At 39.8% G+C, this 115343-nt stretch carries 86 protein-coding genes, 4 tRNA genes, 2 other RNA genes, 1 pseudogene and 1 riboswitch (2 of these 94 only partly in view); of the genes and pseudogenes, 65 read left to right on the plus strand and 28 right to left on the minus strand.

The genetic code is table 11. From position 1 onward, the window contains the following. The 4 genes from GAVG_RS01915 to GAVG_RS07415 form a co-directional block, all read left to right on the plus strand. Positions 1–116, plus strand: partial view of a SufS family cysteine desulfurase gene (locus tag GAVG_RS01915; RefSeq protein ID WP_013399503.1) — the 3' portion only. Its footprint begins 1231 nt before the window's first position; 116 of the gene's 1347 nt are visible here — the last part of the coding sequence; its start codon lies off the left edge, out of view; its stop codon occupies positions 114–116. A 66-nt stretch (positions 117–182) separates the two neighbouring features. Then, positions 183–830, plus strand: coding sequence for a Fe-S cluster assembly sulfur transfer protein SufU (gene sufU / locus GAVG_RS01920; RefSeq protein WP_009994829.1), 648 nt, complete (start codon positions 183–185; stop codon positions 828–830). 53 nt (positions 831–883) lie between these two features. Further along, on the plus strand, positions 884–1324 hold the full coding sequence (locus GAVG_RS01925) for a metal-sulfur cluster assembly factor (RefSeq protein WP_004115603.1): 441 nt from the start codon (positions 884–886) through the stop codon (positions 1322–1324). Between the two features lie 13 nt (positions 1325–1337). Next, complete coding sequence (locus GAVG_RS07415) at positions 1338–2000, plus strand: HAD family hydrolase (protein ID WP_009994830.1); 663 nt, start codon at positions 1338–1340, stop codon at positions 1998–2000. 25 nt (positions 2001–2025) lie between these two features. On the opposite strand, the gene GAVG_RS01935 is transcribed toward GAVG_RS07415, so the two are convergent. The 3 genes from GAVG_RS01935 to GAVG_RS01945 form a co-directional block, all read right to left on the minus strand. Beyond that, positions 2026–2655 (minus strand): DUF4125 family protein, encoded by a 630-nt coding sequence (locus GAVG_RS01935; protein WP_004115596.1) that lies wholly within the window; start codon positions 2653–2655, stop codon positions 2026–2028. Next, positions 2655–4712, minus strand: a complete 2058-nt coding sequence (locus GAVG_RS01940; RefSeq protein ID WP_004115594.1) for a DUF4037 domain-containing protein — start codon at positions 4710–4712, stop codon at positions 2655–2657. The genes GAVG_RS01935 and GAVG_RS01940 overlap by 1 nt, the downstream gene beginning before the upstream one ends. A gap of 113 nt (positions 4713–4825) precedes the next feature. Beyond that, positions 4826–4899, minus strand: a tRNA-Pro gene (locus tag GAVG_RS01945). Between the two features lie 448 nt (positions 4900–5347). On the opposite strand from GAVG_RS01945, the gene lysS reads away from it, so the two are divergent. Continuing rightward, a complete protein-coding gene (gene lysS / locus GAVG_RS01955) occupies positions 5348–7021 on the plus strand; it encodes a lysine--tRNA ligase (RefSeq protein WP_004115592.1) in 1674 nt (557 codons plus the stop codon). A gap of 127 nt (positions 7022–7148) precedes the next feature. Beyond that, positions 7149–7889, plus strand: a complete 741-nt coding sequence (locus GAVG_RS01960; protein WP_004112459.1) for a phosphoglyceromutase — start codon at positions 7149–7151, stop codon at positions 7887–7889. Between the two features lie 109 nt (positions 7890–7998). Here GAVG_RS01960 and phoU read toward each other — a convergent pair whose 3' ends face one another. Beyond that, a complete protein-coding gene (gene phoU / locus GAVG_RS01965; protein WP_009994834.1) occupies positions 7999–8679 on the minus strand; it encodes a phosphate signaling complex protein PhoU in 681 nt (226 codons plus the stop codon). A 167-nt stretch (positions 8680–8846) separates the two neighbouring features. Here phoU and GAVG_RS01970 point away from each other — a divergent pair, with 167 nt between their 5' ends. Then, entirely contained in the window at positions 8847–10274 is a 1428-nt protein-coding gene (locus tag GAVG_RS01970) for a sensor histidine kinase (protein ID WP_009994835.1), read from the plus strand. 23 nt (positions 10275–10297) lie between these two features. On the opposite strand, the gene GAVG_RS01975 is transcribed toward GAVG_RS01970, so the two are convergent. Further along, a complete protein-coding gene (locus tag GAVG_RS01975; RefSeq protein ID WP_004115586.1) occupies positions 10298–10552 on the minus strand; it encodes a hypothetical protein in 255 nt (84 codons plus the stop codon). 198 nt (positions 10553–10750) lie between these two features. Here GAVG_RS01975 and GAVG_RS01980 point away from each other — a divergent pair, with 198 nt between their 5' ends. From GAVG_RS01980 to GAVG_RS01990, 3 genes are all read left to right on the plus strand, one after another. Further along, a complete protein-coding gene (locus tag GAVG_RS01980; protein WP_004116799.1) occupies positions 10751–11755 on the plus strand; it encodes a CHAP domain-containing protein in 1005 nt (334 codons plus the stop codon). Positions 11756–11916: 161 nt separating this feature from the next. Continuing rightward, positions 11917–12672: a C40 family peptidase gene (locus tag GAVG_RS01985; RefSeq protein WP_009994837.1), complete on the plus strand. Its 756-nt coding sequence runs from the start codon at positions 11917–11919 to the stop codon at positions 12670–12672. Positions 12673–12884: 212 nt separating this feature from the next. Continuing rightward, on the plus strand, positions 12885–13928 hold the full coding sequence (locus GAVG_RS01990) for a universal stress protein (RefSeq protein ID WP_004115580.1): 1044 nt from the start codon (positions 12885–12887) through the stop codon (positions 13926–13928). Between the two features lie 133 nt (positions 13929–14061). Here the strand turns inward: GAVG_RS01990 and GAVG_RS01995 are convergent, their stop codons facing one another. Then, complete coding sequence (locus GAVG_RS01995; RefSeq protein ID WP_004116793.1) at positions 14062–15300, minus strand: glycosyltransferase; 1239 nt, start codon at positions 15298–15300, stop codon at positions 14062–14064. Between the two features lie 91 nt (positions 15301–15391). Further along, complete coding sequence (locus tag GAVG_RS02000; RefSeq protein ID WP_004116790.1) at positions 15392–15811, minus strand: OsmC family protein; 420 nt, start codon at positions 15809–15811, stop codon at positions 15392–15394. 194 nt (positions 15812–16005) lie between these two features. Here GAVG_RS02000 and GAVG_RS02005 point away from each other — a divergent pair, with 194 nt between their 5' ends. From GAVG_RS02005 to GAVG_RS02015, 3 genes are read left to right on the plus strand one after another with little or no spacing between them, the layout of a single operon-like run. Then, complete coding sequence (locus tag GAVG_RS02005; RefSeq protein ID WP_004574972.1) at positions 16006–16878, plus strand: thymidylate synthase; 873 nt, start codon at positions 16006–16008, stop codon at positions 16876–16878. A 48-nt stretch (positions 16879–16926) separates the two neighbouring features. Next, positions 16927–17559, plus strand: coding sequence for a dihydrofolate reductase (locus GAVG_RS02010; RefSeq protein ID WP_004115573.1), 633 nt, complete (start codon positions 16927–16929; stop codon positions 17557–17559). An 8-nt stretch (positions 17560–17567) separates the two neighbouring features. Next, on the plus strand, positions 17568–18113 hold the full coding sequence (locus GAVG_RS02015; RefSeq protein ID WP_004112487.1) for a low molecular weight protein-tyrosine-phosphatase: 546 nt from the start codon (positions 17568–17570) through the stop codon (positions 18111–18113). A gap of 107 nt (positions 18114–18220) precedes the next feature. Here GAVG_RS02015 and GAVG_RS02020 read toward each other — a convergent pair whose 3' ends face one another. Both GAVG_RS02020 and GAVG_RS02025 read right to left on the minus strand, forming a co-directional pair. Next, on the minus strand, positions 18221–19006 hold the full coding sequence (locus GAVG_RS02020; protein ID WP_004112489.1) for a DUF4191 domain-containing protein: 786 nt from the start codon (positions 19004–19006) through the stop codon (positions 18221–18223). Positions 19007–19133: 127 nt separating this feature from the next. Beyond that, positions 19134–19790 carry a DUF3043 domain-containing protein gene (locus tag GAVG_RS02025; RefSeq protein WP_009994839.1) on the minus strand — a complete coding sequence of 219 codons (657 nt, stop codon included), beginning with the start codon at positions 19788–19790 and terminating at the stop codon, positions 19134–19136. A 116-nt stretch (positions 19791–19906) separates the two neighbouring features. Between GAVG_RS02025 and GAVG_RS02030 the strand changes: the two genes are divergently transcribed. Both GAVG_RS02030 and GAVG_RS02035 read left to right on the plus strand, forming a co-directional pair. Beyond that, positions 19907–21274, plus strand: a complete 1368-nt coding sequence (locus tag GAVG_RS02030) for a dipeptidase (RefSeq protein WP_004112492.1) — start codon at positions 19907–19909, stop codon at positions 21272–21274. A gap of 464 nt (positions 21275–21738) precedes the next feature. Next, complete coding sequence (locus GAVG_RS02035) at positions 21739–24351, plus strand: ATP-binding cassette domain-containing protein (RefSeq protein ID WP_004116779.1); 2613 nt, start codon at positions 21739–21741, stop codon at positions 24349–24351. A gap of 15 nt (positions 24352–24366) precedes the next feature. Here GAVG_RS02035 and GAVG_RS02040 read toward each other — a convergent pair. Both GAVG_RS02040 and thiM read right to left on the minus strand, forming a co-directional pair. After that, positions 24367–24439: transfer RNA gene (locus GAVG_RS02040), tRNA-Arg, on the minus strand. 79 nt (positions 24440–24518) lie between these two features. Next, positions 24519–26060, minus strand: a complete 1542-nt coding sequence (thiM, locus tag GAVG_RS02045) for a hydroxyethylthiazole kinase (RefSeq protein ID WP_004115568.1) — start codon at positions 26058–26060, stop codon at positions 24519–24521. Next, positions 26048–26140, minus strand: a riboswitch (TPP riboswitch). Its footprint overlaps the gene before it by 13 nt. A gap of 560 nt (positions 26141–26700) precedes the next feature. Between thiM and GAVG_RS02055 the strand changes: the two genes are divergently transcribed. The 8 genes from GAVG_RS02055 (at position 26701) to GAVG_RS02090 (ending at position 37055) form a co-directional block, all read left to right on the plus strand. Then, entirely contained in the window at positions 26701–27327 is a 627-nt protein-coding gene (locus tag GAVG_RS02055) for a hypothetical protein (RefSeq protein ID WP_004115566.1), read from the plus strand. 121 nt (positions 27328–27448) lie between these two features. Further along, positions 27449–28030, plus strand: coding sequence for a tryptophan transporter (locus GAVG_RS02060; protein ID WP_004115564.1), 582 nt, complete (start codon positions 27449–27451; stop codon positions 28028–28030). Between the two features lie 108 nt (positions 28031–28138). After that, positions 28139–29956, plus strand: coding sequence for an ABC transporter ATP-binding protein (locus GAVG_RS02065; RefSeq protein ID WP_004574971.1), 1818 nt, complete (start codon positions 28139–28141; stop codon positions 29954–29956). A gap of 18 nt (positions 29957–29974) precedes the next feature. Next, on the plus strand, positions 29975–30748 hold the full coding sequence (locus tag GAVG_RS02070) for an energy-coupling factor transporter transmembrane component T family protein (protein ID WP_013399515.1): 774 nt from the start codon (positions 29975–29977) through the stop codon (positions 30746–30748). A gap of 57 nt (positions 30749–30805) precedes the next feature. Beyond that, entirely contained in the window at positions 30806–31888 is a 1083-nt protein-coding gene (gene menA / locus GAVG_RS02075) for a 1,4-dihydroxy-2-naphthoate octaprenyltransferase (RefSeq protein WP_013399516.1), read from the plus strand. 227 nt (positions 31889–32115) lie between these two features. Next, positions 32116–32904, plus strand: a complete 789-nt coding sequence (locus GAVG_RS02080; protein WP_004112506.1) for an ANTAR domain-containing response regulator — start codon at positions 32116–32118, stop codon at positions 32902–32904. Positions 32905–33026: 122 nt separating this feature from the next. Continuing rightward, entirely contained in the window at positions 33027–36128 is a 3102-nt protein-coding gene (gene polA / locus GAVG_RS02085) for a DNA polymerase I (RefSeq protein ID WP_009994794.1), read from the plus strand. Positions 36129–36197: 69 nt separating this feature from the next. Beyond that, complete coding sequence (locus GAVG_RS02090; RefSeq protein ID WP_009994795.1) at positions 36198–37055, plus strand: Nif3-like dinuclear metal center hexameric protein; 858 nt, start codon at positions 36198–36200, stop codon at positions 37053–37055. An 84-nt stretch (positions 37056–37139) separates the two neighbouring features. Here the strand turns inward: GAVG_RS02090 and GAVG_RS02095 are convergent. From GAVG_RS02095 to GAVG_RS02115, 5 genes are all read right to left on the minus strand, one after another. Beyond that, positions 37140–37226 (minus strand) — tRNA-Leu (locus tag GAVG_RS02095). A 66-nt stretch (positions 37227–37292) separates the two neighbouring features. After that, on the minus strand, positions 37293–39284 hold the full coding sequence (locus GAVG_RS02100; RefSeq protein ID WP_009994796.1) for an FAD-binding protein: 1992 nt from the start codon (positions 39282–39284) through the stop codon (positions 37293–37295). A gap of 29 nt (positions 39285–39313) precedes the next feature. Beyond that, complete coding sequence (gene dprA, locus GAVG_RS02105; RefSeq protein ID WP_004112510.1) at positions 39314–40828, minus strand: DNA-processing protein DprA; 1515 nt, start codon at positions 40826–40828, stop codon at positions 39314–39316. After that, a complete protein-coding gene (locus tag GAVG_RS02110) occupies positions 40825–42510 on the minus strand; it encodes a YifB family Mg chelatase-like AAA ATPase (RefSeq protein WP_004574938.1) in 1686 nt (561 codons plus the stop codon). Before GAVG_RS02110 ends, dprA begins: the two co-directional genes overlap by 4 nt. After that, positions 42510–42971 (minus strand): YraN family protein, encoded by a 462-nt coding sequence (locus GAVG_RS02115; protein WP_004112513.1) that lies wholly within the window; start codon positions 42969–42971, stop codon positions 42510–42512. The genes GAVG_RS02110 and GAVG_RS02115 overlap by 1 nt, the downstream gene beginning before the upstream one ends. A gap of 232 nt (positions 42972–43203) precedes the next feature. On the opposite strand from GAVG_RS02115, the gene glgX reads away from it, so the two are divergent. Next, positions 43204–45342 (plus strand): glycogen debranching protein GlgX, encoded by a 2139-nt coding sequence (gene glgX, locus GAVG_RS02120; RefSeq protein ID WP_004118272.1) that lies wholly within the window; start codon positions 43204–43206, stop codon positions 45340–45342. Between the two features lie 73 nt (positions 45343–45415). Here glgX and GAVG_RS02125 read toward each other — a convergent pair whose 3' ends face one another. Next, positions 45416–46417, minus strand: coding sequence for a DUF998 domain-containing protein (locus GAVG_RS02125; RefSeq protein WP_331709014.1), 1002 nt, complete (start codon positions 46415–46417; stop codon positions 45416–45418). Between GAVG_RS02125 and GAVG_RS07560 the strand changes: the two genes are divergently transcribed. From GAVG_RS07560 to aroA, 6 genes are all read left to right on the plus strand, one after another. Then, positions 46347–46502, plus strand: coding sequence for a hypothetical protein (locus GAVG_RS07560; protein ID WP_331709015.1), 156 nt, complete (start codon positions 46347–46349; stop codon positions 46500–46502). The genes GAVG_RS02125 and GAVG_RS07560 overlap by 71 nt on opposite strands. A 145-nt stretch (positions 46503–46647) precedes the next feature. Then, positions 46648–46721: transfer RNA gene (locus tag GAVG_RS02130), tRNA-Pro, on the plus strand. Positions 46722–47067: 346 nt separating this feature from the next. After that, positions 47068–47670: an ECF transporter S component gene (locus GAVG_RS02135; RefSeq protein WP_004115544.1), complete on the plus strand. Its 603-nt coding sequence runs from the start codon at positions 47068–47070 to the stop codon at positions 47668–47670. 197 nt (positions 47671–47867) lie between these two features. Then, positions 47868–49457: an ABC transporter ATP-binding protein gene (locus GAVG_RS02140; protein WP_009994801.1), complete on the plus strand. Its 1590-nt coding sequence runs from the start codon at positions 47868–47870 to the stop codon at positions 49455–49457. Between the two features lie 2 nt (positions 49458–49459). Next, the gene (locus GAVG_RS02145; protein WP_004112518.1) at positions 49460–50353 is read left to right on the plus strand and encodes an energy-coupling factor transporter transmembrane component T family protein; all 894 of its coding nucleotides are present in this window, start codon (positions 49460–49462) and stop codon (positions 50351–50353) included. A 62-nt stretch (positions 50354–50415) separates the two neighbouring features. After that, a complete protein-coding gene (gene aroA, locus GAVG_RS02150) occupies positions 50416–51786 on the plus strand; it encodes a 3-phosphoshikimate 1-carboxyvinyltransferase (protein WP_009994802.1) in 1371 nt (456 codons plus the stop codon). A gap of 112 nt (positions 51787–51898) precedes the next feature. On the opposite strand, the gene GAVG_RS02155 is transcribed toward aroA, so the two are convergent. The 3 genes from GAVG_RS02155 to GAVG_RS02165 form a co-directional block, all read right to left on the minus strand. After that, positions 51899–53128, minus strand: coding sequence for an acetate/propionate family kinase (locus GAVG_RS02155; RefSeq protein ID WP_009994803.1), 1230 nt, complete (start codon positions 53126–53128; stop codon positions 51899–51901). A gap of 139 nt (positions 53129–53267) precedes the next feature. Beyond that, positions 53268–54932 (minus strand): phosphate acetyltransferase, encoded by a 1665-nt coding sequence (gene pta / locus GAVG_RS02160; protein WP_009994804.1) that lies wholly within the window; start codon positions 54930–54932, stop codon positions 53268–53270. A 251-nt stretch (positions 54933–55183) separates the two neighbouring features. Then, positions 55184–57661 (minus strand): phosphoketolase, encoded by a 2478-nt coding sequence (locus tag GAVG_RS02165; protein WP_004112522.1) that lies wholly within the window; start codon positions 57659–57661, stop codon positions 55184–55186. A 415-nt stretch (positions 57662–58076) separates the two neighbouring features. Between GAVG_RS02165 and guaA the strand changes: the two genes are divergently transcribed. The 3 genes from guaA (at position 58077) to ssrA (ending at position 61964) form a co-directional block, all read left to right on the plus strand. Continuing rightward, entirely contained in the window at positions 58077–59639 is a 1563-nt protein-coding gene (guaA, locus tag GAVG_RS02170; RefSeq protein ID WP_013399520.1) for a glutamine-hydrolyzing GMP synthase, read from the plus strand. Positions 59640–59729: 90 nt separating this feature from the next. Further along, on the plus strand, positions 59730–61412 hold the full coding sequence (locus GAVG_RS02175; protein ID WP_009994806.1) for an alpha-amylase: 1683 nt from the start codon (positions 59730–59732) through the stop codon (positions 61410–61412). Between the two features lie 155 nt (positions 61413–61567). Further along, positions 61568–61964, plus strand: a transfer-messenger RNA (tmRNA) gene (gene ssrA, locus GAVG_RS06560). Positions 61965–62202: 238 nt separating this feature from the next. On the opposite strand, the gene GAVG_RS02180 is transcribed toward ssrA, so the two are convergent. Further along, on the minus strand, positions 62203–62949 hold the full coding sequence (locus GAVG_RS02180; protein ID WP_004112525.1) for a Panacea domain-containing protein: 747 nt from the start codon (positions 62947–62949) through the stop codon (positions 62203–62205). A 371-nt stretch (positions 62950–63320) separates the two neighbouring features. Between GAVG_RS02180 and miaA the strand changes: the two genes are divergently transcribed. The 15 genes from miaA (at position 63321) to GAVG_RS02255 (ending at position 82846) form a co-directional block, all read left to right on the plus strand. Next, entirely contained in the window at positions 63321–64310 is a 990-nt protein-coding gene (gene miaA, locus GAVG_RS02185; RefSeq protein WP_009994809.1) for a tRNA (adenosine(37)-N6)-dimethylallyltransferase MiaA, read from the plus strand. Positions 64311–64461: 151 nt separating this feature from the next. After that, positions 64462–65463: a cation diffusion facilitator family transporter gene (locus GAVG_RS02190; protein ID WP_009994811.1), complete on the plus strand. Its 1002-nt coding sequence runs from the start codon at positions 64462–64464 to the stop codon at positions 65461–65463. A 68-nt stretch (positions 65464–65531) separates the two neighbouring features. Next, a complete protein-coding gene (locus GAVG_RS02195; protein WP_004115517.1) occupies positions 65532–66497 on the plus strand; it encodes a TrmH family RNA methyltransferase in 966 nt (321 codons plus the stop codon). Positions 66498–66515: 18 nt separating this feature from the next. Further along, positions 66516–67625 (plus strand): phenylalanine--tRNA ligase subunit alpha, encoded by a 1110-nt coding sequence (pheS, locus tag GAVG_RS02200; protein ID WP_004115516.1) that lies wholly within the window; start codon positions 66516–66518, stop codon positions 67623–67625. A gap of 5 nt (positions 67626–67630) precedes the next feature. Beyond that, entirely contained in the window at positions 67631–70255 is a 2625-nt protein-coding gene (gene pheT, locus GAVG_RS02205; RefSeq protein WP_009994812.1) for a phenylalanine--tRNA ligase subunit beta, read from the plus strand. A 194-nt stretch (positions 70256–70449) separates the two neighbouring features. After that, positions 70450–71073, plus strand: a complete 624-nt coding sequence (locus GAVG_RS02210) for an arginine repressor (protein WP_004115512.1) — start codon at positions 70450–70452, stop codon at positions 71071–71073. 285 nt (positions 71074–71358) lie between these two features. Next, positions 71359–72573: an argininosuccinate synthase gene (locus tag GAVG_RS02215; RefSeq protein WP_009994813.1), complete on the plus strand. Its 1215-nt coding sequence runs from the start codon at positions 71359–71361 to the stop codon at positions 72571–72573. A gap of 30 nt (positions 72574–72603) precedes the next feature. After that, the gene (gene argH, locus GAVG_RS02220) at positions 72604–74109 is read left to right on the plus strand and encodes an argininosuccinate lyase (RefSeq protein ID WP_004121812.1); all 1506 of its coding nucleotides are present in this window, start codon (positions 72604–72606) and stop codon (positions 74107–74109) included. Positions 74110–74175: 66 nt separating this feature from the next. Beyond that, positions 74176–75495 carry a tyrosine--tRNA ligase gene (gene tyrS / locus GAVG_RS02225; protein ID WP_004115506.1) on the plus strand — a complete coding sequence of 440 codons (1320 nt, stop codon included), beginning with the start codon at positions 74176–74178 and terminating at the stop codon, positions 75493–75495. Between the two features lie 83 nt (positions 75496–75578). Beyond that, entirely contained in the window at positions 75579–77144 is a 1566-nt protein-coding gene (locus tag GAVG_RS02230; protein WP_004115505.1) for a tetratricopeptide repeat protein, read from the plus strand. 98 nt (positions 77145–77242) lie between these two features. After that, positions 77243–78340 (plus strand): HAD-IIA family hydrolase, encoded by a 1098-nt coding sequence (locus GAVG_RS02235; protein WP_013399523.1) that lies wholly within the window; start codon positions 77243–77245, stop codon positions 78338–78340. 38 nt (positions 78341–78378) lie between these two features. After that, positions 78379–79158, plus strand: coding sequence for a TlyA family rRNA (cytidine-2'-O)-methyltransferase (locus GAVG_RS02240; protein WP_009994818.1), 780 nt, complete (start codon positions 78379–78381; stop codon positions 79156–79158). Between the two features lie 108 nt (positions 79159–79266). Next, entirely contained in the window at positions 79267–80295 is a 1029-nt protein-coding gene (locus GAVG_RS02245; protein WP_004112543.1) for an NAD kinase, read from the plus strand. Positions 80296–80304: 9 nt separating this feature from the next. After that, complete coding sequence (recN, locus tag GAVG_RS02250) at positions 80305–82083, plus strand: DNA repair protein RecN (protein ID WP_048653119.1); 1779 nt, start codon at positions 80305–80307, stop codon at positions 82081–82083. Between the two features lie 64 nt (positions 82084–82147). Beyond that, on the plus strand, positions 82148–82846 hold the full coding sequence (locus GAVG_RS02255; RefSeq protein WP_013399526.1) for an HAD family hydrolase: 699 nt from the start codon (positions 82148–82150) through the stop codon (positions 82844–82846). Here GAVG_RS02255 and rnpB read toward each other — a convergent pair. Continuing rightward, an RNA gene (rnpB, locus tag GAVG_RS06550) (RNase P RNA component class A) lies at positions 82845–83216 on the minus strand. The genes GAVG_RS02255 and rnpB overlap by 2 nt on opposite strands. A gap of 156 nt (positions 83217–83372) precedes the next feature. Between rnpB and hpf the strand changes: the two genes are divergently transcribed. Next, a complete protein-coding gene (hpf, locus tag GAVG_RS02260; RefSeq protein ID WP_004121791.1) occupies positions 83373–84047 on the plus strand; it encodes a ribosome hibernation-promoting factor, HPF/YfiA family in 675 nt (224 codons plus the stop codon). A 212-nt stretch (positions 84048–84259) separates the two neighbouring features. Further along, on the plus strand, positions 84260–87031 hold the full coding sequence (gene secA, locus GAVG_RS02265; protein ID WP_004115494.1) for a preprotein translocase subunit SecA: 2772 nt from the start codon (positions 84260–84262) through the stop codon (positions 87029–87031). 99 nt (positions 87032–87130) lie between these two features. Here secA and GAVG_RS02270 read toward each other — a convergent pair whose 3' ends face one another. After that, a complete protein-coding gene (locus tag GAVG_RS02270; RefSeq protein ID WP_004112548.1) occupies positions 87131–87673 on the minus strand; it encodes a hypothetical protein in 543 nt (180 codons plus the stop codon). A 76-nt stretch (positions 87674–87749) separates the two neighbouring features. Here GAVG_RS02270 and GAVG_RS02275 point away from each other — a divergent pair, with 76 nt between their 5' ends. Next, on the plus strand, positions 87750–88439 hold the full coding sequence (locus GAVG_RS02275; RefSeq protein WP_009993777.1) for a lysophospholipid acyltransferase family protein: 690 nt from the start codon (positions 87750–87752) through the stop codon (positions 88437–88439). 133 nt (positions 88440–88572) lie between these two features. Here GAVG_RS02275 and GAVG_RS02280 read toward each other — a convergent pair whose 3' ends face one another. Continuing rightward, complete coding sequence (locus GAVG_RS02280) at positions 88573–90894, minus strand: protein kinase domain-containing protein (protein WP_009993776.1); 2322 nt, start codon at positions 90892–90894, stop codon at positions 88573–88575. A 90-nt stretch (positions 90895–90984) separates the two neighbouring features. Beyond that, a complete protein-coding gene (locus GAVG_RS02285; RefSeq protein WP_004112551.1) occupies positions 90985–92067 on the minus strand; it encodes a polyprenyl synthetase family protein in 1083 nt (360 codons plus the stop codon). A gap of 178 nt (positions 92068–92245) precedes the next feature. Here GAVG_RS02285 and GAVG_RS02290 point away from each other — a divergent pair, with 178 nt between their 5' ends. The 8 genes and pseudogenes from GAVG_RS02290 (at position 92246) to GAVG_RS02330 (ending at position 102506) form a co-directional block, all read left to right on the plus strand. Next, the gene (locus GAVG_RS02290) at positions 92246–93196 is read left to right on the plus strand and encodes a citrate synthase family protein (protein ID WP_004112552.1); all 951 of its coding nucleotides are present in this window, start codon (positions 92246–92248) and stop codon (positions 93194–93196) included. Between the two features lie 130 nt (positions 93197–93326). Next, positions 93327–94631, plus strand: a complete 1305-nt coding sequence (locus GAVG_RS02295; RefSeq protein ID WP_004112553.1) for an RNA polymerase sigma factor — start codon at positions 93327–93329, stop codon at positions 94629–94631. A 108-nt stretch (positions 94632–94739) separates the two neighbouring features. Further along, complete coding sequence (locus GAVG_RS02300) at positions 94740–97100, plus strand: DNA gyrase/topoisomerase IV subunit B (protein WP_013399529.1); 2361 nt, start codon at positions 94740–94742, stop codon at positions 97098–97100. Between the two features lie 218 nt (positions 97101–97318). After that, positions 97319–99498 (plus strand): annotated as a pseudogene (locus tag GAVG_RS02310) (InlB B-repeat-containing protein). A 207-nt stretch (positions 99499–99705) separates the two neighbouring features. Further along, on the plus strand, positions 99706–100005 hold the full coding sequence (locus GAVG_RS02315; protein ID WP_004112558.1) for a DUF3791 domain-containing protein: 300 nt from the start codon (positions 99706–99708) through the stop codon (positions 100003–100005). Then, positions 99965–100192: a DUF3791 domain-containing protein gene (locus GAVG_RS02320; protein WP_004111475.1), complete on the plus strand. Its 228-nt coding sequence runs from the start codon at positions 99965–99967 to the stop codon at positions 100190–100192. Before GAVG_RS02315 ends, GAVG_RS02320 begins: the two co-directional genes overlap by 41 nt. 119 nt (positions 100193–100311) lie before the next feature. Continuing rightward, complete coding sequence (locus GAVG_RS02325) at positions 100312–100491, plus strand: hypothetical protein (RefSeq protein ID WP_004115478.1); 180 nt, start codon at positions 100312–100314, stop codon at positions 100489–100491. A 131-nt stretch (positions 100492–100622) separates the two neighbouring features. Continuing rightward, the gene (locus GAVG_RS02330; protein WP_009993736.1) at positions 100623–102506 is read left to right on the plus strand and encodes a cell surface protein; all 1884 of its coding nucleotides are present in this window, start codon (positions 100623–100625) and stop codon (positions 102504–102506) included. A 144-nt stretch (positions 102507–102650) separates the two neighbouring features. Here GAVG_RS02330 and GAVG_RS02335 read toward each other — a convergent pair whose 3' ends face one another. Together GAVG_RS02335 and GAVG_RS02340 are read right to left on the minus strand one after the other, a co-directional pair. Further along, positions 102651–103760 carry a type II TA system antitoxin MqsA family protein gene (locus GAVG_RS02335; protein WP_009993737.1) on the minus strand — a complete coding sequence of 370 codons (1110 nt, stop codon included), beginning with the start codon at positions 103758–103760 and terminating at the stop codon, positions 102651–102653. A 57-nt stretch (positions 103761–103817) separates the two neighbouring features. Next, complete coding sequence (locus GAVG_RS02340; protein WP_004112566.1) at positions 103818–104225, minus strand: hypothetical protein; 408 nt, start codon at positions 104223–104225, stop codon at positions 103818–103820. A 309-nt stretch (positions 104226–104534) separates the two neighbouring features. On the opposite strand from GAVG_RS02340, the gene GAVG_RS06805 reads away from it, so the two are divergent. From GAVG_RS06805 to GAVG_RS02360, 5 genes are all read left to right on the plus strand, one after another. Then, complete coding sequence (locus GAVG_RS06805) at positions 104535–104711, plus strand: hypothetical protein (RefSeq protein WP_004112568.1); 177 nt, start codon at positions 104535–104537, stop codon at positions 104709–104711. Continuing rightward, a complete protein-coding gene (locus tag GAVG_RS02345; RefSeq protein ID WP_013399531.1) occupies positions 104704–105882 on the plus strand; it encodes an MFS transporter in 1179 nt (392 codons plus the stop codon). Before GAVG_RS06805 ends, GAVG_RS02345 begins: the two co-directional genes overlap by 8 nt. 218 nt (positions 105883–106100) lie before the next feature. Next, complete coding sequence (locus GAVG_RS07600) at positions 106101–106316, plus strand: hypothetical protein (RefSeq protein ID WP_048653121.1); 216 nt, start codon at positions 106101–106103, stop codon at positions 106314–106316. A 14-nt stretch (positions 106317–106330) separates the two neighbouring features. Then, positions 106331–108307 carry an InlB B-repeat-containing protein gene (locus GAVG_RS02355; RefSeq protein WP_408609798.1) on the plus strand — a complete coding sequence of 659 codons (1977 nt, stop codon included), beginning with the start codon at positions 106331–106333 and terminating at the stop codon, positions 108305–108307. Between the two features lie 243 nt (positions 108308–108550). Next, positions 108551–111205, plus strand: a complete 2655-nt coding sequence (locus GAVG_RS02360) for an InlB B-repeat-containing protein (protein ID WP_013399534.1) — start codon at positions 108551–108553, stop codon at positions 111203–111205. A 265-nt stretch (positions 111206–111470) separates the two neighbouring features. Here the strand turns inward: GAVG_RS02360 and GAVG_RS02365 are convergent, their stop codons facing one another. Further along, positions 111471–114140: a DNA gyrase/topoisomerase IV subunit A gene (locus GAVG_RS02365; protein WP_009993702.1), complete on the minus strand. Its 2670-nt coding sequence runs from the start codon at positions 114138–114140 to the stop codon at positions 111471–111473. A gap of 156 nt (positions 114141–114296) precedes the next feature. On the opposite strand from GAVG_RS02365, the gene GAVG_RS02370 reads away from it, so the two are divergent. Continuing rightward, positions 114297–115343: the 5' portion of an alkaline phosphatase family protein gene (locus tag GAVG_RS02370; RefSeq protein WP_161796623.1), read on the plus strand. It continues 147 nt past the right edge of the window; the window shows 1047 of its 1194 coding nt (coding positions 1–1047); it begins with the start codon at positions 114297–114299; its stop codon lies off the right edge, out of view.

Below are 115343 nucleotides of genomic sequence, written 5' to 3' on the forward strand. Positions count from 1 at the left end.
GCCATTTTGGCGTGTATGCTTCAAATCGCGCGTCTGTTGGAGTTTATAACACAATCGAAGAAGCTCGCGCGCTTGTGGAAGCTGTTTCCCATGTTCGCGCATACTTTGGTGCATAGTATTGTCAAATAAAATTCAAATAGAATTCAAATAAAATACTGTTTAATAACAAATAAGGAGAGCATATGTTTGATATGAGTGTTGACGACGGTAGTGGCTTAGAAAGCATGTATCAAGAAGTGATTTTAGATGCTGCTAGAAATCCGCACGGAAAAACACATTTTTCAAACACAGAAAGTCTTTCTAAAGCAGAAGAGCAGGAAGAGAAAGTTGAGGAGGCTTCGGATAAGTCGCCAGCAACCGATGAGTTTAAAAACGATTCTAATATAACAATTACAAATCATCATGAAAATTGTGCTGTAGAAGCTAATAAAGATTATGCATTAGGAAAATCTCATCAATTTAACCCAACTTGTGGAGATGAGGTTACGATGCATGTGGAACTAGCTAAAAATGCTGACAATTCAAGCAATGCGTTTGTTAAAAGTATTAAGTGGGATGGCCATGGTTGCTCAATTTCGCAAGCGAGTCTTTCGATTATGGTTGATTTGGTTGAGGGAAAAACTGTTGCGGATGCCTTGCGATTGGCTGCGCTTTTCCACAAGCTTATGGAATCTAGGGGAGCGGGATTAGAAAACGAGCAAGACGAAGATGAGTTGGAAGATGCAATGGTTTTTCAAGGCGTTTCTAAATATCCAATGCGAATCAAGTGCGCGTTGCTTGCATGGGAAGGCTTAAAAGACGGTATTGCAAAGGCTATTGAGGCTTTATAAAATCGTATGTGGCTTTATAAAATCGCAGTGTAACACTAAAAATAAGGAATATTATGGCAGAAAATCAAGCTCAATCTCAGATCAACGTAAATAGCATTGGTCGCGTAACTGAGGAAGACATTCAGGATGCTTTGCATGATGTTGTAGACCCAGAGCTTGGAATTGACGTAGTTGATTTAGGATTAGTTTACGGGATTGAAATTGATGAGCTTGGACGCGCGATTATTACGATGACGCTTACAACGCCTGCTTGTCCTCTTACAGATTTGATTGAAGACGAATGCGCGAGTGCGCTTGTTGGATTAGTTGATGAATTTCGTATTGATTGGACTTGGAAACCGCGTTGGAGCGTTGAAAATATTACGGAAGATGGGCGCGCGCAGCTTGAGGCGCTTGGCTATAATTTGAACAATTTGCCTGCGAGCTTTGGTGCTGGAATTGGTGCTGGTGCTGGAATGTCATCCTATGCCGGCGGAATTTCGCCAACTGAATAATTTAGGATTTGTAATGATTTGCACAGAAGATTTTTCGCCTAATCACAATGATTGCAAGAATAGTTGTGATTATTGCGATTTATGCGCGCAAAAAATTATTGAAAACGGCATAACAGATGTTGTTTTTGACTTGCATCTTCTTGTTGATTGGGATGCGCGTCGCACATTGGAATCGTATTACCCAGATTATATTGGCGAGGTGCTGTTTAGCTATGAGCCAGAATGGGGTTTTGAGTTTCACGAGGCTTTGCGTGAATCAGGATGGAGCATTGAGTGTGCGCTTGAATCGTTTAGTGAGCATCATGGTCCTGCCGTAACTTGGCTTTATCGCTTGTATTTTGAGAATTTTTTACACGGATTTTTAGGGGAGCGAGAGCGTTTTGCGGCTGTTGCTCGCGATTTAACTGCAAAAGGTGTGCGCGTTTGGGCGCTGGGAAATGCTTCACAAGAGTGGGTTGATTGCGTGCGCACAACTTGCCCAATACTTGGCGAGATAAATGGCGTTAGCGCATCTTATGAATATCATTTGCGCAAGCCGAATATTATGATTTATAGAGATTTTTTGAGCAAAAATGGTTTGAGCGCATCTTCTACTGTTTTTGTTGAATCTGATTTGCGTAGTTTAAAAACTGCACAAAGAATTGAGTGTGCATTTGCAAAACTATTCACACTGTAATAAAACTATTCACGCTATAGTTGACTCAACATTTGTCGGCTGCTTCAAGTGAATCGTAGCCATACATGCGCACAGTATTTGTAATAATCATTTGCGTTAGATTTAGATTTTTCGCTGTTAAATCTTCTATAAAAGACTTATATTTAGCAAAAGTTTCGGCGGAATACGTGCTTAATTCTCCTCGTAAATACGTTTCAAAAGATGTATTTTCTTCTGTATCTTCACTTGTTTTTAGAACGCGCATCGCAAGACCTAAATGAGGGTATCGATCGCGAAAATCATCCGCCCATTTAACTTGCGTTAAAATAATCTTCTCTTGCTCGCTTTTTCTAGGCTCTAAAATCGGCTTAATATAAGGCTTAATTGTGCGCTCAAAAATTTCTGGAGCAGTAGACTCCATCATTCTTGCATATTTTTCTGTTATCAAATTTCTGCCATTGCTGTCAGCGCGCTCAAGATCTTTTTTATAAGACTCTTGCAAATCCAGAGGCCAAGTTAAAAATTGACTCATGCGCATAATGCGGAATGTTTGCCAATCTTCCTGGCAATTCGCGCGCCCGCCTTCGTTTTGCGTAAGCTGGAATTGCTGCCATTCTAGTTTTGTAATTTCTTCTGCAAGATTTTGCGTTTTTGGATTTGATAATGAATCGCACATCATAAGCTCCTTAAGCACGTTGCGCGCGAATTAATATGTGCTTCAACATACGGGCGTTGCCATTCTAAAAACGTTTCATTGCAATCGCTCAAACCTTGATATTTAAGCTCTTGCACTACTTCGTTGCACACGTTTTGAATAATCTCGTTTATTTTAGATTCAGCTTCGCTGCTGCCTTTTGTGCCTTCGCCAAATCCGATTCCACCAAAGCATGCTGCGGAGCTTAGTCGCATAAGCGATTCAAGTTGATTTGCTACGCCAGAAAGCCTAGACGCCATGCGATTGCTTAGCTTGCGAAGTGCTGCAAATTGCCACTTATAATATGGCAAATATCCTGCACTTATTGGGTTATTTAGCAAAAATACGATTGAAGCGGTTGCGCGCACAAACTCGTTTATAGAAAGCCATGCTGCAGCTCCGTCTTTTCGCGCTAGCATTCGTGGAACATTGTATTGACCTGCTTGAGCCATCATGCCAAGCCTTCTAGAGATTAGCGAGATTCGCACATCGTCTGGCATGAGTTTAAAACTTTGACGCGTTTTGCTAAATTCTCCAAGTGGGTCTGCAAAAATTTGGCCGTTCGTAGCTGCAGCAAGTGTTGGCTCGCTTAACGAAAGCCATAAATGCGGCTCGTTTTGACTTGGTGCAGTAGAAAATCCCGTTATGTTTTCAAAAAATTCGCTTATGCTAAATATTCCAACTCGCTTGCTTCCTTCGCATGATTTAGCGCGTGGAGTTTCTTCGCGAGAGCCAAAACCAGCGTATTCTTGCGGAAGAGAATCGTAAGCTGCTTGCAAATCATCGCCAATTTTCGCATAGTCTTCATCTGTAAGCCATAAGCAGAATCCTGGGCCAAAATCGTGATCGCGCGAAATCTCGTCGTCAAATCCGTAGCATTCCGATCCGTGACCTACTAATCCTGCAGCTATGCGGTTTTTATAGTCTTTAAATTGTTCAAGTTCAAGCAGTGGTTTTCCGTAAGTTTGCCAATATGATTTTGCAAGTTGCATGCCGTTTTTGATTTTTGGATTATATTCTGTTTTTACAGTTTTGATTGATTTTATGGTTTTATTTGATTGTATAGTTTTATTTGACTCTGGCTTTGGCTCATCGCTTGCTTGCGACTTTTCCGAATTGCATTGAATTGTATTTGCCGCGCTTTTCGCCGTAAATTTTTCTTCTGCATCCTGTGCTTGCTGCAGATTCTCCAACGTTATAGCGTATGACTCGCTATCTTTTCCGTAACATTGTGCTATTAAATCTAGAGCTTCGCTGTATGCTTTTACAGCGTCGGAATACTCTTTTCGTGCGTATTGAACTTGAGCATATCCAGCTAAAGCAGATGTGTAATGTGGTTGATTTTGGTTATTTCCTGCAATGTACATGCGAATACTAGTTGAAGCGTGTTCAAAAGCAGAGTTAAGGATAGTGGATTTGCTGTTTGTGCTTTCGCTAGGCTGCGAACACTCTTGCAAAATCGCAAGCGCAAGATTTGTGTGAGTTGCTGCTATATCTATGTCTGTTGAAGGATCGATACTCGATTTTTGCAATATTTCAAGCGCAATATTAAGTTCATTAATTGCTTCGCTCGTGTTGCCTGTTTCGCTGTAAAGCATTGAAAGATTGTTGTGCAGAGCTGCGAGCTTTCTATCGTTTGGTTTTAGTGTTTTCGATGATTCTTTAATAGCTTGAGAATATATTTCTGCTGCGCGCTCATAGCTGCCCGCGGCTCGTAGGCTAGTAGCAGCGTTTATAAGCGTGGTTGTGCCAGCTTCGCTGCCTGCTAAATCCATCTTTTTTGACAAATCTAGCGCATTATCAATTATTGGCTTGTTTTTTGCGTGTTCTCCTCTAGACCTATAAAATCCCATCAACTCGTTTAACACAGATAGTTGCAATGCTTGAGCGTTTGCTTCTGCGTGGTTTGTTGCTTCTTGGTTTGCTTTTGCTTGCGATTGGTTGAGCGCATTTAGCAGGTATTTTTCGATTTCTTGCGCGCTTGTGTGGCTTGCAAACATATTGTCTAATTCTTTATAAAATTGCGAAACGCTTAACATTTAAGCCACCTTGCTTCTTGCGATTAAATTCCGTTTTGCTCACTACTCAATCATAGCGAATTATTTGTTTATACGAGTGTTGTAATATGCGCGATTGTGCAAAAAATCAAAAGTCGGGCTGGTGGGATTTGAACCCGCGGCCTCTTCGTCCCGAACGAAGCGCGCTACCAAACTGCGCTACAGCCCGATGTCGATTGTGCGAACTCAATAGAGATTGCACATCGTGAATCCATCTTATGAATACATGACGCAGCTACATGTTGTAATTGCGCATGCAACACTCCGACAACGTGGTTATAATAGCGTGAACTTGCTACAAATTAACAGTGTGTGTCGTTGTCAAATAAATTCTTTTAAAATTTTATTAAAAATTCACTTGTATTCTTTTGCAGCTGCATGGTCTCCGCAATATTTGCAAAATGATGTAATTTTTCGTAAATAATTTTGTATATCTTAATAAAATAATAAAAAGTTTTACTGTAAATGTATTTTTCTTTCGAAAACAGAAAAATATAAATATTTATATAAAAATGTATATTTGTTGCAAAAATGATTAGCGCAATCGATCTAGTAACACAATAAAATGCATTTGCGACTCGCTTACCTGTATTCCCTAGTAGCTACAATTGGCGTTTATGACTGACACGAATACTGCAATGTCTGCCGCACAAAACGCCGCAGAAAATGACGTAACAGATAACGCCAATGAAATTGACACCGTTGAGCATGCTGAGATGCTGCTCGCTCAAGATGAGGCTATTGCTAAGCGCGTAAATGATGGTGCTACTCTTGACGAAGCAATTGATCCAAGCAATAAAGAGTTTGGTCCGCTTGCTCACCCAGAGCAGGTGCAGATGCGTGTTGCTAAGCGTGCGATGATGCTTAAGGAGGGTGTGCAGCCATACCCAGTGCATCTTAATGTTACGGATACTATCGAAAAGGTTCGTGCTGATTTTGATGGCAAGCTTGAAGCTGGCGAAGAAACTGATACCGAGGTTGGTATTGCAGGTCGCGTGCTTTTCTTGCGTAATGCTGGTGGCTTGTGCTTCGTTAAGCTTGCTGCTGGTGACGGCACTACGATTCAGGCGATGGTTTCCAAGAAGGAAATTGGCGAAGAATCTATTAAGAGCTTCAAGCAGATGGTTGATTTGGGCGACCATTTGTATGTTCGCGGTCGCGTTATTTCTTCTAAAACTGGCGAGCTTTCCGTATTCGCAACTGAGTGGGCAATTGCAGCTAAGGCTTTGCAGCCACTTCCGGCTTTGCATAAGGAATTAAGCGACGATACTCGTACGCGCAAGCCTTATATTGGCATGATTGCGGACGAGAAGATTCGCGATATGGTTCGCAGGCGTTCTCATGCTGTAGCTTCTCTTCGCCGCACTTTCGACAGCCACGACTTCTTGGAAGTTGAAACACCAATGTTGCAAACGGTTCACGGCGGCGCTGCTGCTCGTCCGTTTACAACTCATATGAACGCGTTCGACATTGATCTTTATTTGCGTATTGCGCCAGAGCTTTTCTTGAAGCGCTGCTTGGTTGGTGGCATTGACCGCGTGTTTGAAATCAACCGTGATTTTAGAAACGAAGGCGTAGACGCAACTCACGCTCCAGAGTTTACAATGCTCGAAGCTTACCAAGCTTATGGCACTTACGATACGATTGGAGCTCTTACTAAAGAGCTGATTCAAAAGGCTGCTGTCGACGCTTTCGGCTCCACTAAGGTGACTTTGCTTAACGGCGAAGAGTACGATTTTGGCGGCGAGTGGAAGCAGATTACCATGTACGGCTCGCTTTCTGAGGCTTTGGGCGAGGAGATTACGCCGGAAACTTCTGTTGAGCATTTGGGTGCGATTGCAGACAAGCTTGGCGTTGAGCGCGACGAAGTGGAGAATCACGGCAAGTTGGTTGAGCACTTGTGGGAGCACTTCTACGAGGATAAGCTTTATGAGCCAACGTTTGTGCGCGACTTCCCAGTGGAAACCAGCCCGCTTGTTAAGGGTCACCGTACTAAGCCAGGAATGGTTGAAAAATGGGATTTGTATGTGCGTGGCTTTGAGCTTGCAACCGGCTACTCCGAGCTTAACGATCCTGTTGTGCAGCGCGAGCGCTTTGTTGCTCAAGCTAAGGATGCTTTGGCTGGCGATGTTGAGGCAATGGATATTGACGAGGACTTTATTGAGGCTCTCGGCGTCGGTATGCCTCCTGCTGGCGGCATGGGAATGGGTATTGATCGCTTGCTGATTGCGCTTACGGGCGCAACCATTCGCGAGACGATTACGTTCCCACTCGTAAAGCCTCTTCGCTAACTGATAGATTTAGTAGATTGTAAAGCCGTTGGATGTCGTTTAAACATTCATCGGCTTTTCTATTAAATTTTTCGTGTTTGTTTACTTTTATGCAAGTAGTCTTACGAAACGAATAGACTAGGTAATTATGACATATAAATTAGTATTGCTCCGACATGGTCAGAGCGCATGGAATAAGACCAATCAGTTCACTGGTTGGGTTGATGTACCGCTGACTGAGCAGGGTGTTGAGGAAGCTAAGCATGGTGGCGAGCTTCTTAAAGAGAAGAACGTTCTTCCAGACATCGTGTTCACTTCTTTGCTTCGTCGCGCTATCAATACCGCGAATTACGCGCTTGATGCAGCCGACCGCCTGTGGATTCCAGTTCGTCGCAGCTGGCGTTTAAACGAGCGTCATTACGGTGCTTTGCAAGGTAAGAATAAGTCTGAGATTCGTCAGGAATATGGCGATGAGAAGTTCATGATTTGGCGTCGTTCTTACGCAACTCCACCTCCTGAGATTGATCCAAACGATGAGTATTCTCAGACGAATGATCCTCGTTACGCAGGCGATCCGGTTCCAGAAACTGAAGCTTTGGCAAACGTTGTGACTCGTGTAACTCCTTACTGGGAGTCCGATATTATTCCAGAGCTTAAGTCTGGCAAGACTGTGATGATTGCAGCTCACGGCAACAGCTTGCGCGCAATCGTTAAGATGCTTGACAACTTGAGCGAGGAAGAGATTTCCAAGGTGAATATTCCAACCGCTATTCCTCTGCTTTACGAGTTGGATGAGAACTTTAAGCCAATCAAGCCTCGTGGTGAGTATTTGGATCCAGAAGCTGCTGCTGCTGGTGCTGCCGCTGTGGCTGCTCAGGGTCAGAAGTGAGATTCTGATTAGTTTAAATTAAAAAAGTAGGTCTGCAACTAAATCTGCAGACCTACTTTTGTTTTACAAGCATACTTTTGTTTTGAATTTCTATTCAAAAACTGTATTTTTATGCCACAACTGTGTCTTTATCTGGTTCTGGTTTTTTAGTTGGGTCAAATCCTGAAACAATAAATACTACTTGTCTTGCTGCAGCAACTGAATGATCGCCTATGCGTTCCATGAATCTGCTTAGAAGCACTAAGTCAATCAACTGTTTTCTAGTGCCGTTCCAATTTTCGCCTTCTACAAGAGCAAAAATGTCTTCATGTAGCTTATCCATCTTATCGTCGCCGTGAATAATTGCATCGGCTACTTGAACATCTCGCTTTGAAAGCATGTCAGTTAGTTGCACAGAAAGAACACGAAGGAAGCTAACCATCGCCTCAACTGTTTCTTTTGCTTGGCTTGGTATTGCGGAATCAGGCCATGTGCGTCTTGTGATTTGTGCAACGTGACTTGTTAAATCTCCCATGCGCTCAAAAGTCGCAGCCAAACGCATGGTTGCTACTACTTCTCGCAAATCTGTTGCTACAGGATTTTGTCTAGCTAGCAATGTTAAGCATTGATCTATAACGCTATCTTCTAGTGAATCTAGTTGAGTGTCATTGTCTATAACTGCTTGTGCAGATTCTAAATCAGCATTTAATAAAGCATTTCCAGCATCGTTCATGGCTTTTGCAACAAGCTCTGCCATGCGTTCAATGTTTAATGCAACTGCCTTCATCTCTTCGTTGAAAATCACTCGCATGGTGCGTCCTTTCTTGCGTTCAATCGCGCTCAATTGCGTTTGGAGCATATTCGCGTTTGTTTAGATTGCCCTAATCAAGTATAGACTACTGTGCGCACGTGCGTTAAATGTATTAGTCGCTGTATTAGTTGCTTAAATGTGAGCGCGTTAGAGTATTCTTTAAGAGTATGCTTCAAGATTCGCCATATTCGCCTTTAATGGTGTTTGTAGTGTTTGCTTTGATTGCGCTTTGTGTTGCAATTGTTGTTGTTATGTTTGTTGTTGATTCTCTTTTCCCAATATTTCGTAGTATTTTTAGACCGTTTTTTAGTTCTGTTGTAAATCCTATAGCAGGTGGTTTGCGTAGGATTTTTCGTAGTAGCTTTAAGAAGATCTTAAAAATTTTAGGTAAACGTAATTTTGGTGATGATGAAGATGATGAAGATTCAGTTGATAGTAATTCAGATGATATAAGTTCAGATGCGTGTGCGATTTTATCCATGCTGTCTGCTGCGACTATTGTTATCGATGCTGATAATGATGTTTTACGAGCTAGTTCTGATAGTTATACGCTTGGTGTTGTTGTTGATGATTCTATTGTTCAACCGCGAGTTCTGGATTCTGTAAATCGTGTGCGCGAGTCTGGCGGTTTTGAGAGTTTTGATTTAGTTACTTTTACTCCTGAGCGGTATATAACTATTGGTGAAGATTCTGATTTTAATAGTAATTTTTCTGGTGACAGTGCTGTGTTATTAAAATCAGCTACGGTTGCTGGCGACTTTTCCTCGAATAAAACTGATAAATCGTCTGATGCTTCTACAGTTTCTAGACCTAATTGGCTTAATGTTACTGTTGGAAGTGTTGGAGCAGGCAAGGTTGTTGTTATTTTAAATGATACGAGTGCTGCGCATCGTTTTGAGCAGACTAGAGATGATTTTATAAGTAATGTTTCTCAACAACTTATTAGCTCTACTCGAATGATTTCTAGTCTTATAGAACTTTTGCAGGATAGTAATGTTACTCTTAATCGTGTTAAGGAAGTGTCTTTAAAAGCTCAGAGGTCTTCTAAACGCTTGGAACATATGTTGGAAGATCTTCTGCTTCTTATGAGTGCTCAGAAGCCTATAGATGTGTCTAAGGCGAGTGCTGTGAACGTCTTGAGTGTGTTAAAAGATGTTCAGAATCAGGTTTCATATCTTGCTTTGAGCCGAAATGTGCGTCTTTGCGTTAAGTCTGATTCTTCGCTTAGTGTTTTAGGCAGTTTTTCACAAATCAGCGCTGCCGTGCGTAAACTTGTTGAGAATGCTATTATCTATTCTTCAGCAAATAGCAGTGTGGCGATTTCAGCGTTAAAGTCTGATGACTCTCAGTTTGCAGTGATTCGTGTTGTTGATTGTGGCTCTGGTATTGCGTTGCGTGATCAGCCTCGTATTTTCGAGCGTTTTTATCGTTCGGATAACCAGAATGACGGCAGTCAGGATGGTGTTGGTTTAGGTCTTGCTATTGCTAAGCACGTGGCTCTTACTCATCACGGTAGCATTACATTGTGGAGTAGACCAGGGAAAGGTACTACGGTTAATTTTGCGATTCCGCTTTCAAGATCGGATGCAAAATAGTTCGCTTAATCGTATTAAGCGTTTTACTTTCCTAGTCTTCTATAATCCCAACGGTCAAAGTGTTCCCAGATTAAAAGCAAAATACCTATTACGAATCCGCTAAGGCAAACTATAGCAAAAAACCATAGTAGAAAGTGCAAGATTGCGAGCACAACAGTGATTATTGATGCTATAAGCCATAGAACTGTTCCAACCATAAATGCTTTGCACAGGTCTACGCGCAATGGCTTTGGTGCCTCTTTGCGCGCATCTGGGTTAATAATCGGTGCTAGCTTCATATGATTAACCATACATCTAGTGATGTCTAATATCAATTTTTGGTTATATTTTTTGATGATATACGTTTATGATATACGTTTAAATTTTACTATTTTCTTTTTCGACACTATTTTTATCACATCCGCACCACGTTGTAATCTTGAGCTTTGTAGGTGCCGTTTTGACGTGATACTTTAACAATTCGGGAGTGGTTTTTTATGAGACATGGTGCACATGGTGCTAAGAAAGCAAAGGGGCGTTTCGTTTCGCCTTTTATGCTTTTTTCGTCTTCTCATATTTCCAGTGCTACTTCTGAGCGTTCTACCGAAGCGGTTTGTGCGAATAATGGTGCAGTTGTGGGTTTGAGCGAATCTGTGGCTCAGAGTTTGCAAATGTCTTCTGCTCCTCGTACTCGTCGCGAGATTCGTTTAGCTCGCGAATCTAGAGAACGTAAGAATTGTATTATTGTTTCTACGTCTTTAGTAGCTATAGTTGGTGCCGCATTGACGTCTATGGCTTTGAGCAAGACTGATGGTTTGGGTTCTTTTGCTTCAAAGCAATATGCTTCTGAGATTAATTTTTCCAATGATTCTAATGATCAAGCTGCTTCTCGTTCTAGTCAGCGTGAAAAGTTAGATCGTGCTGATAAATATTTGAAGTTCAGCAGTGCTGTTGCTGGTCTCGAAGCTGATTTAAACGCTTTCTCTACTAGATCGTCTCATGAGTCTAAGTGGGATTTAGGTTCTAATTCAGATTTTAAAGTTTCTGAAATGTCTAAGTCTTCTGCGAATAATCCGCAGGTTGCTATTTTAATGGATTCAGACGTTAATTCTTTGCCTGCTGGATTTAATCCAAATCATAGTTCTGGTGATTCTGGGAATGCATATGAGTTTAGCCAGTGCACTTGGTGGGTTTATATTCGTAGGCATCAGCTTGGTCTTCCTGTTGGTTCCAATATGGGAGACGGCTGGATGTGGGCTTTGACTGCTCGAAAACTTGGATATTGGGTAGATCGTACGCCTCGTCACGTTGGCGATATTATGGTGTTTGGTCGCGGTCAGGCTGGCGTTAATCGTACTTATGGTCATGTTGCTGTTGTTGAAAAAATTAATCCTGATGGTTCTATTGAAACATCTGAGTCTAGTGCGGAGCTTCACGGTAGGACCTTCTCTAGGGTTGTAAATCCGAATGAAACTTCGGCTTTTGAATTTATCCATTACTAGATTATTTGGAATTTTAATATTTTGACATTTTAATATTGATATCTGTTACTACGTTTTGCGGTTTTCTAGTCTATTCTGGCTGTTATGCGTGTAGGTGTGCATTGTTGTGCTGTAAATAGTGCGTGCAAATTTTGTTTGTGGTCTTAGTTTGTAGTATTAACATGCTAACATCGCTAATGATGATTAAGCGAGATAAGATTTTTTCTTCTGTATTTGCAGTTTTTGTATCTGCAGCGCTGGTTGCTGCTATGATTCCGCTTGCTTGTGCTTCCGCTTCTGCTGAAGAATCAGCAGTTACATCTACACGTTCTTTCCCTAAGATTACTGATGTTAAGCGTGATTTGTTTACAGAATCCACTTCTACCGATGTTGATGCTAATTCTCATTGGGGCAGTATTGAGTCTTTGGATGTTCCGCAGACTAAGAGTGCTGCTGAACTTGCACTTGAACAGGCTCGCCAGCAACAACAGGCACAGAATAATTCTGCTGATGGCTTCGACGCTACTGCAAGTCGTTCTGGAGCGCGTAATGGCGTTGGACCTATGACGTACTTTGTTGCTCCTCCAGATAATCAGTCTGTTTCGGCGATGCTTAATTTTGCGGCTCAGTTTTTAGGTAAAGTGCCTTATCGTTCTGGTGGTACAAGTCCTGCTGGCTGGGATTGCTCTGGTTTTGTGCAGTACGTTTTTGCCAATATGGGTATTTCTTTACCTAGAACTTCTGGAGCTCAGGCCACTGTAGGTACGGCTGTTCCGAGTTTAGCTCAGGCCCAGCCTGGTGACATAATTGCCAATGGTGCTCATGCATCTATTTATGTTGGTAATGGAATGGTTATTAATTCTCAGTACGCTGGAACTCAGTATGATCCTATTAGATACGTTTTTTCGGGATCTTATTCTATTCGTAGAATCTTCTGACAATTTGATTTTGAGTGGTATTCATGATTTTATGGATACAACTTTTAGTTTTTGTTAGTAGTTTTGATACGTTTTTAGGTTATTTTTAATTAATTTTGCCATTAATACTTAGGTTTGTTGTGTCGCGATAGACGCGACTACCTTAAACGCGCTATTCTAGTAGTTAAAGTATTTAAGAAAATAAAAAATCGCGCGATGCTAGGAGGATCTAGATGGCACAAGGTGTTATTACACAAGAAAAAGCTGTTCTTGTAGGTGTTGATGGTTCTCATGCGAGCTATAAGGCTGTATGGTGGGCATCTAATTATGCTAAGCATGCTGGATTACAGCTTCAAATAGTTTGTGCATATTCTTTACCTAGTTATGCAGCTGTATCTTTTGATGCGACTTATACTGCGATTGGTGATGATAATGTTGCTCATCAAGACGCTCAGGAAATTCTTTCTAAAGCAAAAGCTGTAGCTTTAGAACAGGGTGTGGATGCAACAACGTTAATCGTTACTGGCGATCCTTCTTCTGTGTTTGTAGAGCTTTCTAGGAACTATCAGCTTATTGTTATTGGTAACCGAGGTAAAGGTGGATTGGCTGAGCGTTTGCTTGGCACGACAAGTTCTTCGCTTCCAGCCTACGCTTATTGCCCAATTGTTGTTGTTCCATATACAGATGATGATGGTCAACGAATCCACTTGAATAATAAGATTTCTAAGATTGCTGTTGGCTCCGACGAGTCTAAGTGGGGATTAAAAGCTCTTGAGATTGCTGCAGATTTGGCTGATAGTTGGAACGCACAATTAGATGTGATTTCTGCTGTTCCTAGCGTTCAGGGTGCAGAAGGTGACACTGCTGTTATGGGATCTTATATGGAAGATCTTGATGAGAGAGTAAAGCCTATTTTGCAGCGTTTGCCAAATCTAAAGATTCATCGTTCTGTAGTTCCAGGCTCTGCTGTAAACGCTTTGACTCAAGCGAGCTTAAACAATGATTTGGTTGTTGTGGGTTCACGAGGACGTGGTGGTTTTACAGGATTGCTTCTTGGTTCTATTAGCCAAGGTTTGTTGCAGCATTCTTCTAGACCGGTGTATGTGGTTCCACGTAAGTATGTGGAGTTAAGCGCTGCTCAAGTAGCACAGCAGTCTAAGGTAAGTAATGATACTAGTGCTATTGATTCTATAAGTGGCGTTCATACAGTTGATGTTCCAAAAGCTGGTGTGGAAGCTGCTAAAGAAATCGAGCAAACTATTGATCCGCTTCACTAGTAGTTTGTAGTAGAGAAGTAGCTTGTAGTAGAAAATAGCGTCCAAAGCACTAAAACAGTGTTTTGGACGCTATTTTGTTGCAAAGCTAGCCCAGGCATGTACTATGTGCTTTTTATTTGTTTAAGTTTGATTTTTACTTGTTTTTAAGTAAAAATCGTGCGCGTCTTTTTTCGCGAGCAGCGCGTTTTTTAGCAAGTTCGTTATTGTTCATTTCAATAGCAAGTTTATAAATTTTAATTAGCTCTTGAGCTTGCTTTTTAAAGTCATTGTTCTTTGAGTATTCGAGAACATTTGCTTTTAGTTGTGCTTGCTCTTCTTCACTCATGTTAAGAACGTGACTAAACACTTGCTTAAAGTCTTCTTTAGAATCCCACTGATAACCATTTTTGCCACTAATAATCTGATTCTCATTAGGGATATCGTGCTTTACGAGAGCAAATAATCCAGATGCCATGGCTTCAAGCATAGAAAGTGAATGCATTTCCGATAGGGAAGCGGTAGTGTAGTAGTCCATAGCGTGCAAATACTTAGGGATCTGCGTGTGTTCAATAGGGCCAAGTAGGTAGATTCTATCTTCAAATCCTTTGCTAGCTACTTTCTTACGCAAGTCTTCTAAATCAGGTCCTCCGCCAATAACAACGAGTCTAGCTAATTCGCGTGGAAAATCGCAATACATAAAGTTGTCAATAAGCTCAGAGATATTCTTTTCTGCTCCGATTCTTCCAACAAAAACGAAGAGTTTCGTGGAATCAGCAATACCGTATTTTTTACGGAATTCTTTTCTAAAAGCAATTCGCTCTGGTGTAGGCAAGAACTTTTTATATTCAACTGCATTGCTAAGAACAACAACTTTTTTATCGACTTTTTGACGATCAATATAAGCTTGAGCCTTAGCGGACATACTAGTAATAATTGTTGCATTTTTAGAAAATCGCGTAAAATATTTTGCTGAAATATTCCTAGAAAACTCTGTAAAATGCTTTAGACCAATATAAAACAGGAACTTATCGTATTCTGTATGAAGAGTATAAATAACAGGAACATGTTCTTTTTTAGCAACTTCTAGACCTATTTCACCAATACCAAACTCATTTTGTATATGAATAACATCTGGTTTAAAGTTGATAGGGAATTTTTTGCGCATGTTTCCAATCGGAATTGCAACTCTATACTTGTATAGCTTTTTAAGAAGTATTCCTGGAACGTATACAACTCCGTCTACAAGCTTAGTTTTTCGCTGTTTTTCGGATCCAACCGTAACAACAAGAACCTCGTGTCCAAGTTCCTCGTACATTTTTTTAAGCATGTATGATTGCGTTGCTACGCCATTTATGTATGGTGGATATGTTTCTGTAAAAATCGCGATTTTCAAAGTTTCCTCCAGTTACATAAATAGCTCTAACAACGTTAAAAGTGTAGCATTGTGTAAGTTATTGCGCCACAAATTGTGATTTTTAGCGTTTTTAGTGTCTTACATTTACTGTTACACGCACTTGCGCACCGCGTTCAAGAGTGTGCTTAACTGTGCAACCCTTGTTGATATGTCTTTCCATGCGTTCTTTTAGTTCTTTTGCATTTTCATCGTTTAAAGCAGGTTTTGCGCTTGTAGCATCAACTGTTACATCCTCTTGGAATCTTAAGTAAGTTCCTTCTTCTGGATCATAAGTTCCATTTACAAGAACTCGAGCGCCTTTTCCTTCTCCGAGCGCATGTTCAACAGCGTATTGGCTGCTTAAAGCTGTGCAACCAGCTAGAGCTATTTGCATTAGTTCCACAGGTGAAAATTGTCCTTCTCCTTTACCAAATTTTAGTGTTGCACCATCATCACTTTGTGCTTGCCAAGACCCGTCTTCTAAACGTTCAACCCATATTCTTCTAGTCATTTTTGCTCCTTTGCATTTTTATACATTAACACATTGTGATTATGTTTGTGCTTATGTCTATTTGTTTTTAACTTTTATTTTTTAAGACAAACCTATTATAACTAGCATGCTTTGATTTCAGTTTGATTCTTGTTCTTATATTTCTTATATTTACTTTTGGTGGTGTTGAATTTAGCTAATGATAAAATAATCTCATGGCTTTAACTCAAGAAGAACTTGCGGATATCCGCTCTCGCGTACCACAGAAACCTACTTCCGATATTCCTACACCTTATGAGGATTTGGTTAGAAAAATACTTATGGAAGGTACTTTAAAATCGGATCGCACTGGTACAGGAACAATATCTCTTTTTGGTCAACAAATTCGATTTGACTTAAGCAAGAGTTTTCCGCTTATAACCACAAAAACAGTGTTCTTTAAGGGACTTGCATATGAGCTTCTTTGGTTCCTTAAAGGTTCTAGTAATGTGCGCTGGTTGCAAGAAAACGGTGTGCATATTTGGGATGAGTGGGCAGATGAAAATGGCGATTTAGGTCCTGTTTACGGCGTTCAGTGGCGTAGTTGGCCAGCGCCTACGCAAGAAAATCCTAATCGAACAATCGACCAGATTGCAAACGTTATGGAGCTTATTAAAAATCATCCAGATTCTCGTCGAATGATTGTCAGTGCTTGGAATCCTGCAGAAGTAGAGAATATGGCTTTGCCGCCTTGTCACTCGCTTTTCCAGTTCTATGTTGCTGACGGCAAGCTTTCTTGCCAGCTTTACCAGCGTTCTTGCGATATGTTCCTTGGCGTGCCATTCAACATTGCTTCTTACTCGCTTTTAACAATGATGATGGCTCAGCAAGCAGGATTGGAACCAGGAGAGTTCGTGTGGACAGGTGGCGATTGCCATATTTACGATAATCACGTAGAGCAAGTGCTTGAGCAGCTTTCGCGTGAGCCGTACCCGTATCCGCAGCTTGAGATTCGTAAAGCTGATTCAATTTTTAGCTACGACTATAGTGATTTTAAGGTTGTTGATTATAAGCATCATCCTACGATTAAAGCTCCTGTAGCTGTGTGATCTTATTTATTAGTTGCTTATTAGTTTGAGTTTTTGACTAGGAGTTTTATGGCAAACGATATTCCTGTGCGTTTAATTTGGGGGCAAGCATACGATTTGGAAGGCCGCGTAGGCGCAATGGGTGTAAATGGTGGTATGCCATGGAGACTTTCCACAGATTTGCGCTATTTTAAAGCCATGACAATTTCTTGCCCAGTAATAATGGGTAGGGGAACTTGGGATTCTATGCCAGAAAAGTTCCGTCCTCTTCCTGGGCGAGAAAATATCGTTGTTTCTAGGAATCCAGATTTTAATTCAGATGGTGCAAAAAGTTTTACAAGCATTGAAGAAGCAATATGTTACGCAAAAAAATGGATTGAAGATAATCCTATTGAGCATGTAGATTCTTCAGATTTGCCTAAAGATGGTAGCGCAGTTTGGATTATTGGTGGCGGAGCAATTTTTAGAGAAGTGATTGAGTCGCAAATTGTTGACGCTGCCTATGTAACTCAAATTGACACTAGAGTAGAAGCTGATACGTTTGCTCCTAACATTCAGAAACTTGTAGATGATGGATTGTGGAAAGTTGCACGTGATTGTGATTGGCAGGAATCGACTATAAAAGTTGGCGCAAATCAATTCAATACAAAATATAAGTTTATGGTTTATGAGCCAGTTAAATCTAAAAATAAGCTAGATTAAGGATATGTATGGAATCTTTAAACAAAATTCACGTAGATGCTAAGCATCCGTATGTTGTTATGACGGTTTGTACAGGGAATATTTGCAGATCGCCAATGGCAGAAATTGTTTTGCGTAACGAGTTTAAGCTTAGAGGATTAAGCGATGTTGTTGCTGTAAAATCATGTGGCGTAAGTGACGAAGAATACGGAAATCCGATTGATAGACGTGCGCAAAGAGAGCTTAAAAGTAGGGGTTATTCTTTGCCGTTAAGCCATTTTGCGCATAGGATTGAGCGAGATGAAATAGAAGAGACGAATCTTTTTCTTCCAATGACTGCTTCGCATATGCAATCTTTGCTCAGGATTATTCCGCCACAAAAGCGTAGTCTTGTTCACATGTATAGGTCTTTTGATCCGTCTTTAGAAAAGCCACAAGTTGGTCGCGAAGCTGTTTTGGATTTGGCGGACCCATGGTACGGAGGTCCTAAAGAGTTTGAGATTGCAATGGATCAAGTGGAGGAGTGTGCTCCTTACATTGTGGATTGGGTAGAGTCGCAGATAACGCGCGAATAATAATTGCGTAAAGTCATATAAAGTCGCTTAAAATATATTAAAACCAGACGAACCAATTGGAACGTCTGGTTTATTTTTATGCCTTTTATTTAAATAAAACCTACGATTTATTTTCCTCTTAAAGCTCTGCGACTTACTCGAGGAGCATGAGTTGGGTCAATTCCTTTTGGAATACCGAACCCAGATTTGCCCTGTAGCGTACGCAAACGATCATTCAAAATTGCAAGCTCAGTTTTAGTGAGGAAGAAGCGACGATTAGGGTGAATCATCTTAAACAAAGCAAACTTGTGATTTGTAGGCATTAAAGTTTTAGATTTTAAAACCTTACTTCTTAGATCCCTAAGTTTAACTTGATTTTCACCATTACCGACGCAAATGCGGTAAACAGGAATATTAGATCCTGCTGTAACACTTTTAATCGCGTGCTCTTGGCGATTCATAGCTTGGCTTAAACGCTCATAGTTACCTTCGCCAACAAGGAAGATTCCGTTAAAACCAGTTCCTCTCCAAATAGCATCTTTTGTGCGAGGATCAACCCACACAGGTTGTTGAGGGAAAGTAAATCCGCCTTTGTTAATAGCAGATACAATGCCAGCCGCAGCTCCAGGCTTTCCTTCTAGTCTTGCATAGCCAACCTTATCTGCGCGTTTAGTGAGAACAACAGTAAACAGTAAAAGACCCAGCATAAGTGCTGTTATTACCATCATAATCCAAGTCAAAATGGACCATCTAAGAATAACACCAGCTACAATGCACAGCACAACAGGAGCTACAAAAGCTAAGCCAAGCCAAAGTGGAAGCTGCTTATCGTCTGTATGCGTGTACTTGTAGATACGCATAATTTGTGAAATCATGCCTGGCTTCTTAATGCCTTTTGGTTTATCGTTTGCCATTTGCGTTTATCCCCTAATACATAATATTAGCGTTTTATTGCTTTGTATTTTGTTGCTTTATTGCTTAGTAATCATACCCTAAACACGCTTATGCTATAAATCATAGCTTTGTTAGTATACTAGCGATTTATTTAGGCCAATTACCGCGCTTTGGTGTACTTGGCTTTGGGAGTCTCCATCTGCGCATTTGTATTGCTCGACTGCAAGCATACATAGCAGATCTAGAGCTTTTGCCAACAGAAACTTCGCCGTATCGCTTAACAAGCTCTTTACGAAGCTTGCGCCACATTATTATAACGTCAATAATTGCAGCAAAAAGATATGCGTAAAGAACAATCGCAAGAGCAAAATATAGAGCAATATACTTAGTGGATAAGAAGTTTTGAGTTAAGAATATGCAGAGCATAATAACGATTGCAAACGGCACAAAAAATTCGCCAATATTGAAACGCGCATCTACATAATCTCTAATATAAACTCTCCATGGAAGCTGCTCTGACTTTGGCATATGAGCTAAGTCTCCATTTTTCATCGCATCGTATTGAGCATTTTCTTTTTCGCGCAATCTGGCTCGCGCAGCCTTTGCGCTTGCTTTTCTATCCGTTGGAACTAACGGTCTAAGATTCTGCGCTGTAGCTTCGCTTTGCTTCGGCGTTGGAGCGTTTTTTGTGCGAGTCTTTGCCTTATTTTCTATTTTATTTTCACTATTTTCATTAGTCGCTGATTGATTGCCATTTTGTGCACCATTATCAGCAGATTTTTTTACGAATGGATTCCATGTCATGTTTGCAGATTACCCAACAGACTAGACGCGTTATGAGCAATTTCGTTGGTTATGAATAGTCTGATAGTAGTAATTCAACTAATGTTTTTACTAATCTACTGTTTTTTGGAGGACTTATGGCTAGTTTAGAGGTTGCTGATGTGCGTTCGCGCGTGCAAAACGCTTGGGAAGACGTTATTAGCGTATTAAATAAGAAGATCTCTTTAGGAGCTGTTTCTGCTAAAGGCATTACTGGAGATCATATGCGTGCTTCGGCTGAGTATGTGGCTGAAGTTTTGCGCGAAGTGGGTGTAGATGCTCGCGTTGAGCAGTCTCAGAATCCGGATGGTACTCCTGGAGCTTTTGAAGTAGTTGGATCTCGTATTGTGGATCCTAGCGCTCCAACTGTTTTGCTTTACGCTCATCACGATGTTCAGCCTGTTCCAGATGCAAGCGAATGGAATACTGATCCTTTCAAAGGAACTGAAGTAGATGGTCGCTTGTATGGTCGCGGTAGTGCTGATGATGGCGGCGGAATTGCAATTCACTACGGTGCTTTGCGCGCTTTAAGCGAAGATTTAGGCGTAAATATTAAGGTATTTATTGAAGGTGAAGAGGAAATGGGCTCTCCAAGTTTCATTCCATTCATCGAAGCTCATAAAGATGAGTTTGAATCAGACGTTATTATTGTTGCCGACTCTGGAAATTGGTCTGCGGACGTTCCAAGTCTTACGACTAGTTTGCGCGGAAACACTACTGTAGACGTTAAAGTGAAAGTTCTTGGACATCAGGTTCATTCTGGACAGTTTGGCGGACCAATTTTAGACGCATACACGCTTGCTTCAATGCTTATTGCTTCTCTTTATAACAAGGAAGGTGATTTGGCCGTTCCTGGAATTGAATCGCAAGAGCCTGTTGGCGGTTTGCAACGTGATTTGGATGAGGCTCAAGTTCGCGCAGATTCTTCAGTAGTGGATTCTTACAAGCTTGCTGGTACTGGTTCCCTTGCTGCTCGTATGTGGACTAAGCCTAGCTTGACTGTTATTGGTATGGATGCTCATCCAGTAGAGGAAAGCTTTAATGTGATTGCTCACGAAACGCGTTTGCGACTTTCGCTTAGAACTGCGCCTTGCCAGCGTCCAGAAGAAGCGCAAAAAGCTTTGAGCGACTTTTTGGTTGCAAACGCCCCATTCGGTGCGCAAGTTACTGTAAAGCCAGTTGACAATGGTATGGGTTGGGCTATGGATCCTGATGCTGTAGCAACTAAGGACGCTTTAGCTTCTATGAAGGATGCTTTTGGCGTGGATCCTATTAACAAGGGCGAAGGTGGTTCGATTCCATTTATTCCAGAATTGCAACGAATTTTCCCTAAAGCTCAGGTTTTGGTGACTGGACCTGAAGATCCAAAGTCTAATGCGCATAGTCCTAACGAATCGATTTCTCTTTCTGGCTTGAAATCGAATATCGTAACTGAAGCTTTGCTTTTAGATCGTCTAACTAAGTAAACTTAACAACTCGTATACAATCGCTATATAAAATTTTAGCGTTTGTATACGAGTCTACGCAATGACGTAAAATCTTCACACGACACGGGTGCTTTGCATTAATTTGTAAAGCTGAGAGAAACCGCTTGAACGTGAATCCAGGTAATGCTGGCGCACGGAGATCTGTTTTTCCCGTGCCTTAATGGTGACCTACGATTTAAGCCAACGCATAAGTCGTAGTGAAAGAACAGTAAGGCACATATCTATGTCGAAAGAAAATGTCTTATTGCAATGCAATCAGCGATGTAAATCACTGATATGACGTTTTGTTATTAGGATAAGTCAAAAACGTGTTTGTAATAAAGACATTTTAGGATTTTTAGGTCGTTAAAAAGTCCGTAGCAGATCTAAATGATTCTAAAAGAAAAAATTAAAAAATAGATAGAAAATAATTAAATAAAATCATTGCCATAAAGGATTTTTCTATGCCCGATGCATTTGAAACGCCAGTTTTGAACAAAACTAATACGCAGGATGCCGAAACATTCCTTCCATCGGCTAGCTGCAATGCTCAGCTACGTTTTGATAATTGGGGTTATCGTCATGCTTCTCGCAAACATTTTGCTGTACGCGGGTTGAACCTAACAATTGAAGCAGGGCAAAGAGTTTTGTTGCTTGGTGCATCGGGCATAGGCAAATCCACAATTCTTGAAGGTGCTGCTGGGCTGATTGGTAGTGATATTGTTAAATCTAGCTCAAATAATTCAAAGCCTGATTCGAAGAAGAATGTTTTAGTAGAAGATGAAGATGGCGGTGTAAGCGAAGGCTCAGTATTCGTAGATGATTTACCAGTTCATAAAGCGCGTGGGCGAGTAGGATTAGTGTTACAAGATCCAGAGGCTCAAGCTATTTTTCAGCGTTTAGGGGATAACGTCGCCTTCGGTCCTGAAAATATGAATGTTCCTCGTAAAGAAATATGGGATCTTGTTAATAAAAGTCTTGAAGAAGTAGGTTTAGAAGGATTACAGTTACACCGTTCTACCGCCCATTTAAGTGGTGGTCAAATGCAGCGTCTGGCATTGGCTGGAGCATTGGCTATGAAGCCAAGTGTGCTTCTTTTAGATGAGCCTACTGCGAATCTAGATCCAGATGGTGTTAATCAGATTGTAAAAGCTGTTGGTAAAGTTTTAGACGATACCAATGCAACAATGGTTCTTGTAGAACATCATGCGCAGCCTTGGATTGATTTGATTGATAGAGTAGTGGTTCTTGGTCTTGATAATTCTGTGAACAATACTGAAGAGAATAATTATGTTCACGATGATGATATTGCGCGAGACGAGTTTGCGCAAACAGTTATTGTTGCAGATGGAACTCCAGACGAAGTGTTCAGTAGAAGCGATCTTGATTTTGAAAACCTTGGGATTTGGCTTCCTGACAAGTATAAAGATCCGCAAGATCGCAGAATTGGTAGGATTTATGTTGAATGTGAACCAGATTGCGATCCAGCAAAAGGTGATGGAAGAGTAGTTCTATCAACAGAAAACCTTGCGATTAGTCATACGAGTACTCCAATAGCCAAAAATATCAATTTGAAATTTAATTCTGGACAAATCACAGCATTAGTTGGAGCAAACGGTGCTGGAAAATCCACTTTATCTCTAACTTTGGCAGGATTAATTCCAGCTTTAGAAGGTCAGGTTGTAGCTAGTGAGGATCTTTGCGAAGGCGCTGGCGGCACCGATCCGATGAACTGGAAGTCTACTGATCTTGCTAAAAGAATTTCATATGTTTTCCAGAATCCAGAACATCAGTTTGCGTGTGGAACTGTTCTTGAAGAAGTTATGCTGGGTCCTATTAGAACTGGAATGAGTGAAGAAGACGCTAAAACTAAAGCAGAGTCTTTATTAGATAGATTCCGCCTATCTAGATATTCTAACGCAAACCCATACACTTTATCTGGAGGTGAAAAGCGTAGACTTACTGTTGCCGCATCTTTGGCTGCAGCTCCAAGAGTTTTAATTTTAGATGAACCGACTTTTGGACAGGATCGTAAAACTTGGTTACAAATTATAAAACTCATTGCAAGCCTTCGCGCAGATGGCGTTAGTGTTATTGTTGTTACTCATGATAGAGAGTTAGTAGATGCGCTTGGAGCGCGTTTAGTGGAACTTAAAACTAATGTGGATTCCACTAATGACGAATCTTATGAGTCTGAAAATGTAGATAATTCACAAGAATCTTTAGCATTATCTTCGTCAACAGATGCAACGAATATATCTCGAATAGAAGTTAGCGATGTGAACCATCGTGATGAGGCAGCTCGCGCATCAAGTTATTCTCCATTCTTGGCATCTTTGAATCCTGTGTATAGGATGCTTGGAGCTTTCCTACTTTCGGTTCCGCTTTTGTTTACTCTCGACTGGCTTTCTGCAACAATAGCTCTGGTTTTGGAGTTTGTGATTCTTTGGGTTGTTAAAATGAACCCTTTGCGAGTTATTAAACTTTCTTGGCCTGTATGGGTTGGTGCTCCTGGATCTGCATTAGCAGTGTGGTTGTATGGTAAATCAGGTGGAGCAACATGGTTTGATTGGGGAATTATTCATGTAAGTGATCATTCCACAACTCTTGCAATTGCAACATTCATCAGAATTTTAGCTATCGGTGTTCCAGCTATTGTTACTGTTATTGGCATTGATGCAACTGATTTAGCTGATGCCTTTAGTCAAGTTATGAAATTGCCAGATAGGTTTGTTTACGGTGGATTAGCTGGTATGCGATTGTTTAGCGTCCTTCAAGATGATTGGGCTGCTCTCAGTGCATCTAGGCGTTCTCGCGGACTTGGCGATGATAGTAAGATTAAGGCTTTTATGCCTCAAGCTTTTGCTCTTTTGGTGCTGTCTATTCGAAGATCTACAACTTTGGCTACGGCTATGGAAGCTCGTGGATTTGGCGGAGAAAACCCAAGATCTCATGCACGTATAAGCCATGTGAATAAACGCGATTATGTGTTTATGATTGGGTGCTTAATTATTCCTGCTATCGCTTTAATCGCTGCTGTATATTACGGTACTTTTGCTCTTCTTGGAGGAAATTAATACTAACATACAATGTGGGCTTAATGGGATTCGAACCCACGACCTTCTGCTCCGGAGGCAGACGCTCTATCCACTGAGCTACAAGCCCGCAACTTGTGAAAGTATACACGTTGCTAGGGATTGAAAGTATACGCTATTAGCCAATCTTTGTGACTTTAATGCATACTTTAGCGAGTTATTACGCTTTTAAGATCGCTTGCTACTTTTTTAGGATCTTCAGCGCACATGAGAGCAGATACAGTGCATACTCCATCAATGCTTAGGTCTTTGATTGGAAAAACGGTGTTTTCGTGTATTCCACCAATCGCTAGAGTTTTTACACCCATGCTGTGTGCTACTTTTGCTACTTCATTTACGCCTTCAACTCCAAGAGGAGGAACATCATGCGCCTTAGTATTTGTGGCAAATGCAGCTCCGATTCCTATAACATCAGGAAGTGGAGTATCGTTCTCTTTGCACTCTTTATATGCTTTTTCCATTAGGTCTACTCTTGCGCAAGAAAGTCCAATCATCCATTCGGCTGGCATGGATTTACGTGCTGTAACGAAAGGCGTATCTTTTTGACCAATATGCAGGTTGAATCCCAGTTTTGCTGCGGTGTCAACGTGATCGTCTATGAAAATCGGTATATCTCCATGTTTTGCTTTTATAAGTGTTTTGCGTAACTTTATGGCTTTTTCTGATATTTCAGTATCGTTGGAGTATTTATCTCGCAATTGAACTACTGTCACTCCGCCATCTATGGATTCTACTGCAACTTGTTCTTCGCTACGGTTTCCCATTCGTGGATCTGTGACTAGGTAAAGCGTCCAATCTGTTGGTTCTATGCTAAATTCAATGTTTGTTAGTTCAAACATGTTGTTTACACTTAATGTTTGCAATGCGTCGATCCACAGTGTTTTGAATGTTCCTGGTGCGGTTGTTTGTCTTGCTGCAAACGTTCCAGCTGCTGCAGCGTGCACGTGTGCAGCCACTGTTGCTGCCACTGGGCGCTCTGGGTTTGCACCCACATATGCCGCCACTAATGATCCAAGAGCGCACCCAGTTCCTACAACTTTTGTCATAGCCTTGTGTCCGCCAGTTATTCGCACTAGGCATCCGTGACCGTATACCGCGTCTTTTTCTCCAGATATTGATATTACAGATCCGTATTCTTTTGCCAGTTTTTTGGCTGCTTCTAGCGCGGAGTTTACTGGATCTTGCGCATCTACGCCTTTCATCTGACTGTTTTGCCCAACTAAAGCTAATATTTCGCTTGCGTTCGCTCGTATTACTGTTGGGTTTCGTTTTACTATTTCTCTTACAAATTTTGTTCTAGTGGTTAATTCGTCTACTCCAACTCCAACTGGATCTAGTACCCAAGGAGTTTGTGTTTCTTCGCAAGTTTCTATTGCTTTGCGTATGGCTTTGCCTTTTATCTCTTCGAATGTTCCAACATTTACTAGAACGCCTGACGCTATTTTTGCAATGCCTGCTGCTTCATCTGGGTCGCATACCATTATTGGCGTAGCTCCTGCGGAAAGTAGTACATTTGCTGTTATTTCTTGAACAATATTGTTTGTTATGCAATGAGTTAGTGGCTTCTTTGCTCTCACTCTTTCTATGCATGATCTAACGTCATTTAGAAACATTCGTCTTCTTGCGCGAACGCTAAAACTTGTATCTATATTTGTATCTATATTTGCATTTGATTCGTTTAATTCTTCCATGATTTTCCCTTCGCTAGCACTACCTAGATCAGGTTTAACGGGTGTAATCTCAGCGTTTTTACGCACCCCGAACCGACTTTGACTATATCGTTTGTGTATGACGTTTGGCTATGTAATATTTTATTTCGCGCGTTTTGCGTTGTTTCGCTTGAAATTTCGGGGATGATTGAAGATTATTGTTTTGGATTTTATAAAATTTTTCCATTAATTTTTTATTTTTGTTTGCATTTGTACTTTTATAGTGTTAGCATCAAACACAACACAAACGGATATCGTAAATTTTACGATTTACGATTTTGGATTTGTGATTGACCACATTAAGCGTTTAGCTTTGCAGCTAAGTATTAAGGAGGCGGCTATCATGCGTAACATGAATGCTCAAGCTCGCGATACTTTTGATGCTGCTCGTATGTGGTGGTGGCAGACTTCTCTTTGGCGTAGTTTACTCTAAAGCTTTAGAAGCTGCTTGTTTAGGCTTGTAAAAGACCTCTAGGGTAAACCTGGAGGTCTTTTTTATATCTCCAGAAAGCCAAATCTATTTGGATTAATTTTACGTCTAAAACAAATCTATAAACATAAAAAACAATTAAAAAATTGTTTAAAACAATCAACATAAAAATCTACATAAAAGGAGAAAATCATGGCTCAGGAAATTAATGAAACTAAGCAGGAAACCTCATTTACTTCTGCTGAATCTAGTGTTAATCAGGCTTCGGATTTACTTAAAGGTGTAAATGTTAAAAAGCATGCTTTAGATATTACGTCTTTGGTGTTGGTGGCTGTTCTTTTTGCAGCAGGATGTATTCTTGACTTTACAGTTGCAAAAGCGCTTTCGATTGGAAATATTCAGCCAGAGTTTGTAATTGCATCGTTCTGCCTTGCGATTTTGTTGGTTCGTCCAAATGTTATTCAGGGTGCGATTATTGGTGCTTTGGCTGCGACTTTAATTCAATTTAACACTTCAATTCCTGGTCTTGAATACGCTTGCGATATTCCAGCAGCAATTATTATGACTTTGATGTTGATGGGTTATTTAAAGGCTTTTCCTAAGGATGCTGCTAGAAAGTTCAGTGTTTTCCCATTAATTTCTTCCTTTATTGCAACTGTTATTTCTGGAATGATTTTTGCAACAATCGCATCTTTCTTTATTCTTCACTCTCCAAACACTGTTCTTGTTATGCTTCCAATCATTTTGGGTACTGCTGTGTTTAATGCTGTTGTTGTTGAAGTTCTTTACACTCCAATTCGACTCGTTCTACACAAGTAAATCAGAATTGAAAAATAATTAAACAAATTAATTTAAATCAATATAAATTAATATCAAAACATATATAAATAACAAAAGTCGATAATTAAAACTTGATTATCGCAACTTAAAGGAGAAGATTATGAATCAGGAAATTAACGAACATGAAGGTAATATGCTTAATGCTGTAAGTATTAAAAAGCACGCTTTAGATATTACGTCTTTAGTGTTGGTGGCTGTTCTTTTTGCAGCAGGATGCATTCTTGATTTTACAGTTGCAAAAGCGCTTTCAATTGGAAATATTAAACCAAACTTCTTAATCGCATCATTCTGCCTTGCGATTTTGTTGGTTCGTCCAAATGTTATTCAGGGTGCGATTATTGGTGCTTTGGCTGCAACTTTAATGCAATTTAACGCATCTATTCCTGGTCTTAATTATGTTTGCGATATTCCAGCAGCAATTGTTATGACTTTGATGATTATGGCTTATGTCCGCGTTTTCCCTAAGGATGCTGCTAGAAAGTTCAGTATTTTCCCACTTATAGCAACTTTTATAACCACAGTTGTTTCTGGTTTAATATTTGCATCTACTGCATCTTTCTTTGTTCTTCATTCTCCTAAGACGATTCTTGTTATGCTTCCAATCATTTTGGGAACTGCTGTGTTTAATGCTGTTGTTGTTGAAGTTCTTTACACTCCAATTCGACTCGTTCTACACAAGTAAGTATTTGAATTTATTTTAGATGATATTCAGTAAGTCATATAATCGTCAGAGAGTAATCAATAAGTAATGTTCATAGTATTGTTGGGTTTTTAAGAGTTAGGAATTGTTGTGTCTTTGCTTGAGCTTAGGGAAGTATCTTTTAAATATTTGAATCATAATAAGGATGATTCTTTAGACTCTGCAAAGGCACAAGATTCCACTTTTGCCTTGAACAATATAAGCCTTAGTATTGAAGCTGGCGAATTTGTTGGAATTATTGGACCATCTGGATCTGGTAAAACAACTCTTGCCTCTATTTTCTCTGGTGCTATTCCTCATCATTATTCTGGAGAACTTTCTGGAATCGTTAAGATTGCAGGTCAAGAAACTAAAAATCTTGCTTTAACTAATATAGCCTGCTTAATTGGATCAGTTATCCAAGATATTGATGCGCAAATGGTGGCTGCAAACGTAGAAGATGAGATTCTTTTTGGTCTAGAAAACTTTGGTGTTGCACACAATGAAATACCGAATCGAATCGATGAAGCTTTACAAATTGTTGGCATTAGTGATTTGCGCAACCGCGATTTAGACACTCTTTCTGGAGGTCAAAAGCAGAAAGTTGCGATTGCTGCTATTCTTGCGCTAAAACCTAAAGTTATGGTGTTAGATGAGCCTACGTGCGCTTTAGACCCTGTTTCTTCTAAAATGATTTTTTCGATTCTTAAAGATTTGAATAAGAATTTTGGAATAACGGTTGTTGTAATTGAGCAGAAAGTGGCGCTTTTAAGCGAGTATTGCAAGCGTTTGGTTGTGCTTTCTAATGGCACTTTATCACTGGATTTGCCTGTTGGACAAGCGCTAAAAAATATGGATTTGCTTTATTCTATTGGAATAAATTATCCGCGCACTACACATTTGGTTAATGATTTACAGCGTGAGAGTGTTTGCTCTAAAAGCGATTTGCCTGTGTCTGTAGAAGATACAGTAAATACTATTGTTAATACGATTAATAGTGGAAATTCTTTAGTTTCACATGATGATTCACATAGTGAATGCGATGAAGATAAATGTGCGGCTGCTTTCGACTTTTCCAATGCATCGCAAAACTTAGCACAAAATTCTTCACCATGTCTTTCTTTGCAAAATGTTAGTTTTTCATATCCGAGTGGTGTTAGTGCTTTAGAAAACGTGTCTTTTGACGCTTATCCTGGGGAGCTTGTAACTCTTGTTGGAAGAAATGGTGCTGGAAAAACAACTGTTACTAAGATAATAAACGGTTTGCTTAAGCCAAGTAGTGGAAGTATTTTTATTGATGGCAAAAATACTAGCAACATGAAAATAAGCCAAATTGCTCACTATGTTTCAACTCTTTTCCAGAATCCAGATCGTCAGCTTTGTAAAGATACTATTTTAGAAGAAGTAGCGTTTAGTTGTATTCTTTTAGGTGAGTCTGTTAAAGAAGCTAATGATCATGCTATGCAAGTGATTGAAAAGCTTAATTTAGATCCTAATGCTAGCCCTTTTATGCTTTCTAGAGGTCAGCGTCAGATGGTGGCATTGGCTGCAACTGTTGTAACTAAACCTAAGATTCTTGTATTAGATGAGCCTACTTGCGGACTGGATTACATGGAATGCTTGAGAATCATGCAAGTTGTAGAAGACCTTAGAGACCATGGTTGTTGCGTGATAATGGTTTGCCACGATATGGAAGTGGTTCTTGATTTTGCAACGCGTTTAATCGTAGTAAATGATGGACATATTCTTGAAGACGGAAGCATAAGCCATGTGTTTGAGAATAAGAGTATTTGCGATGAAGCTGCTTTATGTGCTCCTCTTTTGTGCGCTGTATCTCAGGGCTTAGCTAAAAATGGTTTTGCTAAGTGTAAAGGATTGTATAAGAGAGATATGTTGGTTAATGCTCTTAAAAAGAGTTGCAATTTGTAAAACAAATGGGTGATTTTTATGCAAACTAAGATTCTTACTTATAATGCTGGTTCAACTTTCTTGCACAAGGCAAATCCTATTGCAAAACTTATATTAGCTATAAGCGTTGTTGTGTCTGCTTTTATAGCTCAACAATTTAGCGTTCTTGTAACTATTGCAGTATTGATTCTTGTTGCTATGGCTATGGCTGGGATTCTTAAAACTCTGTTTCCTCTTGTGCGCGCAATGCTTATTCTCGGCGTTGTAATGTTCTTTTTGCAAACGATTATTGCTCAGGGTGGAAATTATATGTTCTTGTGGTTTACATCAAGAGGAATTTCTGTTGCTGCAAGAGCATCTTTGAGACTATTCTGTTTTGCTTTGCCTCTTGTTAGCGTTCTTAGCATTACAAAATTGAACGATTTAGCTAATGCTGTTGTTCAATATCTACGTGTTCCTTACTGTTATGTTTTTACTATTACTACAGCTGTGCGTTTTGTTCCTATTTTTGCGTACGAAATGTCTCAGATTACGGAAGCTCAAATGGCAAGAGGAGTTGAGTTCGATACTAAGAATCCTTTTAAAAAGATTAAGCTGATGATGCCTTTGATTGTGCCTCTTTTGGTTTTGTCTGTTCGTAAAGCCGATAGTTGTGCTTTGGCTGCGGAAGAACGTGGATTCTATTTGCGCACTCGTAAGTCATCTTATAAAAAGTACACTTTTGGATGGCGTGGGCTTGTTCTTATTGTAATATCTGCGATTATGATTGCTTTGCCTATAGTTGTGTCTATATTAGCTCCACAAATTATTTAAAATAGTTTAAACTAATCTAGAATAAGTTAAAAAATTCTAGAATCTAGGCGATTTTTGATGAATAATTTAAAGGTTTGGCTTAAAGGTGCAAGACTTTATACTCTTCCAATCGGAATAGTGCCAGTTATTATGGCGATTTCGATTTTTGCAAGATATTTATTCAGTGGTCAAATACTTGTAAAACCTTATAATATTGAAAATTTTGTTATTCAATCACTATTGTGTATAGGTGTTGCTGCTTTTATGCAGATTTCAGTGAACTATGCGAATGATTATTGTGATGGTTTGCGCGGATTAGATGATCAAAGATCTAATAGAGATTTAGGCGATAAAACATTGTGTGATGTGTCTTGGAGACTTGCAGACGCTGGTATTAAACCAAAATCAGTTTTGTATGCTGTTTGCATATCTGCCTTAGTATCATGTGTTTTTGGGTTAATCATTACTGTTAGAAGTGGAATTTGGATATTTATTCTTCTTGGACTAGTTTGTCTTATGGGAGCGTGGTTTTATGCGGGAGGATCGCATCCTTACGGTTACCGTGGTAGGGGAGAATTTAGTGCGTTTTTGTTCTTTGGACCTGTTGCTTTTCTAGGAACATTGTGTGCTCTTAGTTTTGGAAGTGGTTTTCCTAAAGAATCAATAACAACGGCAAGCGTTCCACAAATTGTGTTTTGTGTGTTATTGTCCATCATTCCAGGCGGGTTCTCTGCTTGTCTTATGATGATTAACAATTTAAGGGATATAGAAAGTGATACAAAACACGCAAAATTTACAGCAATGTCAATTGTTGGGGAGAATATAGGGCGAATTATATTCGTTTCTGTTGTAATTATGTTTACACTTCTGCAGTGTGTTTATGTTTTTCTTAATATATTTTTTGCTAAGTTTATGACAATAATTTGGAATGTAGCCAGATTGAATAAAAATGCTTTCAGAATAAATTGCTTCTTGTTTAATCAGGGTGTGTTTATTGTTTGCTGCATTTTGTTATTATTGCTTACCTACATGTTTATTAAAAAAGCGTATTCGCTAGCATATGCGGTTATATGTGGGAATTATGCTAATGCTTTTCCAATATGCGTATCTTTAGCAATGCTTGGTGCTTTGACTTTTGTATTGTCAATATTTGCATGCTAGCTTTACCGCATTAAAAAGCGGTTTATAATGTATTTTATACATGCGTACTAGTAAAATCGTATGGCAACGCGCACGGTGTGCTTTTAGTGTTTGTGCAATGAATATGCATGATGCTGGTTCACGCAATGACCGCAAAGCTGGCGTGTATTAGAGTGTGCAAAATGTGTGTTGGTGGAATACATAGCGCTGTTGCCTTGTGTTTTAGGGTAAGGAAATGAGGTTGTAAAATGTCTGCTGTAACCAGCGATGAAGAGATGGGGAAGTCGCCAGTTGTGCTTACCGATGATGAGTTGCGAGATGCGGCTGAGTTGTCTACTCCTAAAAAAGACGATGATAACAGTGAAAGCAAAAAAGAAAATGCTGAAAAAACTGTTGTAGTTGCAGAAGACGAGGCAGTGAACCGTATGGATCTTGTAGCAATGTTGGAAGATAATGGCTACAAGGTTGTAGGACAAGCAGCTAATGGAGAAGAAGCGGTTAATCTTACTCGTCAATTCCATCCAGATGTTGTTTGCATGGACGTTAAGATGCCAGTAGTAGATGGTATTCAAGCGGCTGCCACTATTTGTGACGAGAATATTGCTCCAGTTGTTATGCTCACTGCTTTTTCTCAATCTGATTTAGTTAAGAGAGCTACTGGCGCTGGTGCTATGGCTTATGTTACAAAGCCGTATGAGGAGTCAAAACTTTTACCTGCTCTAGAAGTAGCTATGGGTAGGTTTAGTGAAATTAACGATTTATTAGATAGTGTTGAGCGTACTGAAAATAAGCTACAGGATGCGCAAGATCAGCTTCGTAAAGCAGAAGAGAAGCTTAGGAAGGCTGAAGATACTCTTGAAGAGCGTAAGCTTGTAGACAGGGCAAAAGGTTTGCTTATGGACAAGGCTGGATTCTCGGAACAGGGTGCTTTCCGCTGGATTCAAAAAACTTCTATGGATCAGCGTATTCCAAAGAAGCGTCTTGCTTTGGCTATTATTGCTAAGTATGGTGAAGAAAAACCATCTGCAGAAGCGTAAACAGTATTTCAAAGCATTATTTAAAAACAATATTTTGTAGTTGTTACAATTAATGGTTGTTACAGCTATGGTAAATAATTTCATAAAAAATTTATTTTACGAGAACGCAGGTGGGTAGTTAAGTGAATGCCAGCATCGTTGCAAACGAGGATTCTTTGAATAATGAGGATGAAAATGGAACGTTGTTGGTGGTAGATGGCCACTCACTTGCGTTTCGTGCTTTTTACGCAATATCTGCGGATAATTTTTCAACAAAATCTGGTTTTGCAACCAATGCAATATGGGGTTTTTCAACAATGCTTTCTCAGGTTATTGAAAAAGAAAAACCAGATAAGCTTGCTGTTGCTTTTGATGTTAAAGGCGGAACTTTTAGGAATAAACTTTTGCCGCAATATAAAGGAACTCGAGAAGCTGCACCAGAAGAGCTTCTAGCTCAACTTCCTGTTATACAAGAATTGCTCAATGCATTAGGTGTTAAATATATTACAAAACAGGGTTATGAAGGCGACGATATTATTGCAACCTTAGCCACAATGGGCGCTAAAGCTAAATATAAGACTCTTGTTCTTTCTGGAGATCGTGATGCGTTCCAACTTATTGATGAATATATAAATGTTTTGTATCCAGGCAGGCATTTTAAAGATTTAAAACAAATGGATACTGATGCGATTATTGAAAAATATAATGTTACGCCTAAGCAATATTCAGATTTAGCAGCGCTTAGAGGAGAAACTTCCGATAATATTCCAGGTGTTCCTGGCGTAGGCGATGGTTATGCAGCAAAGTGGATTAATCAATTCGGTGGATTAGAAGGCATTATAGAACACGCGGATCAGGTGACTGGCAAAAAAGGTGAGTCTTTGCGAGAAAGCATAGATCAGATTCGTCTGAATAAGAAAGTAAATACTCTTGTTAAAGATTTAGATCTTGGTGTTGGTATTAATGATCTTGAATTTGGAAATGTTGATGCCGCGTCAGTTGGCGAATTGTTTGAAAGACTCGAATTTGGTACTCGCAGTAGAAGGAAGATTTTAAAAGAATTTACGCGTGGAAGCAAAGAGCTTTTAGAAGAGAACATTAAGATGATGATTTCTGCTGGAAGCACTCATGCTGGCAGTGATGTTAGTTCTACAGAGTCTGATAATTCAGATGATTTAGAGGATTTCAAAACTATAGTAGATAAAATAAATATTCATAAAATTTATTCAGAATCTGATTTAGATAATTGGATTAATCTCGTGTCACCATGTATTGAGAAAAGTGAGTCAAATGGATCGTCAGAATTAGTTAAAGAGAATACGGAATATAAATCTAAAGCAACCGTAGATTTGTTTGAATTACTTGAGTCTCAAGAAAAACCTTCTTTAAATCTTATAAGAAATGATTTAGAGTGTGCAAAAACTATTAAAGATCACAAAGAACTAGTTATATATGCATTGCAAAAACCAAATGATAGCAGTCAGTTTGGTATTTATGCAGATGTGCTAGTAATGCTATCGCAAAATAATGCTGCAATTGTGTATTCTGATGTTCTTAATGGGGATTCTAGCGAAGATTGTAATAAAATCTGCCACAAGCTAAAAGATTTCATAAAAATGTATGAATCTTCAATTGTTTTGCATGACTACAAAAAACATATAGCTCTTCTTAAATCGCTGAAAATTGTAGATAATAATTACTCTTTTAATCCATTACTTGACACTCGTTTAGCATCTTATTTGATAGAACCAGATTTTCGCAATGAAAATATTGAAGATATGGCGGAACATGTTCTAAATATTCATGTAGAAAATGAAAAATCTAATGAAGAGCCTGCACAAGGAGAGCTTGATTTTGTTTTAGAAGATAGTGATAATCCTGAAGAGTTAAATCAAGAAGAGGATAAGCGTAAAAAGCAAGAAAAGCGTATTTTGGAAACTGCTATAACAATAAGATTGTTGGCAAAGCAATATGCTATAAAACTAGATGAACGTAAACAAACAGGATTAATGGTCGATGTCGAAATGCCTGTTTCTAGGGTCTTAAGAGGCATGGAAGATGCAGGTGCTGCCGTAGATATGAGCAGGCTCGTATCTATGAGAGATAATTTTGCGGCAGAAGCTCAATTTGCCCAAAAAATGGCTTTGGATGTAGCAAACAAGCCGATAAATTTGCAAAGTCCTAAGCAGCTTCAACAATTGCTATTTGAGGATATGGGTTTAAAGCCTACAAGAAGAACGAAAAGTGGATCTTATACTACTAATGCAGAAGCATTGCAAGAATTATATGCAAAAATTGATCCAGATGAAAAAGCTAGTCAATTCTTAGGGGCTTTGCTAAAACATCGTGAGACAAACAAGTTAAAGCAGATTGTACAGAGTCTTATTGATTCTGCAAGATATGAAGATGGCAGGATTCATACCACTTTTGAACAAACTATTGCAGCTACTGGGCGTTTAAGTTCTTCGGACCCAAATTTGCAAAATATACCGAATAGGAATGTGGTCGGTAGGGAAATTAGAGCTGCTTTTATTCCAGGAAATCAATACGATCAGCTTATGAGTTGTGATTATTCTCAAGTAGAGCTTAGAATTATGGCTCATGCTTCTGCAGATGAAACACTTATTAAAGCTTTTAAGTCTGGTGTTGATTTTCATAAGTTTGTAGCAAGCTTGGTTTATAAGATTCCAGTTGAACAAGTTAGCCCAGATCAGAGATCGCATGTTAAAGCAATGAGTTACGGATTGGCATATGGGCTTAGTACTTATGGTTTAGCAAAACAGCTTTCTATTAGTCCTGCTGCTGCAGAAGTTCTTAAAGAAAAGTATTTCGATACCTTTGGTGGCGTGCATGACTATTTGGAGTCTTTAGTAGATAAAGCTAGAAAGCTTGGATATACTCAAACGATGTTTGGTCGTAGAAGGTATTTTCCTAAGCTAAATTCCACGAATAGAGCATCTCGTGAATCTGCAGAGCGAGCAGCTTTAAATGCTCCTATTCAAGGAAGTGCTGCAGATATTATGAAGCTTGCAATGATTCAAGTAGATAAGGATTTGCGAGAAGCTAAAGTAAAAAGTCGTGTGATTTTGCAAATTCACGATGAACTTGTTCTCGAAATAGCACATGGCGAAGCAGATATTGTAGAAAATATTGTTAAAAACGCTATGGAACATACTGTTGAGTTAGACGTTCCGCTTAATGTGTCTACTGGATTGGGAGCTGACTGGCAGCTTGCTGCTCACTGATTTTATTTGTGAGAATTATTGTAAAGCCCGCTGTAGGTTTATTGTAGGTTTATTGTAAAGGTGTAAAATATGGCAACTTTAGTTGATGTTGTTAATGTTTTAGAAGACTTGTATCCTCTAAATCTTGCTGAATCTTGGGATAATCCTGGACTAATTGTTGGAAATCCTACGGATAAGGTGAATAAGATAGTTTGTTTATCTGATCCAACTTTAGAAGCTGTTGAAGAATCATGCAAAATGGGTGCTAATTTGATTGTTTCTCACCATCCTTTATTCTTTAGGTCAGTTCATGAAGTTTCTGGTTTTTCTGTTCGCGGAAAAATAGTTCAGACACTTATTGAAAATCATTGTGGATTGTGGGTCGGTCACACTAATGCGGACGCGGCTTTTAGGGGAGTGGCGGATGCTGCAGCTAATGCTTTTGGTCTTAAAGATTTGCATCCTCTTGTTCCAGCAAGTAATAATGACCTTTCTCTTGGTCTTGGCAGAGTTGGAGTGCTTGAGCAAAAAATCACGCTTAAAGAGTTTGCTATGCGCGTTTTTAACGCTTTGCCTACTACTAATCTAGGCATTCAAGTGTGTGGAGATATTAATGAAATGGTTAGTAAAATAGCTGTTCTTCCAGGTTCAGGTGATTCTTTATTTGATGAAGTTCGCGCTTGCGGAGCAGATGTGTATGTAACAAGTGATTTAAGGCATCATCCTGCAACGGACGCGTACGAGCAGGCTGTGTATGAAGCGAAATTAGAAAATTCTAATATTATTAAGCCCATGCTTATAAACACTCCTCATAGTGCCATTGAGTCGTTGTGGTTTAAGTATGCTGTGCAAGATGTTCATGATTCTATATACAAGAATTTTGGTGAATCGTTGGATGTTTCTTGGATTGGTAGAGCTTTTGACCCTTGGAATTATGTGATTAATTAGAGTGATTGATCAGCGCGATTAGCGGATATTATGAATATGAAAAACAGAAAAGTCTTGCCGATTTCTCAGCAAGACTTCATTCCGTGTCCGGAGCGGGACTTGAACCCGCACGCCTGTACAAATAGGCACTAGCACCTCAAGCTAGCGCGTCTACCATTCCGCCACCCGGACGGGTGTTTTAGACAACAGATAGAACTATAACATCTTTTTTAACTCTTTGCTTCGGCGTGTTGAAAATTAATCTATTTTTGTCATAATTTTGTTAATTTCATCCTTATTTTGATGATTAATAGGCTTGTTTGGGTCAAAATCGACAATTATTACTGGAATATTTTGCACTTCGCCGCTTGAATCCACTATAGAATGTTGTGGATTTTGATTGTTATTACGTTTTGGATAGTCCAATCTTGTGAATGCTCCACGAGATTCATGTCTTGCAAGTGATGCTTGCAGAACCGATTTTGCAAGCGTAATCATGTTTTGTAATTCCCAAATAGCAATTAGCTCTTGATTAAAAACAAGATTTTGTGAATGTAAAACAAGAATTTTAGCTTGCGGAATAATAATCGTATCGATTTTTTGCAAAGCATCTTTAAGGGTATTTTCGCTGCATCTAACCGCTGCAGCATTTTCCATAATATTTTCTAGTTTTTCTAGTAGATTATATGGGTTTGTTGTGTTGCTAGATGTGCTTGTATTTTGAATAAGACCGATTATCTCTTGTACACGATTTTCTGATAATTTGTCTAGATTTTCAAAAGTATTAGGAGTGCTATCGTACACATTTTTTGATGTATCTACTATATGCTCTTCGTGTTTTTCCTGACTTTTTTCCTGACTTTGTTCTTTTAATTCTTTTGCAATAGACTTACCAGATAGTTTTCCGAACAGGCATGCATCAAGAAGAGAGTTTCCGCCAAGGCGATTGGCTCCATGTACTCCCGAGCATGCGCATTCTCCTGCGGCATATAATCCTATTATTCTCTGTTTTTTATTATTAACCAGTTTATAAACTTGCCCGTTAAGCGATATGGGTATTCCCCCCATCGTGTAATGCGCTGTAGGTCTAATAGGTATAAGATCTTTTGATGGATCAAGATGAGCGTATTTTTCAATAGTTTCTACAACCTGTGGAAGAGCTTCTAGCATATGTTGCTTTTCTATACGAGTCATATCTAGCCATACGCAATCTTTTCTATCAATGTTGCTAGTAGTATCTTCAACGCCTCTTAAAGCATCTATTTCTGATACAATCGACCTGCTTACTACATCTCTTGGAGCTAAATCCGCATGCGTGTCGTCGTAGTTTTTCATAAATGCTTCATTCTTGCAATTCCTGAGAACTCCGCCTTCTCCTCGAGCTGCTTCAGAAAGCAATATTCCAGTATGAGCCAGACCAGTCGGATGGAATTGTATGAACTCTATGTCTTCTAGTTGCAATCCTGCGTTTAGTGCTAAAGACATTCCGTCCCCAGTTAAATCCCAGGAATTAGATGTTGTTGAAAATAGTCTTCCAGCTCCGCCAGTTGCTATAAGAACATTTCTTGCACATATTTTTTCTACTTTTCCACTTTTTTCGTTTAGCGCGATTATGCCCTCTGCGCTATTGGATTTGTGGTTTATAGCAAGATCTGTTACATAAACATCTTCTTCGATTTTAATATTTTCTTCTATGCATTTTTGCCATAGGCTGTATAGAATTTGGTGTCCAATTCTGTCTGCAGCGTACGCAGCTCGTCTAATTGGCTGCTGGCCGAAGTCGGCAGTATGTCCACCAAAAAATCTTTGATTAATATGACCATCTTCTGTTCTAGAAAAGGCAACTCCAAAGTGTTCTAGTTCAATAACTGTATCTCTAGCTTCTTTTGCTAGCATTTTTGCTGCATCTTGATCGCTTAACCAGTCTCCACCGTGTACGGTGTCGTAATAGTGCCATTGCCAGCAATCTTTTTCTATGTTTCCTAATGATGCTGCGATTCCACCTTCGGCAGAACCTGTATGAGACCTTAACGCTTGAAGCTTGCAAATCACTAATATTTTAGGCTGTTTTCCTTGAGATTTTAGCGTTTTATATTCTTCAGATTTCACTAATCCCAGTGCTGCAGAAAGTCCTGCTGCTCCTGCGCCGATAATCACAACATCGTATGATGATTGCTCTACTTGTATTTGCACAGTTTTTTCTTTAACTGTAGTAGTATTTTCTTTTTGCTGACTCAAGTTTGACTGCATAACATTTATTTTCTCATATTTTCTGCTTTTTATTTAAGATTTTTCCTATTTAAACTAAAAACACCATTTTGGTTTTTGACTATTCCATTTAATTCAAGAATTGCTATTTCTCCAGAAATCTTAGATATTGAAAAATCATTATTTGAGTTTGTATGAAGCATGATTGCGTGTATATTGTCAATGTTTGCGCATATTTTTTTGCTCTTACACTCTTGAATTGCTTTCAATACAATTTTTTGAAAATCATTACATGTATCTGGAATAATATTGTTATTGCTTAAAGAGTGTGGCAAATAATGGTGGGAATTAGGATAGATACTATCTATATCATTTTGTGAACATATCATCATAGCTTTTCCATCGTGAATAAGCATATTGCATCCAGCATTACTCGGTGATGTTACATCTCCTGGAACAGAATAAATCTCGCGATTTAAGCTATTCGCCCAGTTTGCTGTGTTTAAAGCTCCAGATCGTAATCGTGCTTGAGATACTATTACCTTGCTAGCAATAGCCGCAATAAGGCGATTTCTTAGTAAGAATCTACGTGCAACAGGAGTAGTGTCTGGACATAGTTCACTAATGCATGCTCCGCCGCTAGAAAGAATAGCATCAAAAAGTTGAGCATTGCTTGAAGGTCCCATTTTGTTCAAACCTCCAGCAAAAACAACAATTGTTTTGCCAACAGGATTAACATTTGCTACATGAGAGTCTAAAGCATCCAAGGTTCCCCAATGAGCTGCAGCGTCAATACCATAAGCTCCGCCAGAAATAACTGTGTGCCCCTTTTTAGCGCACGATTTAGCGAATGTAAAGCTAAGCTCGTATCCGTAGTCATTGCAACCTCTAGAGCCAACAATCGCAAGTGGCTGATTACATTGAATAAGCGCGTTGGGATCTCCAATTCCCCACAAACACAATGGGGGAGCTACTTGGCATTGGGTTGCTAAATCTTGTAGCTGTTTTGGCCAATATTTACTGTTTGGTGAAATAATCCATTGCGTTCCGTTAGAACTAAACCATCTTTTAAGTTGATTTGAATCCCAAGAAGGCAATTGTTTTAGTCTTAAACACCATTTTTTAATGGATCTGTGTAATATATCAAAATTGTTAATAGCAATTTTATTGTCAGCATTATTGCTTCCCCATATTTTAAGACCTTTCAGAAAATATTCTTCTAAAACAGAAACTTTTGAGTGATTTTTTATAATGTTAAGAATTTTTCCATTATTTTCTAAATCATCTAAATTCGATTTAGTCTGGTTTTCTAAAGATCCGTCTATGTAAAAATCATCTTGACAGCAGCCATTTTGCAGATTTAATTCTAGCTGCTTGTTTTTTGTTTTACCAATAGATTCACTTATAGATTCGCAAATAAGGTGAAGTGCTTCCACAATACTGCCAGTGTTTACTGACCCTATTACAAGTGTGTACATTATTGCATCTGCGCCATCAATACAAAATGTGAGTATTGCGCGCGATAAAGTATCGTTATCTATTCTGTAAGTATTGTTGTTGCCATTTATGCTATTAATATTGTTCATATTCTGGTCCTTAAACTAATTGCCTGAGCCATGTCAGTTAAATCTGGAGAAGTGTGCCCATAAAGATCAGCTAAAGTCCATGCAAGCCTTAAAGCTCGATCTGCTCCGCGTAAACTCAACTTGTGGTTTTCAAGTGATTTATTAATCAACTCAATAGCGTATTTAGATGTGTATTTTCTAAGCCATGTTCCAGACGCTTGAGCGTTACAACTCCATCCGAGTTTTCTAAAACGATTTTGAGCAACCAGCCTTGCGTTTTTTACGTTTTCTCGCATCATTGCACTAGTTAGAATTTTTTCTGACATTTGACTAGATCCATGTTCTGATTGCGCTTTTGAAGTAATAATTTTTTCTACAGGTGGAACATCCATTTGAATATCAATCCTGTCTAGAATTGGTCCAGAAAGTCTAGAAAAATAACGTATTCGTTCCTTCTCTTTGCATGTGCATCGTTCGCCATTGCCATAGGCGTATCCGCATGGGCATGGATTTGCTGCGATAACAAGTTGGAATTTAGCAGGATATAATGTTGTTCCTTTAGATCTTGAAACAGCTATATGACCAGATTCCAATGGTTCTCTAAGAGTTTGCAAAACTCTTGGTGAGAATTCTGGAGCTTCATCCATAAACAAAACTCCACAATGTGCACGAGTTATTATTCCAGGCTTGGCTAGACCTGCGCCTCCTCCTATAAGAGATGCTGCAGAAGATGTATGATGAGGTGCCTCAAAAGGCGGAACATCTGTTATTCCATAGTATGGTAGTGTTCCGCAAAGTGACCTAATAGATGCCACTTCAAGCTGTTCTTGTTCGTTTAGTGGGCACATGATGCTTGGCATTCTAGATGCCAGCATAGTTTTACCAGATCCTGGAGGTCCAATCATCATAACGTGGTGTCCGCCAGCTGCAGCTACTTGCAATGCCCACTTTGTGTGTTCTTGCCCTAATACTTCCGACATATCACCGATTTCTCCTAGCGGATTGGCGCTTTTTATTGGATCAACATTATCCGTATTATTCATGTTTGAAGTCGTATTATCGTTAAGTGCTGATTTGGAATAGAGTCTTGTATTATCGATTTCTTTAATATGAAGATGATCATAAGGGTTAATTGCTTTTAATGCTCGTTCTCTGTTCTTTTCGGCAATCGGTCTAGCCTTGTTTTCTAATTTCCCGTTTAGTTCGTCTACCAAATCTAAAATGTGTTTAATCCCAATTACTTCAATTCCATTTATCAGCTTGGCTTCTGAAAGATTTTCGTAGGGAATAATCATTTTTGTAATATTTTTTTGCTTGGCATATAAACAAATTGGTAGCATGCCTTGAATTGGTAGAACTGACCCATCTAAGTTAAGTTCTCCTAAAATAATCGTATTTTCTAGCTCGTTAAGTGGAATAATTCCTCTAGCACTAAGTATGCTTGCTGCAATTGCAAGATCGTAAGATGCTCCACTTTTTGGCATAGACGCAGGTGAAAGATTCACTGTTAACCTTGTTTCTGGCCATTCGCAGCGTAAAGACGTATATGCTGATTTAACTCGTTCTCTCGCCTCGCTTAAAGAGGTGTCAGGAAGACCAATAATAGAGAATCCTGGCAATCCACTAGATATGAATGCCTGCAATTGTATTGTAAAGGCTTTCAAACCCAGTAATCCTACAGATAATGCGTTTCCAATAACCATTAGAATGCTCCTAAAATGTGACGTAGTTGAATATTTTTATCTTTTGAAATTAGTATTGATACAACGTCGAATCGTATTTTTCTGTGTTTAAAAAAGTTGTGCTCGTCTAACCACTTAAATCCAGCTTTATGTGTTTTTAAGCATTTTTCGTTTGTTACTGCTTCTAGTGGAGTTCCAAATCTTACGCTTCGTCTCGTTTTTACTTCTATGAATACAATTCTTCCAAACGGATCCATCATCACAACATCAAGCTCTCCAAAACGACTATGCCAATTTCTGTCTAATAGAATCCAATTTTTAAGAATTAGTTTTAGAGATGCGTATTCTTCTCCAAGATTTCCTATTGTTTTATTAGGGATTGAAAAATCGCATAGTTCTACTTCAATTTCTGCTATGCGATTTAAAATTTCTTCTTTTAATCCCACGCCATCCGTGCAATATTCGTTTTGCTTATATGTCATATTGCTATTTCATCAACACTAAAAACGAATTACCAGATTTTTCAATCAATGTGGTTAAAGGATGTTTTTGGCGTGTTGCGTTGGTTTTAAAGGGAAATTAGCACATAAATATAATTCATATTTTTTTTTTATTATGCGTTAATTGTGATTATTTTTAAATCTTTTTCATCTTTTATAAAGAATCGCCTACAGTATTAATGAAAACTATATAAATATATGCAATACTTGAATTATGCAAATTAGACCAGGTTCTATGTATCCGCTTGGAGCTACCTACGACGGTGCAGGCGTGAACTTCGCATTGTTCTCTGAGGTGGCAAAGCATGTTGAGCTATGCTTGTTCGATGAGCAAGACAATGAGACTCGCATCGATATGACCGAGCAGAATTCTTACGTTTGGCATACTTACATATCTGGAATACAGCCAGGGCAGAGATACGGTTATCGTGTGCATGGACCGTATGATCCAAATCATGGATTATGGTGTAATCCAAACAAACTTCTTTTGGACCCTTATGCAAAGGCAATAGAAGGCAATATTGACGGTGACGAAAGCCTATTTTCGTATTGGTTTGCTAATCCAGATGATTTAGCCGCAATGAACACTTTGGATTCTGCAGATCACACTATGAAAGCAGCTGTTATTAACCCATATTTTGATTGGGGTAACGACCAGCATCCAATGATTCCGTACCACGATAGCGTGATTTACGAGGCTCATGTTAGAGGAATGACGAATTTAAATCGTAATGTTCCTCCAGAAATTCGTGGAACATACGCAGGTTTAGCTCATCCAAGTGTAATATCTTACTTAAAAAAGCTTGGTATTACTGCTATTGAGCTTATGCCTATCCACCAGTTTGTAAATGATTCTTTCTTGCAAAATAAGGGATTAAGCAATTATTGGGGATATAACACCATTGGATTCTTTGCTCCTCAGAATTCGTACTCGAGTTCTGGACAACGTGGCGAGCAAGTTAACGAATTCAAGGCAATGGTTAAGGCGTACCATGCTGCAGGAATGGAAGTTATTCTAGACGTTGTTTACAACCATACCGCTGAAGGAAACGATAGAGGTCCAACCTTAAGCTTCCGCGGAATCGACAATCGCGCATACTATCGTCTTGTAGATAACGATCAGAGACATTACTTCGATACTACTGGTACTGGAAATTCGCTTCTTATGCGTTCTCCTAAAGCATTGCGACTAATCACAGACAGCTTGCGCTATTGGGTAACTGAAATGCACGTAGACGGATTCCGATTTGACTTGGCGGCAACGCTTGCTCGTCAATTCCAAGAAGTAGATAAGCTTTCTGCATTCTTCGACATTATTGAGCAAGACCCTATTATTTCTAGCGTAAAACTTATTGCAGAGCCTTGGGATATTGGCGTAGGAGGATATCAAGTTGGAGGATTCCCTCCAAGTTGGTCCGAGTGGAATGGTCGCTACCGCGATTGCGTACGCGATTTTTGGCGCTCGCAGCCTTCGACTTTGCCTGAATTTGCAAGCCGACTTATGGGAAGCTCCGATTTATATGAGCAAAATGGACGTAAGCCTGTAGCTTCTGTAAACTTTATTACCGCTCACGATGGTTTTACTATGAACGATTTGGTGAGCTATAACGAAAAGCATAATGAAGCGAATAAAGAAGGTAATAACGACGGTGCTAACGATAATCGTTCGTGGAATTGTGGAGTAGAAGGTCCTACTAATATTCACGATGTTAACGAACTTCGTCAACGTCAAATGCGAAACCTGTTCTCAACTTTGTTGATGAGCCAGGGCATTCCTATGATTTGCGCTGGTGACGAGATTATGCGTACTCAAAATGGAAACAACAACGCATATTGCCAAGATAATGCTATTTCTTGGATTAATTGGGATTTTAATTCCACACAAAAAGATATGTTTGATTTTGTTTCTAAGCTTATTCATTTAAGACTAGATCATCCTGTTCTTCACAGGCGTAGATTCTTTACTGGTCGAGAACCAGGGGATGATGTTTCAGAGATTCCACAAGTAGAATGGTTTGATCATACTGGTTCTGTTATGGATATGGAGGCATGGAGTAATACTCATGCTCTTTCGGTAATGATTTATTTGAATGGTTCAGATATTCCAGAAACCGATTGGTATGGAAGCAGAATGGTAGATAATGACTTCCTTCTTATTTTCAATGCGCATTATGAGCCTATAACATTTACTTTGCCAGATAAGAATTATGGTGAAAAGTGGACTCTTGTTGTGGACACTCATAATCCAAAAGGACCGCAATTGCATTATGAATCAGGATTCAATATTGTTGCTCAATCGCGAAGTTTCCTTCTGCTTATGAGTGAAAATCAAGAAGAAAATAATCTAGCATAAAAATATTCATATATAAAACTAATTGAGGCTTAGATTCTAAAAACTAGATTCTAAGCCTCAACTTTTTTATTGATTAACCTATATCATATTGAATATTGTTTTTAGAATGTTCATTTATTTTAATTTGCAAACGGTCGCTTTGCATTGCAGCGACCTGTCTTGAAAATACTATTATCCATCCTAAAAAGAGTAAACAAGATAATGCTTCTACATTAGTTAATGTGTTATGACCCTGCACCCATTGATTTCCAACCCATGCGGTAAGGACTACTGCTAAATCTGAAGCTACGTAGAATGTTTTAGAAAGTCTAGGAGCAAGCCAAGGAAGGCAAATAAGCATAGTGCAAATAAGACCAGTAACACCTCTTGCACATAAATCATGTATAACTGGGTGAGGAGTGTATCTAAATGTTCCTATGCCAATAAACGCAATTCCCCCCAAAATTAGTAATGTAGCCATAATGGTGGTTCTAGTTTTAAAGTGTTTTGTAATATTAGTGTCTTTATGTTGCAAAATTTCTTTCTGAGTGGCAACGAACTCTGTTATAGCAAAGTAGCTTGTAATAATAATGCATATTCCAGATAAAATCAGCGTAGCATTAAACATGCTTGCAGCAAATGTTGTTTTATCTCCTAGTTGAGAGAAGTTATTGTTGTACCAATACGGGTCGTCGGATGTCAATCCAGCTGTTGCTGCACCAGAAATCACAAATAGTGGTAGCAGTGATGCAACGGTTTTCGCCTCTAAGAGTTCCGCTTGAACCAGAGTTGCGTATCCAACAATTCCACTTAAAGCACAACAAAGTACAGGAAGATAACTGTTTACTGCGCTTCTTCCAATAATGCTATTGATTATAGAAAGCAGAGCGAAAGACATAAGCAGCATTGTTGCGCCATAAATCGTAGATAATGCGATTATTTCAAAAGCATGTTTTGCAATTTGTAGCCAATTCTTTTTAAGTATTTCTTTGTGTGTTCTTAAATATCCGACTACAAAAGTACACATGCTGCAAATAGCCACTATTCCAGATGCTACCGTAAATAATCGTTGCGTAACTTGCCAAATCGCTGGCATAGTTTTCATGTATACAGACATTACGACTATGCTGAATATTGCACAAGCTAAAAAAGCTATTAATCCAGCCGCTGCTGCACGCTGAAAACGCCCCATGCTAACCTCTAAAATCTATCGCCTATTTTCAATGCTATTTATATTCTATCGCGCGTGTTGCAAATTTGCGTTTGTCTGCGATGTGCGCTATTGTAGTTGATTGTGCTTGGAGCTGGTAGTCAGCTTGGAACCCTCGGGGTGTAGCGCAGTTTGGTAGCGCGCCTGCTTTGGGAGCAGGATGTCGCAGGTTCGAATCCTGTCACCCCGACTTTTTTGTATTTGCTTGTATTTACTTGTTTTTGTGTAATTTTTAATTAAACTGTGTACGTAGTTGTGTACTTATATAAATGTGTTTATACAAAATTGCGTATTTGCATTTTCAACACTTACTATACAAAAAAGTACTCTATGTGTATTCTTGAAAAGGTGAGTTTTTGATGCATTATTTGCGTTAGATTCTTACATTGTGATTATAAATATTTGACTCGGGAGCCGTTTTTGGCTGAGAGGAAGCGAAAGCTTCGACCGATTGAACGTGTGCTAAGTAATGTTAGCAACGGATGTCGCTCTTTCCCCGTGCCCAAATCTTTCAATATTGAAGAAAGGCACTTATTATGACTAATGTTTCAATTGAACATTCTAATCGCTGGCGTATTCTTGATATCGTCATAGCTGCTATTATCGCTGTTGCATCTGGCGTATTATTCTGGGCTTGGGATATTGTGTGCGCAGCTCCTACTAATCTTTTTGCAAGCCTATTGCCTGGTGCTGAAGGTTTATCTAATGGTTTTTGGCTTTTTGCTGGACCTTTAGCTGCAATAATCGTGCGTAAGCCTGGTGCTGCATTGTTTGCTGAAACTCTTGCTGCTTTTGTGGAACTTATGTTAGGAAATCAATGGGGTGTTGGCGGATCGTTAATCGTCGGCATTATTCAAGGTGTTGGCGCTGAACTTGCATTCATTTTCTTTATGTATAAAACATGGAATTTGCTTTCCACTGCAATATCTGGATCGTTAGCAGGCGTAGCTTGCTTTATTTATAATTGGGTTAGCGGCGGTCAAGGCTGGAGTACTCAGTATATTGTTGCAAATCTAATTACTTCTATTATTTCTGGTTTTATTGTTGCAGGCGTTGTAGTGTGGTTTGTTCAAAAAGCATTAGCTGCAACGGGCGTGCTTGATCGTTTTGAATCAGGACGTCCTCAAGCATTAGTGTGAGTTATATCTAAATACTCATTGCAACTTGTAAACTATCGTGTTTTGTGTAAAAAGTACAAAACACGATAGTTTACTCGTATGATGCTTATATTTTATATTTGTTTTACTTTATATTTTTGAAATTGTGTTATGCAATTTTTATATTTTAGATTTTGCTATGCAATGAAAATTTTGCTATGCAATGAAAGTTTGTTTGTATGCAATTTGTGAATAAAACTGAATGGACTCCAGCTAGCGTAGTTGCTAAAAACTGGGGTTGGAGACACGCTACTCGCAAAGATTTTGTGTTGAGGAATGTAAATATTGATATTAATCCTGGTGAGCATGTGTTGCTTTTAGGTGCTTCTGGCGCTGGAAAAAGCACATTTATGGCTGGTTTAGCAGGTGTTTTAGGCGATGAAACAGAAGGCATGGAAGAAGGTAGCCTTCTAATCGGTGGTGTTCATGCTAGGGATGCTCGCGGAAAAGTTGGACTTGTTATGCAAGATCCAGATTCTCAAATCATTCTTGAAAGAGTAGGTGACGATGTAGCTTTTGGAAGTGAGAATCTTGGAGTTGATAGCGAAGAGACTTGGAATCGCGTAAAGCTTTCGCTAGAAGCTGTTGGTTTAGACAATATTACTCAAGGAAGTCAGGGTCTTAGACGCTCAACACAATCTTTATCTGGAGGCCAAAGGCAACGTCTTGCTTTAGCAGGAGTGCTTGCAATGCATCCTGGATTGCTGCTTTTAGATGAGCCTACAGCTAATCTTGATCCTGAAGGTGTTCAGCAAGTGCATGATGCTGTAGCGAATATTCTTAAAAAAACAGGTTCTACAATGATTGTAGTTGAACATCATATTGATGTGTGGCTGGATTTGATTGATAGAGTTATTGTTATTGGAAAAGATGAAAATAATAATGATTCAAATGTAGGATGTGTTATTGCAGACGGTAAGCCTGAGGATGTTTTTGAAAAATATGGCGATATGCTTGCAAAAGGTGGTGCTTGGGTTCCAGGAAGAACAGTTAAATCTTTTGCTCCTAAACATTGCGATGACGAGATCAAAGACGAAATAAAAGACGAGATCAAAGATACGGAAGAATCTGTTGCGCTCTATACTAATGATTGCTCTTTTGGAAGAACTCTGCCACTAGCTGAACATGTTAATGTAGCTTTTCGTTTTGGCGAAGTAACGGCTTTAATGGGACCTAATGGTGCTGGTAAAACTACGCTAGCGTTAACGCTTGCAGGCTTGTTAAAACCAATTGCCGGCAGTGTGTGCATGATGGAAAAGTATGTGCCAAAACGACGTAAAAATAATCTTTTTACTTGGAAAAGTCAAGAATTATTAGGGCGAGTTGGCATGGTGTTTCAGGAGCCAGAACATCAATTCATAACATCTTCTGTAAGAGATGAAGTTGCTGTAGGGCCTAAAAAGCAAGGAAAAAACGAAAAGGAATCTTACGATATTGCCGATAGCATGCTTGAACGTATGGATTTGAAGCGTTTTGCTCTTGCTAATCCTTACACATTATCTGGAGGAGAAAAACGTAGACTTTCTGTAGCTACGCTTTTAGCTGCTGCTCCGCGTGTTGTTATTATGGATGAGCCTACTTTTGGACAAGATTTTAAAACTTGGACAGCAATGGTAAAACTTATTGCGCAAATCCGCGATAGTGGCTCAGCGGTGATTATGGTTACTCACGATGATGAGCTTGTAAAGTCTTTAGATGCCAGAGTAATAAGAGTTGAGTACGAAAAAATCGTAGAGTCCGCTCATAACTATAGCGAAGGGAATGAGTAGAAGTGAATAAAACTAGTAGTGCAGAAGAATCGTCTAGTATTAAAGTTAAAGACTTTGAAAGTTTATTAAAAGTTTCGCATATTGATGTAACAGCGTCTTCTAAACGTTTAGAAAGTGAACGACTAGTTTCGCCTTCTTGGTTTATTCGTAAGCTTAATCCAATAAGTCGTTTTATTGGAGCGTTATTACTTTGCTTGCCTATGTTCGTTACATTAGATATTGTTTCTGCTTCTATTGCATTTGGTTTAGATATACTGTTATTTGCAATTGCTGGAGTAACTCCTTGGTATGTTTTACGCCATACTTGGCCAGTTTGGATTGCTGCTTCTGGTAGCTTTATATCTGTGCTTTTATATGGCCAAAGTTCTGGAGATGATATATTTAAGTTTGGCTGGATGCATATAAGCCAAGGATCATTGTATTTGGCAATTTGTACGTTTGTTCGTGTTGCATCTGTAGCAGTTCCAGGCGTTATATTAGCCATTGGATTAGATCCAACTGATTTAGCAGACGGCTTAGTGCAGATTTTGCATTTTTCTCCACGATTTGTGTACGGAGCATTAGCTGGATTGAGAATGTTTAGTCTATTGCAAAATGATTGGCGTGCTTTTGGTTTAGCTCGCAGGTCTCGTGGTATATCGGATGGTAAAGCGTTACAGCGCATGCTTTCGCAATCTTTTGGTTTGCTCGTGTTATCTATTCGCAGAGGTACGAAACTTGCTACAGCTATGGAAGCTAGGGCTTTTGGAAGTAGTATTAAACGTGTTCCAGCACGAAAATCGAAGTTAACAGCATACGATTGGATATTTTATGTAATTTGCATTGCTGTTCCTGCTATTGCTTTATATGCTTCAATACAAACAGGATATTGGCATAATGCGTTTATTCATATGTAAAGCATTGTGAAAATTACAATGCGTACATATTTATAGATAGTATTCATAATATGAGCGAAATAATGAATCCTTATAATCATGATGATGTTTGGCAAGCTCCATCGTGCAATATGCCTTTGAATGCAACAGTGAATATTCCTGGAAGCAAATCATTGTCTAATCGTTATTTGATTTTAGCAGCTCTTGGTAAAAAACCAGTTGTTCTAAAGGGATTGTTGCGGTCAAGAGATACGGAACTTATGATTAACGCGCTAAGCGTATTTGGAGTTAAATGCGATTCGCTAAGCTGCGATGGTACAACAATTTGCGTTATTCCGCCCAAAAATGGCGTTTTTAGTGTAGATGATTGTGCGGTTGTTAATTGCGGCTTAGCTGGAACGGTTATGCGTTTTGTAACGGCTTTAGCGCTGTTTGCAAATAATTGTGTGAAATTTGATGGAGATGAGCAAGCATATGCTCGTCCAATGAAGCCTGTTCTAGATGGATTGGAACAATTGGGCGCAAAAATCGTATATCACGGAAAAGTTGGATTCTTACCATTTAGCGTTATTCCGCCTAAAAATCTTGAATCATATGGTATAAATGACGCGCAAAATTCTTGCAATAATCGCGTTATTCGTATCGACTCTTCGTCATCGTCTCAATTTATATCTGCACTTCTGCTAATTGCATCTCGTGTTCCAGGAGGGCTACAAATCGAGCATATTGGAAGCAAATTGCCTAGTATGCCGCATATTCAAATGACAATGGAAGATGTGCGCAAAGCTGGCGGAGTGGTAGATATGCCAGAAAGTGGAGTATGGCGTGTTAAAGAGCATGATTTGACTTTGCCGCATGAAGTTGTTGTAGAGCCAGATCTTTCTAACGCGGCGCCTTTTATTGGAGCAGCGTTGATTGCTGGCGGATGCGTTAAAATCCCTAATTGGCCTCTTAAAACGACTCAGCCTGGGGGGTTGTTGCCTGGGATTCTTGAGCAAATGGGCGCAAAAATTGTTTTTGAGCATTCTAGATCAGATTCTTCAACATTGTGCGTAACTGGTAGCGGAAAAATTCATGCCATTAAGTCGCTTGATTTGGCTGCTGCTGGCGAGGTTGCGCCAAGTATTGCTGCGATTCTTGCGTTTGCAGACAGTGTAAGCGAGTTACGCGGTATTGCGCATCTAAGAGGCCACGAAACAAACCGCTTGAGTGCAATAGTTACGGAACTAAATCGCGTTGGAATAGGCGCAGAAGAGCTAGATGATGGAATTCGTATTATTCCTAGCAAAAATATGCATGGGGAAGTGATAGAGACTTATGCGGATCATCGCATGGCAACTTTTGCATCAATGTTAGGGCTTCGTATATCTAATATAAGCGTAAAAAATATTGCCACTACGCGCAAAACGCTTCCTGATTTTCCAACAATGTGGAATAACATGCTTAAAGAGTGAGCCTAAATAGTGAGCTTAAATAATATGCTTAAATAACAAATAATCCCGAGTTTTTTTAACCCGGGATTATTTATGTGTTACGTTTTTACGTTACGTTGTTTTACACTACGATTTAGCGTTCAAACTTGTTGCCGTAAGAATCGACTCCATCTTCTGCAATTTGTGCAGACTTTCGAGCGATTGCCAACTCTTCGTTAGTTGGGATTACAGCAATAATCACAGAGCTATCTGGAGTGGAAATAATGCGTGGCTCCTTAGAACGAACCAAGTTCTTCTCTTCATCGAGCTTAACGCCGAATGGAGCAAGCTTTTCGCACACAAGAGCGCGAACAATCTCGTCGTTTTCGCCAACGCCAGCGGTGAATGTGATTACGTCCACGCCGCCCATTTGAGCAGTGTAGTTGCCAATATAGCCAACAATGCGGTGAACGTACACGCCGAGAGCAAGCTTAGCGTCTTCGTCGCCTTCTGCAATTAGCTTGTGAATGTCTCGCAAATCGCCGTGGCCAGTCATACCCATCATGCCAGAACGCTTGTTGAAGAGCGTATCAAGCTCGTCTACGTTCATGTGAGCGTTGCGAATAAGGTGGAACACTACAGCTGGGTCAATATCTCCAGTGCGGCCGCCCATCATTAAACCTTCGAGAGGCGTTAAGCCCATAGAAGTTTCAACTGGCTTGCCAGAAATCTGAGCGGAAGCAGAAGCGCCATTGCCAATGTGCAAAACAATCTGCTTTAAGCCTTCTGCAGGCTTTCCAACAACGCTTGGAACTACAGAGCCAATGTATTCGTGGGAAGTGCCGTGAGCGCCATAGCGACGAATGTGGTACTGGTTTGCAATATCTTTGTTTAATGCGTAAGTTGCAGCAACTTGTGGCAAATCGTGGAAGAACGAAGAATCGAACACCATAATTTGTGGAACATCTGGCAAAAGTTCAGTCATGACTTCAGCGCCAACAGCCTCAGGACCGTTGTGAAGTGGAGCCAAAACAGCCAAATCCTTCACCTTATTAATGGTCTTTTTGTTTACTAATGCAGGCTTAGGGAATGTTAAGCCACCCTGAACAACGCGGTGTCCAACAGCTACGATTCCAGACTTGGAAAGATTTGGACCATATTCCTCGAAGAAGCCGAGTACGCGCTTTAAGCCTTGCTCGTGATCATGCACTGGCTCGTCAAACTCATGCTTTTCGCCATTGAATACGTGCTTGTAGTGTCCGTCAACTGGCTCGCCAATTTTTTCTACAATACCAGATGCAATACCTTCGCCGCTTTCCAAATCGACGAGCTGGTATTTAATCGAACTAGAACCAGAATTGATAACAAGAACGGTTTTTGCCATGAGGGAATCCTCCATAAAGTGTTGATAAGGCTAGTAAATTGCCACGTTTAAGTGTACAGGTAAGTTCCTACAATGAGTAGGTTTTATTAGTCAGAATCTCTGCAGGAACTTACCTATTTATTAAATTTGTTATTTATTGTTAGAATTGTGCTTCCAATGCTGTAAGAGCAACAGTGTTAATAATATCTTGAACCAACGCTCCTCTAGACAAGTCGTTAACAGGCTTGTTTAATCCTTGTAGGATTGGTCCAACAGCTAAAGCGCCGCTAGAACGCTGAACAGCTTTATATCCAATGTTTCCAGCGCATAAATCTGGGAACACAAACACATTTACGTGACCTGCTACATCATTTCCTTTAGCTTTGGACGCAGCAACAGTTTCAGACCATGCAGCGTCAAATTGAATAGATCCAACAACTTTCAAATCTGGGTCTTTTTCTTTTACAAGCCTTGTAGCTTCCTCAACTAAATCAACGTCTGGGCCTTTTCCAGATCCAAGAGTGGAGTAAGATAGCATTCCAACTTTAGGATCTAATCCGAAAGCTTTAGCGGTTTGTGCAGATTGAAGAGCAATGTTAGCCAATTGTTCAGCGTCTGGGTTCAGATTAATAGCACAATCAGCAAATACTGCTACATGATCCTTAAAGCACATAATGAATGCGCCAGAAACAAGCTTAGATCCAGGCTTAGTTTTAATAACTTGAAGAGCAGGGCGCACAGTATTTGCTGTTGAGTTAACAGAGCCAGAAACAAGTCCGTCTGCTAATCCAAGTACTACTAGCATTGTGCCAAAGTAGCTTGCGTCTTTAAGCTGTTCTCTAGCTTGCTCTTCGGTCATGCCTTTCTTTGCGCGCAATTCGCAAAGCTTGCTAATCATTTTGCTAAGAACCTCTTCGTCGCTCATAGATTGGAAGCTTGCTTTGCTAAGAGACTTTAATCCAAGCTCTTGTCCTCTTGCAAGAATAGATTCGCGTTCTCCAACAATAATAATGTTTACAATGTCTCGTTCTAGCAAATAGTCAGCTGCTTTTAGAATGCGGTCTTCTTCTCCTTCTGGAAGCACAATTGTTTTCTTATTTGCTTTAGCTTTTCCAAGCAAGCTGTATTGGAAGGCGTACGGGGTAGTAGGTGCATTAAATGGCTGTTTCAAAGCGCTAATAATCTCTTCATCTGCTACATAATCGTTGAATTTATCTGATTCTGATTCTGATTCGCTTATAGAAGGCAAAGTCCAAAGTGGAGTGCCATTATTGTTTTGAGCGTAGTTTTCTTTTACTTCTTTTGCTAAGTCTTCTTTGCAATCAGTTACAAATACGCCTAATACTTTTGTGTATTCTTTGCTAACGCTTGCACATTGTGCTTCGATTGTTTGCAAGATTTGCTTGCTATCTCTACCTTCTGCGCAAATGCTTAGGAACACTGGAGAAGCTAAGTCGGCTGCCACACTTGCATCAAATCGGAATAAATCTGGATCAAATACAGAAGTAGAATCGCTTGCTACAATAACGCATCCTTGAGCGTTCGTCACGCTAATCAGCTCGTTGAAGTGAGCTACAATGTCTCCTCTTAGTGTGTCTTTGTTTTTACGAACTGCGCATGGGCATGCTGCGATCACTTGTTCTAGAGTCGGTTTTGTATTGCTTGATGCTATTAATTCGCTTGTAAACGCGTCATCATGCTTTGCGGATGGTCTAAAAACAGTTGTTGGATAATGACTTGAAAGAGCTTTTGTAACTCCTAGTGCTACGACATTGCGACTTTGTGCGCAATCTGCGCTGATAATAGTTACGTTAACTAACGACACGACTTTTCTCCTTTGATGCGTCTGTGTTTATTCTATTTTGCATTGCATTTTCGTTTTACTATTCTTCGTATTTCAACGTTGAAAAATTTACATATCAAACGAAGAATCCTCTAGTTATTCTAGAGCTATTTGCGGAACAACAAGCTGATTTTTTAATTTTTTGCATATTTTTTATTAATTTTTTAGGGAGCCAACCTTTCGATTGACTCCCTAAAAATCAACTAAGCAATTTTAGCATTGATAGCTTAAAACTACTCGTTATCGCCAGCGGTTGCAGCGGTAGCGGTGACAGCGCCTGGCTTGTCGGTCTTAACGCCTGGCCATACCCAATCGGTGTAGTCTGGGTGATCAAGACCCTTGTCGACTGCATACTGGAAGGCTTCGAGGCGGAAGTCCTCGAGCTTCTTGATTTCGTCGGCATACTTAGCAGCGTCAACCATGCGCAATGCTTCAGCAGTAAGCTCGTAACGATCCATGTCGTTCACGCGAACCATATCGTATGGCGTGGTGGTGGAGCCCTGCTCCTTGTAGCCATGAACGTTGAAGTTGTCGTGGTTTGGACGATCGTAAATCAAGCCGCGAACGTCATGTGCGTAGGAGTGATAAGCGAAGAGGACTGGCTTGTCAGCAGTGAAGAGATCAGTGAACTCTTCGTCAGTCAAAGCTTCGTTGTTTTCCTTAGCGGACTGCAACTTGAGCAAGTCAACAACGTTAACAACCTTGAACTTAACGCCAAGCTTGTTCAACTTGTCGGCAGCTGCCATCAATTCCTGCTGTGGAACATCACCAACACCAGCGAGAACAACCTGAACTTCGTCATTGTTCTTAGCGTTGGAAGCCCACTTCCACTCAGCAGCACCCTTCTCGAGCTCTTCGCGAGCTTCGTCGAGAGTCAACCAAGTAGCAGCTGGCTGCTTACCAGCGAAGATGGCGTTAATCATGTTGGTGGACTTGTAAGCCTTTTCAGCAACAGCAAGCAACATGTTGGAATCTACTGGGAAGTAGATGCCGATTACGTGATCGTTGTTGAAGGTCTTGTTCAAGAGCACGGAGGTTACGCCTGGATCCTGGTGCGAGAAGCCGTTGTGATCCTGACGCCATACGTGAGAGGATACCAACAAGTTCACAGAGGAGATTGGCTTACGCCATGGGATCTCACGAACGGTAGCCTCAAGCCACTTTGCGTGCTGGTTCAACATGGAATCGATGACGTGTACGAAGGACTCATAAGAGCTCCAGATGCCGTGACGACCAGTGAGCAAGTAGCCCTCGAGGAAGCCTTCCATCTGGTGCTCGGAAAGCTGTTCGGTGACCTGGCCGGTAACAGCCATGTGCTCATCGACTAAGCCAGAAAGGTAGCCAGCATCCCACTGCTTGTTGGTTACTTCGTAAGCAGCCTGCAAACGGTTGGAAGCGGTCTCATCTGGGCCGAAGATACGGAAGGAATCTGGGTTGTTCTTGATGATGTCGCGAGTGTAAACGCCAAGACGACGGGTAGCTTCGAGCTGACCCCAGCCGTGACCGAATTCCTTAACTTCCTTGACTTCGTAATCCTCAAGCTTTGGAAGCTTCAAATCTTCACGAATACGACCACCGTTGGCGTTTGGATTTTCACCAATACGGAGTTCGCCCTTTGGCATGAAGGAAAGAACGTCTTCCTTAACAGCACCCTTTTCGTCGAAGAGCTCTTCAGGCTTGTAGGACTTCATCCAGTTCTTCAAAACCTCGAAGTGAGCTTCGGTATCGCGAGCAGATGCCAGTGGCACCTGGTGTGCACGCCAAGAGCCTTCGGTCTTCTTGCCGTCGATGAACTTCGGGCAGGTCCAACCCTTTGGAGTGCGGAAGATGATCATTGGGTAGTAAGGACGAGTTACATCGTTAGTCTGAGCTTCAGCCTTAATATCGCAAATCTCATCGAAGATGGTTTCGAACATGTCAGCGAAGCGACGGTGGATGGAAAGATGATCCTCATCGTCGAAGCCAGCAACGAACTCGTATGGTTCGTAACCCATGCCGTGGAAGAACTCATGAAGCTCTTCGTCAGAAATACGGGAAAGAATAGTTGGGTTAGCAATCTTATAACCGTTCAAGTGCAAGATTGGAAGCACGATACCGTCGGTACGTGGGTTCACAAGCTTGTTGGACTGCCAACCAGTGGCCAAAGGACCAGTTTCAGCTTCGCCATCGCCGACGATTGCTGGAACGAACAAGCTTGGGTTGTTCATAACAGCGCCGTAAGCGTGAGAAAGTGCATAACCAAGCTCACCACCTTCGTGGATGGAACCTGGGGTTTCAGGAGCGAAGTGAGAAGGAATACCGCCTGGGTAAGAGAACTGACGGAAGAACTTCTGTAAGCCAGCTTCGTCCTTAGTGATCTTTGGATAATATTCAGTGTATGTGCCGTCGAGGTAGGACTGAGCAGTACCAGCTGGGCCGCCGTGGCCTGGACCCATGATGATTACAGTATTCTGCTGGTGATCAGCGATAAAGCGGTTGATGTGTCCAATAAGGAAGTTAAGGCCTGGAGTAGTGCCCCAGTGACCTACCAGACGATGCTTAACATCTTCGCGAGTAAATGGCTCCTTCATTAGAGGGTTGCTGCGAAGATAAATCTGACCGATTGCGAGATAGTTTGCTACGCGCCAATACTTGTCTACGCCTTCGATGGCCGCCTCAGAAACTGGAGCATTTAGCTTCTTCCAAGGGGTGCCAATAACAGGACTCGTCATGTGTACTCCTGTACTCAAGCACTTTTCAGTGCAATTTTAATCATTACCATTTGGTTATAGAGGCTGAAAAACGAATGTATTAGCCTCTTTTTCCATCATTCTCAGTATAGTAACAGCTTTTGACTTTTGTGCGTTTGATTACTCACTACGTGCGATTTTGTTGAAAAAATGTGTTAAAGTGTTCGCAAAAATCTTCTTAAAATTATCATTTATGTTATGTTTTATGTTCACTTTATTGTTATATAAAGCTTGATTGGTTTTAAAACTAGATAAGTCACGGCGTTTCGAAGCGCTGCAACGTCGCAAAGCGCCATTAGTATAAAATGAATCAGCCTTAAATATCACCTTTAAAACATTTGCAAAAAATAAAGTGATAAATAAGGAATATATAAGAAGCGTGTAAATAAGGAGAATCATGGCAAAAGGTCCGGTACTTGTAGTTGACTTCGGTGCCCAATATGCCCAGCTAATCGCTAGAAGAGTGAGGGAAGCAAACGTTTATTCGGAGCTTGTTCCACACTCTATGCCTGTAGAAGAAATGCTGGCAAAAGATCCAAAAGCCATAATTCTCTCTGGCGGGCCTGCTTCCGTTTATGAACCAGGAGCGCCAAAAATTGACACAAAGATTTTTGAAGCAGGAGTTCCAGTGCTCGGAATTTGCTACGGATTCCAAGTTATGGCTCATGAGCTTGGCGGAGTCGTAGACAAAGCCGCATTGGGTGAGTATGGAAAAACGCATGCAACTATTGATGAAGCAGAAGGATTGCTTGCTAATTCTCCATTAGATCAAAATACTTGGATGAGTCACGGAGTGGCAGTTAAGAGCGTGCCAGAAGGATTTGAGGTGCTTGCTCACACTCAAGGTGCTCCAGTTGCAGCTATGCAAGATAAAAGTCGCAAGCTTTACGGAGTGCAATGGCATCCAGAAGTCAAGCATACGCCTTTAGGTCAAAAGCTGATTTCCACATTTTTGCACGAGTGCGCAGGATTGGAAAATGATTGGAATCCTTCGAATATTATAGAAGATCAGGTTGCAAAGATTCGCGCTGAAGTTGGAGATGCACAAGTTATTTGCGGACTTTCTGGAGGAGTAGATTCCGCAGTTGCAGCAGCACTGGTACATAAAGCAATCGGAGATCAGCTCACTTGCGTTTTTGTAGACCATGGCCTTCTCCGTAAAGGCGAAGTTGAGCAAGTGAAGCACGATTTTGTTGAGGCCACTGGAATCAAGCTTATTGCAGTGGATGCAGAAGATGACTTTTTAGATGCGCTTAAAGGCGTGAGTGAGCCAGAGCGCAAGCGCAAGATTATTGGCGAAAAGTTTATTCGCACATTTGAAAAAGCGCAACGTCAAGTTATTGAAGAAGCTGGAAAATCTGGAGCAGAAGTTAAGTTCCTTGTACAAGGCACACTTTACCCAGATGTTGTGGAATCTGGTGGCGGAGACGGTGCTGCAAACATTAAGTCGCATCACAATGTTGGCGGCTTGCCAAAGGACTTAAAGTTTAAGCTTATTGAGCCTTTACGCACTTTGTTTAAGGATGAAGTTCGCGCAATTGGTACGGAGCTTGGGCTTCCAGACGCTATTGTGTGGCGCCAGCCGTTCCCAGGCCCAGGATTGGGAATTCGCATTGTTGGCGAGATTACTCGCGAGCGTTTAGCTGTTCTTAGAGAAGCAGATGCGATTGCGCGCGAAGAGCTTTCGGCAGCTGGATTAGATCGCGATATTTGGCAATGCCCAGTTGTTCTTTTGGCAGATGTTCACTCTGTTGGAGTTCAAGGAGACGAGCGCACATATGGATCTCCAATTGTGCTTCGACCAGTAAGTTCTGAGGATGCTATGACTGCTGATTGGTCGCGAGTTCCTTACGATGTATTGGCAAAGATTTCTACTCGAATCACAAACGAATGTCGCCAGATTAATCGCGTTGTGTTAGACGTTACATCTAAGCCGCCTGCCACAATCGAGTGGGAATAGATGGTTCTAATATAGTGAGGTAGAATCTAGCTCTAAAAAGAATAAAGTAAGAACAAAGCAAAGCCGCAATTCTTGCAGGAAGGAACAATGATGATCCACGGCATAGAAGTATTTACGAGCTTCAATAAAAAGGCGCTTGTAAAGTTAAAGTTTGTGTTGGCAAGAGTTGCGGCTATAACATCTTGCGTCGCTATGATTTTGGCTGGAGCAGTAGTCGCAAGCAGCCCAGCGATTGCAGATGAGGGTGCAAAATCATCTCAAAAAACTACACAAAAAGGTGTAATCGTAACAGCGTTCCAACAAAATTGGAGAAGTATAGCTAAGGAATGCAAAAAAACGTACGGCCCAGAAGGCGTAAAGTACGTACAAGTATCACCTCCGCAAGATCATATTAAAGGTGACCAATGGTGGACAAGCTATCAACCTGTAAGCTATAAGCTAAATTCAAAACTTGGCACAGAAGACGAGTTTAAAAAGATGATTACAACGTGCAAAGCTTCGGGTGTTGGAATTATTGCAGATGCGGTAATAAACCACACAACTGGTTTTGCAAACAAAGACGCTGTTGGTATTGGTGGAAGCAAGTATGATGCTGCAAATCAGTCGTTCCCAGATGCAGGATATACAAAAGACGATTTTCATAAGTCAACAGAAAATATCAACACGTATCGAAAAGCAGAAATCGTTTGGACGCATCGACTTGTTGGACTGTTGGATTTAGACACTTCTAATCCTCATGTGCAAAAAACTTTGGGAGAGTACTTTGCGCATATGTTAAAGCTTGGAGTGGCTGGGTTTAGAGTTGATGCTGCAAAACACATGTCTCCGCAAGATGTAAAGGGCATAAAAGATGCAGCTGCAGAGGCTGCTGGAACAACGCCAGATAAGATTTGGTGGATGCAAGAAACAATAGGGTTTTCTGAGCAAGACCCTAGAATTCAGCCAGACCAATATTTGCAAACTGGTGAAGTGAATGAATTTGAGTACTCTTATAGGCTTAGAAACTATTTTTATGGGTCTATTGAGAATCTTAAACATATCACAGATAAGTTAATTCCAAGCAAAAAAGCTGCGATTTTCGTTACAAATTGGGATACTGAGCGAGATAATGCAAGCAGAGTTTTGACGTATAAAGATGGTAAAAAATACGAGCTTGCAAACGCGTTTATGTTGGCGTATCCATATGGAACTCCAAATGTGTTTTCTGGTTATGAGTTTACAAAACGAGATGAGGGAGCACCTGGAGCTACGCAAACTTCAATTCCTGATGTGAGTTGTGCAAAGGATTCTAAGTGGCAATGCACGCAAAGGCTAACTTCGATTCGCGGAATGATTGGGTTCTACAACGCCGTTAGGGGCACTAAGGTTACTAATTGGCAAGATGATGACGATAATAACGTTGCATTTAGCCGAGGAAACAAGGGTTTTCTTGCGATTAATAATACGGAAGAGCCGCAAAAAGTGAGTTATAAGACTGACTTGCCAGATGGTGAATATTGCAATGTTTATGAGTCTAAAGATTGTACTAAAACTGTGAGCGTTAGTGGCGGAAAAGTAAAGACCACTGTTGATGCGGAATCTGCTGTTGCTCTTCATGTTAATGCTGTAAAAAGTCTTGGAAATGCTAGAGCTAGAAACGTTACAATATTTATTTGCGTGTTTGTTGCGTCAATTTGTACGTTTGTTGTTAATAGAAGATTTGTTGAAAAATCGAAGAAGCTTGCCAAAGGCAATAGTGATGGTGTTAAAACAGGTGAGACTAAAGGTAAGTGATTCTGGAATAAATCTTTAGGTGAGCTTTAGTTGAGCTTTAAGTGATTCTGAAATAAATCAATAGCCTAAAACAGGTTGACTCTGTTAAAACGTTTATTTATAATGATTATTCTGGCTTTATGCCAGTATCTAATTGATAGTTTGATAAATCAAAAGGGGTCGATCGGTTTCGACGGTGATCTGTTCGCCGCGGGGAAGCGTGCCGAGAATGCGAAAGTCCACTCGTAAACGTCCTTTCGCAAAAGAATAAGTGCTAAATCTAATCGCACTGAGTTCGCTCTTGCTGCCTGAGCTTCGCGCCAGGATTAACCAGTGAGCAGCTGCTCCGTTTACCCACTCACGTCTTCGGAGTGGTGCTAAACGTCATTAGAAGACTTGCTTGAATTGCCGAGCTGCAGGGTAGTTCAGGGACTTTTACTGTAGATATGCTCGCCATGAATTGTCTGCGATAACATGGGGGCAGAAAAACTGCCGTACGGCCAGCAGACTACGCACGTAGAAGACTGAGGGTACGGTTTCCGGACCGGGGTTCAATTCCCCGCGACTCCACAAACGCAAAAACGCCACTGCTCACACAGTGGCGTTTTTTGTAGCAAATCCCAATGTTTACAACGCCTTTAGCATAGAACAGTGGGCGTTGTTTACCGCTTGCACACAAGTATGTACGATATGTGATATAGCACATACAACAGACGGAAATAATCAGAGCAAAAGCTCTAGGTATAAGATCTAGAGCTTTTTGATTTTCCTATGCATACTTATTTGCGCCGTATGTTTTGACCTATACCACTTATTTATTTTTATTTTTATCATTAATATCATTGTTTATGTAGTCAACAAAATGTCGTGCTGTAATACGAACAATGTTTTCATCAAAATAAATTTTATTATTTTTAAGCCCATTCAATATGCTTAATTTTTCTCTTAAAATTTTTTCAGCCCGTCTTATTCTTCTAACTTTTTCATCTTGATTATATTGATTAAATTTTTCAATTTGTTCAGAAATTATATCTTGTATGTCTTTTTGTAGTTCTTCATCATCTTTTCTAAATTCTTTGCTTCGTGTTGTTCGTGAATTCGTATTAATTACTGGATGTTTTACGTAATAATCATGAATAATTTTCTTAGATATTTCTACTTCATTAGCCTTATTTGGTAATATCCCTCTGCGTGCATCAATCCATGGCATCTCACTGCGGGCGCGATTTTCTAGTTCTTCAATACTAAAATCAATTAAAGCGTCGCAAACGTTATAGATAGTGAGTAAATTAGAATAAGTAAGATGATTTTTAAGTTCATAAGGTCCTAGAACAATATCTTTACATTCTATAAAAACATCATTAATTCTGTGCATCTTAAATAAATCTAGGCATACTGGACCGTTGCGCCAAGCCTGAAAATTGTTATAGAACAAAGGAGAATTAGTGGATGCTAGGTTATAAGCTTGGCAATAGTAAGAAAGTAATTGTAAGCGATTAATATTCATTTTCCCATAACGTTTTAAAATCGCATATGCTACATGAGAAATAGTAATCATATCTATTCTCCATCGGTGCAGAAAAGACAACAAAATGATTAACGTAAAACCAAATGGAATCCTTTTATAAATCACGTTGAACGAATAATTTTAGTTGTAAAATGCTACGAACACGTGTAAACAATAAAAATCATTCGGTTTTAAGTTAGCGAAAACGGTACCATATAAAATAAAACACATCAACAATAGCGCGTGTCGTTCTCAATGGGGATTGTAATACAGTGTGGTAATCAACTACTGCTTTGGTGTCGAAGCAAAATCTCCTACTACTTTTATTGACTTTTATGTATGTTTGATTGTGTAAATTTGTAGAAGAGATTCTTCTTTAAGGTTGATTTTAGTTCGTTTAATATGATTATTAGGAGCGCATTGTGTGCAAACCGCCGAAAGTGATTTCGATTGTAGGTCCAACAGCATCTGGCAAAACGAGTCTTGGTATTGCAATTGCGAAGAAATTTGCTGAACGTGGTGTAAAAGCGGAGATTATAAACGCAGACGCATATCAAATGTACCGTTATATGGATATTGGTACAGCAAAAGCCACTAAAGAAGAGCAAAGCGAGATTAAGCATCATTTAATAGATATTATTGATCCAGAAGAATCCATGAGCGTTGCAAAATTTCAAACGCTTGCTAGGCAATGCATACGCGATTTGCAAAAAAAAGGTATTCGCCCAATTCTTGTTGGAGGCTCTGGTCTATATGCTCGTGCGGCTGTAGATGATATAACTTTTCCAGGTACAGATCCTAATATTCGCAAAGCTTTGGAAGATCGTGAAAAGTCGCAAGGAGCAATGGCTCTTTTTGAAGAGTTACAAAAACTGGACCCTGTGGCGGCTAAAAATATGGATCCAAGAAATTCGCGCAGAACAATTCGCGCTCTAGAAGTTATTGAGTTAACAGGAAAGCCATATTCTGCTACTCTGCCAAAATACAAGTATTTGATTGATTGTGTGCAAATAGGATTGGACTTAAACAGAGAAGATTTGGATGCGCGAGTGGAGCTTCGCACAAAAATGATGCGCGAGCAGGGTTTTGTAAACGAAGTTAAAGAGATTCGCTCAAAGCTTGGTGTTACTGCGAGTAGAGCTTTGGGATACAAGCAAATAATGGACTATTTAGATGGCTTATGCAGCGAAGATGATGCTTTTGCTGATATTGCTCAGAAAACTAAACGTCTTGCTAGAAAACAAATGGGTTGGTTTGGAAGAGATTCGCGTATTCATTGGGTTAATGCTTTGCAGCCAGATGTGGTTGATGCCTCAATGAAGATAATTAATGCTGCTGATAATGGCGATTTTAAAGATGATTTGATTGCCGAATCAACTTCCCATCATCTCGGCGCGTTAATTGTCGAATAGTAATAATAGAATAAGTTTTTAGATAATTAATCTTTAGATGTTTATGCGTGAACCCTAGCTTAGGCTGGGGTTCATTGCGTATAAGGCATATTGGGAATGATATTGAGAAACGATATCGAGATACTTATTTGTATGAACATAGGAGATTTGTGTGAATAATCATCATTTGTCAAACTCTTCCAGTGAAATCTTAGAGAAGAATGATTTAAGTACTTCTGGAACTAATGCCGCTTCTTTGCAAGATGCTATTAGCGCAAGTCACGCGCATCAGCATAAGCTTTCGCTATCACTAGCGTTAACGTCAATTGTGTTTTTGGCAGAAGTAATCGGATCTATTTTAACTAATTCGATTTCTTTGCTGATTGATGCTGGTCATATGCTAACGGATATTTCCGTTTTAGCTGCATCTACGGTTACTGCGATTTTAATGCGCAAAAAGCCTAATGCAAAGCGCACTTGGGGGTGGGCAAGGCTAGAAGTGATTACTGCTGCAGCTGGCGCTCTTGTGCTTCTTTTTGTAGGCGTTTATGCGATTGTGGAGTCGGGGATGCGTCTTTTTGGCGCAAGTCATAATGAAATTCACGGTGTAAGTCAGCTGCTTTTCTTTGGTATTCTAGGTCTTCTTGCAAATATTGCTTCGCTTATAATTCTTGTTTCTCAATCTAAAGACAATATGAATATGCGAGCAGCGTTTTTGGAAGTTATGAACGATGCTTTAGGCTCTGTAGCAGTAGTTGTTTCTGCATTAGTTATGATAGCTACAAATTGGAGCGGTTTCGACGCTGTAGCTGGCGGAATTATAGCAATTTTGATGATTCCTAGAGCGTTGCACTTGCTTAAAAATGCTGTAAAAGTTTTGCTTGAGCAAACGCCGGAAGGATTGGATATAGAAAAAGTTCGCGATCATCTTGAACACGTTCCTCATGTTCTTGCTGTTCACGATTTGCATGCAAGTACTGTTTCTACAGGAATGCCTATTTTTATGGCACATGTTGTTGTAGAGCGCGATTTAACAATGGATCAGTGTGCTGATATTTTAAGCCAGCTTCAAGATTGTTTGCGTGAGCATTTTCCAGTTTCTGTTTCGCACACCACATTCCAACTAGAACCTGAAGGATATACCACTCAAAGTTCGTCGGAACATCATGAGTAGTTTCGTTGAGTAGTTTTGTATTGCAACATTTACGCGTGTTGTAACTATATGTAAAGTAGAGTGATATTATGCCGTTAAAAGAGTTAATAGACAACGCGCATAGCGATCGCGTTAAGCGTATTTGCGCAATAAGTCGTGCAAAATCGCGAGTGGATGGGCGCTTTTTAGTAGAAGGTCCGCAAAGCGTTAGGGAAGCGGTAAGGTACGCGCATAAGTCGATTCTAGACATTTACGTTTTGCAAGATGCTGTTAATAGTGACTACATTGATGTCAATTCTTTTAAAAATCTTAAAAATGGCATTTTGCAAAATGGATCTTTAGAAACAATAAGCAAAATTGTTGACGAATCCTTAAAAAATCAGTGCTATGTGCACCCTGCAACAGCAGAAGTTATGCATAAGATCAGTACGGATTGTCAAGGGATTGTTGCCGTTTGTGATTCTACTATTTTAGATAAAGAATTTATAAAAGAATTTAATAGTATTGGGGTAGAAAGCAAATATAAGTCTGGTTTTGCTTATGATCCTATATTGATTGCAGCCTGCTGGCAGGTAAGAGACCCTGGCAACGCTGGTGCGATTATTCGCGTTGCAGATGTAGCTGGTTGTAGTGCCGTTGTTTTTGTTGACGATTGCGTGAATCGTTTTAATTCAAAGCTTGTTCGTTCTACTGCAGGCTCATTATTCCATTTGCCAGTAGTGACAATGAGTGAGGATGATTGGTTTGATTGGACAAAGTCATTAAAAATAAGGGTTATTGCAGCTGATATTTATGGAACGGAAAATAAAAAACCAAAGTCTTTTGCAAATCTTCTAAAACCACTAAGTGATGATTTAAATAAAGGATATAACGAAGGATCTAATGCAATATTATTTGGAAACGAAGCCAGAGGATTGCCAGAAGAAATATTAAATAGAGTAGACGAAATATCGGTAATACCTATTTACGGAAAAGCAGAATCAATGAACTTGGCAACCAGCGCTGCAGTAATGCTAATGGGCTTGGCTATGTCTAGTCATGAGCGAAAAATGTAGATTTGAGACGTTTTTTGAATGCTTCACAAAAGTACACATAACACGGATAGGAAGGGTGCTGTGGCAAGTAGTAAGCCGTTCGACGCGAAGGCAATTACAAAGGTAGTAAAAGAGGGTATAGCTTGTGTTCAAGCCGCTAAAACAATGGAAGAGTTGAAAGCGGCAAAAACTAAGTATGCAGGAGCTCAGTCTGCAATGACCCTTGCCAGCAAGTCTATTGGAAGTCTTCAAGTAGAAGAAAAGAAAGAAGCTGGCAAGATAATGTCGGCTTTACGCGCTGATTTTGGTCGTGAATTTGCAGCAGCCCAAGAGCGTATTAAGGCTATTGAAGAAGCTAATATGCTTCAAAAAGAAACAGTCGATATGACCTTGCCAATAAATCGTAAGCCGCTTGGCGCTCGCCATCCGATTGCGCGTATTATTGAAGACTTTGAAGACTTCTTTGTGTCTATGGGTTGGCAGATTTCTGCAGGACCAGAGGTAGAAACAGAGTGGTTCGATTTTGACGCGTTGAATTTTGGTCCAGATCATCCTGCTCGTCAAATGCAAGATACTTTTTATGTGCAAGGTAATCAGGCAAAGGATGCTGCAGGATTTGTTGGATCTAACATGGTTTTGCGTACGCAAACTTCTTCCGATCAGGTTCGTGCGTTAATTGAGCGAGGAGTACCTCTGTATATTGCGTCCCCAGGCCGAGTATTCCGCACGGATGAGCTTGATGCAACGCATACTCCAGTCTTCCACCAGTGCGAAGCTTTGGCAGTAGATAAACATTTGAGCATGGCTGATTTAAAGGGTGTTCTTGATCGCCTTGCTGTTGCAATGTTTGGTCCAGATGCAAAAAGCCGTTTGCGCCCAAGCTACTTCCCGTTCACGGAGCCTAGTGCGGAGTTGGATCTTTGGTTCCCAGATAAGAAGGGTGGCCCAGGTTGGATTGAATGGGGCGGATGCGGAATGGTGAATCCGAATGTTCTTAAGTCTGCAGGCTTAGACCCAGATGTTTATACGGGATTTGCTTTCGGTGTTGGCTTGGAGCGCACTTTGCTGCTTCGTCACGATATTAACGATATGCACGATTTGGTTGAAGGCGATAAGCGCTTCAGTGAACAGTTTGTGATGGGAGAGTAGTACTCATGCCAATGGTAGATATTGACTGGCTTAAAGATCATGTTGAAGTGCCAGAAGGTTTGACTTACGAGCAGCTTGCTAAAGATTTGGTGCGAGTTGGCTTAGAAGAAGAAGAGATTCACGACTCTCAAGTTACAGGTCCTATTGTTGTAGGATACGTCGTTGATGCTACTCCTGAGCCGCAAAAAAATGGCAAAATTATTAATTGGTGCCATGTTGATGTTGGAGATAAATACAACGAGGTAGACGAAAATGGTAATAAGGTTCCTCGTGGAATTATTTGCGGTGCTCCAAACATGGCTGCTGGAGAAAAAGTTGTTGTAACTCTTCCTGGGGCAGTTTTGCCTGGCGATTTTAAGATTGAGCCTCGCAAAACTTACGGCCACATTTCTAATGGAATGTGCGCATCCGAGCGCGAGCTTGGTTTGGGAGATAGCCACGATGGCATTATTTTGCTTCGCGAATACGGTTTCTCTAAAGCTGAATATGATGCTTTGAAACCTGGAGACGACGCAATGTCGCTTCTTCACTTAAACAAGCCTTTGCTGGAAATTAACATCACTCCTGATCGTGGATACGCGTTTTCTTATAGGGGTGTTGCGCGCGAATATCACCATTCAACTGGTGCAACTTACACTGATCCAGTAATTGAACTTAATAATAAAGCTGATCAAGTAGTTTCTATGTCTGATGGAGCTTCTAAAGATATAGAAGTTAGTATTGAAGATAATAATCCTATTCATGGTGTTGTTGGATGCGACCGTTACTACGCTCGCGTTGTTAGAAACTTTAATCCAGATTCTTCTAGCCCTAATTGGATGCGTAGGCGTTTAACTCGTGCTGGAATGCGTGGTATATCTCTTGCAGTAGACGTTACAAATTACGTAATGCTCGACTTAGGTCAGCCTCTTCACGCTTATGATTTAGATAAGATTGAAGGTCCTATTGTTGTTCGCCGCGCTAAAGCTGGAGAGCGTTTAACAACTTTAGATGGCAAAGACAGAGAGCTTAACGTTGAGGACTTGCTTATTTGCGATTCTCCAAAGGGAAATCACGGTTCGCGTGTTCTTGGACTTGCTGGCGTAATGGGCGGAATGTATGGAGAAGTAACGAGCGAAACGAAGAATATTCTTGTTGAAGCTGCACACTTTGACCCCGTTTCTATTGCACGTACAGCTCGTAGACATAAGCTTCCAACTGAGGCATCTCGCAGGTTTGAGCGTGGCGTTGATACTGCTTTGCAGCCAGCAGCTGCGCAAATGGCTGTTACAATGCTCAGCGATTTTGGTTCTGGAGAGCCTTCTAATACGCCTACAGACGTAAACAATACTGTTGATAGAAGTGTTATTGTTTTCAAAGCTAGCGAAGTAGAGCGTGTTTCTGGCTTAAGCATTGATTTGAATCGTATTAGCGATATTCTTACGGATATTGGTTGCTCTGTTGCTGGCGGCGGAAACGGATCCTTCTCTGTTTTGCCTCCAACTTGGCGCCCAGACTTAAATGAGCCATGCGATTTGGTCGAAGAAATCGCGCGCTTGGTTGGCTACGATGAGATTCCTGTTAAGGTTCCAGCTGTTCCTGTTACTGGCAAAACTGGTTTAACGCAAGATCAAGCAACTCGTAGAGCTATTGCATATGAACTTGCTGAAATGGGCTTGATTGAATCTTTGAGCTACCCGTTTGTTGGTCAGGAAGATTTTAAAGCTTTCCGTGAAGACGTTGATTCTGTTGCTAAAGTCAGCGTAAAAATCGCAAATCCTTTGGCTGGCGATCGTCCTTGGCTTCGAAGGAATGTTCTTACCACTTTAGCTGGAACGGTTCGCAGAAATATTCGTCGTGGCTTAAGTGATGTTTCTCTTTATGAGCTTGGTCACGTGTATTTTGCGGATCCTAATGCTCCAGCTATTCCTGCTTTGCCTGGTTCGGTTCGTCCTACGGATGCTCAGCTTGCTGCGTTGGATGCAGGTTTGCCTGAGCAGCCTTTGCATGTTGCAGCTCTTTTAACTGGTAATGCTGAAGAAACAGGTTGGCTTGGAACTCATAGAGAAGTTGATTGGAGTGATGCTGTAGAAGCTGTTAATCGTTTAGGAAAGCGAATCGGCGTTGCTTTTGACGTTCGTCAGATTAATTCTGATGATGTTCCTGCTTCTTGGCATCCAGGTCGTACCGCGAAGGTGTATATTCCTGTTGATGGTGCCGACGATGTTGAAATTGGTATTGTTGGAGAGCTTCATCCTCAGGTTGATGAGAATTTGGGTTTGCCAAAGCACTCTGCAGCATTCGAGCTTGATTTGAGCGCATTGTTTGATGCTATGCAAGTTAAGCCTGTTCAGGCAAAACCTGTTTCTACATTCCCTCCTGTTAAGCAGGACTTCGCGTTTGTTGCTCCTTCTTCTTTGACTGCTCACGATTTAAAGGAAGCTATTGTTAAAGCTTCTGGTGATTTGCTTGAGTCTGTAGAGTTGTTCGATGTTTATGAAGGCGAACAACTTGGAGAAGGGCTAAGATCTCTTGCTTATTCTGTAACATTTAGGGCTGCTGATAGAACGCTTTCTAGCGATGATATGGAAGCGGTTCGAGAGGCTATTACAAAGTCTGCTCAAAAATTGCATGCAACATTGCGAGTATAAGTTCGAGTATAAGTTACAGAGTCGCGTTTTTTAAATTAATACGGCTGAATGATTAGTATTATCTGGTTGTTCAGCCGTATTTTTTAGTAAATAAAATAGTATTTATGGCTTTGTTAAAATGTATATATTCATGAATATATTTATGTATTCATGTATATTAGATTGGAGTGCTCTTTAGAAAGGTATTGCCAATTATGGTTGAGTCTAATAGGAAGTCAAATAATTTTAGTAGCGATGATGCGCTTAATCATAGTTATGTGAATGAAGATAATAATTTTGACGATGCTTTTGATGATAATGACGATTTTGGTTCTATTGAATCCGCTGGAAAGCAGCGTCCTACGACTAAAGCTGCACGTTTAAATGCGATTGAACAGGCGCTTTTAAGTGAGGTTATTACTTCACAGTCTCAGCTTGCTAAAGTTTTGGCTCGTCATGGTTTTGAGGTTACTCAAGCAACTTTGAGTAGAGATTTGGATGAAATAAATGCGGTTAAAATTCGTCTTACAGACGGCAGAATTGCTTATGTTCTAGGAGATGGAACTGGTAATCGTCACGCAATGGATACCGTTAGGATTGATCAACAGGTTGCTAGGACTCTTTCTGGTCTTATTACAGAAGTTGGATTTGCTAATAATATTGTTGTGATTCACACTCCTTCGGGCGCTGCTCAATATGTTGCAAGTGTTATTGATAGGCAGCCTTTAAAAGGTATTTTAGGTTCGGTTGCTGGCGATGATACAGTGCTTATGGTTTGTGTTTCTAACGAAGAAGCAGAAGATAGAGCTAATTGGATGCTTTCAGTTGCATCTAGGTGATTTTGTATTAGTTTATTCATTTTATAGTTATATTTGTGTCTAATATGCATCGATGGATGTTGAATTTATAATACTTGCTGCAAAGACCACAGTGTTGTGGTTTTGCACTTTGTTATAGTGTAATCAATTGCATAAGTATTATTTTTATTGTCTTATTTTTTTAAATATTATTTTTCGGAATGTAATAAAAACGTTGTATTTCTAAGCGTGTTGAGATTTTATCTATGGTTGTATAATATACTATATATCGTTTATTTATTCAATATATGACCTTGGGAGGTCACTATGACTAGTAAGAAACGTATTGTATTGGCGTATTCGGGTGGCCTCGATACATCTGTAGCTATTCCGTACCTTAAAGAGCAAACAGGTCAAGACGTTGTAGCTGTGTCACTAAACGTTGGTCAAGGTGGAGAAGCGCTCGAAGTCATTAAAAATCGCGCTTTGGCTTGTGGTGCTGTTGAATCGTATGTAGTTGATGCTCGTGAAGAATTTGCGGATAACTATTGCATGCTCGCATTAAAAGCAAATGCAATGTACGAAGACGTGTATCCTTTAGTTTCCGCGCTTTCTAGGCCGCTTATCACTCGTCACTTAGTTCACGCAGCGCACGAATTTGATGCTGATACAATCGCACACGGTTGCACTGGCAAAGGAAACGATCAGGTTCGTTTTGAAGTTGCAATCCAGTCTTTGAATCCAGATTTAAAGGCAATTAGCCCAATTCGCGATTTGTCGCTTACTCGCGATGTGGAAATCGCTTTTGCAAACGAGCACAAGCTTCCGATTACTCAAAGCAAGAAAAGCCCATATTCTATAGACCAAAATGTTTGGGGAAGGGCTATTGAAACAGGCTTTTTGGAAGATCCGTGGAATGCTCCAACCGAAGAATGCTACTCTTACACAAAGAATCCTTTGGAAGCTACAACTCCAGACGAAGTTACAATCACGTTTGAAAAAGGTATTCCAGTTGCAATTGACGGTCATAGCGTAACTCCATTGCAAGCAATCGAAGAAATGAACAAAAGAGCTGGGGCACAAGGAATCGGTAGAATCGACATTATTGAAGATCGTCTAGTTGGCATTAAGTCTCGCGAATTGTACGAAGTTCCAGGCGCGCAAGCTTTGATTACGGCTCATCAAGAGCTTGAGAATTGCTGCTTGGAGCGCGAACAGCATAGGCTTAAGCGTGCTCTTGATAAAAAGTGGGCGGAATTTGTGTATGACGGCCAGTGGTTCTCGCCAGTTGTGCGTTCTTTGAACGCGTTCATAAACGAAACGCAAGAGCATGTTTCTGGCGATATTCGCATGACTTTATACGCTGGAAAGGCTGTTGTAACAGGCAGAAAGTCGGATGAGTCTTTGTATGACTTTAACTTGGCTACTTACGATTCTTCCGATACTTTCGACCAGCGCGCTTCCAACGGATTTATTGAAATCTACGGATTGTCTAGCAAGGTTGCAGCGGCTCGAGATATGCGCGTTGCAAAGAACAACTAACAAGAGGAAAGCAGAAAGAAGAATATAACTATGCACGATGCAAATGCCGATGCAAATGTCAACGCAAACCATCCAATAGCCTTGTGGGGCGGACGTTTTAGCTCAGGACCTTCCGCAGAGCTTGCAAAGCTTAGCAAATCAACTCAATTTGATTGGCGATTAGCGGATGATGATATTGCAGGATCTCGCGCTCATGCGCATGCGTTGCATCGTGCAGGTTTATTAACAAATCAAGAATACGAGGATCTTCAAAAAGCTCTAGACGAGTTGCAAAATCGCGTGGATAATGGCACTTTTACGCCAATTGAAGAAGACGAGGATGAGGCAACTGCATTAGAGCGCGGTTTGCTTGATATTGCAGGAAGCGAACTTGGCGGAAAACTTAGAGCTGGACGCTCTAGAAACGACCAAATCGCAGCTTTAATACGCATGTTTTTGCGCAGACACTCGCGCGTTTTGGCTACTCTCGTGTTAGATGTTTGTAATGCTTTAGTTGCTCAATCTTTAGCTGCAAAAGATTCTGTAATGCCTGGTCGTACTCATATGCAGCATGCTCAACCTATTTTGCTTGCACACCAGCTAATGGCTCATGTTTGGCCGCTTTTGCGAGATGTAAATCGCCTTGCGGACTGGGATTCGCGCGCAAACGAAAGCCCGTATGGGGCAGGGGCATTGGCTGGCAACACTCTTGGACTAGATCCCGAAGAAGTTTCTAAAGAACTTGGTTTTTCTGCTGTTTGCGCGAATTCTATTGATGCTACAGCAAGTAGAGATATTGTTGCGGAGTTTTCATTTATTGCAGCCATGATTGGCGTTGATATTTCTCGCTTAAGCGAAGAGATTATTATATGGAATACTCAAGAATTTGCGTTCGTAACTTTAGACGATGCTTATTCTACTGGATCTTCTATTATGCCTCAAAAGAAGAATCCAGATATTGCGGAGCTTGCTAGAGGAAAAGCAGGACGATTAATCGGAGATTTAACTGGATTAATGGCCACTCTTAAAGGTCTTCCTACTGCTTATGCAAGAGATTTGCAAGAAGATAAAGAGGCAGTTTTTGACCAAATTGACACTCTAGAAGTTCTGCTTCCAGCATTCGCAGGGATGGTTAGAACAATGCGATTTAATATTGCTAGGTTGCGTGAACAGTCTGCTACTGGTTTTGCCTTAGCTACAGATATTGCAGAATGGCTTGTAAAACAAGGTGTTCCATTTAGAAATGCGCATAAGTTATCAGGATTATGCGTAAAACGTGCTGAAGAACTTGGTGGGGATTTAGACGTTTTAAGTGATGATGATTTTGCTAATATTCTGAATGATTTTGTAGATCGAGCCGATATTGAGAATCTTAAACTTGTTCTTTCTAGTGATGGATCAGTAGCTTCTAGATGTGGAAAAGGTGGAACGGCTTTTGTTCGCGTAAAAGAACAAATTACTCAAGCTCAGCTTGCGATTGATGAGTATAAGAAATTTTCTGAATCTGTAAGTGATGGAACTGCTTATAAGAGTGTCGCCCTGTGCTGCCAAAATTGAAAGGCTTGGATTGCGCTTTTAGCGCCCGATGCCTAGGTAAGTTTTGGCAATAATAAGGAGATACGAATGGCTCAGGTCAGGAATTACAAGGAAGCTGGATTTGCTTCCTTGTTTGAAGAGCTAAAGTGGCGTGGATTAATTTCACAATCTACTGATGAGCAGCAGCTTGCTCAAGCGCTTGACGGAGAACCATTAACGTATTATTGCGGTTACGATCCTACTGCTGCTTCATTGCATATTGGTAATCTTGTTCAGCTTATTAATATGCGTCATTTGCAAGCTGCAGGTCATCATCCTATTGCGTTAGTTGGTGGTGCTACTGGTTTGATTGGTGATCCTCGTCAAAGTGGCGAACGCACGCTTAATTCTAAAGATATTGTGGCTGGTTGGGCAGAGCGCTTACGCAAGCAGATTGGCAGAATTTTGCCTCTTGATGGAGAGAATCCTGTTCGTTTTGTTAGCAATTACGACTGGGTTTCTAAGATGTCTGCTATTGACTTTTTGCGTGATGTTGGTAAGAACTTCCGTGTTGGCACAATGCTTTCTAAGGATATTGTGGCTCGCCGCTTAAACTCCGACGAAGGCATTTCTTTTGCTGAGTTCAGCTATCAGGTTTTGCAAGGAAACGACTTCTTGTACTTGTTTGATAATTACAACGTGACTTTGCAACTTGGCGGTTCGGATCAGTGGGGTAATTTGACTTCTGGCATGGACTTGATTCGTAAGGTTCGCGGAGCTTCTGTGCACGTGTTTACAAGCCCGATTATTACGGATAATCAAGGTCGTAAGTTTGGCAAATCGGAGGGTAACGCAATGTGGCTTGATCCTACAATGCTTAGCCCTTATCGCTTCTATCAATTCTGGTTTAATCAGCCAGACGATGAAGTTGTTAAGCTTCTTAAAGCTTTTACGTTCTTGCCTAAGAGTGAGATTGAGCGTTTGAACAAGCAAATTCAAGAAGACCCAGGAAGTCGTGAAGCTCAGCGTGTTCTCGCTTGGGAAGTTACGAGCTTTGTTCATGGTGAAGATGTTACGAATCAGGCTATTGCTGCTTCTTCGGCATTGTTTGGTAAGGGTGATTTAGACGCTATTGATGAGCAAACTCTTGAAGCTGCCTTGGATGGTGTTAAGGTTAAGGCGCAGGATGGTAGTTTAGAATTTGCTAAAGCAAATAGTGGTGATCGCGTTGTTGAAGCTGCTGTTGCTGCTGGATTGTTCCGCACAATTTCTGAAGCTCGTCGTGCTATTGAAGCCGGTGGTTTGTACGTTAACAATAATCGAGTAGACAGTGTCGATGACATTTTGAATGATAATTCATTCTTACATGGTCGTTTTGCTTTGATTCGTAGGGGCAAGAAGGCTATTGGCGCTGTTGAGCGTGCTTAGTTTTTTAAGCGTGTTTGATTTGTTTTTAATATTAGATTTTTAGTATAATTTTATATTTTTAGAATTTGAAAGGTATGCCAATAATGGGCGAAGAACGCGGATCGCGTAGTGGTAAGTCGTTTGGTAATCGTGGCCATTTTAGCCGTCAAAATGGCGGTAAAAATGGTGGAAACGGCGAGCATCGTGGCGGATTCCATAAGGGTGGATTCCACAAAGATGGTGGCAGAAAGTTTAATCACCGTGATGGCGAACGTAGATTTGAGCACAATGATCGCAGATATGATGATCATAAGAACGGTCGTCGTGACGATTTTGAGCGTGATTCTGGTAGTTCAGAAGGTTTAAGACGCAATGGATTCCACAAAGGTGGATTCAATAAGAGCGGTTTTAAGAAGGATAACGATCGTAGGTTTAACCATCGTGATAATGATCATAGGTTCAACCGTGATGATCGTGATAACCGCAGTGATCGCAGATTCGATAGAAAAGATAATCACGAAACTCGCAGAAATCGTGGTTTTGATGCCAAGTCGGAAGAAAATGGCAATCCAAGGTACAAGAAGTTTGATCGTGATAATCGTGGCGAGCGCAATGATCGCCGCTTTGAAGATAATCGAGGTGGCTTCCACAAGGGTGATTTTAAGAAGAATGATTCTAGAAAGCGCGATTCAAAGTCGTCTTTCCGCTTTGAAAATGGTCCTCGTAGAAACTCGGATGGAACTGTTTCTTACCCATCTCAAAATCCTTATACTGATAGGCGTCCAGGCGAACCTAAGATGCCTAGGGGCTTAGAGTATTCCATGCTTTCTAAAGAATCTCGTGAGCGTTTGCGCGGTCTTTCTAAGGAACATTCTGAAAATATTGGTTTGCATATTCTCGCAGCTTATGCTTTGCAAGAAGAAGATCCAGAGCTTGCATTGGAACATGCAAAGTGGGCTGCAAAGCAGGCATCGCGTATTGATTTTTCGCGCGAAACATTAGGATTTATTGCATACCGTCAGGGTGATTACAAGCTTGCTGCGCGCGAGTTTAGAACAGCTATGCGGATGAATGGCTACATGGATTATCTTCCATTTATTGCCGATTGCGAGCGCGGTATGGGCAACCTTGATAAGGCTTTGGAAATCTGCATGTCGGATGAAGCTAGAAGGGTTACTGGCGAAGTCAAGGCAGAAATGTTCCTTGTGTACGCAGGTGTTTTGGCAGATACAAACCATTCGGATAAGGCTATTGAGCTTGTTCACGCAATGGGTAGGTCTAAGGGTTTGCCTGGCGAGTATAGAATGCGTGCAGTTCAAGCGGAACAGTACTTCCTAGAGGAGGCTGGGCGAAGTGATGAGGCTATTGAGCTTGACTCTTTGCTTGATCGCTTAGAAGAGCAATACGCAGATATTGAAGACGAAGAAAATCCAGAAGATGTTGTGATTGACTACGATTTGGAACATCTTAATGACGCGATTATGGACGAAGTTGGCATTAGTGAAGATGATGCGCAATTTGCTCCAGATGATGACTCGGATGATTCAGACGATTCGGATGATTCAGACGATGATTCGGGCGAAGATTCAGACGATTCAGACGATGATTCACAAATCGCAGACAATACTGAAACTATAGAGATGAGTGCAGTTAAGTCTGAAGAGGAATAGTACAACCATATCTTCTAAGCCCGGCTTCTGTATTATGAGAGTATAGTAAGCCGGGCGTTTGCTACTTTGATATTTTTAAAATCATGCGGGGATATTCTATGCAACTTGATGAACGAACGAATTTTTCAAATAGTAAATCTGCGTTAAGCAAGAATTTTCGCTTAGCTTTGCTTGACTTAGACGGCGTAGTGTATAGAGGCGGAAAATCCGTTGAATATGCTGCTGAATCAATTGAAAATGCTCAAAAAAATGGCATGTTTATTGAATATACGACTAATAATTCTTCTCGTTTTCAAGAAGTTGTAGCAAGTCAACTAGAAAGTTTCGGCTTAAAAGTAGAGCCGTGGCAGATTATAACTTCTTCTGTTGTTGCAGCAAGAATGGTTGCTCGCTACGTTCCGAGAAATTCTAATGTTTTAGTGCTTGGAGCCGATCATCTCATACAAGAGGTTCGTAGTGCTGGTCTTAATCCAGTAAAGTCTTGTAAAGACAATCCAAAAGCTGTTATCCAAGGCTGGTATCCGCAAATGACTTGGCAAGAAATGGCACAAGTCGCTTTCGCAGTAGAGCATGGAGCTAAGTATTTTGTTACTAATCGCGATTTAACAATTCCACGTGAGTTCGGTATAGCTCCTGGATGCGGTTCTATGATTCAAGCTGTAGTAAATGCAACTGGAGTTGAGCCTATTGCTTCTGCTGGAAAACCCGAGTGCGCAATGTATGACGAAGCGAGATTGTTGGTTGCTGCAAATGCAAATCACAATGATGAAGATGTTAAAGAATATGCAGAAAAAGATGAGTTTGGGAATCCTGTAATAAGTATTTCGCGTTCGCTAGCCGTAGGAGACCGATTGGATACAGACATCGAAGCTGGTACCAGAGGGGGATATGAGTCTCTTCTAGTGCTTACTGGTGTCACCAATCCGCGTATGTTGCTTGAGGCTCCAAAACACTTGCGACCAAGCTTTGTTTCTAAGGATTTAAGAGGACTAAACGAGGCTCATGAGTCTCCAAAGCGTGTTGACGACGTTACATTTGTATGCGGAACTTCTAGAGCACAAATTGTTTGTAATTTTATTGAAGTAAACAATCCTAATGATTGCAACGCTTTGCGTGCTGCTTGTGTGCTCGCTTGGTGTTTAAAGGATAGTGGAAAATCGCTTGAAGACTACATTCTTCCAGAGTTTTCTTTATGAATATATGAGTTTGCATATGTGTGTATGAGGATTTTTCAATGTCTGACGGAGATGATTTAGTTCAGCGATTAGATTGTGAACTTGTAAATCGCGGATTAGTGAAAAGTAGAACGACAGCTCAGCGTTTAATTAAGTCTGGGTTAGTAAAAGTAGATAATCGAATTGTTTATAAATCATCATTTTTAGTGGAAAAAGCGCAAGAAATAAGTTTTGATGAATCAAAAAAAGAAAATTCTTGTCTTAAATATGTTTCTAGAGGAGCACTCAAATTAGAAGGTGCGTTCTCTTTATTTGAAGATTTAGGATTAAAAGTTTATTCAAATACTAAAGCGCTAGATATTGGTGCTTCAACTGGCGGTTTTTGCGATTATTTGTTGCAAAATGGCGTTAATCGCGTTATTGCTTTAGACGTTGGACACGGTCAATTGCACCCAAAGATCGCAAGCGATCCGCGCGTTATCGAAATGAGTGGCGTAAATATTAGAGATGTTTACGCGCAAGATCTGCCTTACAAGCCTAATCTTATAGTCTCAGATGTTTCTTTTATATCTCTTACTTTTGTTATTCCAGTAATCGCGCGTATTGCGCAAAACAACGCGAATATTGTTCTTCTTGTAAAGCCACAATTTGAAGTTGGTAAAGGAAATCTTGGAAAAGGCGGAATTGTAACAGATAAAGACCTAAGACTTAAAGCATTAGAAAATATTAAAGAATGCGCTAAAAATAGTGGTTTAAAAGTTGTTTCAACTCATGAATCTCCTATAGAAGGAACTCATGGAAATATTGAATATCTTCTTTATGCGCGATTTAATAGTTAAAAATAATTATTTGATAAATATTTTTTACATAAGCAGTACAATGCGCAATATGTAGTGCAACAATTACAATATTTATTGTTATTTGCAAAACCACAAAGGGGCTGTGTTATGCCAGAACTTTTAGTAGATGATGATGCTTCTTATGCTCGTCGCGCTCTGGTAGTTACGCATGCGCGTCTTGATAGTCACAGTGCCGTTGTAAATCAAGTTACCACGCAGCTTAGTAGTGCTGGTTTTCATGTGGATGTGTTTCATAGTGCTGCCGTATCTGATTTTGCGCAAAAAACAGCACATGTTATTGATGAAAACACAGAGATTGTTGTTGTGCTTGGTGGAGATGGCACAATGCTTCAAGCTGCAGAATTGGTGCATTGCACTCCTGTTCCAATCATAGGTATAAATCTTGGTCATGTTGGATTTTTGGCGGAATTTGAAAGCTTCCAAATAGATGAGGCTATTAGAAGAATTGCTCAAAAAGATTACTTTTTAGAGCATAGAATGGAAGCTCATGTAGACGTTTGGCTTCCTGGAGCGAGTGAGCCTTTAAGCGATTGGGCGCTTAACGATATTACTTTAGATAGGGCAGATCGCGGTAGAATGGTGGAGCTTTCGATTCGCGTTGATAATGTTGAAATGTCGTCTTTTGGCTGCGATGGTGTTATTGTTTCTACTCCTACTGGATCCACAGCTTACGCATTTTCGGCAGGAGGTCCAATCATGTGGCCAAACGTCGAGGCTTTGCAACTGGTTCCTTTGGCTGCACACGCGCTTTTTTCTAGACCATTGATTATCGGAGCAGGTTCAACTTTTACTATTGATATTTTGGAAGATTCAGCTTCTGGTGGTTGGATTTGTTGTGATGGTAGGCGTCAAAGGGCTTTACCGCAAGGCTCTAGGATTCAAATTCGTCAGTCCAAAGATGAGCTGTTTTTAGCGCGTCTTTCTGGTGTTCCATTTACGCAAAGATTAGTTACTAAGTTTGATTTGCCTGTAGTTGGTTGGCGCGAAAATCGTCGTAAAAAGTCTTCCAAACCTAAGGAATATGAGGCTAATCTGCATAATGAAACCGATAGGAATTATGAAGATGTTCCAAATGTCTCAAATAACTACCATAACCCTAATAGCTTAAACTCGTAGGGGGCATCCTTGCTTGAAGAATTAGAAATTCGTAATTTAGGACCAATCTCTCACGCGGTTATTACTCCCTCATATGGAATGACTGCTATTACTGGAGAAACAGGGGCTGGAAAATCTATGCTTCTAAGCGCTATAAGACTTATATCTGGAGGAAAAGCTGATTCTTCTAGAATTGCATCTTTTGCGTCAGAATCATGGGCGCAAGGCGTTTTTTCTGTTTCAAAGTCAGGAATTGTTTCTAATCTTTTGCAAGAATCTGGGATAGATGTTGAAGAATCTGAAGGCGATGATTCTAAAATAGATGTTTATGTATCTCGTACTGTTCCAAAATCTGGTAGGTCTAGGGCGGTAGTATCTGGTTGTTCTGTTCCTAAGACTTTGCTGGATAAAATTTGTTCGCAAACAATAACAATTCATGGGCAAAGTGATCAGTTGCGTATAGCAACAAGTGCAAAACAGCGTGAGTTCTTGGACTCAATTTCTTGTGATTCAAAAGAATTACAAGAATATTCTGTGGCATTTAAAGAATGGCAGGATTCTGTTGAATCTTATAACAGGCTTATAAATCAAGAATCTTCTTCTAGGCAGCGTGCAGATTATTTGCGAGAATCGCTAGAAAAAATTCGCCAAATCGATCCAAAACGGAATGAAGATGAAGAGCTTAAAGCTAAAAGAGATCGCATAGAAAACGCTGCTCAAATCGTTGGAGCTATTAGCGAAGCAATTTCTTCGTTAGACGCAAGTCAAATTGACTACGGCGCAATAGATTCCGTTGACGCATTACATTTGGTTGACAATGCATCTAAGGCAATTCGCTCGATTCGAGTTGATGGAGATTATAGCGCGATTGCAAATCAACTTGACGATATTTCTTCCCAAATTTCCGACATTGTTATGCAGCTCGCTCAGCAATTAGATGTTGATGAGAGTCAGGAAGATTTAGACGCTATTAACAATCGTATTCACGATTTAAGCGATTTAACACGCAGATGGGGTCCACAGATCGACGATGTTTTAGAGTGGGCTAAAAAGGCGCAATTTGAGCTTGAAGATTTGGATGATTCACCTGAGGCTATTGATCGCGCTAAAAAAGCTTGTGATAAGTATTATTCTAATGCCAAAAATTTAGCAGATAAACTTTATGATTTGCGCAAAAGTGCAGCAGAAAAGTTTAGTTTTGAAGTTAGTAAAGAGCTTGAATCTTTGGCTATGCAAGATGCTCAGCTTTTAATCAAAGTTAATAGGCGTAAAGTAGATGAAACTGGAGTAGTTGACTTAGATTCTCATGGTTTAGACAATGTTGAGTTTCTTTTTAAGCCTTTCCCGTCGTCTGATTATTTGCCAATGGGTAGCAGTGCTTCAGGTGGAGAGTTAAGTAGACTTATGTTAGCTATGGAGTTGGTTGCGGCAAAATTCAATAACAGCGACTCTCATTCTATGACTTTTATTTTCGACGAGGTTGATGCGGGAGTTGGAGGAGTTGCAGCAGTGGAATTAGGCAAACGCTTAGCTCAACTTGCTAAAAGTTCTCAGGTGATTGTTGTAACGCATTTGGCTCAAGTTGCTTCTTTTGCTGATGTTCAATTTGTGGTTAGAAAAAGTTTTAGTGATTCATCGGTTTCTGGTGATTCTTCTAATGATTTTGACTCTTCATTAGTCGTAGATACTACTGTTACTAAGTTGGATGATTCACAGCGTGAGCAGGAAATAGCTAGAATGCTTTCTGGAAGTCAGTCGCAAGCTTCTTTAGAGCATGCTAGAGAATTGTTAAAAACAAGCAAAATTTAATCTAAAATCTGAATCTAATTCAAAGTAATTTTTATAAAACAGGATTAATATCAGGATTAATAATATGAGCGAAAATGTGTTAGTTGATAATTCAAATTGTGCAGCAATTTTTGATTTTGATGGTACTTTGCTTTACTCTTTACATGTTTGGGATGATATAGACGAAAAGAGTTTTGCTAAACGCGGTATTAAAGTGCCTGATGATTTTGCTGATTCCACTGCAACAATGACTCCTCGAGAAGTGGCTGATTATGTTATTGCACGTTTTGGTTTTACGGATTCTCCCGAAGATTTAATGCAGGAATGGAATGATATGGCTAATGAAGCTTATTCTAATCAACTGCTTCTTAGAAAAGGCGCTAAAAATTACGTTGATTATTTGCATAAAACAGGTGCAAAATTAGTTCTTATGACTACTCTTTCTAAATCTTTATGCGAAGCATCTTTAAAGCGAACAGAATTATGGCAATATTTTGATTTGATGATTTTTGGTGAAGATTTACAATCAGATGGGAAAAATAGTCCTCAAACTTATTTAGATTTGTCCAATAGAATAGGTGTAAAACCAGAGTATTGCACTGTTTTTGAGGATTCAGCTATAGCTTTAAAGTCGGCTCGTTTGGCTGGAATGAAAACTTGTGGTGTAGCGGATTTAGATAATAGTGATTTAAATCCAGAATTTAATAATTGTTGCACAGTTTTTTGTGATTTTGATTTCGCTCCAAAAGTGTTATGCAAAAAACTAAGTGAAAATCAAAATTAAGTTGAGGTTTCACATACCCCGGGTTTTGTCGCGTGCAAAATGCACACGGATGACCATCCATCTCGATTTGACGTTACCGCCAAACTCTAGCAGTCTACCCGAAGACTTAGGCGAGCAGCCCTTAAACACCTTCTGCTTGACCTTGCTCCCAATGAGGCTTGCCATGCGGCTAACTGTTACCAGAAGCCCGGTGGTCTCTTACACCGCCGTTTCACCCTTACCTAAACAAAAGTTTAGGCGGTCTATTCTCTGTTGCGCTATCTCTCAGGTTGCCCTGGGCGGACGTTATCCGCCATTGTGCTCTACGGAGCCCGGAAGTTCCTCAGCTACTCCGAATGAACATTGCAGCCGCGGTCATCGTGAAACCTCAACCTTCCCAATTATAACAGACGTTTTAATTTTGCGCATATTTTGCGACTCGCTAGAAAATGGCGGCTTTTAGCGGATATAATGAATGTATCAGCGGCGCTGGTGCCGTTGACGTGTACACAAACCGATTTATATCGGATTACTTAAGGAGGTTCGCATGGAAATCGTCATCACCGGACGTCATACGCAGATTAAGCAAAGATTCCGTGACGTTGTGGAAAGCAAGATGAATCGTGTGACCGCCATTGCTCCAGATGCGCAGCGCATTCAGATTGTGCTTAACACTGAGGGCAATCCAAGGCAGGCAGATACTGCAAAAAGAGTTGAAATTACTGTAGTTGCAGGAAGTACGGTTATTCGCGCAGAAGCATCTAGCACAGACCAATACAGTGCATTGGATATGGCTCTTGATAAGTTGACGCTTCGTTTGCGCAGAACTCGCGATCGTCGTAAGGACCATCGTCGTGGATATGAGCAAATGGTTCCAGTTGATTTGGGTGTTGCAGAGCCAGAAGTTGAAACAACTGTTGAAGAAGTTGCACAAGAAGATGGAACGAATAGTGCAGATGCTGCGGTTGCTTCCGACTTGGGTCCTGGCGAATCAGTAGAGGTGAGTGTTGGAGATACTCCTATTGTGATTCGTCGCAAGCTTCATATTGCTGAGCCAATGAGCATTGACGAAGCGTTGTATGAAATGGAACTTATTGGTCATGATTTCTTCCTGTTCGTAAATAAGGAAACAATGAGACCTTCGGTTGTGTATCGTAGGCATGGATGGAGTTATGGTGTGTTTGAAATTGATACTCCAGAAAACGTTTCTAAAAAGAAGTAATAAAGAAGTAATAAAGCAAATAAGGGTAAAACATTATTAAATAGAAATTAACTCATATGAGTCAATGCCCGTCTAGTAAGAGTCTAGGCGGGCATTTTGTGCGTAGTGTCAGACTCGCTATCTTATAAAAATCGCAGCCGTCGCGTAATATAGGCACAGTTTACGTCTATATTGGCTAGCCGAATAATAGACACGACCTAAGGGAGCTAAACGTGGTAGATATCGTCGATAAAGCCTTGCGCATGGGTGAAGGCCGTCAATTGAAGCGCCTTGAGAATGTTGCAAAGGCTGTGAATGCGCTAGAAGATGAGATTTCTGCGCTTTCCGATGAAGAGCTTAAAGGGCAAACGGCAAAATTCAAGCAGAAGTTAGACAATGGTGCAAAACTTGATGATTTAATGCCAGAAGCATTTGCTACAGTAAGAGAGGTTTCAAGGCGTACTCTTGGTCAGCGTCATTTTGACGTTCAGCTCATGGGCGGTGCAGCATTGCATTGGGGCAATATTGCAGAAATGAAGACTGGTGAAGGTAAAACACTTGTTGCAACACTGCCTAGCTATTTGAACGCTTTGGAAGGTAAGGGCGTTCATGTTGTTACTGTTAACGACTATCTTGCTAGCTATCAAAGTGAGCTTATGGGTCGTATTTACAGGTTCCTTGGCATGAGCGTTGGATGCATTATTACAGATCAGCAGCCTCCAGAGCGCAGGAAGCAATACAACGCAGATATTACTTACGGCACAAACAACGAGTTTGGTTTCGACTATTTGCGAGACAACATGGCTTGGGAAAAGGGCGATCTTGTTCAGCGTGGTCATCACTATGCAATCGTCGATGAGGTTGATTCCATTCTTATTGATGAGGCTCGTACGCCACTTATTATCTCGGGACCTGCCGAAGGTGATGTTACGCGTTGGTATCGCGAGTTTGCAAAGCTTGTTCTAAAGCTTGATCGCGATGTTGATTACAAAATTGATGAGAAGCGCAAGACTGCTGGTATTTTGGATCCAGGCATTGCAAAGATTGAAGATTATTTAGGTATTGATAATCTTTACGAGCCAAGCAACACTGCTTTGATTGGCTACTTGAACAATGCTTTGAAAGCTAAGGAATTGTTCCTTCTTGATCGCGATTATGTTGTTACTAATGGCGAAGTTTTGATTGTTGACGAGCACACTGGCCGTGTTCTTCCAGGTCGTCGTTATAGCGAAGGCTTGCATCAGGCGATTGAAGCTAAAGAGAATGTTGAAGTAAAAGCAGAAAATCAGACTTTTGCAACTATTACTTTGCAAAATTACTTCCGCATGTACGACAAGCTTGCTGGCATGACTGGTACTGCAGAAACGGAAGCTGCCGAGTTTATGGGAACATACAAGCTTGGCGTTCTTCCAATTCCTTCTAACCGTCCAGTTATTCGTATGGATAAGGATGATTTGATCTTCCGCACTAAGAAGGAAAAGCTTGCTGCGATTGTTCGAGACGTAGCTCAGCGTCATGCAAAGGGTCAGCCTGTTTTGCTTGGTACTGCATCGGTTGAATCTTCCGAAATCGTTTCTTCGCTTTTGGATGTTGCTCGTATTCCTCATCAAGTGTTGAATGCTAAGCAAAACGCTAAGGAAGCAGCTGTTGTTGCTGTTGCAGGTCGTAAGGGTGCTGTGACTGTTGCTACAAACATGGCAGGTCGTGGTACAGATATTATGCTTGGCGGAAACGTTGAGTTTTTGGCAGATGCAAAGCTTAAAGCAGAAGGCTATTCTCCAGACGATACTCCAGAGGAGTACGAGAAGCGTTGGCCAGGTGTTTTGGCAGAAGTTAAGGAACAAGTTAAAGACGAGCACGAAGAAGTTAAGAAGCTTGGTGGCTTATATGTTTTAGGCACTGAGCGCCACGAATCTCGTCGTATTGATAATCAGCTTAGAGGTCGTTCTGGCCGTCAGGGTGATCCTGGCGAATCGCGCTTCTACTTAAGCTTGGAAGATGACTTAATGCGTTTGTTCAACACTCAGCTTGTTGCGCGTGTTATGGCTAAGGGCTTGCCAGAAGGTGAGCCAATCGAATCTAAGTATGTTTCTAATGGCGTGCGCACGGCTCAAAAGACTGTTGAGGCGCGTAACTTTGAAATGCGTAAGAACGTTTTGAAGTACGATGATGTTATGAATAAGCAGCGTACTGTTATTTATTCAGAACGTCAGATTGTTCTTAAAGGTGAAGATATTCATGAAGATATCTTGAAGTTTATTAAAGATACTGCCGATAGCTATGTTCGCGGAGCTATGAACGGTTCTGATAAGCCAAAGAACTGGGATTGGGAAGGTCTTAAAGACGCTGTTAATGCTGTTATGCCAATTATTTTGGATTGGGATCAGCTTCGCCTGCAGATTGAGTCTCTTAAGGGAGAAAAAGCTGTTGAAGCTTTGCGAGACACTATAGTAGATGGCGTTACTACTATTTACGCTGTGTTTGAAGAAAGAATGGGTTCTGATAACTTGCGCCAGTTTGAGCGTAGAGTTGTTCTTGCTGTTCTTGATCGAAAGTGGCGTGAACATCTTTATGAGATGGATTATTTGAAGGATGGTATTGGTTTGCGCGGTATGGGTCAGCGTGACCCTCTGGTTGAATATCAGCGCGAAGGTTTCCAGATGTATAACTCAATGATTGAGGCAATTAAGGAAGAGTCTATTCAGCTTCTATTCCGTATGAATCTCGAGCAGATTGTTGCGGAAACTGAAAACCAAGATGATTCTTATGTTGATGCCGATATTCAGCAAGCAGAACAAGAAGAAGATGAGCATTCTGGAATCGTTGGTCCTGCTCCTATGAGCCATGCTGATGGTGAAGTGCCATTGAGTAAGCGTCCAAAGGTTGAAGAATGGAAGACTCCTTGGGCTGATGGTCGTACCTTCCCAGGAACGAACAAGAATGATGAGTGCCCATGTGGCTCTGGCAGAAAGTACAAGTTATGCCATGGTCAGAATGAGGATTAAAATAATTTTAGTTTAAACGAAGATTAAATTTTAAGTTGTAATCTTTAAAAAATGAGGCTGGTGCTTTAACATCAGCCTCATTCTTTTGTATAAATGCACTTAAACTCGTGCGCCTTTTCCGTAGTCGTTGTAATCTTCACTAGAAGTATAATTTTTCTTTCTACTCATAAGTAAGCCTGCAGATCCAACAAGAAACAGAAAAGCGCTTATAGTACCTGAGTATGCTGCGAAATATGGCACTAAGACGCTAAGAATTACGCCCAAAATACCCAGAATAAGAATAGTCCATAAAACTATGAGGGTAATAGAAATATTCTTAAAATGTGGGTTTGGTGGAACAAAATCGTCTCCGTAAGAATCCATTGTTTCATCAACATCTAACCAACTGGTCTTAACGTTATCTCTTGGACCAGCATTATTGTATGACGCTATTTTAGTAAGTGGTTTTGTCGCCTGACTAATACGTTTTTTAAAGATTTTCGCACTTTTAGATTTCTCTATTTCTTTAAAATCTTCTGCATGATCTCTAATAAAATCAGACCAATTCTCATTAAAAGAATTATCGCCAAAAGAATCGTCATTATTGTTGTTTGAGTTTTTGTCCTCAGGGTGAGGGGAGTTGGTATTCTTAGAAGAAGTCATAAATTATACTGTAGCAAGTCTGCTTGATTGCGTAATGATTCGCTTTTAGTAACTCTTGCTAGAAGGGGTTTTTAGAATGTTGTATTGGTTCTTTGTAAAGGGGTTTGGATTTATTGCGCGTTTACGGATTAATCCTACTGCTCAAGGCGTTAACAACATTCCTAAAAAAGGTGGGGCTATTATTGCCGCAAATCATCTTGCCGTGATTGACGATGCACTTTTGCCTCTCACATGCCCTAGGATGATTCATTTTATGGGTAAAGCCGAGTATTTCGAAGGCAAAGGATTAAAGGGTCGCTTTAAAAAATGGTGGTTTACGTCCGTTGGCGTATTCCCAGTGGATCGTTCTGGAGGTTCTAAATCTCTTGGGGCATTGAATCATGCTCGTGAGATATTAGAAAATGGACAGCTTTTTGGAATTCATATTGAAGGAACTAGAAGTCCTGATGGAAGATTGTATAAGGGACATACTGGTGCAGCTCGCTTAGCTTTGGAAACAGGATGCCCGATTATTCCAGTTGCGATTATTGGTACTAGGGAATTGCAAAGGCATGGTCAGGTTATGCCTGCAAAGGGCTATACAAAGGCTATTTATGGCGAGCCTATTGAAGTTGAAAAAATGAATCCAGAAGATATTACGCACGATATTCTTCGTGAGCTTACCGATAGAGTAACCAAGACAATTCAAAAAATGAGCGGTCAAGAATATGTTGACGAATATGCTCAAACCGTTAAAAAGCGTATTATGGCAGAATCAGCGAAATAAGCTGGTAAATTGTTTGTTGTAGATTATTTGAGTAAAAATATTTTGATTCAAACAACCTACAACATAACTCACAACATTTCATACAACATTTTATACAATGTGTGTGTAGCATTACCTACGTTATTTGTATAAATCAAATAACGGTTAATGTAACAACTGTTAGGTTTCCTCTTTCATCAAGAACACGAACTTGTGTACCAGGAGCTACAGACTGGAATCTTACCGTGTGCATAAAGTCTCCAAGCGGAGCGGAAACATTTACTTTTAGTCCTAGGGCTTCAAGAGCTTTTCGAGCGTCGTTAGCATTTTTATTGCGAACATCTGGCATAGTAACAGTTCTTGGACCTTTAGAAACAACGACATTGAGTTTATCTCCCCAATGAAGTTGCGCTCCTTTTTCTACAGATGTGCTAATAATTTTGCCTTTTTCAACGGTATCATTGAACTCTTCACTGTATGTTGGAACAAGTTTTGCGTCGTTAAATGCTTTATCCGCATCTTCTTTTGTTCGGTTAACAACATCTGGCATAGAAACAGGCATAGGACCTTTAGATAATACAACAGTAATGTTCTTATTGTGATTCATTTGCATTCCTGGTGTTGGAGAAATTTCTACAACACAGCCTTTAGGAACATCTAATGAATAAACGTCGTTGCTTTCTTTGTGATTAATAGAAGTAAAACCAGCTTTGCGTAAAGCTTTTATAGGATTCTTACCAGTTGTTGATGTTGGATCGATAATATCTTCAGGAATTGTAGATTGTCGTATTCCTTTTGACACAATAACATGAACTTTATTATTTCCGTGTTTAGATACATGACCGCCACTGAAATCAGGATTAGTGGAAATAATGTTTCCAGAAGGTATATTATCGCTAAATTCTTTTTGAACAGAATAAGGAATATTGGATATTTTAAGAGTTTGCTCGTAATCAAACCATGGAATATTTGTGATTTTGCAAGCTTCTTGTGTTTTGCATGACTGCGTATTTGGTTTCGGCAAAGACCAGTAGCTTCCAGGTCCTAGATAATACCAGTAAGAACCAAATGCGATTGCTGCTGCAACAACTGCCGCGTTGCTAACAGCTATAATAACAACTTTATTGTGTAATTTTTTATGATTAGAGTTTTGACTTTTACCGTCAGTGCTTAAATCATTCTTATTAAATTGAGGAGCACGCATAGCAATAGTTAGCATATTGCTATCATTAAAATCTTCAAGTTGATTCACACTGTTTGAAGAATTTTGACTATTGGAATAGTTAAAATCAGTGTTACTGTTTTTTTGAACTATTGTCATAGTTGCATCAATATCAGTTGTTTTATCAATATCAGTTGTTTTATCAATGTCTTTAGTTTTAGACAATACCTCATTTCCAATATTGTTAGGATTAGAAGTACTCTGATTTACATTCTCTTTACTAACTTTATCAGCATTATTCGCATCGTTCGCATTAGGAGGAAGAGGTATGTTAGAGTAATTTCTTTTATCGAATTTATCTGAATCAGACATTCTATTTTCAGTTTTGATTGCGTCTAAAGTCGTATTTAAAAGTTGATCTTCATTATCGTAATTTGGATTAAACTTATATTGCCAATCTTCTTTAGGCATATTAGCGCAAATTTGTCTAAGCATACTAAGTGCTTTAGAAGCGTCACTCGGTCTTTTTTCCATTTCTCGAGCAGTAATAGATGCAAGAAAATCAGCTATAGAAGAGTTGATATCGCTACAAATTGTTTTTATAGATGGAGTGTCTTCATGAACATGCTTAAAAACAAGCGTAACAGGATTATCTGCGCTAAAGGGAACACGCCCAGCAAGCATTTCCCAAGCCATCATTCCAGCAGAGTATAAGTCTCCTTGAGGAGTGGCAAGATTCTTTTCAATCATTTCTGGAGCTAGGTATGCGGCGGTTCCAAGAAGAAGACCAGTAGAAGAAAGTGTAGCTTGCGATATAGCACGAGCAAGACCAAAATCAGTTATTTGCACGTGACCGCGGTCGTTAATAAGAATATTTTCTGGTTTAATATCTCTGTGTACAACACCAGCAAGGTGTGCGGATGCAAGACCATCTAAAGTTTCCGCGAGAACTCGAAGAGTGTCTTTTAGGCTAAATGTGCCATATTTGTTCATTTCGTATCTAAGATTTACTCCATGAACATATTCCATCACCAAGTAGTCAAGCCCTTCAAATTCACCAGTATCGTAAACCTGAACAATATGAGGATTCGCTATTGCAGCGGCAGATGTAGCTTCACGCCTAAATCTTGCAATAAATTGCTCTCTATGTATTCCTTGAGCTAGTTGAGTATGCATGATTTTAAGCGCAACTGGGCGATTAAGACGCTCATCTTGCGCTTGATAAACGGTAGCCATGCCGCCTTCTGCTATCTTCCGCATTATGCGATAGCGATTCTCAATACACATTCCTGGTTGCGCTTGAACTTCACTCATGTAGTAAATCCCTTATACGCGTATTAAACCAACTACCTAAAAGTGTACAGGCAATACAGTATCCACTAAATATTTAGTATATCAGTGATTTTACTGCCATTCTCTAGGAATGAATTTGCTAGAAACCTCGTTCAATATGGATTTTCCAAATTCAGATAATGTACTGTTATCTATTTTTTCTTGCGATTCAACCCAAAGATTGTGAATGCGCTTTTTAGACTTACTTATAGCACCACTCTGATTGAAAATGTTAATAATCCTATTAACATCATCTTCATTGCGATTATTAGAGTTATAAGCATCTATCAAAAATAGACGGTCTTCGCTTGAAGAAAGATCTAGAGCATCAGCCAAAAGGACAGTGCGTTTACCTTCTCGAATATCGCCTCCAATAGGCTTTCCAGTGTGAGCAGAATCTGAAACAATATCAATAAGATCATCTGCAATCTGAAAAGCAATTCCCAATGGTTCACCAATATCATTCGCCAACTTAATAGCGTAATTTTTATTAAGTCCAGCAGATAAAAATCCGAGCGCAAGTGGAGCTATAGTTGTGTAACTTGCAGTTTTCCAACGAAAAACATTTATTGAGGATTCTGCTAGTTTCTTTGGATTTTTAAGGCTCATCATTTCTATGGAAAGATCTAAAACTTGACCAATACCAACATTTCTTTGCATATTTGCAAACTCGCCTAAAACTTCTTGAGGATTGCGCAAATTAGTACATGCTTTTCTAGTTATGTCAAAGCTTTGAGTTGCTAAAATATCTCCAAGCATTAATCCAAGTCCAATGCCGATATGCTTGCTATTGCATGCTTTGCTCAATGCGCAATATGCGCTTGGTCTTCCTCGTCTTAAAGCAGATTCGTCGATTATATCGTCATGTACAAGTGCTGCAGTTTGAAAGACTTCTAAAGCACATGCAACATCTAGCATTGCGCAATATGCAGTGTCTTTAGAGCAGTTACCGCGTACTGCATCGAAAGCTTCTAAAGCTAAGTAAGCTCTGAGTCTTTTGCCGCCTTCACTAGAAGAAATTGCTTGTTTCACTACATCTTTAAGTGTTTTATCACAACTAGAAATAAGGTTTTTACAAGCTAAAGAATTAAATTGGTCATAAATTAATTCGCTTATACGCGTCTCTATACATGACTTTTGCGAATCTAAACTCATATTAAGAGTTATCCACATGCCTTAGACATTACAAAATGAGTATTTTTCTAGTATTTTCTAGGATTTTATAGCCTTTAACCACATTGCGTTATTTTTATTGCACTAATTTGTTTCTGCTGCAAAACTCTTATTACCAAGTTAAAAACAGTATAAAAACACAACAAAATAAGGAGGAATTATGCAAATAAAAAGTGAATTGAAAAACAAGCAAGTTTTTGAAGATAATGATCATGAATATTCAACTTTGAAAGAATTAACAAATTTATATGCTGCAGGTACGTTTTGCGGAATATCTGAAGAGTACTTTGCTATGACTTGTGTTGCTGGAAATAGTATAGAAAAAGTGAATATCAGTAATGTTCCAAAAGAATGTATGACAGTTTTAGATATTCCTAAAGATTATATTAACAAACATCATAATTATGAAGATTATTGGATTAAATGTCTTAGAGATTTAACGCCAGATCTTTTTGAAAAATACATAGGCATAGATTATATGAGCAAAAATTTGAATGTTAAAAAAGAGGAAGCTGTATTTTCAAGTTATGATATTTTTGTTACACAATCTATACGAAACTGGCATAACATGGTTTCTAAAAAAGACGGCAATATTGTGGGTTATGACTTAATAATGTTGCCGATTGCAATGCTAAATAACATTAATGTTCGAGATACTCTGCTTGTGTCTTTACTAGACAGTAAAGGCGAGTATTACAACATAAATGATCTACTCGTGCTAGCTTTAGCTCCACGAGAAAAAGAAAGATCTAAGGAATTAAGAGATTTTCTAGAAGAAAAATTTAACGAAGAATATGAGTTGCCTGATATTTGTAAAGCGCTAGACGTTGTTAACTTGCTAAAAGCTATGACTTATGTTGTAGATAATAATCCTAAATTAAAAGTACAAGTTTACGCATTAATGTCTTATATAAGCTGGTGGTTTAAGCTAGGAGATGTTGAAAGATACGTTTCAATGGCGCTAGAAATCGATCCTGATTGTTCTATGGCTATGATTGTGGATAATGCATACAAAAGTCATGTTGAGCCAGCATGGTGTAGAAAATTCGCCACGCCGCAAGTAGGGAAGCAGAAAAAATCGTCCTTAGAAGATGATTTACTTCTTAAGTAAAAGTTGCCCTTGCCATAACTATGCCTTTGTGGTATAGTGAGATGCCTTTAAAGGGCATAGCAAGGTATGATGAATGCCTTAATATGGCGGATTACTTTGCACATAGCAGGGAATCTACAGGAGGAAAAGTTTGGCGAGCGAAGATACATCTATTGTCGATTCCAAGATGGGCAAGGAAGAAAATCAGGAATTTAAAATGTCAGAAGATGTTGATGATCAAGATGTAGATGTTGACGTTGATGCAGACATGGATACAGATGAAGAACATATGGATTTAGAAGATTTTGATGAAATCCATGATGATCTTGATGTAGACGATGTTGACAATTTAGATGACGTTGACGATATGAATAATCTGGATGACATTCCAGATGATGAAGATTCCGAAGATTCTGACGATAATAAAGAAGAAGCGCCACAAGTTCCACAAGCAAAAGGTGCTTTTATTGTTCGAGATGATGATGACGACGATAATCTTACGCCTTCTGGAAATCCTAAGCGTCGAGTAATCGCCACTGGCGCTACAGCGGATCCTGTTAAGGATTATTTAAAGCAGATTGGTCGCGTGAGCCTGCTTAACGCAGAGCAGGAAGTTGATTTGTCAGAGCGTATTGAGGCTGGTTTGTATGCTCAGCATTTGCTTGATACGCAAATTGACCAAATGGAGTTTAAGCGTAAGCGTGAGCTTAAGTGGGCTGCAGCAGACGGTAAGAAAGCTAAAGATCATCTTCTTGAAGCAAACTTGCGTCTTGTGGTTTCTCTTGCAAAGCGTTATACAGGTAGAGGCATGCTTTTCCTTGATTTGATTCAGGAAGGTAATCTTGGTTTAATTCGCGCAGTAGAAAAGTTCGATTGGAAGAAGGGCTTTAAGTTCTCAACCTATGCTACTTGGTGGATTCGCCAGGCTATTACTCGTGCTATGGCAGATCAGGCTCGTACTATTCGAGTTCCAGTGCATATGGTTGAAGTTATTAATAAGCTTTCTAGAGTTCAGCGCCAGATGCTTCAAGATTTGGGTCGCGAACCTACGCCAGATGAGCTTGCGCGCGAGCTTGATATGCCTGTTGAAAAGGTGCAAGAAGTACAGAAGTATGGTCGTGAGCCAATTTCTTTGCACACTCCTTTGGGTGAAGATGGTGATTCTGAGTTTGGCGATTTGATTGAAGATACTGATGCAATCGCTCCATCGGACGCTGTAGCATTCTCGCTTCTTCAGGAACAATTTAGACAAGTTCTTGAAACTTTGTCTCCTAGGGAAGCTGGCGTTATTAAAATGCGCTACGGTTTGGAAGATGGTCAGCCAAAGACTTTGGATGATATTGGTCGAGTATATGGTGTTACTCGTGAGCGTATTCGTCAGATTGAGTCTAAGACAATGTCTAAGTTGCGCCATCCTTCTAGATCGCAAACTTTGCGTGACTTCTTAGATCAGTGATTTTAGAATAATTAACAAGTAAAGTGTCGTATTGTTGCTTTGTTTAGCAGGGATGCGACACTTATTGCTTAGTGGTTGCTTAATATTCGTGTTGTACAAGGGGTAGAAGTGGTCTCTAATAAAGATCGAGAACAGTATGATGCCGACAGTTTGACTGTGCTTGAAGGCTTGGATGCTGTACGAAAGCGCCCAGGCATGTATATTGGCACCACTGATAGTCAAGGTTTAATGCATTGCCTTTGGGAAATCATTGATAATGCTGTTGATGAGGCTTTAGCTGGGGCTTGTGACCATATTATCGTCACTCTTCACGACGATGGTTCTATTGAAGTTGCAGATAATGGACGTGGTATTCCAGTAGATGTAGAGCCTAAAACAAAACTTACAGGTGTTGAAGTCGTTTTAACTAAGCTTCATGCTGGAGCTAAGTTTGGTAATGCTTCGTACAATGCTGCAGGTGGCTTGCATGGCGTTGGATCTTCTGTTGTAAATGCGTTGAGCTTGCGATTGGATGTTGAAGTTGATCGTGATGGTAAAACGCATCACATGGCTTTCCATCAGGGTCATCCTGGAGTTTATAGTGACGCAGATTCAATGCATCCGTCTCCAGCTTCTCCGTTTAAGCGCACTCGCAAGAACAAGCCTACTGAGCTTGAGATTATTGGTACTGTTTCGCCAAAAACTACAGGTACTCGAGTTCGCTATTGGGCTGATCCTGAGATTTTTAACTCAACAGCTCGCTTTAGTTATGAACAGTTAATTGATCGAGTTCGTCAAACTAGTTTTTTGGTTCCAGGCTTGCGCATTACTGTTATTGACGAACACGTACCAGAAGGCGAATTTAGCGATATTCAAGAGATTGATGTTAGCGCTAGTGATGATGCGAATGCTAATATTAGTGATTTAACAGATGATTTGGCTTTTAAGGATGAATCGCAAGCAACCGTAGATAATGAATCTAATGAGCTAAATCAATCTGAATATGAATCAGAAGAATCTGAATCTGATGGCGAATCAGAAGAAACCACTGCGCAATCTGTTGCAAATAGTGAGTCTTCTAGAGAATTGCAAAATAAGCATCATCCTCGAGTGGTTGAATTTTTGCATAACGGCGGAGTAAGAGATTTCGTTGATTTTCTTTCAAAGGGTCAAGCAGTCTCAGATATTTGGCGTATTTCTGGCGAAGATACGTATGTAGAGGAGACACAAGCTGTTGATTCTGCTGGAGATTTACATGCTCAGCAAGTGACGCGTAAATGTGGCGTTGACATTGCAATGCGCTGGGTAAATGGCTACGATTCAACGATTATTAGTTTCGTAAACGTTGTTGAAACTCCTGGCGGAGGCATGCACGTAGACGGATTCTTGCAAGGATTGACTAAGCAAATTCGTAAAGCTGTTGAAGATAATGCTCGCAAGCTAAAAGTAAATCTTAAAGATTCAAACACTAAGATTGAGCGAGACGATATTCTAGCTGGAATGGTGGCTGTTGTAACAGTTCGCATTGCTGAACCTCAATTCCAAGGTCAAACTAAAGATGTTCTTGGAACTGCTCAAGTTAAGCCAATCGTTACAAAAATGACTGACGCTCAATTTGGGGAAATGATTAGCGGATCCAAGCGAGGATTCAAAGAACAGTCTGCCAGAGTTTTAGAAAAAATTGTTTCCGAAATGCATGCGCGTATTCAAGCGCGTAAAACTAAGGAAGTTACTCGTAGAAAGAATGCACTTGAGTCTGCTTCAATGCCACCAAAACTTTCTGATTGCCAGCCTGGAAACGATGATGTTGCAGAACTTTTCATCGTCGAGGGTGATTCTGCTCTAGGCACTGCAAAAGCTGCTCGAAATTCTGCTTTCCAAGCGCTTTTGCCAATACGCGGTAAGATTTTGAACGTTCAAAAAGCAAGTCTTGCGCAAATGTTATCCAACAAGGAGTGCGCTGCAATTATTCAAGTTGTTGGAGCAGGGTCGGGCGCAAGTTTTGATATTTCGCAAGCGCGTTATAACAAGATTGTTATGATGACCGATGCAGATGTTGATGGCGCGCATATTCGTATTTTGTTGCTAACGCTGTTCTACCGCTATATGCGTCCGCTTATTGAGAACGGGCATGTTTATGCTGCTGTGCCGCCTCTTCACAGAATTGCTCTCGCTGGAAAGCACAAAGGCGAGTATATTTACACGTATTCCGATGACGAATTGGCTGGAAAACTTGATGATTTGCAAGCTAAGGGCATTGATTTTAACAGCGATATTCAGCGCTACAAGGGATTGGGTGAGATGGATGCGGATCAGCTTGCAGACACCACTATGGACCCTAGAACGCGAATGCTAAGAAGGATTCGTATGGAAGATGCTCAGCAGGCGAGCGAAGTATTCGATTTGCTTATGGGTGATGATGTTCCTCCGCGCAAGCAGTTTATTGTTGATAACGCTGACGACTTCGATCGTTCCAAAATCGATACCTGATTTTGTTTTACTTGTGCGTTAAGTTACTTAATTTGTAATTTTCTTCGCATTATATAATGTGTATTACAAATTTTGAATTGTAATTACATTATGACATTTAGTTAAGTTATAATGATTTTATGATATAATTGCGAATGCAGGTTTGCTTCAATAGTGGAAGTGAATCTGGGATTTTGCATTTATTGATTTTCTTAGAATTTGTTTTATAAGAGGGAAAAATGAACAAGAAAACTGTGATTTTATTATCGACTACGATGATGAGTATTGCTACTGCTGCTTGCGCTTTTTGCATGGCTCAAACTGCAAATGCTGCTGATACTTACGTGGATTTTGGCACTTCAACTGCAAAAGTTACTACCCCCCCCCCCCAATTGAAAATAGCTCTTCTCAAAAAACCAATTCTTCTGAGACAAATGGCATAAAGTCTTCTGATCCTTCTGATTCTTCTGATAAAGATAATATAAAACCTGAAACGAATTCGAAACCAAATTCTAATACAAAGACTGAATCCAAGCTTGAGACTAAGAGTAATGTAAAGTCTAGTATCAAGCTTTCTGCAAATACTAATGTAAATTCTGTAGTTGAGACTACTACTAAATCTAATGCAGATTCTGTTGTAAATACTGATACAAAGACTGAATTAAATATTTATTCAAAGTCTAAGGGTGAGGAAGCTCCAGTTTCACCAACAATTTTTAATCAAGCGCTTTTTGCTAGTGGTAAGCCAGCTCCTAATCAAACTCCTAAACCTCAAACACAAACGACTGAGCTTAAGGTAAGTCTTTGCTGGGAAACCATGAACAAAGATAATAAAAATGCATTTATTAAGAGCGATAGCGATTTTGGTCAATTGAATTTTGAGAATTGGGACTTTGGTTCCACGCTAGATTCTTCTAGGAAAGACGTAAAGGACGCGTTTAAGAATATCCAGTTTCAGATAAAAGATACAACTGATAACAAGGTAGTAGCAACAACTACTGGAACTTATGATCCTTATACTGCTACTAGTGCAACCAAAAGCTTGGGTAGTTATGATTCAAGCCATACTTATGAAGTGTCAGTGGTAAACAGCACAGTTCCAAGCCCGTATTATGTGACGTATAACAATGTTGCCACAGATGAATCACAATCGTTTGAACCTGATGTCACGCACTTTACGTGGAATCCATCTAAAGGGTCTAATAAAAACTATCAAAATAAATATTTTCGTCTAAATGCCTTGGAGATTGTTTATGCGAAGGATGAGTCTGTGGCAGACAAGTGCTTCTCGTATGAGCAGCCAAAAAAGGATGACGGAAACTATCGATCTGATGGTAACTGGAATTTCAAGTATAACAAGGATAATATTTTTGAGCGTATTCGTGTAAAAGATAATGCTATTCAGTTCCCAACGGATGAAAATGGCAAACCTAAGGTTCCTGTTAAAGCTGGTTACAAGTTTGTTGGTTGGCAGTTCTATGTTGCTAAAAAAACAGATAATCGTCCATACACGTCGTTTGACCGTATGAGTGATGACGATAAAAAGATCATTAATAGTACAACTGTTGCGTATTCGGATTTTGGTACTAAGCCATTTATTGATTATCCGTATATTTTTGCGCTGATAAGGGATAACAAGGGCGTTAATACATTTGGCAGTAAACTCGGTACGCAGTATTGCTCTACAAATCACACATTTGTTGTATTCCCTAAGTGGGAGGTTGCTGGTCATACAGTTACTTTTATGGATGGAGATACTCAATATGCACAAGTAAAAGTGCAAGACAATAAGTCTATTAGTGGTGATGAATGGACTGACCAGTCTATGCCTGCTAATCCTACTAAAGCTGGTTTTACTTTTAATGGTTGGTATCAGGATAAAAATGGAACTGGGGATGTGTTTACTGGTGATACTGTTGTAGCTAATAGTGATATGACTGTATATGCGTCGTATGTAAAAGAAACATCTCCTACACCATCTCCTGCACCTACGCCATCTCCAGCTCCTGAACCAACACCAACACCGGCTCCAGTTCCTGAGCCGAAACCAGAGCCAACCCCAACTCCAGAACCTGAGCCAGATGTGACTCCTGAACCTGAGCAGAAGCCTGTTCCTGATGTTCCTTATGTGCCTGACGATTCGTGGATTCCTCTTCCTGAGATTGTTCCTGAGAATCCAAGGTATTCTGTTGTTGAGCAGCCTGTGTTGAATCCTGTTCATTCTTCGGATAAGCCAGTTGGGCATTCTGTTGAGCAGCGTTTTAAGGCTGTTGATGCTGGTGAGGCTTATAGTGCTAAGTCTCCTGCTAAGCATTTGCCTGATACTGGTGTTTCACTGGTTATGTCTATAAGTACTTTGTTTGTGTCTTTGTTTGCTGGTTTTGGTTTGTCTATGTTCAAGTCTCGCCGCAAGCATTAAACGCAAATATCGCATATAATCGCGTATAAACGCGGTATAAGAATTAAGAATATTGGAATAAGGCTTCTGATTAATGTTTTATAGCATCAAGTTAGAAGCCTTATTTTATATGCGATTTTTGATGTAAACTGTATTAAAGGTTTGTTTTAAGAATTATTACTTTGTAAGTCAGTGTTCTATTGTGCTTTATCTTAAAAAGGAGGGTTTATGATTGGTAATAAGCAAGAAGTCTTTGACAAAGATAAGCTTGATTTTGCAATATTTTGTATTGAAAATGTTGCAAATAAGCTTAATCAAAACCCTCGAGATACGTATGATGCTTTGACTAAGAAAAGTAATATTCTTATGTCTTATATTGTTCCATCTTATGATGTTTTGCATACTCAAGGCAAAGAGTATATTACAAATGACATTATTTCCTTTATGCGTGAAAAAGGTGTGGCAAGTTTTAGGGGAGTGATGGATTTTGAAGGCGAATCCTATTTTGTTGCAAAAGAAGTATGCTAGGGTTGTAAGTTTGTTAGCTGAGCGTGCTGGGTTGAGTTATGAACAGGCGCTTGACGTATTTTACCATTCCGTCACTTATGATTTGATGCGTAATGGTATTTCGGATATGCATTGTATGAGCGACGGATATTTGGTTCAAGATCTGCTTGATGAGATGCATAATTCTAAAATGTGTGTTAATGCATGACTTTTGTAATAAATTAAACGATTGCGTGATATATCATGCTTGCATTAGTATTTCGACTATAAAGCGTACAATGTGTGTATGTTTTTACATTATTGCGTTATATATCTTTAAGAGGAAAAATGGGTAAGAGAACTAATATAATTTTGACTAGCGCTATGATGGGTATTGCTACTGCTGCGTGTGCTTTTTGCGTAGCGCAAAGTGCGAATGCTGCTGAAACTTCAGCTGCTTCTTCTGGTGTTAATACGTCTGTAAATTCTTCTGCCGCAACTTCTAATACACCCGGGGGGGGGCTTTAGATAGCACTTCCTCAGAACATGCTAAATCTGTTGATAAAGATAGAAGTGCTCCTGAGGAAACGCCTGTATTTGATACTGCTGCTAACTATAAGAAAGTTGGCGAAGATGATGACCAAATTAAGTACACTTATGTGAATAATACTACTAAAAAAATCACAAATCCATTTCCAGATGTAATTTCAGATGACGAGATTGAAAAAGCGTTTAAGAATAAAGAAACTTCTGTAGAAAAAATTTATTTTAAGCCTGCTGCTACTTCAGATAATCCTAATCCCAAAAGTGAGATTGTTAAAAATAGATTCTTAAAGAATGTTGATGGAGAATATATTGTTTACAAAGTATATAAAAATGATTATGTTTCTGGCAAAAATGAGTCACAGATTACTTCATCTCAGGGTGTGTCTGTAAATGGTTCTATATCAAAAGATGGTAGTATTTATGCAGGCTCTGAACAAACAATTACAGCTTCTGCTGAACCAGTTGATTTTGAATTAAATGGTTATACTGTTGCAAAGAATTGTAAAAAGTCTATTGATATTCGCTCTGAGTATGCTTTCAAAAATTACTTATATTTAAAACTCACGTATAAGTATAAGTTTAATTTTGAAAGATTTAAATTTGTGTATGTTTATTGTCATCAGGCTGGGTGCAATACAAGTTATAATCGTTATTTTTCTGCAGCAGATGCGCAGTTCCATTTTGTGGATGATTTGCAATATAGATCTAAGAATCCAAATGGGGTAGATAAAGATGGTAAGTTAAAGCAGCGAGGAAATTCTGACACTCATCCATCTTTAACTGATGCAGACAAGAAGAAGGGTACTCTAATATCGTCGGTTCCATTTTACGAAATTGCGGGATTGGCGGATATTTCTGGTACTTCTGCTGTAATAACTGATAAAGCAGCCTTCTATCGAACAGATAGTGGTGACGGTAAGACATCTATTTTGTCTTTTGATAAAGATCCAGATATAAAATATGCGAAGCGTCCTATACTTACTGATCTTACTGGTAAGAATATTCCAGGATACGTGTATTGGGATAATGACATTGATAAGCCTCAGAACAAGAATCATGAGTTTGCGAACGATAAGGATACTAAGGAAGATCCTGGTAATCACTATCTTTCCTTTGCTTATGAAATGAAGGATGGCAAGCCTGTTAAGCGTCTTACACGTAAACATTATTATGTTACTTTTAGAGCAATTCCTACGCAGTTGGTCGTTAAGTATAAGAAGTCTGATGGAACATTTGAATCAAATGCAAAGTACGAGCTTTTAGATTCTGGTAATGCGAAAATTGGCAATGAATTTGCTTCTACGAGTGGTGATGTTACTACAAGCAACAAAGAAGCTTTAGTTACTATGATGAAATCGTCTAGTACTACTTTCCTTAAAAGTTTTACTGGCTACTTATCTAACGGTGCTGTATATTTGTTACCTGGAAAATATACAGTAAAGCCAAATGTTAAAGCGCCTGAAGGGTACGAGTGGGTTGTAGATTCAAATAAACAGGATTCTAAAACTAGTGCAGATATTAATATCGGACTTCAAACTGGAAAGACTACTGCTATACAATTTATTACTTTTGTATTGAAGAAGAAGCCAACTCACCCTATTCCTACGCCATCTCCAACTCCTGAACCTACACCAACTCCGACTCCAGCTCCTGAGCCAGATGTGACTCCTGAACCTGAGCCAATACCAGTTCCTGATGTTCCTAATGTGCCTGACGATTCGTGGATTCCTCTTCCTGAGATTGTTCCTGAGAATCCAGAGTATTCTGTTGTTGAGCAGCCTGTGTTGAATCCTGTTCATTCTTCGGATAAGCCAGTGGAGCATTCTGTTGAGCAGAGTTTTAAAGCTGTTGATGCTGGTGAGGATTACAATGCTAAGGCTCCTGCTAAGCATTTGCCTGATACTGGTGTTTCACTGGTTATGTCTATAAGTACTTTGTTTGTGTCTTTGTTTGCTGGTTTTGGTTTGTCTATGTTCAAGTCTCGCCGCAAGCATTAAATATGCATGTAGTAGGTTGATTTTATGTAAGAATCTAAGTTATGTTGTGTTGATATTGTGATTCAAGAATTCCCCCTGTTGTGTAACTCGTATGGTTGTTTGCAGGGGGAATTTGATTTTATTGTGTTTTGTTTCTGTTTCGCTTTATTTACTGGCAAACATATCTTTCGCATACTGGCGAATATCATCTGGATTTATCATATTGTATTTTTCTTTTATTTTTGTGAAGTATTCGCCAATTATCTTTTTGCTGATTATTTTATTTGATGAATCATTAGTTTTTAGATTTCCGCGAGTAAGTATCCAAGGCTCCTCATGATGCGTAAATCGTTCAAGTTCTTTACCGCTGTAGCAGCAAAGATTATCAATAACGCTATCGCATACTGCTTTTTCGGTAGCTGATAGTGTGGTTGTTAGTTCTGATGTAAATAATGTCACATCACTTTTTTGAACATGTTTGTAATCCGCTAATTTTTCTGATGATTTAATTCCTGATATTTCTGTTGTCGGTGAATCTATTGGAGTAAAAGTGTAGTCTTTATAACGCAAATAGACGTCTTTATATACAGGTCCATGAATCCATGCTTGACAATCATCGGTAAATATGAATGATTTATAAAAAGCGAAATAAAAACCCTGAATGTAGTATAAGGATTTTTGCAAGGCTAGGGTAGTTATATCCTCACACTTTATAAGCAAGTATTGTATTACATTGTTTATTTTGTCACTCGACTTATTGCCATCAAAGTTATTGTTTGCAAAGTTATTTTGTAATTCGCGTATTAGTTTTTGTGTTGCTTTATAACTTTTTTCGTAACTAATTGCAGATTTCAGATTATCCTTATTGCTGATTAATAATTGCAAGTAATATTTCGGATCATTATAAATGCGTAGCAAAATATCAGAATATTGTTTTGAAGGAATGTCTCCGTCTGCAAATCTAGAAAACGTTTGTTCACCCCAACCGAGAAGCAGTGAAAGTGGACGCTTGCCTATTGAGTATTTAGCAGGTATTTCGTTGATTTTGTCAAGCGGAATAATATTGTTTTCTTTACGATACTCGTCATACAATGCTCTAAGATTCGCGTCAATAATTTCGGGTACATATACAGCAGAGCCGCATTCTTTGCAGTGCGCTTCTGTGCCAGTGTAGGAATATTGTTTTCCTTTAATAGATGCAGTCATTGGAACGGATTTTGTTGAGTACTCAACATTATTCCTGCATTCTTCGCAAAATGTCTTATTATCTTTCATTATGAGCCTTTTATTGAAAATTAGCAGATTTATTATCTTTTTGAGTTGTTTATTAGATTATTTAAATAAATAATCTATCTGTTTATTTGCTTTATGGAATGAAATAACAACTGTTCTATTTTGCTGAGAAATAGTAATGATATTAAACTTCGTGTAAATGTTTACCATCTCACATTTACCTACGTGTGATAGTTTTACGCGTGGTGCGAATACGTAAAGCGTTTCATATTCATAGCCTCTTTTTTTGTTTTTTAACGAATGACAAAAATCTTCCACTTCTATGTTGAGAAGTATATTTTTCTGAATATCTGATCGTATGTTGTATTCTCGAATGAAGTTTATGTTTTCTTGACGATTTTCGTTTAACGAGATGGTAAAACGGTCATTCCTTATGCAGTCTTTTATCTTTGCAAGTATTGCTGAAATTTCTTCTTTTGTGTAATTCTGATTATAGTTCTTGTTCATACATCACCTCTAGTCGTATGATACAAAAAATAGGTGCATTTATCAAGAAAAATGCATCTATTGATGCATAAATAATTTCTAAGCATTCTAGAATAAAATTTATTAGCCTTATTAATGTATTTGGCTTGTTTTTATCCTTTAAGATTATCTTCAATAAAATGTAAATTTGAAACTTTTATTTAGTTTAAATAAGACGTTGAACTCATTTGGTCACTTACAGTATTGCTTATGCTGTTGAATATTGTATCATTTTTATTGTTGCTAATTTTTGTCTTTCCTAGTAACACATATTTGCAGTAGGAGTGTTGCATGACTGATTTAGATGCTATTTTTGATCTCTCTACAACAGATTGTGCTCTTTGCAAGAAATATAATATTCCCAATTCTGATACGCTTGCTGCACTTGAAGAAGCTGAGCAAATGAAATATGATCCTAATACAAAAACTTATAACTCGTTTAATGAATTAATATGTGAATATGATTAATCTTCTTCTTGCAATTATTTATCTAGCATTTATCAGTTTGGGTTTGCCTGATGCTCTTTTAGGATCTGCTTGGCCGACTATGAGTCACGATATTGGCGCGCAAATTTCTTGGGCTGGCGGAATATCAATGGTTATTTCTGCAGGAACTATTGTTTCTGCTCTACTGAGTGACAGGATGACTAAGCGTTTTGGTGCAGGCAAAGTTACGTTTGTGTCTGTTGCTTTAACTGCATTGGCATTGTTGGGTTTTTCTTTTGCGCCGAATTATATTGTGCTTATTTTGTTAGCAATCCCGTACGGGCTAGGTGCTGGAGGGGTAGACGCTGCTCTTAATAATTATGTTGCTTTGCACTACGAAAGCCGTCATATGAGCTGGCTTCACTGCATGTGGGGTATTGGAGCTTCAGCTGGACCTTACGTTATGGGTTTTGCGCTTTCTCACGTATTGGGATGGTCCGCAGGATATCAGTATATTGCGATTGTTCAAGTGATATTAACTGTAATATTGTTTATAAGTTTGCCATTGTGGAATAATCGTAAAGCACATGAATTACAGAAATCTATTCAGATATCTAAAGAATATTCTAAAACGCTATCTTTTGCGGAAGTTTTGCGCATTCCTGGAGCTAAAAATATTCTTATAATGTTCTTCTGCTACTGTGCTATTGAACAGACTGCAGGATTATGGGCTAGTAGTTACATGGTTTTGTATGGGTCCGTTAGCCGTGTTGTTGCAGCGGGATGGGCAAGTTTATTTTATGTTGGTATTACAGCAGGACGATTTATAAGCGGATTTTTGACAATGCGTTTTAATGACGAAACCATGATTCGTCTTGGACAACTAGTGATGATTCTAGGCATTCTTGTGTTGTTATTGCCATTGCCAAATCATATAGCATTAGTTGCAGGATTTGTGATTATTGGTTTAGGGTGTGCGCCTATTTATCCATGTGTTATTCACTCTACACCGCATTATTTTGGAGCTGATAAATCACAAGCGATTGTTGGCATGCAAATGGCTAGCGCGTATATTGGATCAATGTTGATGCCTGCAATCTTTGGGTTTATTGGTCAAAACGTGTCTATGTCTTTGCTTCCAGTATATTTGATTATTTTGCTATCTATAATGGCGTTTATGCATATGCAATTGCTTCGGACTTGCAAAAGTTGAGTATGAGAATGTTTTTGTGTGATTGTTGGCTTAATGGTTGTTTGTTTAAGATTTATTAAGCTTATTGTGAGTTTGGTTACATTTTGTTGAGATTGAAGTTGTAAGTTGTAGAATGTCTGAAGATTCAATGCTGTTAAATGCCTGTATTATACTTGTTTTGGTGTTGATTCCGTTATTTTGGTAATTATTCTAGAAAATTTGGTTTTGCGGGAGGAAAAATGAGTAAGAGAACTAACATAATTTTGACTAGCACTATGATGGGTATTGCTACTGCTGCGTGTGCTTTTTGTGTAGCACAAAGTGCAAATGCTGCCGATACCTCAGTGAGTGATGGTATTAATACAACTGTAAATTCTTCTAACGCAAACTCTTATGCTACAAATCCTAGTAAAAACCAGCATGGGGGGGGGCTGCTTCCGATAGCACTTCCGTAAAATCCTCTGGAAATATTGTACCTTCTAAGTCTACTGAATCTGCAAAACCTGCCGAAACCACAAAATCTACTAAATCTTCTAAAGCTTCTGAATCTGTAACTGATGCTGAAAATTCTGAAAATGCTATACTTACACAAACTCTTATAGATGTAAGCAATACTAATCTTCAAACAAATAATCGTGAATATAGAAGCGTACACGCATCTGCAGAATCTAGGGCAGCTTCAACTGATTCGGGTACTATAGATGATGCATCTTTAACTTGGACTCGTGAGGATTTTAATATTACCAAAGATGGGAAGCAGATTGGATATAGACAAGACATTAGTACTCCTACTGGTACTGTTAATGAAGTTGTTCCAGGTCTTAACGAAAAAGGACTTGCCAAGCTTAAGAAAAATCCACATATTGTAATTCCAGAAGGTATAGAAGTAATTGGAGAAGTTGCTTTTACGGGTAAAGCGAAACAAGTTGGCAAAAATCATGAGCATATCGAGGGTGAACATTATATAGAAAGTGTCACTCTTCCGCAATCTCTTAAAATCATCGAATACGGTGCGTTCGGCTGGAACAAAATTAAGGGAACTGTTACTATTCCGAAAAGTGTAATTTCAATACATAATGGTGCTTTTGTAGCTAATGAAATTGAAAAAGTTGTGTTTGAAGGCGTAATTGATGACAAGGGCAAAGAGCACGATTCAGACTCTAAGCCGTATTATCTTTCTGGAATTGGTAGCGATGCTTTCCAAGGTAATAAAATTACTGAAATTGATGTAAAAGATAATTTGGCTAAGTATCAATTATTCCCATCTAATAATCCGCAGAAGGGCGATTCTGTGTTCGATAACCAGAATCCTGGAACTTTCACTATTGAAGTAGGAGACGAATATAAAAGTCCTATTAAAATTACGAAAGAAGGTGTCAATCAGAGTATTAATGTAGTGGAAGGATTCAAAGAAGATGGTACTCCAGTACAGATTGAAAATTCATCTTATTTTAAGAAGAATAAAGAAGGCAAATATATAGCAGTAAAATCTGGCAAGCTTGAAGGTCAGTGCCTGTTTTACGATATTATCAACGGACAATTTAGGATAATTGGTATTTCGCACTTTACCTACAACATTGTTCCTAAAACTAAGATCTACAAAGTCACTTTTGTGAATGATAGCAATGAAAATTATGCTTCTGTGCAAGTTAAGGAAAACAAAAGCATAAGTGAAAATAGTGTTGACAATCAGAAAATGCCTAAGAATCCTTCTAAGAAAGGTTACACTTTTAGAGAGTGGAATGCAGATTCTACAGGTAAGGATAAAAGCAAAATATTTACTGAAAAAACTACAGTAAAGGGTGACATAACAGTTTATGCTATTTATGATTTAAATGCGACTGTTATGAATGTTGCTCCAACTCTTACATTGCAGGATAAAACTATTACCGTTGGTGATTCTCTTGATTTAAATAGTCTTGTTGTATCTGCTACAGATCCTGAAGATGGAGACCTAAAAAATGAGGTTAAGATTACTGATAATGGTGGTTTTGATAATACAAAGCTTGGCGTTTATGAAGTGACATTTACTTTATCTGATAAAGGGAAGGCAAGTGTAACTAAGACTGCTACTGTTACAGTTGTTAAGAAACCAACGCCATCTCCTGTTCCAACACCGACCCCAGATCCTGAGTCAATACCAGTTCCTGATGTTCCTGGTGGTTTGTGGATTCCTCTTCCTGAGATTGTTCCTGAGAATCCAGAGTATTCTGTTGTTGAGCAGCCTGTGTTGAATCCTGTTCATTCTTCGGATAAGCCTGTGGAGCATTCTGTTGAGCAGCATTTTAAAGCTGTTGATGCTGGTGAAGCTTATAATGCTAAGGCTCCTGCTAAGCATTTGCCTGATACTGGTGTTTCAGCAACTTCAACATTTGTGATTTCAATCATATCCCTTTTCGCTGGTTTTTCTAGTTTGCTTGCTGGAATAGCTAAACGCAAAAATTAGTATTGCATTTATGAATGTTTTGAGCGAATGCTGATAATTTCCCTCTGATGTTTTATATATCAGGGGGAAATTCGTTACTATCGTATTGTCTACTTTCAAGCAAATATTGTGTGCATCTACTTATATTTAATGTTTATTTATTGTATAATCAAAAGTGTTTATAAGTTTTGTGGATTTAAGCTTTGCTTAATGGTTGTTTGTACAATTTATGTAATTTTATGAGTTTTTAGTGAAGAGGCTAAAATGAATAAAAAAACTGCAATCGTGTTGTCAACGACGATGATGAGTATTGCTACTGCGGCTTGCGCTTTTTGCATGGCTCAAACTGCGAATGCGTCTGAAAATAATTCTGCATCAGATGTGAAGCAGAATGTCACTAGTGTTGATTTTTCTAATGGGGGGGGGGCTTTCCCTGGTGATTTAGCAAAGTCACAAAAATCTGTAAAATCACAAGAAAATGTGCAGAATGATATATCTGCAAAGTCGCGCGATTTGGCGCAGTCACATGCTTCTAAACAGTCACAAGAAATTATTAGAAAACAGAAGTCTGATTCTGAAGATCATGAATCTAACTTTGCTAATGCTGATCCTTCCAGTAGTGAAACTAGGTTGACATCTTCCTCTGACTATAGTGGTTCTGTTGCCGATAACAAAGCTGATAAAAGAAATGATCCTACTGATGCGGATAAACCAAAAAACGATGAAGTAAGTACACAAAAATCAGTTAAAGCAGCAAAAGATGATAGGGCGTCAACAGATTCTACAAATAATGGCGAGAAGAAAAGCGAAGTTAAGCCTAATAAAGATGGCATATATGATTTTAGTAATGACAAGAATGTAACCAATCCGTTCCCGAATGTTATTACACCTGCTGAAGTCAAAGAGCTGCAGGATAAAACAACATCTGTTAGACCTCTGCCTTCTATTCAAAAGATTTTTTATACGCCTTATGGCAAGAAATTTTCTGTAGAGAATGGTCAAGCATCTGGCGATACTAGAAGTATTAATGAGATTATCAATACATATAATGGCAGGCTTGGAAGAGTTGATACATTCATATTTTTCCCGCGGGTTGATAAAGAAAGTGTATATACTGCCGATGGTCAATTTTACCCATACAGATCATCCCGCGAGCTAAAAAATCCAGATGGATCAGCAGATTTTGACTTTAATAAAGCTCCCGACAATAAGATCTCATACAGGCTCGAGGTAAATGGGAAGCTTATTGGATCCAATTTGGCTGATAAGACAAATATCACAGTATATATGAGAAAGAACCAAACGTTTATTCATGTTGTTATGGAGGGTGACAACACTCATGAAGCTATTTTTGGCTATGAAGGATTTAATCATGAAGACTCATCTGGAATTTTTGGATATGTCGCCTTTCTACCTGAATGTGGCGCGCAATTTCACTTTGTAGATGATTTGCAATATCGCAAGGCAGCAAACATTAAAGGGAATGATGATCTTCCACAACGTAGTTCTGGTGAAGCTGATAGGTTCTCTACTAAACCGTTTACCAAGTTGGATTTATCCGATTTGTCTGACGCGAAAAATATTTCCAAAGTTAGGTTTGGTAATAATCAGGTTGTCAGAAATATGTATACGCCTCTTCTAAGCTACGAAGGCGATCCCAAGAAAGATTCTATTAAGCGCCCAACTATGGAAGAGCTTAAAAACACGCAAATCACTGGTTATTTGTATTACAGTAATGATATAGACACGCCAAAAGACGGTACTTTTACTACTAAAAATGCTGACAAAAAACCTGGAAATTTCAATTACGGTATTGTTCGAGATAAAGATGACAATCAACTAAATACAAAGCATTATTATGTGACATTTAGACCAATTCCTACTCAGCTTGTTGTGCGATACAAAGATTTGCAAAACAAGATCGAGAGTGGTAAGAAATTTGGACTTTACGTTGGCGATAAGCAAATTGCTGGTGATTTCAAGTCATCTGAGTCTAGCGCAGCTCCAGAGTTAAACGCATTACAATCAATGATAACAAATAAAAATACGGCTTTGCTTAGTGAAGCTGCTGGTTATCTTTCCAATGGTTTTGCTTATTTGTCTCCTGGAAACTACATCGTAAAGTCTGCTGCTGAAGCGCCTACAAACTATGAGTGGGTTGTTGAACCAGAAAATTCAGCAGATATTAATAGCGCTACAATTGATGCAAAATTTAATATTGCGATTCATAAGGATAACTCAATTTCTACTCAAAAAGTTGTTACTTTTGTGTTGAGAAGAAAGATTGCTACCGTCAAATTTATAAATGATGATGACAAGAAACCGTATGCTACTGTGAAAGTTCAGCAAGGTCTCTCTATTAGTGGTGATGGTTTAACTGATCAGTCTATGCCAGCTAATCCTACTAAAGCTGGTTTTACTTTTAATGGTTGGTATAAGGATAAAAATGGAACTGGGGATGCGTTTACTGCGTCCACAATTGTAAGCGAGGATACTACTGTTTACGCTATTTATACGCAAATACCTCCTGCACCTACACCTGAGCCAACTCCTGAACCAACGCCAACGCCGACTCCTATGCCTGAGCCAGATGTGACTCCTGAATCTGAGCCGAAGCCTGTTCCTGATGTTCCTGACGATTCGTGGATTCCTGTTCCTGAGATTGTTCCTGAGAATCCAGAGTATTCTGTTGTTGAGCAGCCTGTGTTGAATCCTGTTCATTCTTCGGATAAGCCGGTGGAGCATTCTGTTGAGCAGAGTTTTAAAGCTGTTGATGCTGGTGAGGATTACAATGTTAAGGCTCCTGCTAAGCATTTGCCTGATACTGGTGTTTCACTGGTTATGTCTATAAGTGCTTTGTTTGTGTCTTTGTTTGCTGGTTTTGGTTTGTCTATGTTCAAGTCTCGCCGCAAGCATTAAATATGTGTGTAGTAGGTTGATTTTATGTAAGAATCTAGTTATGTTGTGTTGATATTGTGATTCAAGAATTCCCCCTGTTGTGTAACTTGTATGGTTGTTTGCAGGGGGAATTTGATTTTATTGTGTTTTTGCTGATTATTTTATTTGATGAATCATCAGTTTTTAGATTGCCGCGAGTAAGTATCCAAGGCTCCTCATGATGTGTGAATCGTTCAAGTTCTTTACCACTGTAGCAACAAAATCGCAACTATAGCAGTAAAGATGATTACCCAATATGCGCAATTGGGGAAACTAACTCGGTTCCTGAAGCGTCTCTTCGCATATCTGGCTTAGGTAGCTCTACGTTCGCTCCACGTTGTGTAGTCGCGTAAAGCGGATAGTTTCCAACGTATGCTGCCAAAATCGTGTTTTGCCCCTTAAGGAATCGCTGTGATCGCACGCCTCCGGTGCCGCGACCCTTTGTAGGGTACATTTCTAGCGGCGTAATCTTTGCAGCTCCGTTTTCTGTTCCAGCAAGCGCGTCGCTATCTCCAGCAAGAGTGAATACTACGCTTCCAGAAGCAGAAAATAGACCATTTTCGCCCTCTTCGTAATTCCATTCAACATCATTTTTAGCAACTACAGCAAAAGCAGAAACAGTGCATTCTTCATTAAGCCTAATTCCTGCCATTCCTGCAGAGCTTCGCCCCTGCGCACGCACTTGCTTTGCATCGAATGTAAGTAGGGAAGAATCGCTGCTTATAAACACAAGCCTATCTTCATCATTAGCAAGTGCTGCATTAATTACTGAATCGTTGTCTTTTAAGTCAATAATGCTCCAAGAATCCATTGTTGTTGGTGATTCAAAATTCCATCGTTTTACAACGCCATTCTTTGTTCCGATTGCGAGAGGAGTTTTAGAATCAGATTCGCTCAACGCAATAGCAGCTACGACTTTCTCTCCTCTAATTGGGTCTGTGCTTTGAGTAGAAGTTAATAATTCGCTTGCTTTAACACCATTGGAAAGAGATTCCGAAACGTTTTCATCTCCTTGATTTAAATGTGGCAAGTCTGCAACATGCGCTATTACTAATCGCCCTGCGGATGTTATTAAAGCGTATGTTGCTCGCGTAGTAGTAGTAAACACGTTTAAGCATGGAGTGTCAAAGATATTTGAAGAATGTGATTGCCATCTATTGAATGTTTCAACACTAGTTCTTGCTATAAGCCCAGATGTGCTCAAAGCTACGGCACACGGTTCGTCGCTTAATTGCAAAGCCGCTGAGGTTGCGTCAGTGTCTCCAGACTTACGAGCGGCGCTTGCGGCTGCTGCAACATCTGCCTGGGCATTTGTCAATTGATTTGCTGCAATAACTGCGTCCATAGCTGAATCAGAATTAACTTCTTTACTGTTTTTAGTGCAAACAGGCGTAAAGCTGCCGTCTTCTTGTTCGTCTAAAAGAATAGTTCTGCGCGGAGTATCCCACTGTTTTACAGCGTAATCCATTTCTGCAATCACAACTTTGTCTAGCTGGCTTGCGGAGCTTAGAATCTCGTTAAGTTCATCTATTTTTTGCAATAAGTCGTTTTTTTCGCCTTCTAGCTCGATTCGACTCATTTTTGTAAGTCTTCTAAGTCTTAAGTCAAGAATGTATTGCGCTTGAATCTCGTCTAAATCAAATACGCTAATAAGCTTTGATTTTGCGGTTTCTGCATCTTCGGAAGACCTAATTACTTGAATTACTTCGTCAATGTCTAGCATTGCAAGAAGCAATCCTTCTACAAGGTGCAGTCTCTCTTTGGCTTTGTTTAGTCTAAATTCGCTGCGCCTTCTAATAACGGTTCTTCTGTGCAAAATCCACACGTCTAGAAGCTCTCGAAGACCCATTGTGTGAGGTCTTCCATCAACTAGTGCAACGTTGTTAATCGTAAAGCTTTCTTGCAGCGGAGTGTGCTTAAAAAGTTGCGCAAGAACCGCGTTTGGGTCGAATCCTGTTTTTATTTCGATTACGATTCGCGTTCCGTTATGTCTATCTGTTAAGTCTATTGCTCCAGATATTCCGTCTAGTTTGCGCGCTTTTATGCCTTGAGATATGCGTTCGAGCACGCGCTCTGGTCCAACCATAAATGGTAATTCGGTAACAATAATCGCCTTTTTGCGCGCTGTAACGTTTTCAATATGCGTTTTCGATCTAGTTGTAAAAGCGCCTCTTCCAGTTTCGTACGCTTCGCGGATTCCACTTCGCCCAATAATTATGCCGCCGCCAGGCCAGTCTGGTCCTGGAACTATTTGCATTAAATCGTCTAGAGTAGCATTTGGATGCTTCATAACGTATTTTGCTGCAGCTACGACTTCGCCAAGATTGTGAGTAGCCATATTTGTGGCCATTCCAACTGCGATTCCAGAAGCTCCGTTTACAAGCAAGTTTGGTATAGCGGCAGGCAGAACAGTTGGTTCTTTTAGCTTATTGTCATAGTTTGGAGCAAAGTCAACAGTGTCTTCGTTTATATCTGCATTCATTCCAAGTGCTGCTGGAGCTAGTCGCGCTTCCGTGTACCTAGATGCTGCAGGACCGTCGTCTAAGGAACCAAAGTTTCCATGACCGTCAACCAGAGGGAGTCTAAGAGAAAATGGCTGAGCCAAACGCACCATTGCCTCGTAAATTGCGGAATCTCCATGCGGATGCAGTTTTCCCATAACTTCGCCTACAACGCGAGCAGACTTCATGTATGCGTGTTCTGGGGTAAGGTTCATGTTTCCCATTTGATACACGATTCGGCGCTGTACAGGCTTCATTCCATCTCTAGCGTCTGGCAATGCGCGCGCGTAAATCACCGAGTATGCGTATTCGAGGAATGATTTGCTCATTTCTTCGTTAAGCGGCGTTTCAACAATGTTTTCCTTAACCTTTCTAGGGTCGAAGGTTTGTTTTGCTGATTTGCTGCGTGAAGGCATGGTTTTGAACTCCTTGAAGTGATTTACAAGCCTTTATAATACCAATTTATGTGCACAAAACTTTATTAAATGCTTATTTTATGCTTATTTTACTCATAGTCTGTTATGCATTATTCATGATTTTGTATAGTTTGTGTTTTGACTACAATGTTGCTTATGAGTATTGAGATTCCGTCTGTGGATGATTTGCTGAATTTTGTTGATGATTCGTGTAACTCCAATCTTCGTTTGTCTGCGATTCTTCCAGCAGTAAGCTCTTCGATTGATGCTTCGATTAGTACAGCTGTTTATAATGATCCTGATACTGCGCGCATTAGTCTTGGATTTCCGAAGTCACAGAGTGCTGTTGTTGTGCTTGTAGACGGACTTGGCTATTGGAATCTTGCTATTAGAAAAGGTCATGCTCCTTATTTGCGCTATCTTCTTAACGATTGCGCAAATCAGCGTCCAATAAAGACTTGTATTCCGAGTACTACGGTTGCAGCAATGGCAACTTTTGGCACTGGAACATGCCCTGGTCTTACTGCAATGACGGGATACACGCAAAAAAATCCTAAAACGGGGGCATTATGTCAATTAATCCAATTTAGGGATGCTCCAGATCCATTAGATTTGCAACGCCAGCCTACAATATTTGAGTCGCTTTCTAATTTAGGTGTTAGAGCGAATCATGTAAGTCTTTCAAAATTTGAGGATTCTCCTCTAACTCAAGCAGCTTTTAGGGGAGCTAAATTCATAAGTGGATCAACTCCTAGAGCAAGAATTATGAATGCTGCCAATAGTACTAAAACGCCTGGTTTAACATATTTGTACCTTAGAGATATTGATAAAGTTGGTCACAATTACGGTTGGAAATCTGAGAATTGGGTTTCAGCTTTTGAGCAGATAGACGCGCAACTGAGTCTTTTAAAAAAGAATTGTCAAAAAGGCACTTTGATTGTTATTACTGCAGACCATGGAATGATTGAATCAAATCCAGATTTGAAAATAGATATTGCAAAAGATAGTCGTCTTACTAAAGGAGTGAAGCTTGTTGGGGGAGAGCCTAGGTCTGTTATGCTTTACGCGGAAGATGGCGAAAATCCAGATGACATTGCGTTAAGATGGTCTAACGTTTTGCAAGATAAAGCGCGTGTAAGAACTAAAGAGCAAGCTGTTAAAGATGGTGTTTTTGGGAAAGTCAGTCCGTTAGCATTAAGCGTC

Origin of the sequence: Gardnerella vaginalis ATCC 14018 = JCM 11026 (assembly GCF_001042655.1) — a bacterium.
Classification (GTDB): domain Bacteria; phylum Actinomycetota; class Actinomycetes; order Actinomycetales; family Bifidobacteriaceae; genus Bifidobacterium; species Bifidobacterium vaginale.

Bases quoted from the DNA above. Each gene is read 5' to 3' on its own strand.
- GAVG_RS02285 (WP_004112551.1), bottom strand. From the start codon at position 92,067: ATGAGTTTAGATTCGCAAAAGTCATGTATAGAGACGCGTATAAGCGAA.
- GAVG_RS01985 (WP_009994837.1), top strand. From the start codon at position 11,917: ATGCTAACATCGCTAATGATGATTAAGCGAGATAAGATTTTTTCTTCT.
- GAVG_RS02070 (WP_013399515.1), top strand. From the start codon at position 29,975: ATGCAAACTAAGATTCTTACTTATAATGCTGGTTCAACTTTCTTGCAC.
- GAVG_RS02055 (WP_004115566.1), top strand. From the start codon at position 26,701: ATGGCTCAGGAAATTAATGAAACTAAGCAGGAAACCTCATTTACTTCT.
- GAVG_RS02290 (WP_004112552.1), top strand. From the start codon at position 92,246: ATGCAAATAAAAAGTGAATTGAAAAACAAGCAAGTTTTTGAAGATAAT.
- pheS (WP_004115516.1), top strand. From the start codon at position 66,516: ATGCTTCACAAAAGTACACATAACACGGATAGGAAGGGTGCTGTGGCA.
- menA (WP_013399516.1), top strand. From the start codon at position 30,806: ATGAATAATTTAAAGGTTTGGCTTAAAGGTGCAAGACTTTATACTCTT.
- GAVG_RS02005 (WP_004574972.1), top strand. From the start codon at position 16,006: ATGGCTTTAACTCAAGAAGAACTTGCGGATATCCGCTCTCGCGTACCA.
- GAVG_RS02365 (WP_009993702.1), bottom strand. From the start codon at position 114,140: ATGCCTTCACGCAGCAAATCAGCAAAACAAACCTTCGACCCTAGAAAG.
- phoU (WP_009994834.1), bottom strand. From the start codon at position 8,679: ATGCGAGTGATTTTCAACGAAGAGATGAAGGCAGTTGCATTAAACATT.
- GAVG_RS02020 (WP_004112489.1), bottom strand. From the start codon at position 19,006: ATGGCAAACGATAAACCAAAAGGCATTAAGAAGCCAGGCATGATTTCA.
- aroA (WP_009994802.1), top strand. From the start codon at position 50,416: ATGAATCCTTATAATCATGATGATGTTTGGCAAGCTCCATCGTGCAAT.
- GAVG_RS02255 (WP_013399526.1), top strand. From the start codon at position 82,148: ATGAGCGAAAATGTGTTAGTTGATAATTCAAATTGTGCAGCAATTTTT.
- GAVG_RS07560 (WP_331709015.1), top strand. From the start codon at position 46,347: ATGCTGCAAATAGCCACTATTCCAGATGCTACCGTAAATAATCGTTGC.
- GAVG_RS02135 (WP_004115544.1), top strand. From the start codon at position 47,068: ATGACTAATGTTTCAATTGAACATTCTAATCGCTGGCGTATTCTTGAT.
- GAVG_RS02235 (WP_013399523.1), top strand. From the start codon at position 77,243: ATGCAACTTGATGAACGAACGAATTTTTCAAATAGTAAATCTGCGTTA.
- GAVG_RS02315 (WP_004112558.1), top strand. From the start codon at position 99,706: ATGATTGGTAATAAGCAAGAAGTCTTTGACAAAGATAAGCTTGATTTT.
- GAVG_RS02110 (WP_004574938.1), bottom strand. From the start codon at position 42,510: ATGGTTATTGGAAACGCATTATCTGTAGGATTACTGGGTTTGAAAGCC.
- GAVG_RS02230 (WP_004115505.1), top strand. From the start codon at position 75,579: ATGGGCGAAGAACGCGGATCGCGTAGTGGTAAGTCGTTTGGTAATCGT.
- GAVG_RS02000 (WP_004116790.1), bottom strand. From the start codon at position 15,811: ATGACTAGAAGAATATGGGTTGAACGTTTAGAAGACGGGTCTTGGCAA.
- GAVG_RS02360 (WP_013399534.1), top strand. From the start codon at position 108,551: ATGAATAAAAAAACTGCAATCGTGTTGTCAACGACGATGATGAGTATT.
- GAVG_RS01990 (WP_004115580.1), top strand. From the start codon at position 12,885: ATGGCACAAGGTGTTATTACACAAGAAAAAGCTGTTCTTGTAGGTGTT.
- argH (WP_004121812.1), top strand. From the start codon at position 72,604: ATGCACGATGCAAATGCCGATGCAAATGTCAACGCAAACCATCCAATA.
- GAVG_RS02175 (WP_009994806.1), top strand. From the start codon at position 59,730: ATGATCCACGGCATAGAAGTATTTACGAGCTTCAATAAAAAGGCGCTT.
- GAVG_RS02165 (WP_004112522.1), bottom strand. From the start codon at position 57,661: ATGACGAGTCCTGTTATTGGCACCCCTTGGAAGAAGCTAAATGCTCCA.
- GAVG_RS02280 (WP_009993776.1), bottom strand. From the start codon at position 90,894: ATGAGTGAAGTTCAAGCGCAACCAGGAATGTGTATTGAGAATCGCTAT.
- thiM (WP_004115568.1), bottom strand. From the start codon at position 26,060: ATGGAAGAATTAAACGAATCAAATGCAAATATAGATACAAATATAGAT.
- GAVG_RS02155 (WP_009994803.1), bottom strand. From the start codon at position 53,128: ATGGCAAAAACCGTTCTTGTTATCAATTCTGGTTCTAGTTCGATTAAA.
- GAVG_RS01970 (WP_009994835.1), top strand. From the start codon at position 8,847: ATGCTTCAAGATTCGCCATATTCGCCTTTAATGGTGTTTGTAGTGTTT.
- GAVG_RS02215 (WP_009994813.1), top strand. From the start codon at position 71,359: ATGACTAGTAAGAAACGTATTGTATTGGCGTATTCGGGTGGCCTCGAT.
- guaA (WP_013399520.1), top strand. From the start codon at position 58,077: ATGGCAAAAGGTCCGGTACTTGTAGTTGACTTCGGTGCCCAATATGCC.
- GAVG_RS01960 (WP_004112459.1), top strand. From the start codon at position 7,149: ATGACATATAAATTAGTATTGCTCCGACATGGTCAGAGCGCATGGAAT.
- lysS (WP_004115592.1), top strand. From the start codon at position 5,348: ATGACTGACACGAATACTGCAATGTCTGCCGCACAAAACGCCGCAGAA.
- GAVG_RS02115 (WP_004112513.1), bottom strand. From the start codon at position 42,971: ATGACATATAAGCAAAACGAATATTGCACGGATGGCGTGGGATTAAAA.
- GAVG_RS02240 (WP_009994818.1), top strand. From the start codon at position 78,379: ATGTCTGACGGAGATGATTTAGTTCAGCGATTAGATTGTGAACTTGTA.
- GAVG_RS02275 (WP_009993777.1), top strand. From the start codon at position 87,750: ATGTTGTATTGGTTCTTTGTAAAGGGGTTTGGATTTATTGCGCGTTTA.
- pheT (WP_009994812.1), top strand. From the start codon at position 67,631: ATGCCAATGGTAGATATTGACTGGCTTAAAGATCATGTTGAAGTGCCA.
- GAVG_RS02245 (WP_004112543.1), top strand. From the start codon at position 79,267: ATGCCAGAACTTTTAGTAGATGATGATGCTTCTTATGCTCGTCGCGCT.
- GAVG_RS02015 (WP_004112487.1), top strand. From the start codon at position 17,568: ATGGAATCTTTAAACAAAATTCACGTAGATGCTAAGCATCCGTATGTT.
- GAVG_RS01925 (WP_004115603.1), top strand. From the start codon at position 884: ATGGCAGAAAATCAAGCTCAATCTCAGATCAACGTAAATAGCATTGGT.
- GAVG_RS01935 (WP_004115596.1), bottom strand. From the start codon at position 2,655: ATGTGCGATTCATTATCAAATCCAAAAACGCAAAATCTTGCAGAAGAA.
- GAVG_RS02140 (WP_009994801.1), top strand. From the start codon at position 47,868: ATGCAATTTGTGAATAAAACTGAATGGACTCCAGCTAGCGTAGTTGCT.
- GAVG_RS02340 (WP_004112566.1), bottom strand. From the start codon at position 104,225: ATGAACAAGAACTATAATCAGAATTACACAAAAGAAGAAATTTCAGCA.
- GAVG_RS02345 (WP_013399531.1), top strand. From the start codon at position 104,704: ATGATTAATCTTCTTCTTGCAATTATTTATCTAGCATTTATCAGTTTG.
- hpf (WP_004121791.1), top strand. From the start codon at position 83,373: ATGGAAATCGTCATCACCGGACGTCATACGCAGATTAAGCAAAGATTC.
- sufU (WP_009994829.1), top strand. From the start codon at position 183: ATGTTTGATATGAGTGTTGACGACGGTAGTGGCTTAGAAAGCATGTAT.
- GAVG_RS02210 (WP_004115512.1), top strand. From the start codon at position 70,450: ATGGTTGAGTCTAATAGGAAGTCAAATAATTTTAGTAGCGATGATGCG.
- GAVG_RS01940 (WP_004115594.1), bottom strand. From the start codon at position 4,712: ATGTTAAGCGTTTCGCAATTTTATAAAGAATTAGACAATATGTTTGCA.
- GAVG_RS01980 (WP_004116799.1), top strand. From the start codon at position 10,751: ATGAGACATGGTGCACATGGTGCTAAGAAAGCAAAGGGGCGTTTCGTT.
- GAVG_RS02080 (WP_004112506.1), top strand. From the start codon at position 32,116: ATGTCTGCTGTAACCAGCGATGAAGAGATGGGGAAGTCGCCAGTTGTG.
- GAVG_RS02010 (WP_004115573.1), top strand. From the start codon at position 16,927: ATGGCAAACGATATTCCTGTGCGTTTAATTTGGGGGCAAGCATACGAT.
- GAVG_RS01975 (WP_004115586.1), bottom strand. From the start codon at position 10,552: ATGAAGCTAGCACCGATTATTAACCCAGATGCGCGCAAAGAGGCACCA.
- GAVG_RS06805 (WP_004112568.1), top strand. From the start codon at position 104,535: ATGACTGATTTAGATGCTATTTTTGATCTCTCTACAACAGATTGTGCT.
- GAVG_RS02270 (WP_004112548.1), bottom strand. From the start codon at position 87,673: ATGACTTCTTCTAAGAATACCAACTCCCCTCACCCTGAGGACAAAAAC.
- dprA (WP_004112510.1), bottom strand. From the start codon at position 40,828: ATGAACAATATTAATAGCATAAATGGCAACAACAATACTTACAGAATA.
- GAVG_RS07415 (WP_009994830.1), top strand. From the start codon at position 1,338: ATGATTTGCACAGAAGATTTTTCGCCTAATCACAATGATTGCAAGAAT.
- GAVG_RS02035 (WP_004116779.1), top strand. From the start codon at position 21,739: ATGCCCGATGCATTTGAAACGCCAGTTTTGAACAAAACTAATACGCAG.
- glgX (WP_004118272.1), top strand. From the start codon at position 43,204: ATGCAAATTAGACCAGGTTCTATGTATCCGCTTGGAGCTACCTACGAC.
- tyrS (WP_004115506.1), top strand. From the start codon at position 74,176: ATGGCTCAGGTCAGGAATTACAAGGAAGCTGGATTTGCTTCCTTGTTT.
- GAVG_RS02325 (WP_004115478.1), top strand. From the start codon at position 100,312: ATGGGTAAGAGAACTAATATAATTTTGACTAGCGCTATGATGGGTATT.
- GAVG_RS02100 (WP_009994796.1), bottom strand. From the start codon at position 39,284: ATGCAGTCAAACTTGAGTCAGCAAAAAGAAAATACTACTACAGTTAAA.
- GAVG_RS02180 (WP_004112525.1), bottom strand. From the start codon at position 62,949: ATGATTACTATTTCTCATGTAGCATATGCGATTTTAAAACGTTATGGG.
- GAVG_RS02195 (WP_004115517.1), top strand. From the start codon at position 65,532: ATGCCGTTAAAAGAGTTAATAGACAACGCGCATAGCGATCGCGTTAAG.
- GAVG_RS02030 (WP_004112492.1), top strand. From the start codon at position 19,907: ATGGCTAGTTTAGAGGTTGCTGATGTGCGTTCGCGCGTGCAAAACGCT.
- GAVG_RS07600 (WP_048653121.1), top strand. From the start codon at position 106,101: ATGAGTAAGAGAACTAACATAATTTTGACTAGCACTATGATGGGTATT.
- GAVG_RS02060 (WP_004115564.1), top strand. From the start codon at position 27,449: ATGAATCAGGAAATTAACGAACATGAAGGTAATATGCTTAATGCTGTA.
- GAVG_RS02090 (WP_009994795.1), top strand. From the start codon at position 36,198: ATGGCAACTTTAGTTGATGTTGTTAATGTTTTAGAAGACTTGTATCCT.
- GAVG_RS02125 (WP_331709014.1), bottom strand. From the start codon at position 46,417: ATGCCAGCGATTTGGCAAGTTACGCAACGATTATTTACGGTAGCATCT.
- GAVG_RS02025 (WP_009994839.1), bottom strand. From the start codon at position 19,790: ATGACATGGAATCCATTCGTAAAAAAATCTGCTGATAATGGTGCACAA.
- GAVG_RS02335 (WP_009993737.1), bottom strand. From the start codon at position 103,760: ATGAAAGATAATAAGACATTTTGCGAAGAATGCAGGAATAATGTTGAG.